The 115,343-nt window shown below is 41.8% G+C and carries 121 protein-coding genes and 1 tRNA gene (2 of these 122 cut by a window edge); 51 read left to right on the top strand and 71 right to left on the bottom strand.

Translation table 11 applies throughout. The features are described 5' to 3' along the window. The 5 genes from rnd to M5X66_RS07840 all read right to left on the bottom strand — a co-directional run. Window positions 1–115: the 5' end (the start) of a ribonuclease D gene (gene rnd, locus M5X66_RS07860; protein WP_270103984.1), read on the bottom strand. It extends 1,007 nt beyond the left edge of the window; the window shows 115 of its 1,122 coding nt (coding positions 1–115); it begins with the start codon at window positions 113–115; its stop codon lies off the left edge, out of view. A gap of 109 nt (window positions 116–224) precedes the next feature. Continuing rightward, window positions 225–1,913, bottom strand: coding sequence for a long-chain-fatty-acid--CoA ligase FadD (fadD, locus tag M5X66_RS07855; protein ID WP_154599305.1), 1,689 nt, complete (start codon window positions 1,911–1,913; stop codon window positions 225–227). A 332-nt stretch (window positions 1,914–2,245) separates the two neighbouring features. Then, window positions 2,246–2,848: a Slp family lipoprotein gene (locus tag M5X66_RS07850; RefSeq protein ID WP_036948218.1), complete on the bottom strand. Its 603-nt coding sequence runs from the start codon at window positions 2,846–2,848 to the stop codon at window positions 2,246–2,248. A gap of 220 nt (window positions 2,849–3,068) precedes the next feature. Further along, window positions 3,069–3,764, bottom strand: coding sequence for a tRNA (adenosine(37)-N6)-threonylcarbamoyltransferase complex dimerization subunit type 1 TsaB (tsaB, locus tag M5X66_RS07845; protein ID WP_270103983.1), 696 nt, complete (start codon window positions 3,762–3,764; stop codon window positions 3,069–3,071). A 103-nt stretch (window positions 3,765–3,867) separates the two neighbouring features. Continuing rightward, window positions 3,868–5,793: an ATP-dependent DNA helicase gene (locus tag M5X66_RS07840; RefSeq protein ID WP_270103982.1), complete on the bottom strand. Its 1,926-nt coding sequence runs from the start codon at window positions 5,791–5,793 to the stop codon at window positions 3,868–3,870. 148 nt (window positions 5,794–5,941) lie between these two features. Here M5X66_RS07840 and M5X66_RS07835 point away from each other — a divergent pair, with 148 nt between their 5' ends. The 3 genes from M5X66_RS07835 to M5X66_RS07825 all read left to right on the top strand — a co-directional run bounded on the left by M5X66_RS07835 (window position 5,942) and on the right by M5X66_RS07825 (window position 7,474). Further along, window positions 5,942–6,289: a RidA family protein gene (locus M5X66_RS07835; RefSeq protein ID WP_036948225.1), complete on the top strand. Its 348-nt coding sequence runs from the start codon at window positions 5,942–5,944 to the stop codon at window positions 6,287–6,289. Between the two features lie 356 nt (window positions 6,290–6,645). Continuing rightward, entirely contained in the window at window positions 6,646–7,164 is a 519-nt protein-coding gene (cui, locus tag M5X66_RS07830; protein WP_336432854.1) for a colicin immunity protein Cui, read from the top strand. Window positions 7,165–7,276: 112 nt separating this feature from the next. After that, window positions 7,277–7,474 carry a hypothetical protein gene (locus tag M5X66_RS07825; protein WP_270103981.1) on the top strand — a complete coding sequence of 66 codons (198 nt, stop codon included), beginning with the start codon at window positions 7,277–7,279 and terminating at the stop codon, window positions 7,472–7,474. Here the strand turns inward: M5X66_RS07825 and M5X66_RS07820 are convergent. The 3 genes from M5X66_RS07820 to mdtJ form a co-directional block, all read right to left on the bottom strand. After that, a complete protein-coding gene (locus M5X66_RS07820; RefSeq protein WP_270103980.1) occupies window positions 7,471–8,520 on the bottom strand; it encodes a hypothetical protein in 1,050 nt (349 codons plus the stop codon). The two genes, M5X66_RS07825 and M5X66_RS07820, sit on opposite strands and share 4 nt — an antisense overlap. 670 nt (window positions 8,521–9,190) lie before the next feature. After that, on the bottom strand, window positions 9,191–9,523 hold the full coding sequence (gene mdtI, locus M5X66_RS07815; RefSeq protein ID WP_036948232.1) for a multidrug/spermidine efflux SMR transporter subunit MdtI: 333 nt from the start codon (window positions 9,521–9,523) through the stop codon (window positions 9,191–9,193). Window position 9,524: 1 nt separating this feature from the next. Then, window positions 9,525–9,953: a multidrug/spermidine efflux SMR transporter subunit MdtJ gene (gene mdtJ / locus M5X66_RS07810; protein WP_036948234.1), complete on the bottom strand. Its 429-nt coding sequence runs from the start codon at window positions 9,951–9,953 to the stop codon at window positions 9,525–9,527. A 656-nt stretch (window positions 9,954–10,609) separates the two neighbouring features. Here mdtJ and pdxK point away from each other — a divergent pair. Together pdxK and M5X66_RS18710 are read left to right on the top strand one after the other, a co-directional pair. Further along, window positions 10,610–11,458, top strand: coding sequence for a pyridoxine/pyridoxal/pyridoxamine kinase (gene pdxK / locus M5X66_RS07805; RefSeq protein ID WP_154599309.1), 849 nt, complete (start codon window positions 10,610–10,612; stop codon window positions 11,456–11,458). Between the two features lie 77 nt (window positions 11,459–11,535). Next, window positions 11,536–11,844 carry a hypothetical protein gene (locus tag M5X66_RS18710; protein WP_230493318.1) on the top strand — a complete coding sequence of 103 codons (309 nt, stop codon included), beginning with the start codon at window positions 11,536–11,538 and terminating at the stop codon, window positions 11,842–11,844. 61 nt (window positions 11,845–11,905) lie between these two features. Here the strand turns inward: M5X66_RS18710 and zwf are convergent, their stop codons facing one another. After that, complete coding sequence (gene zwf / locus M5X66_RS07795) at window positions 11,906–13,381, bottom strand: glucose-6-phosphate dehydrogenase (RefSeq protein ID WP_036948242.1); 1,476 nt, start codon at window positions 13,379–13,381, stop codon at window positions 11,906–11,908. Between the two features lie 459 nt (window positions 13,382–13,840). On the opposite strand from zwf, the gene M5X66_RS07790 reads away from it, so the two are divergent. Then, window positions 13,841–14,686, top strand: a complete 846-nt coding sequence (locus M5X66_RS07790) for a MurR/RpiR family transcriptional regulator (protein WP_036948244.1) — start codon at window positions 13,841–13,843, stop codon at window positions 14,684–14,686. A 200-nt stretch (window positions 14,687–14,886) separates the two neighbouring features. Continuing rightward, on the top strand, window positions 14,887–16,329 hold the full coding sequence (gene pyk, locus M5X66_RS07785; protein ID WP_036948247.1) for a pyruvate kinase: 1,443 nt from the start codon (window positions 14,887–14,889) through the stop codon (window positions 16,327–16,329). A 73-nt stretch (window positions 16,330–16,402) separates the two neighbouring features. Here pyk and M5X66_RS18705 read toward each other — a convergent pair whose 3' ends face one another. The 8 genes from M5X66_RS18705 to znuA form a co-directional block, all read right to left on the bottom strand. Then, window positions 16,403–17,425: a fimbrial protein gene (locus M5X66_RS18705; RefSeq protein ID WP_036948249.1), complete on the bottom strand. Its 1,023-nt coding sequence runs from the start codon at window positions 17,423–17,425 to the stop codon at window positions 16,403–16,405. Window positions 17,426–17,435: 10 nt separating this feature from the next. Continuing rightward, a complete protein-coding gene (locus M5X66_RS07775) occupies window positions 17,436–19,838 on the bottom strand; it encodes a fimbria/pilus outer membrane usher protein (RefSeq protein ID WP_270103979.1) in 2,403 nt (800 codons plus the stop codon). A gap of 114 nt (window positions 19,839–19,952) precedes the next feature. Then, entirely contained in the window at window positions 19,953–20,750 is a 798-nt protein-coding gene (locus tag M5X66_RS07770; protein WP_230083114.1) for a fimbrial biogenesis chaperone, read from the bottom strand. Continuing rightward, window positions 20,668–21,189, bottom strand: a complete 522-nt coding sequence (locus M5X66_RS07765; RefSeq protein WP_036948256.1) for a fimbrial protein — start codon at window positions 21,187–21,189, stop codon at window positions 20,668–20,670. The genes M5X66_RS07770 and M5X66_RS07765 overlap by 83 nt, the downstream gene beginning before the upstream one ends. A gap of 195 nt (window positions 21,190–21,384) precedes the next feature. Then, entirely contained in the window at window positions 21,385–22,233 is an 849-nt protein-coding gene (locus M5X66_RS07760; RefSeq protein ID WP_108478187.1) for a LysR family transcriptional regulator, read from the bottom strand. 221 nt (window positions 22,234–22,454) lie between these two features. Continuing rightward, window positions 22,455–23,429, bottom strand: a complete 975-nt coding sequence (lpxM, locus tag M5X66_RS07755; protein WP_036948261.1) for a lauroyl-Kdo(2)-lipid IV(A) myristoyltransferase — start codon at window positions 23,427–23,429, stop codon at window positions 22,455–22,457. A 117-nt stretch (window positions 23,430–23,546) separates the two neighbouring features. Then, window positions 23,547–24,881, bottom strand: a complete 1,335-nt coding sequence (mepM, locus tag M5X66_RS07750) for a murein DD-endopeptidase MepM (protein WP_036948263.1) — start codon at window positions 24,879–24,881, stop codon at window positions 23,547–23,549. Between the two features lie 20 nt (window positions 24,882–24,901). After that, complete coding sequence (znuA, locus tag M5X66_RS07745) at window positions 24,902–25,861, bottom strand: zinc ABC transporter substrate-binding protein ZnuA (protein WP_036948265.1); 960 nt, start codon at window positions 25,859–25,861, stop codon at window positions 24,902–24,904. A 73-nt stretch (window positions 25,862–25,934) separates the two neighbouring features. Between znuA and znuC the strand changes: the two genes are divergently transcribed. Beyond that, a complete protein-coding gene (gene znuC, locus M5X66_RS07740; RefSeq protein ID WP_108478188.1) occupies window positions 25,935–26,702 on the top strand; it encodes a zinc ABC transporter ATP-binding protein ZnuC in 768 nt (255 codons plus the stop codon). Continuing rightward, window positions 26,695–27,480, top strand: a complete 786-nt coding sequence (gene znuB / locus M5X66_RS07735; RefSeq protein ID WP_154599316.1) for a zinc ABC transporter permease subunit ZnuB — start codon at window positions 26,695–26,697, stop codon at window positions 27,478–27,480. Before znuC ends, znuB begins: the two co-directional genes overlap by 8 nt. Before the next feature lie 96 nt (window positions 27,481–27,576). Here znuB and M5X66_RS07730 read toward each other — a convergent pair whose 3' ends face one another. The 7 genes from M5X66_RS07730 to aspS form a co-directional block, all read right to left on the bottom strand. Then, entirely contained in the window at window positions 27,577–27,936 is a 360-nt protein-coding gene (locus tag M5X66_RS07730; RefSeq protein WP_270103978.1) for a hypothetical protein, read from the bottom strand. Between the two features lie 254 nt (window positions 27,937–28,190). Further along, on the bottom strand, window positions 28,191–29,201 hold the full coding sequence (gene ruvB, locus M5X66_RS07725) for a Holliday junction branch migration DNA helicase RuvB (RefSeq protein WP_036948275.1): 1,011 nt from the start codon (window positions 29,199–29,201) through the stop codon (window positions 28,191–28,193). A gap of 16 nt (window positions 29,202–29,217) precedes the next feature. Next, window positions 29,218–29,835, bottom strand: a complete 618-nt coding sequence (gene ruvA / locus M5X66_RS07720) for a Holliday junction branch migration protein RuvA (protein ID WP_036948277.1) — start codon at window positions 29,833–29,835, stop codon at window positions 29,218–29,220. Window positions 29,836–29,919: 84 nt separating this feature from the next. After that, a complete protein-coding gene (ruvC, locus tag M5X66_RS07715) occupies window positions 29,920–30,441 on the bottom strand; it encodes a crossover junction endodeoxyribonuclease RuvC (protein WP_036948281.1) in 522 nt (173 codons plus the stop codon). A 225-nt stretch (window positions 30,442–30,666) separates the two neighbouring features. Next, window positions 30,667–31,410 (bottom strand): YebC/PmpR family DNA-binding transcriptional regulator, encoded by a 744-nt coding sequence (locus M5X66_RS07710; protein WP_036948283.1) that lies wholly within the window; start codon window positions 31,408–31,410, stop codon window positions 30,667–30,669. Between the two features lie 30 nt (window positions 31,411–31,440). After that, complete coding sequence (gene nudB / locus M5X66_RS07705; protein ID WP_108478191.1) at window positions 31,441–31,875, bottom strand: dihydroneopterin triphosphate diphosphatase; 435 nt, start codon at window positions 31,873–31,875, stop codon at window positions 31,441–31,443. Next, the gene (gene aspS / locus M5X66_RS07700) at window positions 31,875–33,644 is read right to left on the bottom strand and encodes an aspartate--tRNA ligase (protein WP_036948289.1); all 1,770 of its coding nucleotides are present in this window, start codon (window positions 33,642–33,644) and stop codon (window positions 31,875–31,877) included. The genes nudB and aspS overlap by 1 nt, the downstream gene beginning before the upstream one ends. Before the next feature lie 351 nt (window positions 33,645–33,995). Between aspS and M5X66_RS07695 the strand changes: the two genes are divergently transcribed. From M5X66_RS07695 to cmoB, 5 genes are all read left to right on the top strand, one after another. Continuing rightward, window positions 33,996–34,334 (top strand): DUF4377 domain-containing protein, encoded by a 339-nt coding sequence (locus M5X66_RS07695; protein ID WP_154609950.1) that lies wholly within the window; start codon window positions 33,996–33,998, stop codon window positions 34,332–34,334. 72 nt (window positions 34,335–34,406) lie between these two features. Next, the gene (locus M5X66_RS07690; protein WP_036948295.1) at window positions 34,407–34,811 is read left to right on the top strand and encodes an NUDIX hydrolase; all 405 of its coding nucleotides are present in this window, start codon (window positions 34,407–34,409) and stop codon (window positions 34,809–34,811) included. Between the two features lie 105 nt (window positions 34,812–34,916). Beyond that, complete coding sequence (locus tag M5X66_RS07685; RefSeq protein WP_108478193.1) at window positions 34,917–35,315, top strand: MAPEG family protein; 399 nt, start codon at window positions 34,917–34,919, stop codon at window positions 35,313–35,315. A 92-nt stretch (window positions 35,316–35,407) separates the two neighbouring features. Further along, window positions 35,408–36,160: a carboxy-S-adenosyl-L-methionine synthase CmoA gene (cmoA, locus tag M5X66_RS07680; protein WP_036948300.1), complete on the top strand. Its 753-nt coding sequence runs from the start codon at window positions 35,408–35,410 to the stop codon at window positions 36,158–36,160. Then, entirely contained in the window at window positions 36,160–37,131 is a 972-nt protein-coding gene (gene cmoB / locus M5X66_RS07675; protein WP_036948303.1) for a tRNA 5-methoxyuridine(34)/uridine 5-oxyacetic acid(34) synthase CmoB, read from the top strand. Before cmoA ends, cmoB begins: the two co-directional genes overlap by 1 nt. A 101-nt stretch (window positions 37,132–37,232) precedes the next feature. On the opposite strand, the gene M5X66_RS07670 is transcribed toward cmoB, so the two are convergent. The 3 genes from M5X66_RS07670 to M5X66_RS07660 all read right to left on the bottom strand — a co-directional run bounded on the left by M5X66_RS07670 (window position 37,233) and on the right by M5X66_RS07660 (window position 39,455). Beyond that, window positions 37,233–37,661 carry a hypothetical protein gene (locus tag M5X66_RS07670; protein ID WP_036948307.1) on the bottom strand — a complete coding sequence of 143 codons (429 nt, stop codon included), beginning with the start codon at window positions 37,659–37,661 and terminating at the stop codon, window positions 37,233–37,235. Window positions 37,662–37,961: 300 nt separating this feature from the next. Further along, window positions 37,962–38,723, bottom strand: coding sequence for a copper homeostasis protein CutC (gene cutC / locus M5X66_RS07665; protein ID WP_108478196.1), 762 nt, complete (start codon window positions 38,721–38,723; stop codon window positions 37,962–37,964). A 177-nt stretch (window positions 38,724–38,900) separates the two neighbouring features. After that, window positions 38,901–39,455, bottom strand: a complete 555-nt coding sequence (locus M5X66_RS07660; protein WP_154609952.1) for a VOC family protein — start codon at window positions 39,453–39,455, stop codon at window positions 38,901–38,903. Between the two features lie 175 nt (window positions 39,456–39,630). On the opposite strand from M5X66_RS07660, the gene argS reads away from it, so the two are divergent. From argS to amtB, 3 genes are all read left to right on the top strand, one after another. Further along, entirely contained in the window at window positions 39,631–41,361 is a 1,731-nt protein-coding gene (gene argS, locus M5X66_RS07655; protein ID WP_036954545.1) for an arginine--tRNA ligase, read from the top strand. Window positions 41,362–41,615: 254 nt separating this feature from the next. Then, a complete protein-coding gene (locus M5X66_RS07650) occupies window positions 41,616–41,954 on the top strand; it encodes a P-II family nitrogen regulator (RefSeq protein ID WP_036954549.1) in 339 nt (112 codons plus the stop codon). 12 nt (window positions 41,955–41,966) lie between these two features. After that, a complete protein-coding gene (gene amtB / locus M5X66_RS07645) occupies window positions 41,967–43,259 on the top strand; it encodes an ammonium transporter AmtB (RefSeq protein ID WP_108478197.1) in 1,293 nt (430 codons plus the stop codon). Between the two features lie 69 nt (window positions 43,260–43,328). On the opposite strand, the gene murJ is transcribed toward amtB, so the two are convergent. Further along, complete coding sequence (murJ, locus tag M5X66_RS07640; protein ID WP_036954556.1) at window positions 43,329–44,867, bottom strand: murein biosynthesis integral membrane protein MurJ; 1,539 nt, start codon at window positions 44,865–44,867, stop codon at window positions 43,329–43,331. 78 nt (window positions 44,868–44,945) lie between these two features. Continuing rightward, a complete protein-coding gene (gene rimJ, locus M5X66_RS07635) occupies window positions 44,946–45,533 on the bottom strand; it encodes a ribosomal protein S5-alanine N-acetyltransferase (protein ID WP_036954560.1) in 588 nt (195 codons plus the stop codon). Window positions 45,534–46,034: 501 nt separating this feature from the next. Between rimJ and mdtH the strand changes: the two genes are divergently transcribed. Next, window positions 46,035–47,240, top strand: a complete 1,206-nt coding sequence (gene mdtH, locus M5X66_RS07630) for a multidrug efflux MFS transporter MdtH (protein ID WP_036954565.1) — start codon at window positions 46,035–46,037, stop codon at window positions 47,238–47,240. A 39-nt stretch (window positions 47,241–47,279) separates the two neighbouring features. Then, entirely contained in the window at window positions 47,280–47,840 is a 561-nt protein-coding gene (locus M5X66_RS07625) for a lipoprotein (RefSeq protein ID WP_154603922.1), read from the top strand. Window positions 47,841–47,951: 111 nt separating this feature from the next. On the opposite strand, the gene M5X66_RS07620 is transcribed toward M5X66_RS07625, so the two are convergent. The 3 genes from M5X66_RS07620 to ghrA all read right to left on the bottom strand — a co-directional run bounded on the left by M5X66_RS07620 (window position 47,952) and on the right by ghrA (window position 50,549). Further along, window positions 47,952–48,671 (bottom strand): YnfC family lipoprotein, encoded by a 720-nt coding sequence (locus tag M5X66_RS07620; RefSeq protein ID WP_270103977.1) that lies wholly within the window; start codon window positions 48,669–48,671, stop codon window positions 47,952–47,954. Between the two features lie 86 nt (window positions 48,672–48,757). Continuing rightward, window positions 48,758–49,318, bottom strand: a complete 561-nt coding sequence (locus tag M5X66_RS07615; RefSeq protein WP_154599321.1) for a TorD/DmsD family molecular chaperone — start codon at window positions 49,316–49,318, stop codon at window positions 48,758–48,760. Between the two features lie 289 nt (window positions 49,319–49,607). After that, entirely contained in the window at window positions 49,608–50,549 is a 942-nt protein-coding gene (gene ghrA, locus M5X66_RS07610; protein ID WP_154599322.1) for a glyoxylate/hydroxypyruvate reductase GhrA, read from the bottom strand. A gap of 341 nt (window positions 50,550–50,890) precedes the next feature. Between ghrA and M5X66_RS07605 the strand changes: the two genes are divergently transcribed. Then, window positions 50,891–50,978, top strand: a tRNA-Ser gene (locus M5X66_RS07605). 13 nt (window positions 50,979–50,991) lie between these two features. Here the strand turns inward: M5X66_RS07605 and M5X66_RS07600 are convergent. The 5 genes from M5X66_RS07600 to M5X66_RS07580 form a co-directional block, all read right to left on the bottom strand. After that, window positions 50,992–52,506 (bottom strand): alanine/glycine:cation symporter family protein, encoded by a 1,515-nt coding sequence (locus M5X66_RS07600; RefSeq protein ID WP_036954583.1) that lies wholly within the window; start codon window positions 52,504–52,506, stop codon window positions 50,992–50,994. An 84-nt stretch (window positions 52,507–52,590) separates the two neighbouring features. Then, window positions 52,591–54,075, bottom strand: coding sequence for an aldehyde dehydrogenase (locus M5X66_RS07595; RefSeq protein ID WP_036954587.1), 1,485 nt, complete (start codon window positions 54,073–54,075; stop codon window positions 52,591–52,593). 11 nt (window positions 54,076–54,086) lie between these two features. Continuing rightward, a complete protein-coding gene (gene dapA / locus M5X66_RS07590; RefSeq protein ID WP_108478204.1) occupies window positions 54,087–54,953 on the bottom strand; it encodes a 4-hydroxy-tetrahydrodipicolinate synthase in 867 nt (288 codons plus the stop codon). 15 nt (window positions 54,954–54,968) lie between these two features. Next, window positions 54,969–56,216: an NAD(P)/FAD-dependent oxidoreductase gene (locus tag M5X66_RS07585; protein WP_270103976.1), complete on the bottom strand. Its 1,248-nt coding sequence runs from the start codon at window positions 56,214–56,216 to the stop codon at window positions 54,969–54,971. A 9-nt stretch (window positions 56,217–56,225) separates the two neighbouring features. Further along, window positions 56,226–57,176, bottom strand: coding sequence for a 4-hydroxyproline epimerase (locus tag M5X66_RS07580; protein WP_270103975.1), 951 nt, complete (start codon window positions 57,174–57,176; stop codon window positions 56,226–56,228). Between the two features lie 152 nt (window positions 57,177–57,328). Here M5X66_RS07580 and M5X66_RS07575 point away from each other — a divergent pair, with 152 nt between their 5' ends. The 6 genes from M5X66_RS07575 to dauA all read left to right on the top strand — a co-directional run bounded on the left by M5X66_RS07575 (window position 57,329) and on the right by dauA (window position 64,778). Further along, a complete protein-coding gene (locus tag M5X66_RS07575) occupies window positions 57,329–58,165 on the top strand; it encodes an AraC family transcriptional regulator (RefSeq protein ID WP_036954603.1) in 837 nt (278 codons plus the stop codon). Window positions 58,166–58,464: 299 nt separating this feature from the next. Then, entirely contained in the window at window positions 58,465–59,088 is a 624-nt protein-coding gene (locus tag M5X66_RS07570) for a CDP-alcohol phosphatidyltransferase family protein (RefSeq protein WP_036954608.1), read from the top strand. 9 nt (window positions 59,089–59,097) lie between these two features. Then, on the top strand, window positions 59,098–60,864 hold the full coding sequence (locus M5X66_RS07565; RefSeq protein ID WP_270103974.1) for a bifunctional alpha/beta hydrolase/class I SAM-dependent methyltransferase: 1,767 nt from the start codon (window positions 59,098–59,100) through the stop codon (window positions 60,862–60,864). Between the two features lie 167 nt (window positions 60,865–61,031). After that, window positions 61,032–62,372: a phosphatase PAP2/dual specificity phosphatase family protein gene (locus tag M5X66_RS07560; RefSeq protein WP_270103973.1), complete on the top strand. Its 1,341-nt coding sequence runs from the start codon at window positions 61,032–61,034 to the stop codon at window positions 62,370–62,372. Continuing rightward, window positions 62,369–62,782: a hypothetical protein gene (locus M5X66_RS07555; protein ID WP_270103972.1), complete on the top strand. Its 414-nt coding sequence runs from the start codon at window positions 62,369–62,371 to the stop codon at window positions 62,780–62,782. The genes M5X66_RS07560 and M5X66_RS07555 overlap by 4 nt, the downstream gene beginning before the upstream one ends. Window positions 62,783–63,062: 280 nt before the next feature. Beyond that, window positions 63,063–64,778, top strand: coding sequence for a C4-dicarboxylic acid transporter DauA (gene dauA, locus M5X66_RS07550; protein WP_108478208.1), 1,716 nt, complete (start codon window positions 63,063–63,065; stop codon window positions 64,776–64,778). 95 nt (window positions 64,779–64,873) lie between these two features. Here the strand turns inward: dauA and M5X66_RS07545 are convergent, their stop codons facing one another. The 7 genes from M5X66_RS07545 to hemA all read right to left on the bottom strand — a co-directional run bounded on the left by M5X66_RS07545 (window position 64,874) and on the right by hemA (window position 71,555). Further along, a complete protein-coding gene (locus tag M5X66_RS07545; protein ID WP_036954628.1) occupies window positions 64,874–65,626 on the bottom strand; it encodes a tetratricopeptide repeat protein in 753 nt (250 codons plus the stop codon). Window positions 65,627–65,698: 72 nt separating this feature from the next. Continuing rightward, window positions 65,699–66,601 carry a TIGR01212 family radical SAM protein gene (locus M5X66_RS07540; protein WP_154609958.1) on the bottom strand — a complete coding sequence of 301 codons (903 nt, stop codon included), beginning with the start codon at window positions 66,599–66,601 and terminating at the stop codon, window positions 65,699–65,701. A 12-nt stretch (window positions 66,602–66,613) separates the two neighbouring features. Continuing rightward, the gene (gene kdsA / locus M5X66_RS07535) at window positions 66,614–67,468 is read right to left on the bottom strand and encodes a 3-deoxy-8-phosphooctulonate synthase (RefSeq protein ID WP_036954638.1); all 855 of its coding nucleotides are present in this window, start codon (window positions 67,466–67,468) and stop codon (window positions 66,614–66,616) included. Window positions 67,469–67,511: 43 nt separating this feature from the next. Beyond that, window positions 67,512–68,321 carry a transglutaminase family protein gene (locus tag M5X66_RS07530; RefSeq protein WP_036954641.1) on the bottom strand — a complete coding sequence of 270 codons (810 nt, stop codon included), beginning with the start codon at window positions 68,319–68,321 and terminating at the stop codon, window positions 67,512–67,514. 24 nt (window positions 68,322–68,345) lie between these two features. Continuing rightward, entirely contained in the window at window positions 68,346–69,179 is an 834-nt protein-coding gene (prmC, locus tag M5X66_RS07525; RefSeq protein WP_270103971.1) for a peptide chain release factor N(5)-glutamine methyltransferase, read from the bottom strand. Next, the gene (gene prfA, locus M5X66_RS07520; RefSeq protein ID WP_036954647.1) at window positions 69,179–70,261 is read right to left on the bottom strand and encodes a peptide chain release factor 1; all 1,083 of its coding nucleotides are present in this window, start codon (window positions 70,259–70,261) and stop codon (window positions 69,179–69,181) included. Before prfA ends, prmC begins: the two co-directional genes overlap by 1 nt. Before the next feature lie 31 nt (window positions 70,262–70,292). After that, entirely contained in the window at window positions 70,293–71,555 is a 1,263-nt protein-coding gene (gene hemA / locus M5X66_RS07515) for a glutamyl-tRNA reductase (protein WP_036954652.1), read from the bottom strand. A 357-nt stretch (window positions 71,556–71,912) separates the two neighbouring features. Between hemA and lolB the strand changes: the two genes are divergently transcribed. The 3 genes from lolB (at window position 71,913) to prs (ending at window position 74,444) form a co-directional block, all read left to right on the top strand. Beyond that, entirely contained in the window at window positions 71,913–72,557 is a 645-nt protein-coding gene (gene lolB, locus M5X66_RS07510) for a lipoprotein insertase outer membrane protein LolB (protein WP_187129832.1), read from the top strand. After that, window positions 72,554–73,429, top strand: coding sequence for a 4-(cytidine 5'-diphospho)-2-C-methyl-D-erythritol kinase (gene ispE / locus M5X66_RS07505; RefSeq protein WP_036954657.1), 876 nt, complete (start codon window positions 72,554–72,556; stop codon window positions 73,427–73,429). Before lolB ends, ispE begins: the two co-directional genes overlap by 4 nt. A gap of 67 nt (window positions 73,430–73,496) precedes the next feature. Next, window positions 73,497–74,444 carry a ribose-phosphate diphosphokinase gene (prs, locus tag M5X66_RS07500; RefSeq protein ID WP_006661866.1) on the top strand — a complete coding sequence of 316 codons (948 nt, stop codon included), beginning with the start codon at window positions 73,497–73,499 and terminating at the stop codon, window positions 74,442–74,444. Between the two features lie 322 nt (window positions 74,445–74,766). Here the strand turns inward: prs and M5X66_RS07495 are convergent, their stop codons facing one another. Further along, entirely contained in the window at window positions 74,767–75,039 is a 273-nt protein-coding gene (locus M5X66_RS07495; protein WP_036954662.1) for a DUF2583 family protein, read from the bottom strand. Between the two features lie 309 nt (window positions 75,040–75,348). On the opposite strand from M5X66_RS07495, the gene pth reads away from it, so the two are divergent. After that, entirely contained in the window at window positions 75,349–75,939 is a 591-nt protein-coding gene (gene pth / locus M5X66_RS07490) for an aminoacyl-tRNA hydrolase (protein ID WP_036954667.1), read from the top strand. Between the two features lie 102 nt (window positions 75,940–76,041). Then, the gene (ychF, locus tag M5X66_RS07485) at window positions 76,042–77,133 is read left to right on the top strand and encodes a redox-regulated ATPase YchF (RefSeq protein WP_036954672.1); all 1,092 of its coding nucleotides are present in this window, start codon (window positions 76,042–76,044) and stop codon (window positions 77,131–77,133) included. 108 nt (window positions 77,134–77,241) lie between these two features. On the opposite strand, the gene M5X66_RS18700 is transcribed toward ychF, so the two are convergent. The 3 genes from M5X66_RS18700 to M5X66_RS07470 all read right to left on the bottom strand — a co-directional run bounded on the left by M5X66_RS18700 (window position 77,242) and on the right by M5X66_RS07470 (window position 79,342). Next, window positions 77,242–77,712: a hypothetical protein gene (locus M5X66_RS18700; protein WP_036954676.1), complete on the bottom strand. Its 471-nt coding sequence runs from the start codon at window positions 77,710–77,712 to the stop codon at window positions 77,242–77,244. Window positions 77,713–77,790: 78 nt separating this feature from the next. Further along, window positions 77,791–78,756: an XdhC family protein gene (locus M5X66_RS07475; RefSeq protein ID WP_036954681.1), complete on the bottom strand. Its 966-nt coding sequence runs from the start codon at window positions 78,754–78,756 to the stop codon at window positions 77,791–77,793. A gap of 25 nt (window positions 78,757–78,781) precedes the next feature. Next, window positions 78,782–79,342 carry a nucleotidyltransferase family protein gene (locus tag M5X66_RS07470; RefSeq protein ID WP_270103970.1) on the bottom strand — a complete coding sequence of 187 codons (561 nt, stop codon included), beginning with the start codon at window positions 79,340–79,342 and terminating at the stop codon, window positions 78,782–78,784. Between the two features lie 207 nt (window positions 79,343–79,549). Between M5X66_RS07470 and M5X66_RS07465 the strand changes: the two genes are divergently transcribed. Genes M5X66_RS07465 through M5X66_RS07455 form a run of 3 tightly spaced genes read left to right on the top strand, consistent with a single transcriptional unit; the run spans window position 79,550 to window position 84,125 of the window. After that, window positions 79,550–82,345, top strand: coding sequence for a xanthine dehydrogenase family protein molybdopterin-binding subunit (locus M5X66_RS07465; protein WP_132495022.1), 2,796 nt, complete (start codon window positions 79,550–79,552; stop codon window positions 82,343–82,345). After that, entirely contained in the window at window positions 82,342–82,893 is a 552-nt protein-coding gene (locus M5X66_RS07460) for a (2Fe-2S)-binding protein (RefSeq protein WP_036954690.1), read from the top strand. The genes M5X66_RS07465 and M5X66_RS07460 overlap by 4 nt, the downstream gene beginning before the upstream one ends. Further along, window positions 82,890–84,125, top strand: coding sequence for a c-type cytochrome (locus M5X66_RS07455; protein WP_154599329.1), 1,236 nt, complete (start codon window positions 82,890–82,892; stop codon window positions 84,123–84,125). The genes M5X66_RS07460 and M5X66_RS07455 overlap by 4 nt, the downstream gene beginning before the upstream one ends. A gap of 89 nt (window positions 84,126–84,214) precedes the next feature. Here the strand turns inward: M5X66_RS07455 and M5X66_RS07450 are convergent, their stop codons facing one another. Next, the gene (locus M5X66_RS07450) at window positions 84,215–85,207 is read right to left on the bottom strand and encodes an acyltransferase family protein (RefSeq protein ID WP_154599330.1); all 993 of its coding nucleotides are present in this window, start codon (window positions 85,205–85,207) and stop codon (window positions 84,215–84,217) included. Window positions 85,208–85,501: 294 nt separating this feature from the next. On the opposite strand from M5X66_RS07450, the gene M5X66_RS07445 reads away from it, so the two are divergent. Further along, a complete protein-coding gene (locus M5X66_RS07445) occupies window positions 85,502–85,960 on the top strand; it encodes a hypothetical protein (protein ID WP_036954698.1) in 459 nt (152 codons plus the stop codon). A 132-nt stretch (window positions 85,961–86,092) separates the two neighbouring features. Here M5X66_RS07445 and M5X66_RS07440 read toward each other — a convergent pair whose 3' ends face one another. After that, window positions 86,093–86,617, bottom strand: a complete 525-nt coding sequence (locus M5X66_RS07440; protein WP_051422784.1) for an Lrp/AsnC family transcriptional regulator — start codon at window positions 86,615–86,617, stop codon at window positions 86,093–86,095. 151 nt (window positions 86,618–86,768) lie between these two features. On the opposite strand from M5X66_RS07440, the gene M5X66_RS07435 reads away from it, so the two are divergent. Further along, window positions 86,769–87,380, top strand: coding sequence for a LysE family translocator (locus M5X66_RS07435; RefSeq protein WP_036954702.1), 612 nt, complete (start codon window positions 86,769–86,771; stop codon window positions 87,378–87,380). Between the two features lie 46 nt (window positions 87,381–87,426). Here M5X66_RS07435 and M5X66_RS07430 read toward each other — a convergent pair whose 3' ends face one another. Beyond that, a complete protein-coding gene (locus M5X66_RS07430) occupies window positions 87,427–88,845 on the bottom strand; it encodes an aminotransferase-like domain-containing protein (RefSeq protein ID WP_036954705.1) in 1,419 nt (472 codons plus the stop codon). A 244-nt stretch (window positions 88,846–89,089) separates the two neighbouring features. Here M5X66_RS07430 and M5X66_RS07425 point away from each other — a divergent pair, with 244 nt between their 5' ends. The 4 genes from M5X66_RS07425 (at window position 89,090) to M5X66_RS07410 (ending at window position 92,557) form a co-directional block, all read left to right on the top strand. Next, on the top strand, window positions 89,090–90,427 hold the full coding sequence (locus M5X66_RS07425; protein ID WP_036954708.1) for a cytochrome ubiquinol oxidase subunit I: 1,338 nt from the start codon (window positions 89,090–89,092) through the stop codon (window positions 90,425–90,427). Further along, window positions 90,417–91,427, top strand: coding sequence for a cytochrome d ubiquinol oxidase subunit II (gene cydB / locus M5X66_RS07420; protein WP_270103969.1), 1,011 nt, complete (start codon window positions 90,417–90,419; stop codon window positions 91,425–91,427). The genes M5X66_RS07425 and cydB overlap by 11 nt, the downstream gene beginning before the upstream one ends. Next, complete coding sequence (locus M5X66_RS07415) at window positions 91,384–91,563, top strand: DUF2474 domain-containing protein (RefSeq protein WP_071992173.1); 180 nt, start codon at window positions 91,384–91,386, stop codon at window positions 91,561–91,563. The genes cydB and M5X66_RS07415 overlap by 44 nt, the downstream gene beginning before the upstream one ends. Window positions 91,564–91,717: 154 nt before the next feature. Next, a complete protein-coding gene (locus M5X66_RS07410; protein WP_108478222.1) occupies window positions 91,718–92,557 on the top strand; it encodes a siderophore-interacting protein in 840 nt (279 codons plus the stop codon). A 71-nt stretch (window positions 92,558–92,628) separates the two neighbouring features. Here the strand turns inward: M5X66_RS07410 and phoH are convergent, their stop codons facing one another. The 4 genes from phoH to M5X66_RS07390 form a co-directional block, all read right to left on the bottom strand. After that, window positions 92,629–93,414, bottom strand: a complete 786-nt coding sequence (gene phoH / locus M5X66_RS07405) for a phosphate starvation-inducible protein PhoH (RefSeq protein WP_036954719.1) — start codon at window positions 93,412–93,414, stop codon at window positions 92,629–92,631. 486 nt (window positions 93,415–93,900) lie between these two features. Further along, the gene (locus M5X66_RS07400; protein WP_148444747.1) at window positions 93,901–94,866 is read right to left on the bottom strand and encodes an endonuclease; all 966 of its coding nucleotides are present in this window, start codon (window positions 94,864–94,866) and stop codon (window positions 93,901–93,903) included. A gap of 323 nt (window positions 94,867–95,189) precedes the next feature. Further along, window positions 95,190–95,651: a threonine/serine exporter gene (locus tag M5X66_RS07395; RefSeq protein ID WP_080675670.1), complete on the bottom strand. Its 462-nt coding sequence runs from the start codon at window positions 95,649–95,651 to the stop codon at window positions 95,190–95,192. Then, on the bottom strand, window positions 95,651–96,463 hold the full coding sequence (locus M5X66_RS07390) for a threonine/serine ThrE exporter family protein (protein ID WP_154599333.1): 813 nt from the start codon (window positions 96,461–96,463) through the stop codon (window positions 95,651–95,653). The genes M5X66_RS07395 and M5X66_RS07390 overlap by 1 nt, the downstream gene beginning before the upstream one ends. 148 nt (window positions 96,464–96,611) lie before the next feature. On the opposite strand from M5X66_RS07390, the gene M5X66_RS07385 reads away from it, so the two are divergent. Continuing rightward, entirely contained in the window at window positions 96,612–97,250 is a 639-nt protein-coding gene (locus tag M5X66_RS07385) for a TetR/AcrR family transcriptional regulator (RefSeq protein WP_154609651.1), read from the top strand. Here M5X66_RS07385 and M5X66_RS18695 read toward each other — a convergent pair. Beyond that, window positions 97,245–97,652, bottom strand: a complete 408-nt coding sequence (locus tag M5X66_RS18695; RefSeq protein WP_230083359.1) for a hypothetical protein — start codon at window positions 97,650–97,652, stop codon at window positions 97,245–97,247. The two genes, M5X66_RS07385 and M5X66_RS18695, sit on opposite strands and share 6 nt — an antisense overlap. A gap of 246 nt (window positions 97,653–97,898) precedes the next feature. Here M5X66_RS18695 and M5X66_RS07375 point away from each other — a divergent pair, with 246 nt between their 5' ends. Continuing rightward, window positions 97,899–98,192: a DUF5339 domain-containing protein gene (locus M5X66_RS07375; protein WP_036954805.1), complete on the top strand. Its 294-nt coding sequence runs from the start codon at window positions 97,899–97,901 to the stop codon at window positions 98,190–98,192. A 69-nt stretch (window positions 98,193–98,261) separates the two neighbouring features. Here the strand turns inward: M5X66_RS07375 and M5X66_RS07370 are convergent, their stop codons facing one another. The 5 genes from M5X66_RS07370 to sra form a co-directional block, all read right to left on the bottom strand. Continuing rightward, window positions 98,262–98,711 carry a universal stress protein gene (locus M5X66_RS07370; protein WP_036954742.1) on the bottom strand — a complete coding sequence of 150 codons (450 nt, stop codon included), beginning with the start codon at window positions 98,709–98,711 and terminating at the stop codon, window positions 98,262–98,264. Between the two features lie 188 nt (window positions 98,712–98,899). Continuing rightward, window positions 98,900–99,238 carry a hypothetical protein gene (locus tag M5X66_RS07365; RefSeq protein ID WP_036954745.1) on the bottom strand — a complete coding sequence of 113 codons (339 nt, stop codon included), beginning with the start codon at window positions 99,236–99,238 and terminating at the stop codon, window positions 98,900–98,902. 117 nt (window positions 99,239–99,355) lie between these two features. Then, window positions 99,356–99,784, bottom strand: a complete 429-nt coding sequence (locus tag M5X66_RS07360; protein WP_006660028.1) for a universal stress protein — start codon at window positions 99,782–99,784, stop codon at window positions 99,356–99,358. A gap of 486 nt (window positions 99,785–100,270) precedes the next feature. Beyond that, the gene (locus M5X66_RS07355) at window positions 100,271–101,050 is read right to left on the bottom strand and encodes a YaeF family permuted papain-like enzyme (RefSeq protein WP_036954749.1); all 780 of its coding nucleotides are present in this window, start codon (window positions 101,048–101,050) and stop codon (window positions 100,271–100,273) included. Between the two features lie 267 nt (window positions 101,051–101,317). Then, the gene (sra, locus tag M5X66_RS07350) at window positions 101,318–101,536 is read right to left on the bottom strand and encodes a stationary-phase-induced ribosome-associated protein (protein WP_230082493.1); all 219 of its coding nucleotides are present in this window, start codon (window positions 101,534–101,536) and stop codon (window positions 101,318–101,320) included. Window positions 101,537–101,926: 390 nt separating this feature from the next. On the opposite strand from sra, the gene M5X66_RS07345 reads away from it, so the two are divergent. Next, complete coding sequence (locus M5X66_RS07345) at window positions 101,927–102,625, top strand: aspartate/glutamate racemase family protein (RefSeq protein WP_108478225.1); 699 nt, start codon at window positions 101,927–101,929, stop codon at window positions 102,623–102,625. Window positions 102,626–102,756: 131 nt separating this feature from the next. Beyond that, the gene (locus tag M5X66_RS07340; protein ID WP_036954760.1) at window positions 102,757–102,993 is read left to right on the top strand and encodes a helix-turn-helix domain-containing protein; all 237 of its coding nucleotides are present in this window, start codon (window positions 102,757–102,759) and stop codon (window positions 102,991–102,993) included. 82 nt (window positions 102,994–103,075) lie between these two features. On the opposite strand, the gene M5X66_RS07335 is transcribed toward M5X66_RS07340, so the two are convergent. From M5X66_RS07335 to M5X66_RS07320, 4 genes are all read right to left on the bottom strand, one after another. Beyond that, on the bottom strand, window positions 103,076–103,219 hold the full coding sequence (locus M5X66_RS07335) for a hypothetical protein (protein ID WP_187369791.1): 144 nt from the start codon (window positions 103,217–103,219) through the stop codon (window positions 103,076–103,078). Window positions 103,220–103,352: 133 nt separating this feature from the next. After that, window positions 103,353–103,574: a YdcH family protein gene (locus M5X66_RS07330; protein WP_108478997.1), complete on the bottom strand. Its 222-nt coding sequence runs from the start codon at window positions 103,572–103,574 to the stop codon at window positions 103,353–103,355. A 142-nt stretch (window positions 103,575–103,716) separates the two neighbouring features. Next, window positions 103,717–104,166, bottom strand: a complete 450-nt coding sequence (locus M5X66_RS07325) for a carboxymuconolactone decarboxylase family protein (protein WP_036954767.1) — start codon at window positions 104,164–104,166, stop codon at window positions 103,717–103,719. Window positions 104,167–104,257: 91 nt separating this feature from the next. Further along, a complete protein-coding gene (locus M5X66_RS07320; protein ID WP_036954770.1) occupies window positions 104,258–104,614 on the bottom strand; it encodes an MmcQ/YjbR family DNA-binding protein in 357 nt (118 codons plus the stop codon). A gap of 180 nt (window positions 104,615–104,794) precedes the next feature. Here M5X66_RS07320 and M5X66_RS07315 point away from each other — a divergent pair, with 180 nt between their 5' ends. After that, window positions 104,795–105,139: a hypothetical protein gene (locus M5X66_RS07315; RefSeq protein ID WP_036954774.1), complete on the top strand. Its 345-nt coding sequence runs from the start codon at window positions 104,795–104,797 to the stop codon at window positions 105,137–105,139. Between the two features lie 42 nt (window positions 105,140–105,181). Here the strand turns inward: M5X66_RS07315 and M5X66_RS07310 are convergent, their stop codons facing one another. Both M5X66_RS07310 and M5X66_RS18690 read right to left on the bottom strand, forming a co-directional pair. Continuing rightward, window positions 105,182–105,331: a DUF4113 domain-containing protein gene (locus tag M5X66_RS07310; protein ID WP_230082494.1), complete on the bottom strand. Its 150-nt coding sequence runs from the start codon at window positions 105,329–105,331 to the stop codon at window positions 105,182–105,184. Window positions 105,332–105,347: 16 nt separating this feature from the next. Continuing rightward, window positions 105,348–105,470 (bottom strand): hypothetical protein, encoded by a 123-nt coding sequence (locus M5X66_RS18690; protein WP_255427165.1) that lies wholly within the window; start codon window positions 105,468–105,470, stop codon window positions 105,348–105,350. Window positions 105,471–105,645: 175 nt separating this feature from the next. Between M5X66_RS18690 and M5X66_RS07300 the strand changes: the two genes are divergently transcribed. Both M5X66_RS07300 and M5X66_RS07295 read left to right on the top strand, forming a co-directional pair. Then, window positions 105,646–105,777, top strand: coding sequence for an entericidin A/B family lipoprotein (locus M5X66_RS07300; RefSeq protein ID WP_036954779.1), 132 nt, complete (start codon window positions 105,646–105,648; stop codon window positions 105,775–105,777). Window positions 105,778–105,946: 169 nt separating this feature from the next. After that, window positions 105,947–106,180 (top strand): DUF1161 domain-containing protein, encoded by a 234-nt coding sequence (locus M5X66_RS07295; protein ID WP_036954782.1) that lies wholly within the window; start codon window positions 105,947–105,949, stop codon window positions 106,178–106,180. Between the two features lie 778 nt (window positions 106,181–106,958). On the opposite strand, the gene M5X66_RS07290 is transcribed toward M5X66_RS07295, so the two are convergent. The 4 genes from M5X66_RS07290 to M5X66_RS07275 form a co-directional block, all read right to left on the bottom strand. Then, window positions 106,959–107,414, bottom strand: coding sequence for an Hsp20 family protein (locus M5X66_RS07290; RefSeq protein WP_036954788.1), 456 nt, complete (start codon window positions 107,412–107,414; stop codon window positions 106,959–106,961). A 346-nt stretch (window positions 107,415–107,760) separates the two neighbouring features. Next, window positions 107,761–107,973, bottom strand: a complete 213-nt coding sequence (gene cspE / locus M5X66_RS07285) for a transcription antiterminator/RNA stability regulator CspE (RefSeq protein WP_036954791.1) — start codon at window positions 107,971–107,973, stop codon at window positions 107,761–107,763. 250 nt (window positions 107,974–108,223) lie between these two features. Beyond that, window positions 108,224–108,376: a hypothetical protein gene (locus tag M5X66_RS18685; protein ID WP_154609965.1), complete on the bottom strand. Its 153-nt coding sequence runs from the start codon at window positions 108,374–108,376 to the stop codon at window positions 108,224–108,226. Further along, window positions 108,366–109,361: a YbgA family protein gene (locus M5X66_RS07275; protein ID WP_154637373.1), complete on the bottom strand. Its 996-nt coding sequence runs from the start codon at window positions 109,359–109,361 to the stop codon at window positions 108,366–108,368. The genes M5X66_RS18685 and M5X66_RS07275 overlap by 11 nt, the downstream gene beginning before the upstream one ends. Before the next feature lie 554 nt (window positions 109,362–109,915). On the opposite strand from M5X66_RS07275, the gene M5X66_RS07270 reads away from it, so the two are divergent. The 4 genes from M5X66_RS07270 to M5X66_RS07255 form a co-directional block, all read left to right on the top strand. Beyond that, complete coding sequence (locus M5X66_RS07270; protein WP_154609917.1) at window positions 109,916–112,834, top strand: xanthine dehydrogenase family protein molybdopterin-binding subunit; 2,919 nt, start codon at window positions 109,916–109,918, stop codon at window positions 112,832–112,834. After that, on the top strand, window positions 112,831–113,397 hold the full coding sequence (locus M5X66_RS07265; protein ID WP_036953454.1) for a (2Fe-2S)-binding protein: 567 nt from the start codon (window positions 112,831–112,833) through the stop codon (window positions 113,395–113,397). Before M5X66_RS07270 ends, M5X66_RS07265 begins: the two co-directional genes overlap by 4 nt. Window positions 113,398–113,408: 11 nt before the next feature. Then, on the top strand, window positions 113,409–114,728 hold the full coding sequence (locus tag M5X66_RS07260; protein ID WP_108479000.1) for a cytochrome c: 1,320 nt from the start codon (window positions 113,409–113,411) through the stop codon (window positions 114,726–114,728). Between the two features lie 322 nt (window positions 114,729–115,050). Next, a protein-coding gene (locus tag M5X66_RS07255) for a DUF3290 domain-containing protein (protein WP_036953459.1) crosses the window boundary here: on the top strand, window positions 115,051–115,343 show its 5' portion. 154 nt of this gene lie beyond the right edge of the window; only the first 293 of its 447 coding nucleotides appear in the window; the start codon lies at window positions 115,051–115,053; its stop codon lies off the right edge, out of view.

The raw sequence follows: 115,343 nt of genomic DNA, 5'->3' as shown, positions 1-115,343 counted from the left end.
GGTAATAGGTTCTAGTGCGAACAAACTCAGTATCTAATGCTAACCACGGCGCATCACTGGCCTCTTGGCAGACTTGGGCTAATTCGCTATCTGTTGTGACTAAACGGTAATTCAAAACAAGTTTCTCTTTATTATAATTTGGTTAAGTGTATCTGACTGACACAGTAACGCCGGTAAAAACCGGCGTTACACACATTGCTTTTGTTAATTCACCAGCTAGTTGGCTATGACGGTGATTTTTCTCGTTCTTGCTGCTCTTCGGCTCGTAATTCTTTTCGTAGAATTTTTCCTACGTTAGATTTCGGCAACTCATCACGAAACTCAAAAATTTTCGGGACTTTATACGCCGTTAGCGAACGGCGGCAGAATGTTTTTAGATCTGCTGCGGTCAGCGCTGAATTTTTGGTAACCACAAAAACCTTCACCGCTTCCCCAGTACTTTCGCTTGGCACCCCAATTGCAGCACATTCGATAACATCAGGATGCATGGAAATAACATCTTCGATTTCATTTGGATAGACATTAAAACCAGAGACAATAATCATATCTTTTTTGCGATCAACAATACGAATATAGCCTTCGTCATCTATTTCTGCGATATCGCCAGTCGCTAACCAACCATCGATAAGCACTTCACTGGTCGAATCAGGGCGATTCCAATATCCTTTCATCACCTGCGGGCCTTTTACCCACATTTCCCCAGGAGTACCATGAGGAACTTCATGCCCATCATCATCTAAAAACTTCACATCGGTTGATGGAACAGGTATCCCGATACTACCACTATAAGCGGTTAAATTATATGGGTTACCAGAAACTAATGGCGAACATTCCGTTAAGCCATAACCTTCGAGTAAATGCCGCCCCGTCAGCGCTTGCCACTTCTGAGCAACCGCTTTATGGACAGGCATTCCGCCTCCAACAGACAGCCTTAAACGGGAAAAATCAAGCTTCTGAAACTCAGGGTTTTGCAACCATGCATTAAAGAGCGTGTTAACACCCGTGATCGAGGTAAAGGGATAGCGGGATAATTGTTTCACCGTATCTGGCACATCTCGCGGGTTGGTGATAAGCAGATTCACGCCGCCCACACTGATAAACAATAAGCAGTTTACGGTCAGCGCAAAGACGTGATAAAGCGGCAGTGCCGTTACCACATATTCATGACCAAAATGTAAAACAGGACCATACGCAGCTTTAGCTTGGGCGATATTCGCAAGCATATTACGATGCGTTAACATCGCACCTTTGGCTACCCCAGTCGTACCACCGGTATATTGTAAGAATGCTAAATCTTCGCCAATAATATTCGGCTTGATATATTGCATTCGATAGCCTTGATGCATAGCGCGACGAAACGAAATGGCATCCGGCAAATTGTATTTTGGAACCAACCGTTTTACATATTTCACCACAAAATCCACAATTGTGGCTTTCGGGCGCGGTAGCTGATCCCCTAAGCGGGTTAAAATAACGTGTTTAACTTTGGTATTAAAAACGATTTTTTCTAATGTATGTGCAAAGTTAGAAACGATGACAATCGCTGTCGCCCCGCTATCATTTAACTGATGCTCTAACTCTCGCGGGGTATACAGTGGGTTAACATTAACCGCTACCATACCCGCACGTAGGATCCCAAACAGTGCAATAGGATACTGCAACAAGTTTGGCATCATTAAAGCAACTCGGTCACCTTTTTTAAGACCCAATCCATTTTGTAGGTATGCGGCAAATGCGCGGCTTCTCTCTTCAAGTTTACGGTAGGTCATCACTGCGCCCATATTAATGAACGCTGGCTGATCCGCATATTGAGAAACGGCGTTTTCAAGTAACTCTGCTAATGACGCGAAGTCATCAGGACTTATTTCTTCAGGTACATCAGCAGGATAGTTTTTTAGCCAGATTTTTTCCAAAATGTTACTCCTGAATTTAGTGAGTTATTATTTTACACAACCCTTTAACAAATTATTAACTCATTGTACCAGTTTGAAAATTAGACAATGTTAAGGTTGAGAGCTATATCACTAAATAAATTTCATTCCTTCGAGATAAAAATAAGGCGGTCAATACCGCCCTATCAACTTATGATTAATTCACCAGAACTTTAGTCTGCTTATAACCTGTAATTATACACTGCTGGCAGGAATTTTTGGAGAATTAAGCGATTAATAGTCCACTCACGCTCAGTTTTTTTATAAAAAAAATCCTAGCTTAACTAGGATTTTTAGCAGAATAATACTATTGCTTAATCTTCCGTTAAATACGTCTGTACTTGAGCCGGCCCCACTGGATACCCATAGCCCCATCCCCAAGGATGATTATAGTAATATGGGGAGCCATAATACCCGTACCCCCATGGACCCGCAGGCGGTGGCATCATCACGCTTTGTGCAATGCTCCAACGTTGGAAGCCTGTGACATTCATTGTCACATATTGATAAGGTACCTCTCCGATTTTCCCTGCTTGTTCTCCAGTTATGTTACCCACAACAGTGACATAGCGGTTTTTAAAATCGTTTGGCTCAACAAACCCGTTAATATAAGCATAGATTCGACCAAGCGATGCGGAGTTTAATTCAGGCGCAGCGTCATATTTATTTAACGTCATGACGGCTATCTCAATCCGCGTTCTTTTCGGCTCATTAAAGACAGATAACACTTTACCGCCAAAACGCGCTTCTTGACCAATATACATCTCCGGCGCATTTTGCACCGACTTAAGATTATCTGCAGGATTAGGTACTGATCCCTTAATAGACTGAGGGATAGATACACAACCTGCCAGCGCTAATATGCCCGCAAGTAATAGAGTTTTCATTGCCGAGCGGTAGCTAAATTGAATTTTCATTTACCACCTCCAATTAGCAGTCATTATAAAGTGAGATAGTACGTATTAAAACTGCTGGTATTCCTTATCACATTATATGTGCAATCCAATTTTTATTAACGCTTATTTATTCAATAATAGCTCAATTAAACACCGATTCTATATCTTAGATTAAAAAAATAGCTATTGGTTTTACCCTGATAGCTATTTTTTCATTCGACAAAAATCATGCTGATTCTATTTATTCGCGACCCGGTAATTTTTTCCAAGTCACTTCATTACGCAAATAAGTCGGTTCGACATTCTCAACCGCAGTCACTTTACCTGCTAACCACAGCTGCTCAGCAATTGGCAGTATATCTTGCGCTGCAGGTAACGTGATTAGGCTGTCACTTAAGGACAAGCCTTCTAATAATTCAGGATAAGCAGCCCAGCCCGTTCCTGCATGACTCCATTGCCCTTCTAATTCAGTGAATTTTAATTTGAAATCAGCAGGAAGCATCACAGCTTCAGTTTCTTCACCTACCCAAAAACCCTGCTCATCGCGTTGATATTGCGCACAATATATTTCGGACATTCGAGCATCAATCGCCACCAACACACGGGAACTATTCGTTGTTCGATATACACCTTGTGCCAGCGTCATCAGCGAGGAAACACCGATCATGGGTAAATCGGCGCCCAGAGCTAAGCCTTGAGCAATGCCCACACCAATTCGAACCCCAGTAAAACTACCCGGTCCACGCCCAAATGCTAATGCATCTAATTGATTAAGTTTAATGCCTGCTTGCGCTAATACTTCTTCTACCATCGGTAATACTTTTTGAGTATGTTCGCGAGGAGAGATTGCAAAACGCGAAATAATTTCACCGTCGCACAGTAATGCAACAGAACAAGCTTCAGTGGCTGTATCAACAGCTAGAATACGACTCGACATGCCTAAACTCCGGCAAATATTAGGTTTTTTGTTGTCGCCTTATGACGGCAACCTGAAAGATGGGCGGTATCTTAACATAAACCGCCCACAGGATTGCATAAAATTAGTGTTTCTCAATCGCTTCCGCGCGCTTAGTTGCCAAAAATTCAATCGCTTTATTCAGATCTCGCGTACGAGGCGAAGGTGGTAAACTTCGCAAAAACACCTCTCCATAAGGGCGAGTCACGAGCCGATTGTCACAAATCACAATCACGCCGTAATCTTTAGTATCACGGATCAAGCGTCCCACCCCTTGCTTTAATGTGATGACGGCATCGGGCAGTTGAACATCGGTAAATGGGTCTCCCCCTCGAAGTTCACAGTCTTCAATACGAGCACGCAATAACGGGTCATCCGGCGCGGTAAACGGGAGTTTATCGATGATCACGGAGGTCAGTTCATCGCCCCGAACATCAACGCCTTCCCAGAAACTGCTCGTAGCGACCAAAACGGCATTTCCTGCCGCAATAAACTGTGCCAGCAATTTATTTTTACTGCTTTCCCCCTGCATAAGCACAGGCAATGTCAGCGACGCTTTAAACTCTTCAGCTAATTCCCTCATCATTAAATGAGAGGTACATAAAAAGAAGCATCGACCTCGGTTTTTTTCAATTAACGGGCGCAACATATTGGCAAGCTTTTGAGCGCTACCCCGTTGATTAGGTTCCGGTAAAAAGCGAGGCACACACAGTAAAGTTTGGCTTTCATAATCAAACGGGCTTGCGAGCAATAATGTTTTCGCAGAGCTGAGACCTAAGCGGTCAGTAAAGTGGCTCAGTTTTTCGTTAACAGAAAGGGTTGCTGACGTGAACACCCAACTAGCCGGCGTACTAGCAATCATTTCACTGAATTTATCCGCGACAGTGAGTGGTGTTAAGGCTAATAAAAAGTGACGTCCGTAGCTCTCAAACCAGTAACTATAACCCGGTATGGTGACATCCTTTAAGCGGTTAAGACGGTTGCGGTAAATCGTCACGCGCTCAAAAATAGAATCCAAACTTTGGGAACGCCCTAATGACGTTTTGATGACTTCATAACAGAGTTCCAGTGCATCATCCAGTAGCGTTAACGCTCGCTGAACTTCGGATAACTTCAGTAATTCCCGTAAATTCCCTCTAAAGCTGTTTTCCCCTAAGTTAAGGCGAAAATCCAGTGTGCTTTGCGTCAGTCGATCGGCACTTTTTTGCAATTGAGCTTGGTCTTTTAGTTCTGTACGATACGTCATTATCATATCGCGAGCTAAATCTAACAGTTGCCGGCTACTGAGTTGCTGACCAAAATATTGGCTTGCAATATCAGGGATTTGATGGGCTTCATCGAAAATCATCACATCCGCTTGGGGGATCAACTCCCCAAAACCTGTATCTTTCACCACTCTGTCAGCCATAAAAAGATGGTGGTTAACGACCACCACATCTGCATCAAGGGCTTTACGACGCGCTTTGAGTACAAAGCACTCTTGGTAGCGGGGGCAATCACTGCCTAAACAGTTATCGTTGGTACTCGTGACTAACGGCCAAACGGGGCTATCTTCAGCAATATCATGGCAAGTACTGGTATCCCCCAGTTCTGATTCGATGGACCAACTGCGTAATCTGACAACCGCTGCGAGGATCTCGGGTTCAAGGCTACCTCCACCGAGGGATTGCTGATCTAACCTTTCAAGACACAGATAATTTGAACGCCCTTTTAGAAGCGCCGTTTTACCCGTGTAGTTCATCGCATCGATAATCGTAGGTAGATCTCGGTGATAAAGCTGGTCTTGTAGTGCTTTCGACCCTGTAGAGACAATCACTTTTTTGCCACTTCGTAATGCAGGGACGAGATAAGCGTAGGTTTTCCCTGTTCCTGTACCCGCTTCAGCCACCAGCACATGCTGCTGCTCAATAGATTGAGTAACCGCGTCAGACATGGTGACCTGCGCAGCTCGAGGTTGGAAACCGGGAATTGTTTTTGCTAGAAAGCCATCTGCTGAAAAGTCGTTAGACACTACGAACCTATATTGCTTACTGTTGATGAGCACACTTTACCATGAGTTCAAGATGGCTGCTGAGCTAATTATCGTTTCATCAATGAACTGATTTTCATCATAGTAGCAAACTGATATCCTTTGTTAGCATTGATAATAAGGAACAATTATGACTATTGAACGCATTGACCCAGATACCCGTTGGTCTGAAGCTGTTATCCACAACAACGTGGTCTATTACACTAGCGTCCCAGAAAAACTGGATGGCGACATTATTATTCAAACCGCAGATACCTTAGCCGCTATTGATGTCATGTTAGGCCGAGTGGGTTCAGATAAAAGCAAAATTTTAGATGCGACTATCTTCCTTGCAGATAAAGCGGATTTTGCTGGCATGAACCAAGCGTGGGATGCATGGGTTGTTGCGGGTAGCGCACCTGTTCGTTGCACTGTTCAAGCGGCTCTGATGAAGCCTGAATATAAAGTTGAGATCAAAATCGTTGCGGCGATTGATTAGTCTTGATTGATACTTGAAAAAGAACATCAGCTTAATGCCGTCACTTGAATTGAGCGGCATTATTTTTTAACGTGATGTTTTGACCTTTTATTTTCTCACTTCTCTTACTTCTTTTCTGTCTCACTACATACCATAGCATGACGATAGTAGCTAATTTTTGGCTCCTATTTTACAGATCTATTTGATTTATTTATTGAAAGTAAAAAAATGTATTATTTAGTGCCTTACTGTTTGCCCATCTTCTTTTTTCATCTCAAATGAAATTTGTATTCCTCTACACAGTAGGAAATAATAAATCTTTACATGACAATAGGAATGAATATTATTATCACACCATGTGAAGTAGGAATTCTAAAATGTCTTTTAAGATCAATTCAAGTTTAGCTTTTATTATTACCATATTACTGGGAGCTGTTCCTCTCTCTGCTATATGGTTACACATGATACCCAACATAGTAATAATCAGTATTAGCAATTGGATAGATGAGATACCTGTGATTTATTCAGATTATTATCGAAATGAAAGCTATCTATCCGCTTTATACTGTAAAATCGCACCTGTATTTTCGATTCCATACTATTTGGTTATATGGAATTCTATAAAAATAAAAAAAGAACACTTTAAATTATATAACAAAGGGATAATTACAACTATATTTGGTTATTTTAGTATAATTTTAATCATTTCTATGTTCACCTATATTAATTACTTCTTAAACTATAACATATCAAACGGAAACAGAAATTTGCGAACAATTTCCGCTTTTGAATTTACTTCATTTCTCTATTATTACGCCATCTTTATATCAATCTTTACCATTACTTGCGCTGCAGTAAATGCATTTATATTTCTACCTATTAAGTATAAAAAATAAAACATAAATCAATTCATAATTATAAATTTAAAAATATACTTACGGAATGATTTCTTTATTTATTGCATCAGCGAAATCAGCATCAATATAAGATGTAATCACAGCAGTTAATATGATAGCAGATACAGATAAAAGTGTAGCTGAAATAGTAATCGGTAATAATAAGCTTAGGCTTGCTGATGTAAATGCTAATACAATAGGAGATGCAACTCCTGCTAATACCATAGCTTCAATTTCTAAAACTAAAGGTCTCCAATTTCCCGTTTCAAACCCCTCTTCAACCTTATTTTTTATTTTTCCAATTTTTTAAAATTTATCCGCAAGCTTAAAAGAGCTACCTAGCTTATATAAATTCTCCGATAGCTTTTTTCCATCTATAAATTTTATAGCCTGAGAAATGGCAGGAAGATCTTTCTTATGAACTTTAAGATATGGATTATTTATTGTTTTTTCTAATATTTTTAGCGCATCACTTGAATTTTTAATTTTTTTGCCTTTAAAATCATTTAATTCATTAATTATTTTATCAGATGCAACCTTGTATTTATCCCCAATGATTTTAGATGCTTTATCACCAATATCTGAAATTATTTCTGATGCTGTCTTAATAGCTTCATTTATTTGTAATTTCATTATCTCCTCTTTGGCTTTACCTTGTATTTTCTTCAATTCCTCATCAACTTGCTTTTTGGCTATTGCTTCATCAATAATAGTATCTAATGCTAAATAACTTTCTAAATCTTTAGGCATCATTTTGTAAAAGCTTTTAGAAGCTCTATTGAAATCATTTTTTCTCAAAGCATCTATCATTTCAGGGTAGTTTTTAATATTTCTAGTAGCATCTAAAGTATTTAAATATGTTAAGACTGCAGATGTTTTAGAATTAATCTTACTAAAAATTGAACTCTTAATATGTTTATCAATGTATATTTCCTTTCCATTTACCACCTTTCTATTCAGCATATCAAATAAATTCATATACTTTGAAAACATTTCTCGCCTAATCTTTAGTGTTGGAACAATGCCATTTCTTTTAAGAGCACCAGCGAGTTGATTTTCAACTTTATTACGATACTCATCAAAAACCTTTGTAAATGGAACTCCTATCGTTTGGCTTTTAACCATTATTTTTTTAAGCTCTTTATCATTAGGCTTTTTTAGTAAATCATCGCACAGCCTTTTGAAATAGACACAATTAACCTCACCACACACAGGGCAAATCATATCTTTCTTCATGCAGTATATATTCACTGCATCACTTAATGAAATATTACCATATTCTGTAGAAGCCATTTCATCATAAATCAATCTATCGCGGAAACTACTGTGTGGAGTTACTATCATTACATCATTCATGATATTTCCTTTCTATGAGGCATAAAAATGAATATATTTATTAAATAAAATAAAAACCAATCTCATGTAATATATAAAATATAACAACCTTCATTATAAAAATGTAAACATTATCTTTATTGCTGACTTTTAAAAATAAACATACCTTTTCAGTCATTCCATCTAAAATATGATAGATATAAATAAATTTTCTACTCTGAAGGATTTTATGCTTTTTTTCATAAAAATGAATTAATACAATAAAGAGAGTCTAATTTTTCTCAAAAACTAGTGAATACTGTAGTAAATTCATTTTTGGAAATGACGTCGTGATTGAATTGTAAAATAGCCACTACAGCTAGTGTCTTTATAATTAATAGATATATCAGAAAGTTGAGTAGACTGAGCTATTGAGATGCTATAATCCACACTTAAACGCCCTTGGTAACCTTTAATTGTTGCGTTACCTTGCCCATAGGCTGCCTAATGGCGGCCATTCAAAAAATAAATAGAGATAAAATTATTTTCATTAACGAATGAATAACCATATATTATTCTATGAAAATTAGTTCAATATTTTAAATATATTACTTCACTGAAAGTATTAATTTTAGATGTAATTATATATTGAAAAGCTATTAGTACTATATTGTAGAATAAACACTAATAGCTTTAAGAATTGTATTGTCCGTTACGACATTTTAATCAGCACCATACCGATAAGTAAGAGGACTAACCCACCCCAGCCTTTATAGTTTAGGCGTTGATTAAACAGGATCCAGCCAGCAGCAACTGTGGCGATTAAACCGAATGCTCCCCATAATGCATAAGCGACTGACAGTTCAATTCCCTTCACTGCCTGCGCCAGTGCACTAAATGCCCCTAATACGGCGATGAGAGACAAAATTCCTAACCAATAACGTCTAAAACCATCTGACATTTTTAAAAATACGTTGGCAAGAATTTCCAGTACCACTGCGAGGATCAAAAATGCCGCATGCCACCATTCAAATTGACTGGCCATACTACACCTCCGATTTAGCAGTCTTTGTCACTAAAGCTCGGGCTTTGGCGGAATCAACCGCATTTTTTGCAGCTTGTTTTACTTTCTGAGCTGATTGGCTAACAGTCGCTTTTTTGGTGCCTGATTTGATCAATGCAATACCTGTGATCAGGAAAACTAATCCACCAACTTTCATTGGTGACAGTGATTCTCCAAACCACAATACGCTGAACGTCGTAATTAGCAGAACACCAACACCTTCCCACATAGCGTAAGCAACACCCAGTGCCACTTTTTTTACCGCAACCGCCAGTAAAATATAGGAAGTCGCAATCATCACATACATCACAGCCATACCAGTGAAATCACCGCTTACACTGGCATGTTTCATTGATAACGTACCAATGACCTCAGTCACGATAGCTAATGCTAAAAATATCCAATAAATCATTATAGTATCCCTCTAGATACAGCTTCGCCATAGCCTGTTTTTTGAACAAGACAGAAAGGCAATTAGCTTAATGGCTAAGCTTTAAGCTGTTTAAAATTCAAATAAAAATAAAAGAGTGCTGATTTTATTCAGCGAATTGAATAATCTAGAAGGACGCTATAATGCGCCACACCAGTGATACTCACTGGAAAGAATAGCGGAAAGGAAAAGCTTGTGTGTTGATCTTCTTTGGGACTTACTGATCTTTATGCTAGTCACGCTAAGCATGATATCTCATTCATTTCATCGGATGGACATCCATCCAAGTTACTCCGAACCCTCATATAATTGTTAGTTTCAAGCTATTTCTACCACGCCAAAATTATTAAGTCAATGAATGCAAACGCTTTTTGAATCCGTCATATTTATGCATAAATATTCATTAATATGCTAAGCAATACAGTGCCAGCGTCTATTTTGCGAATAATTTCGTTATTTCCCTCGCATTTATTTTTAGAGGATCTGAGCAAAAAAAAATTTTTTTACCCTTTTTTATGCTGCTAACATCCCATTCAATATGAATTTTTTCGGTTACGATTGACAATTAACGCCAACACGCTTCTTATCGTGTTATCCGTTAGAAAATAGCAATAACGAACACCAAATAAGAGAGAGTCATGGATACCTTTACGCTAACGTCAAATAGCTTTCAAAACGCCGCCGATGCCACCCCGCTTCCTTATGATGTTGTCTCCATTCAATCACAAGTTGTCTATGGCAGTGTGGGTAATAGCATCGCTGTCCCCGCATTGACCAAACAAGGATTACGCGTTGCTGCAGTTCCCACCGTTATTCTAAGCAACACGCCCCACTATGCCAGTTGTTATGGTGGAGAATTACCCGGTGAATGGTTTCGTGGCTATTTACAAGGCTTTGTTGAACGTGGCAGTTTAAACAGCATTAAAGCCATTTTGACGGGTTATTTAGGTTCCCCAGATAAAGCTCACGACCTTGCAAATTGGCTTGGCTCTGTGCGCGAGCAACACCCTAAAATGCCTGTCATTGTCGACCCTGTCATGGGAGATGAAGATAGTGGCTTTTATATTCCTCCAGCGATAGCTGATGTTTATCGTCATGAAGTCATTCCACTCGCGACAGGGATTATCCCGAACAAATTTGAACTTTCCACACTCAGCGGGCAAGAGATAAACAATCTAGACGATGCCACCCGTGCAGCGCGTTCGTTACTCAAAGGTCACACGCAGTGGGTCATCATTACGAGCGCTTTCCAACCTGATGAGGAAAGCATTGAAGTGGTTTGTGTGACTAAACAGGATGTCGCCGTTATTCGCCATAAACGTTACCCTGTCACACCAAAGGGCACTGGAGACCTATTCGGCGCTGAGCTTACCGCTCAATTATTAGCCGGATTATCGGTTCCTGATGCTGCCAAAATGGCGTGTTTGCGTATCGAGCAAGGTATCATTCATATGGCCGCTACGGGTCGTAGTGAATTAGTGCTTTAAGATAGCCAAAATTGAATGGTTGCCTTGAGTCAGCATCTTGGTAACCATCAAATTATTAAAGAGAAGCGTAATGACTCATGGCACACTCCACATTCAATAAATGCATCATTAAAGGATTAACAATGCCAATCTGCGCTTTCTTTTCAAGATCAAAACCTGCGAAACATTACCCCGTCATATCTCATTCAACCATTAAACTCACCGACCCAAAAAACATAGATGAATTAAAAAATTTTCCGATGCTTAACATAAGAAACTCACCTCTTTCATTTGAATTAAAACAGAATGGAAAAACGTTAGTATTCAACCAACATGAGATGAAGTGGTTAACAGAAATTTCGATCGCGGAAAGAATAAAAAAAGATAAAGAAGCAAATATTAGCTAAAAAAATGGCGGGGATTCAGCCTCCCCGCCATTTCATGGTTCTATTTTATAAAGATAAAATATTACTCAAACTCATTCCACGAGCGACCATCGCGAGCAATCATTGCCACTGAAGCGATAGGACCCCATGTTCCTGCTTGATACGGCTTAGGCGCGTCGTTATCCATGGCCCACGCTTCCATAATGGAATCGACCCACTTCCACGCTTCTTCCACTTCATCACGACGTACAAACAATGCCTGAATACCACGCATAGCTTCTAATAATAAACGCTCGTAAGCATCCGCAAGATGCGTTTGGTTGAAGGTTTCGGAGAAACTCAAGTCCAGTTTAGTGGTCTGTAAACGGTGTTTATGATCCAAGCCTGGCGCCTTGTTCATAATTTCAATATCGATCCCTTCATCTGGCTGTAGACGAATGGTCAATTTGTTTTGTGGTAAATCTTGATAGCTTTCAGAGAAAATATTCAGTGCCGGCTTTTTAAAATAGACCACAACTTCTGAACATTTTGCAGGTAAACGCTTACCAGTGCGCAGGTAGAATGGAACGCCTGCCCAACGCCAATCATCAATATCTACACGTAAAGCCACAAAAGACTCGGTCTGGCTCTGCTTATTCGCGCCTTCTTCTTCTAAGTAGCCTGGTACTTTTTTGCCTTGTACAAAGCCCGCAGTATATTGACCGCGTACGGCTTTCTCACGAACGTTTGTGTGGTCAATGCGGCGTAAAGAACGCAGCACTTTCACTTTTTCATCACGAATACGGTCAGTGGTTAAGTCTGCCGGTGGTGACATGGCGATCATCGTTAAGATCTGCAGCAAATGGTTTTGCACCATATCACGCATCTGACCTGCTTGGTCAAAGTAACCCCAACGACCTTCGATACCGACTTCTTCCGCAACGGTGATCTGCACATGGTCAATAGTGCGATTGTCCCAGTTATTAATAAATAGTGAATTCGCAAAACGCAGTGCCAGAAGGTTTAAAACCGTTTCTTTACCTAAATAGTGGTCAATTCGGTAAACTTGACTTTCATCGAAATACTTAGCCACTTCATTGTTGATCTGCTGAGATGAAGCTAAATCTGTACCTAATGGTTTTTCCATGACCACGCGGTTAGGTTGTTTGTTCAACCCTGCGTGACCCAGCCCATGACACATTTCACCAAATGTGCTTGGTGGCATTGCAAAATAGTGGATAGCGGGTTGTGTATCTTGCTTAAGCATATCGGCTAAACGAACGAAGTTATCCGTTTCACTGACATCTAAATTGCAGAAATCTAAGCGTGCGCTTAAACGCTCCCACAACGCCGAATCTAGCTCTTCTTTCAAAAAATCATTTAATGCTTTATGCACAAATTCTACATAATCGTTCCGTTCCCATTGGGCACGACCAACGCCGATAATACGAGTATCTGGATGGATATAACCTGCTTTTTCCAATTGATACAGTGATGGAAGTAACTTGCGACGTGCTAGGTCACCTTTAGTGCCGAAAATAATCAGGTCACAAGCTTGAGCAGCATTATGTACCGCCATGTTGGTTCTCCTCAATCTGCGGAATTTAGAAACTATCTGATTAGAGCCCAAAGAAAATAAGGGAATACTTCACTCTAATGAGATAGGTTCTGAATGTCGTTTTTATAAAAATACAATCGGTTGCCTGCTAATGTACCCGTTTGCTACTGCCCAGTAAATATTGATGACGCTGGTCACAGTTTTTATGCTGAAAAATACAGCATACCCAGACATCAATAAAATTTTTTATCACTGAATGCTTCCAGCTTTGTTGGAAAATCACGGTTTATGTAGTGAGTTTACTAAGTTGAAAATTAGATACGGGTCATATTTTCGTAAAAAAAGCCATAAGTTACGCTCAGTGCATAGATAGCTTACAACCAACACGTAGTATATTTTCAGTCATATCCAGATGTTAATGCCACCATACTCTGATGGCAGAAATATTTCTCCTTTTGCTGAAATAGGCACTTTTGCTATATGAATATTTTAGAACAAATGAAAACTAGCCTCGATTTTTTGAGCAAATCAGAAAAAAAAGTGGCTGAGGTCATTTTAGGAATGCCCCAAAGTGCTATTCATCTTAGTATAGCGGCGTTAGCCCAACTGGCTGACGTCAGCGAGCCTACCGTCAACCGATTTTGCCGAAAAATGGAAACCAAAGGGTTTCCTGACTTTAAATTAAAACTGGCTCAAAATCTTGCCAATGGCACGCCATACGTTAATCGCCATATCGAAGAGACTGACACCGTCAATACCTATACCCATAAGATTTTCGAGTCGGCGATGGCAGGGTTAGACAATGTCAAACATACCCTCGATACGCATGCCATTAATCGCGCTGTTGATTTACTCACCCAAGCTCGGAAAATCAGTTTTTTTGGGTTTGGAGCTTCTGCGGCGGTAGCCCACGATGCGATGAATAAATTTTTCCGTTTTAATATTCCAGTCATATACTTTGATGATATTGTCATGCAACGCATGAGTTGCATCAATAGTAGCGAGGGGGATGTGATTGTGTTGATTTCTCACACTGGACGCACAAAAGCCTTAGTCGATATGGCGCAACTCGCTCGCCAGAATGATGCGACGGTCATCGCAATTACCTCCGAAGGTTCTCCTCTCGCCAAAGAAGCCAGCTTATCAATTATTATTGATGTCCCTGAAGATACGGACATGTACATGCCAATGGTCTCCAGAATGGCGCAGCTTGCCGTCATTGATGTATTAACCACCGGATTTACTTTGCGTCGAGGCGAAAAATTTAGAGATAACTTGAAACGGGTCAAAGAAGCGTTACGCGATTCGCGGTTTGATAATGTCTGAAAGATGGAAATGACAATGTTAAAAGAGGTTTCTTAAGTCTACCGGGCTCAAAGAGTTTTTATTCTCCCGATGGCTTTAAGAAATTTGCTGTATATAATAGCTGTGCTCGTGTCAGCACCCCTATTTGCAGTAAATAGGTTTCGAAATGGAGTGAAATGGTTTCACTTATATTTGTACCATTACAGGTCACGGAGTAATACATGTCTAGACGGCTTAGAAGAACTAAAATTGTTACAACCCTTGGTCCAGCAACCGATCGTGATAATAATCTAGAAAAAATTATCAATGCTGGGGCTAACGTTGTTCGCCTTAACTTCTCTCACGGAACTCCTGAAGACCACATGGCGCGCGCAAATAAAGTGCGTGAGATTGCGGCTCGATTAGGGCGTCACGTCGCTATTCTTGGGGATCTACAAGGTCCGAAAATTCGTGTTTCTACTTTTAAAGACGGTAAAGTTTTCCTCAATGTTGGTGATAAATTCACGCTGGATGCCTCATTAGGTAAAGGTGAAGGCGACCAGCATAAAGTGGGTATCGACTATAAAGGTCTGCCTGCTGACGTGGTACCGGGCGATATTCTCCTACTGGATGATGGTCGCGTGCAGTTAAAAGTTCGTGAAGTTCAAGGTTTGCAAGTCTTCACCGAAGTGACTGTCGGCGGACAACTTTCCAACAATAAAGGCATTAATAAACTCGGTGGTGGTTTGTCCGCAGAAGCGCTGACAGAAAAAGACAAAGCCGACATTATTACCGCTGCTAAAATCAATGTGGATTTCTTGGCTGTCTCTTTCCCGCGTTCAGGTGAAGATCTGGATTATGCTCGCCGTTTAGCTCGAGATGCAGGCTGTGAATGCCAAATCGTCGCCAAAGTTGAACGTGCAGAAGCAGTCGCAACTGACGACATCATGGACGAAGTGATCCTTGCATCTGATGTGGTGATGGTTGCCCGTGGTGACTTAGGAGTTGAAATTGGTGACCCTGAACTGGTTGCAGTACAGAAGAAATTAATTCGTCGTTCCCGTCAATTGAACCGCGTGGTGATCACGGCAACTCAAATGATGGAATCCATGATCACCAACCCAATGCCAACCCGTGCAGAAGTCATGGACGTGGCAAACGCGGTCTTAGACGGAACTGATGCGGTGATGCTATCCGCAGAAACCGCCGCAGGACAATACCCAGCAGAAACTGTCGCCGCCATGGCACAAGTCTGTTTTGGTGCGGAGAAAATGCCGGGTCTGAATATTTCGAAACACCGTTTAGATGCTGAATTCGAAAGTTCCGAAGATGCAATTGCGATGTCAACCATGTACGCCGCCAACCACCTAAAAGGCGTTAAAGCGATCATCGCGATGACTGAATCAGGTCGTACCGCACGTATTATGTCGCGCATTAGCTCTGGCTTGCCAATTTTCGCGATGTCTCGCCATGAAAAAACATTGAATCAATGTTCACTGTACCGGGGTGTCACCCCTGTGTTTTGCAGCACGCATACTGATGGTATTGCGGCAGCAAGCGAAGCCATCGCACGTTTACGTGATAATGGCTACTTGATGGTAGGTGATACGGTTATCGTGACTCAAGGTGACCAAATGGGCACCATCGGCAGCACCAATACCTGCCGTATTTTAGTGGTTGAATAATAATTTTATCGTTAATGGTAATGTAAGCGTTCAATTCATCGAGGGAGCTTAGGCTCCCTTTTATTTTTTCATCTCAATGATATTGCAAATTAAATTGCAGCGTTCCATCCGCCTTTCCTCCGCGTGTTTTCTCTGCTGTTTGAATATAGGCCGCTTCTAACGGAATAACATAGTGTTGCGCTTGATTTAAACGGGAAATTTGTACCATTTGGTTGAGTTTAATCGGCTTCCCTTTGTGCTTAATTTGAATACCAAAGCCTTTCGCCGTTTCTTGATGATTCGGATTGTTGAGTGCAATCGTTCCACCTATCCCACTTTCGTCAGCCGTTCCCATAAAGTGGATCTTTACGGGTGAAGATTCATCGCACTCAAGCTCAATTTTGAACCGCTTACGACTATTCACAAGCGTCACACCCACCCCATTTGCACCTGACTTTTCCACTTGACCAAACACAACATTGATCACCCGATTTTTCACTTCACATCCATTTGCAATCACATTAATCGGTGACAACCAAATTTTTGGCTCAACATTTCCAAACGAATCTTGAATAATAAACTTATTATTAAACACAATAAGCATTGCAGCGCTGGTCGATTGTAATAATTGAGTATTGACTCGAGGGCGAATTTTATAAAATGCGGCTTTCAAGGTAACATTGTAATTGCCTCTTGATTCGCTACTCGGGCACAATAAACGATTCGCCGGATTTCCATCGCGATTATTTTTACCATTCACATATCCCCTCGCTGAACACGGGCTATTAACTGAGCCGTGCAATGCAAAGCCGATACCTGATAGGCCAATTTCCTTAATGGCGCCAACCCCTGCTATCTGATAGTGCTCATCAAATATACCAGGCAAATTAATTCCCACTCGCGTTGTCCCTGATTCATTCCACCACACCCATGGCGTATAGGTTCCCAGCTCTATCGTTGCAATATGTGAGTTGATGGGTGCACTTTTAGGGACATACAGCGTTTGAGATATCGGTACCGTGTAAGATGCAAATTCTGCTCGGTAGTCTGCGAAAAGTCTTGGTGAGAACAACAACATGATGGCGTAGATAACGCTGGAGATAGCAAACTGTTTCATAACCCCCCCCTTATTGGCAAACCCCGTCAATAAATTGAATATTTTGATTGCTCACATCAATCTTAAGAGGTAATTGACACTGCTGTGTATACGCTTCTCCCCATTTAATTTGAACAATACTCTGTGCAGGAACCCCACTCAAATAGACTTCTCCATCATTCGCTACAATGCCCGATGAGACGATATGCTGCTGTGCGAGAATATTAACTTGGGTACCAAACCCGAGTAACCGATTATTTTTCTTGAGTTTTAATACCACTCGCCCACCACGCTTCGCTTTAAGATCCACCAAAATAATCGCACCGCTTGTGGGAACAACGGTCGCTGAGCTCAATTCCACATCATCATTACCCTTTAACGTCGAGGTATCTACACTCACTTTATTACGTTCATAGCGCGTTAACATAGGCACCACGGCATACCCTTGCCCATTAGTACGCAGTGAAGGCACGTTATTCACTTTCAAATTATTAATATTTTGAGTTTTAACCAGTCCAATAGCATCAGAAAACGCGCGTGAAGCGGTCATTCCATCTTGATGAAATAAAAGCGCTCCAGTCACCTCAGCATGGGTAGCTTGATATTCAGAAGCATAATCCCAACCAGCACCAAATTCACCGTAAGAGGTTACGTAATTACCACGAATACCATGACTGAATTGTTGATTTTTATGATGATATTGCTGAGTAATGTCATATTGCAATTGATTGGAATTGAAAGCTGAGCCATTCAAGCTAAATGTACTTATTCCCCCGGCATTGCCGCTCGAGTTGTAGCTATAAACACCCCAATAAGCCTTTTCTTTCCAACGAAATGGCATACTGCAATTAAAGGAAAATAATCTATCGACCCGACGAGGATTATTTTGCTCAGAATGGGAATAGGAAAAGCTGTAATTAATAGATTGATATTGAGAGCCAAAACTGACTGTCAGGTTATTATCTGATCCTGACTGTCCCCAATATTTTTGTTGATACCCATTAATGTTTAAAGATCCCCATTTCCCTAGCGCTTGACTCAAAGCAATCTGTAACCGTTGCTTTTTTGATATTCGATCGATGTCTATGGCGTGAAAAAAAGTATGGCTTATATCTGGCTCTAACGCGTATTGAGCTGATAAATTCAGTCCCGTCGCTGTATTTTGAATATATTTGGTATATTGAAGACGGTAGGTTTGATCCGTCATCTTTGCATATTGCTGCCATTGTTCTTGTGAGTATGTCATATCCAATGAAATACCCCCTAGGTAACCTAAACTCACCCCTGATCCTAAAACATAGACTTGTTTATCTTCTGAGATAAAAGCGCCACCTAATAATGATAGATTGCCATAATTCTCTAAATTGATTGGCAGACCATAGATCCCAGAGAATTGAATAAAATAAGGTCGTTCTATCCTTTTCTCTTCCCTATATTTTCCAAGTTCGATGCTGTATTTTAATGACCCCTCCCTTTGCATGATGGGGGCATTAGAAAAAGGTTGGGTAAATGTTCTTATTGATCCATTTGCTTCAGTGACCATAACCTGTAAATCCCCATTGAACGACGTAGGATAAAGATCATTCAATAGAAATTCCCCAGCAGGTACTGATGTTTGATAAATAATCTGACCATTTTGACGAACAGTGACCACTGCATTAGTATTTGCAACCCCACTAACTACAGGAGCAAATCCACGGCGACTTTGCGGTAACATGCTTTCTTCCGACATAAGCTTTATACCGTGATATTGAAAAGCACCCATAATCCCGTTATCAGACGCTGTTTCTCCAATAATTAAATGGCTTTTCAAATCACGAATATCCCGCTCTAAGAAAGTTTGCAAACTATGCAAAATAGCCTTTTCACTCGTGTCATTGTAATAACTGTGATTACGTAACCGCCAAGCCCCCCAATTAATCCCATTTCGTAGACCTACATAAATATTTCGCTGGCTGTTTGAGTTTCCCCACGCTCGGTTAAACCGTGCTGAATAGTTAATAAACATCCCGTTAATTCCATCGTCCCATTCAGTGACGTCAATATAGCCTCGGCTCGCCATTTCCATTGCAATTTGAGGAATGCTAATATCTAATCGATTTGAAAAGAAATCATGATGAATGTCACTACCATCAATTGAGCGCTTAATATCTAAGAATTTATCGGTTGAAGAGATTTCATTTTTTTGTAATAACATTGAGGGCTTAACACCCCAACTCATTAACTGTTCTTTTGTTATCTTAGGTTTCAGTTTTTTTTCTTCATTATCGTAAATAAATTCAAGAAACTCATCTGCAACTTTGTTTCCATTCACATAAATATTGACCTGATAACGACCAGGGAGTTGCCCTTCTGTTTTAGAAAGATAACTTAATAATGAAGAGTCAGATAGCTTATTCTCAATCCCTGTATTAATTGCATTGATGTCAAACATCTCACTTGCACTAGAAATTGATGCAAATCCAACTGATGAAAAAAATGTAATATTAATGAATTTCTTTTTTTTACTATAAAACCAATTTTTGATTAAGTGGTGTGTTTCCATACACTAGCTCTTGGTTATTTTCTTTTCCACAATAGCACCATAGTCATTAATAAATTCAACAGTAACTACATGCCCCTTATCTATCTTATCTTTAAAAATATAATCATCTACCCAAGGGTAAATCATTTTCATTCCTTTTATGGACTCCCCATTAATTAAAATGCTTTTAATTGATAAATGATATGGAGTTTTATTTTTTATTTTTATTCCATTATGCTCTTTTGTTAATATTATGTTATCAAAATTTAATGGCTCAATATCGTTTGAGCGTAGGAAAAGTTTAAACTGAGAATTAATAATAATTTGCAATTCATTTTCAATACTCTCATCTTTAGGAGGTATTGATTTTATATTTAATAAAAATATTTTTTCTTGGTTAGATGCAAGTGGCTCGCCTAAATACGCAATTCTTGCTGCCCCATAACTACTCGGCTCAACACGGAATAAAGCTGGAGTTGCAATAAATGGCGCTTTAATATCCTCATTGAATCCGGTCACCCAACTTTGGATTAAGAAAGGTTTTTTTTCATTACTATTAAAAATTGGAATTGAAATTTCTCGTTTATTATCCATATAAACAAAACGAGTTCCACCTACGCTAATCCCACTAGCTGATGCTAAAGATACAAAACAGAAAAAAAATAAAATAGCTGAATAAATTATCTTCATAGACATGCCAACATAACGTAAATATGGGTGACAAGCGTCACCCAGCATATTATTGATATTGAATACTGTAAATTGCGCTACTATTTGCTTGCCCTGCTGTTGCAGCACCGGTTGCTTTAAACGCTGCAACATACTCCAACTCTCCCGAGTTTCCTGCTAAAACAACCTCTTTAGTATCTTCGTATAATTTTATCTGAGAAACTGCATTTTTTTCATACAATGCAATACCTACGTTTTTTGCTGCGCCATTGCCATGATGTAAAGCGAGAATATCTTGGTCCACCGCATCGCGATTTCCTGCGAAATTAACCGTCACTTTAGTATCAAGAGGGCAATCTACAAGTTTAATTGTGAAATTCGTTAACCCTGCCATTTCTCCAGCAGAAGATAAACTTTTGGTTGATATTCGGCCAAGATCAACATTTAAATTACGTGATTGACTATCTACGGTACAAGCTTGCTCCGTTATTTCTCCCGTAAAATTAATCACACCAGAAGCAAACACTGCCGGTGCGATCGTGATAGCCAAGCTCACTCCCAATAAATTTAGAGTTTTATTTAGAATATTCATGATATTTCCTATAAATAGAATGTATGTTTTAAAATTTACATTTCAAAAAGTAAATATTTTATATATTTACTTTTCGCCAGAAATATAGCATCCCCCTTCAATTAAGTTAATGAATGGTTATATTGATTTTTTTAAATTCAAATCAAAAATACTCATACACTTTACAGAATAAATTTAAAACAAAAATTAATTAGTTTAGAAATCATTAAATAGGTAATTTATGATCATATCATTTATTATGGGATTCTTATTTTTATACATATAAAATTGGTATTTAGAATTGCAAATGTCATTCTCAATTTCTTTTAAGATGTTTTCCTCTATCAATTCATGAATAATATTCCTTGGAAACCAAGAGTAACCGACTGAATTTTTAGTTAATTTAATCGCTGTTTCAGTATTTGCAACCTTAACAGTTTGGTGGCTTCGCATCTTATCTTGAAAAATCGTAGACAAAACAATATGCGGTGTTTTTTCGAGTTTATGTCTAATCTTATCTTTGGTACATTGCTGCAAATAATGATTAGGCGCTGTAACAAGAACCGCGTCAATCTCTCCCAAAAAGATGGGATTTAATGAACCGATATAATGATGAGATATTAATAAATCAAACTCTTTATATGATAAGATATCTTCCCGATTCAGTAGTGTTTTGGTTAATTCAATATCATAATCTTTTCTACTTTTGATTAGGCTTCCAATCTTATTTAATAGGTCATCACTGCTATATAATGAATCTATTACTATCTTTATTTTATTATTTATCTTTTTATTTATTAATTTCGCAGCTATTTCTAATGCAATCGCTTTATTGGTCACTTCTCGTGATAATGCTAATAGTGCTTCACCTTGTGAAGTTAATACAGCTCGGCGTTTTTCCACTACAAAAATTTCAATATCTAATATTTGTTCTAGCTTACTAATAGTATAACTAATTGAAGATTGTGTTTTATGTAACACTTCAGCTGCTTGAGCGAACCCGCCATAATCGACAACAGCTTGCAAAGTTATCCATTGATCTAATGTTGTTTTCGTTTTATTCATAATGTTTCCAGCCCATAATCTTCCCTCACCTTCATCTCAGGAAGAATATAACAATGTATTTAGAATATCACTCCTACACTTTAGTGTTTTTAGCATTATTTTAAAGCCATCTTTTAAATTAAATTTATTCCATAATTATATATAATAAATATCTACCGCTCTTAAAAAACAAAAGCCACGGATAATGATTACCGTGGCTTTTTACTATACTAAAAAGATATCTAGCGATATAAATCCTTTCGCTGATAAGGCTCTATTTCACCTTCCTTGCGCGTTTTCAAGAGTTTGAGGATCCACGTATATTGCTCTGGATTAGGCTCAACTAAAAACTCTAACTCCTCATTCATTCGACGTGCAATATAGTTATCATCTTGCCCATCAATATCATCCATTGGTTCACGAACATAGATATGTAATTGATGATTAACGTGATCGTACACCGGAAATAACGGAACAATTTTCGCTTTACACACTTTCATCAATCGACCAATAGCGGGTAAAGTCGCTTTGTATGTGCCAAAGAAATCAACAAATTCACTGTGTTCTTCCCCATGATCTTGATCGGGTAGATAAAAACCCCAGTAACCTTGTCTGACCGATGCAATAAAAGGTTTAATTCCTGCTTCGCGGGAATGAAGGCGTCCACCAAAATGGTAACGCGCCTTGTTCCACAAATAATCTGCAACGGGATTTTTCTGGTGATGGAACATCGCCGCCATATTCTGCCCCATCGCAGCTAATAACATTGCAGGAGCATCGACAGCCCAGCCGTGAGGAACCATAAAAATCACATTGCTTTGCTGTTCCTGCAATTGGTCGATAATCTGTTTGTTATGCCACTGGGTGCGCGCTAATGTTCGCTCTGCACCACGTACACACAATTCAGCCAACATGACAAAAGACTGCGGTGCAGTTTCAAACATCCGGTCAACCAACTCTTCTCTTTGTTGCTCTTCCATATCAGGAAAGCAATAGAGTAAGTTAATTTTAGCTCGGCGACGGGCGCTCTTCGCTAATCGTCCAACCCATTTACCTATTTTTGCCAGCATAGGGTCACGAACTTTAACAGGGATATAGGCAAGCGCAACAAAGAGCCCTGCACCTAACCACACGCCCCAATATTTAGGTAATAAATAGGATTTATGAAACGTTGGCACATAGCCCTTTTTGCTGTCGGTATCTTGTTCTTTATTCATGTTATACCCAAGAAATCACGGCTATTTTGATAACCAAAAATGAATGTGTAAGAGCATTACAAAAAAAACTGGCAGACACAAGTATCTGCCAGTTATTGGATGAAGAAGCTGAAATGGTTATTTCAGTTTAAGCTGAGGTTTAGTTTCTTTGACCAGCTCTAAATATTCTTTACGTTCTTTACCTGTTAAACCACCTGAGCTTGGTAATTTCGCAGTTAGCGGGTTGACGGCTTGTTGGTTAACCCACATTTCAAAATGGAGATGTGGCCCTGTAGAACGTCCAGTATTACCTGATAACGCAATGCGATCACCACGCTTCACTTTTTGTCCTGGTTTCACCAGCAATTGACGTAAATGCATATAACGCGTCGTATATTGGCGACCATGGCGAATAGCAATAAAGTTTCCTGCCGCACCACTGTACTTCGCCACAATCACTTCACCATCACCAACCGCTAATACAGGGGTACCCACTGGCATTGAGAAGTCGACCCCTTTATGTGGTGCAACTCGCCCCGTTACCGGGTTAACACGACGCGGGTTAAAGTGTGATGAAACTCTGAACTGCTTAACCGTTGGAAAACGCAAGAAACCGCGTTCTAAACCATTACCTTCACTGTCATAGTAGCGTCCGTCTTCAGCACGGAAAGCGTAGTAATTTTTACCGCCAGACTGTAAACGTACGCCAACTAGTTGGCTCTGTTCATGAGTCCCATTGAGCATCTCGCGCCCCATTAAAACAGTAAACTTATCGCCTTTTTTCAGCTTGTTAAAGTCCACCTGCCACTGTAATGCTTTGGTAACTTCACGACCTTCGGTACGAGTCAAACCGGCTTTCTTGGTGCTTTGAGCAAACGTGCCTTCGATAGAACCGGTCATCACGCTGTTTGTCCAATCACCTTTGCGGATCTCTTTCACTTCTTCAAATTTGTTGGTTGCCCCAACACGTTTGAAGATACGCGTTTCACGACGAGAAACATCCCACGTTAAGGATTCTAATTCGCCATCAGCATTCAGTGTCCAGCTAAGGGTTTGACCGATTTTTAAATTACGTAATGATTTATGTTGATTTGAAAGTGTCGCAACATCACCAGCTTCAATACCAAACTGGGTCAAAATAGACGATAAATTATCGCCACTTGAGACAACATATTCATGTGCGAGAGGTGTACCATCTGCATCTGATGCGTCAGTGTCGCTGTCTGCAACGCCTTCATCGGGTAACTGCTCACTACTATCTTGAATTAAATCATCGCCTTCTGCTTCAATCGCTGATTGAGCAAAAGGAATGACCGTATCAGGAGAACTGTCACTTTCATGCGTGGTAGGGATATGTACAGGCCGCCAAATCGCGACGGCCATGGTGGCGACAGTGAGCGTGCTCAACACAATTTTATGGGTCTTGGACAAGCCGTTAAATGCCTGCACAATACCACTTGCCATTTGCTGCACTTTAAACTATTCCTCTATGCTTAATTCAGGCAGCTTGCGTATTGTTCTGATAGTTGAGTCAGAAACTTCATGTAGCTATCTGGTCCAATTGCCAGCCCACTACCGAGTGGGTCGAGAGTACCCATTTTGACTCCCGTATTTTTCGCTACGCTTTCAATAACCGCAGGTCTGAATTGTGGCTCAGCAAAAACGCATTGCGCTTTATGCTCAACCAGTTGTGTTCGTATTTGATGCAATTTTTGCGCACCGGGCTGAATCTCAGGGTTTATCGTAAAATGCCCTAACGGAGCGAGCTGATAGTGTTTTTCAAAGTAGCCATAAGCATCGTGAAAAACAAAATACCCTTTATTTTGAGCCGGTTTTAAAATACTAGCAATTTTCTTATCGTTTTGCGCCATGTTTTCTTTGAATTTACGAAGGTTTACGTCCAGCTTATCTTTCTGAGCAGGATAAAGCTCTACTAAACGCGCGTAAATGTCATCGGCAGCCAAATTTGCAATATCTGGAGACAACCAGATGTGCATATTATACTCACCATGGTGATGATGTTCGTGATCCGCATCATGGTTAGGTTCATCGGCATGTTGATGGCTATCGTCCTCCTCATGGTTTTCAGCCATTAATAAGTCATGAATATTTTTCTGCTCAGCCAATGCCAGACGTTTATTCTGGTCTAATACATTGATTGGCTTCTCTAAAAACATTTCTAATTCAGGACCAACCCAAACAAATAAATCAGCCTGTTTTATCTTTTTTAAATCCGAAGGTTTCAGTGCATAATCATGTGGCGAAGCGCCATCAGGAAGTAAAACTTGTGTATCAGTGACACCATCAGCGATCCCCGCAGCAATGAAAGCTAAAGGTCGAATCGATGTGACGACATCGGCGTTGGCTAGTGGCAACATCGATGCAGTTAAAACTGAAGCTAACGTAGCTTTGCAGATGAATTTACGGGTAATAAGTTTCGATTTGTGTATCATGAACATTTTTCCGTGATCTTAAAATTGAAATGTTATAATATAACACAACTTGATTTCTGCAAGATGTTTTCATATGCAACCACTATTATCTTTAAATAAAATCTCTGTCTCATTTGGCGATAAACCCGTATTAAAGGATGTCACTTTTGCACTTAACAAAGGTGATATCGTGACGTTATTGGGGCCGAATGGTGCAGGTAAATCCACGATTGTTCGCGTGGTATTGGGGCTATTAGCGCCCACATCAGGCACTATCAATCGAGCCTCGTCACTCTCTATTGGTTATGTCCCACAAAAACTGCATTTAGATACCACCCTACCGCTAACCGTAAAGCGGTTTATGATGTTAAAGCAAGGTGTCCGCACGGCGCATTTATTACCCGCTCTCGAGCGAGTAAAAGCCACGCATCTTATTGACCAGCCAATGCAGAAACTCTCGGGTGGTGAAACCCAGCGCGTTCTGCTTGCGCGTGCATTACTCAATAAACCTGATTTGTTGGTTCTCGATGAGCCCGCCCAAGGCGTCGATATTAATGGTCAAGTTGCGTTATATGACCTAATCAATCAATTAAGAACTGAACTCGGTTGCGCGGTTCTCATGGTCTCTCATGACCTGCATTTAGTTATGGCAAAAACAGACCAAGTTTTATGTATTAACGGGCATATTTGTTGCTCTGGTACCCCTGATGTTGTCTCTAATCACCCTGAATTTGTTGCTATGTTTGGCTATCGGGGCGCACAGCAACTGGGGGTTTACCGTCATCAACATAATCACCAACATGATTTAGAAGGTAATGTGATTACATCCCACCAACACAGCAAGGATTGCCATCATGATTGAGTTACTGTTACCTGGTTGGATTGCAGGTATGTTACTCGCGATTGCTGCCGGTCCCTTAGGTTCCTTTGTGGTTTGGCGCCGCATGTCCTATTTTGGGGACACCCTCGCCCACGCATCTTTGCTAGGTGTTGCCTTCGGTTTGCTGTTAAACATTAATCCCTTTTACGCCGTGATCGCCGTGACGTTATTATTGGCTCTGATCCTTGTGTGGCTGGAAAAACGTCCTCAACTCGCCGTCGATACATTACTCGGCATTATGGCTCACAGCTCTCTATCTTTAGGCCTTGTTGTCGTCAGCCTAATGGCGAGTGTCCGCGTCGATCTGATGGCTTATCTATTTGGTGATTTGTTATCCGTAACATATGAAGACATTATAACGATTCTAATCGGTGTAGTTGTCGTTTGCGGGTTGCTTTTTTATCGATGGCGGGCGCTTTTATCGATGACAGTTAGCTCAGAGCTGGCTTTTGTGGATGGAATTAATCTCCAACGCTCTCGCTTATTGTTGATGATGGTCACGGCGTTAACCATCGGGATCGCAATGAAATTTGTTGGTGCGCTAATCATTACCTCTTTACTGATCATCCCCGCTGCTACCGCTCGACGTTTTGCAAAAACGCCAGAACAAATGGCGCTCACCGCCATTGGTATTGGCATGGTTTCCGTGACTGGCGGATTAACCCTATCCGCATTTTATGACACTCCGGCTGGCCCGTCCGTGGTACTAACTTCTGCCATTTTATTTATTCTAAGTTTGTGCGTAAAAACGAAAAACTAGTTGTATAAAAAGAATGCCTGAATAAAACCGTATCTGGATAAAAAACCTATAGAAAACCCGCTTTATGCGGGTTCTAATAAAATTCAATAATACGAATTATTCAGCATTCTTTTTATCGTTATTCACGGGGATTTCTACATCACCGACACTATCGTTTATAAATCCACCGACACAATCCATAAATTGATTAACTTTTAGTTTAAATCCTTCATCTGAGTATTTTGGATCATTTAATTTATCTTTTGGAACATTCACGTTTAAATCCCCATGAAATTTCTTATTTAAGTCAATTTCACCCTCGATACTCACCCAATATGTTGATCCTTCAGGTAAATACCGAGAACAACTTTCAATAGTTTCCTTATTGGTGATAGCTTTGGTGTTTTTTGTGCAACCAGAAACAACAGTTGCAAATAAAAGTACTGTGAGCGCAAATGTGCAAGAAGCTTTATTCATGTGGGACTATCCTAATAGTCGAAAAGACACCATATGATAATAAAAATCATTATCAATGTCTGTATTTTTAAAACTCACTGCATATATTCTCAATACCATTTCGTGGACTAAATAATGATAATTTCTCAATTTAGTAAAATATAGATACAAAAAAACCCAGTAATTGTGGCTAAATTACTGGGTTCATTTCATTTGAAATACGTATGATATTATTTAAATCATACGTATCTATATATCAATCAAGCGTTTAAAATCTAGACTTCTTTCGGCGTTAACCCGAAATGAGAATAAGCATGGGCTGTTGCCATACGCCCTCTTGGTGTTCGCTGAATAAACCCTTGCTGGATAAGATAAGGTTCGAGCACATCTTCGATGGTCTCGCGCTCTTCTCCAATCGCAGCGGCAAGGTTATCAACCCCCACTGGTCCGCCCATAAACTTATCGATGATTGCCACCAGCAGTTTACGGTCAAGATAGTCAAAACCCGCCGCATCCACATTCAACATATCCAGCGCTTGGCTCGCAATCAACTCATCAATACTGCCATTGCCTTTTACTTGGGCAAAGTCACGCACACGGCGTAATAAACGGTTAGTGATCCGTGGTGTTCCTCGTGAACGCATCGCGACCTGCAATGCCCCTTCTTCGGTGATATCCAGCCCCATATACTGAGCGCTACGCTTCACGATATGTTGCAAATCATCAACTTGGTAAAATTCTAAGCGCTGTACGATCCCAAAGCGGTCACGCAGTGGCGACGTTAAAGAGCCAGCCCGCGTAGTGGCGCCAATTAACGTGAATGGCGGTAAATCGATTTTGATGGAACGTGCCGCAGGACCTTCACCAATCATAATATCTAATTGATAGTCTTCCATGGCAGGATACAAAATCTCTTCGACTACGGGTGAAAGGCGATGGATTTCATCAATAAACAGGACATCATGAGGCTCAAGGTTAGTCAGCATCGCTGCCAAATCCCCTGCCTTTTCTAGGACAGGCCCTGAGGTTGTCCGTAAATTAACCCCAAGTTCGTTGGCGACAATACCCGCTAATGTGGTTTTTCCTAACCCTGGTGGTCCAAAAATTAACAGATGATCAAGCGCATCCCCCCGCATTTTGGCTGCCTGAATAAATATTTCCATTTGATGCTTAACTTGCGGTTGCCCAATATACTCATCCAGTAATTTAGGGCGGATCGCGCGATCAATGGCTTCTTCTTCAGAATGCAGCACTTCAGCGGTAATTAGGCGATCAGCTTCAATCATCGTAATAATCTCTCAATTAAAGTGCTGCGCGTAAGGCATCACGGATCAGGGTTTCAGAATCGCTATCAGGTTTCGCGACTTTACTCACCATACGGCTGGCTTCTTGCGGCTTATATCCCAAAGCAATCAAGGCAGCAGCAGCTTCGGCTTCGATATCTGCTTGGCTTGGTCCTTGGCTCTTCACGCTTGGTAAATTAATATCGCTCACTGGGTTGAAAAGATCCCCATTCAAGCCTTTGAAACGGTCTTTCATTTCGACCACTAAACGCTCGGCAGTTTTCTTACCAATACCTGGCAATTTCACCAAAGAGGAAATCGCTTCTTGCTCGATGGCAGACACAAATTGTTGAGCCGACATGCCAGATAAAATTGCGAGTGCCAGTTTAGGACCCACGCCATTGACTTTAATCAGCTCTTTAAATAGAGCACGCTCTTGTTTGTCATTGAAACCATACAGTAATTGAGCGTCTTCTCGCACAACAAAGTGGGTGAAAACAATCGCTTCTTGACCAATTTCAGGTAATTCATAGAAACAAGTCATTGGCATATGAACTTCATAGCCAACACCTTGTAGCTCAAGTAACACAATGGGTGGTTGCTTTTCTAATACGATGCCACGTAAACGACCTATCACACTGAACCCCTTAAATTTGATTAGCGTTTTAAATTTTGACTCTGCTGTTTATACCACAAAAAATGCTGGATGCATATCCAGTCTTCATCTTAATCTTCCACGGGTCAACACTAAACGCGGATCGCCGACTTTCAGCAGGTTTTGATTAAAATGGCAATGTGTGATGGCAATCGCCAGCGCATCCGCAGCATCCGCTTGGGGGCTAGCCGATAATTTTAGGATAGATTTCACCATATGTTGAACTTGGCTTTTTTCTGCAGCTCCCGTTCCCACAACAGTTTGCTTGACTTGGCGAGCCGCATATTCAAAAACGGGAATATTTTGGTTTGCTGCCGCGACAATCGCCACACCACGCGCTTGCCCCAGTTTCAGAGCCGAGTCCGCATTCTTCGCCATAAACACTTGTTCGATAGATAAAACATCAGGTTGGTACTGGGTGATAATTTCCGAGACTCCCGCATAAATACGCTGCAGACGGCTTGGTAAATCATCAACTTGAGTACGAATACACCCACTTCCAAGATAGAGTAGTTGCCTACCTTGTTGGCGAATAACACCGTATCCTGTGATCCGTGAGCCAGGGTCGATACCTAGAATAATCGCCATATAAAACCTATAGTTGCCCTTTATTAATTTTCATATCATCTTATTCCCATCTAATGACAGCCACAATGGCAACAAGGAAATATCACCGTTTCCACCGGAATTTCAGTGTAAGTAGCATTCCTACCATCATAAATATAGCAAATAAAAGAGAAGGTGAAGATGGGAGAGGCGTTAGAGAAAACAGGCTGGACACAGCCCGCTTTCTCTACGCAGACATCGTCTTAATTACAGTTGCTCAGCAACTTCATCAGAGATATCACCGTTATGATAAACTTCCTGTACGTCGTCTGAATCTTCTAACATATCAATCAGACGCAGTAATTTAGGGGCAGTTTCAACATCAAGTTCGGCTTTAGTGGATGGAACCATAGAAACTTCAGCGTTTTCGCTAGTAAAACCAGCGGCATCCAGCGCATCTTTCACTTCACCAAACGTTTCTGGTGTAGTGTAAACGTCAATCGCGCCATCATCGTAAGTTTCAACGTCGTCGGCACCCGCTTCCAATGCAGCTTCCATCAGAGCATCTTCGTCCACGCCCGGTGCGTAAGTGATCACGCCACGTTTGGTGAACAGATAAGATACAGAACCATCAGTCCCTAAGTTACCGCCCGTTTTCGTAAACGCGTGGCGAACTTCAGAGACGGTACGGTTACGGTTGTCACTTAGACATTCAACCATAACCGCTGTGCCGCCAGGACCGTAACCTTCATAAATGATGGTTTCCATATTATCGTTATCATCATTACCCACACCACGTGCAATCGCACGGTTTAATGTGTCGCGAGTCATGTTGTTTGATAATGCTTTATCCACAGCAGCACGCAAACGTGGGTTAGTTGCGACATCGCCGCCGCCTAAACGCGCTGCAGTGACCAGCTCACGAATAATTTTAGTGAAAATCTTACCGCGTTTTGCGTCTTGCGCCGCTTTACGGTGTTTGGTGTTGGCCCATTTACTATGACCTGCCATGAAATATCTCCAAAAACGTCAATAAAATAATTAAACAGCAAATTCTAAAATAGCCTGGCTGTTGCTCCACGATTTTGTCAGCTTTGCCGCCTGTTGCGGTTCAAGCCAACAAAATTCTGTGTGTTCAGTCAGTAATGGCGTTTGTTCATCACTTAGCACCAATTTAAACCAATGTTCTTTACAGTGGGTTACATCCGGTGCATAACGATGCCTGAAATGCGGGAAAATTTCAAAGATGATACTTTTCGACAAATCATGTAACTGACTTGGTTGCGGGTTAAACCCCGTCTCTTCTTTGATTTCGCGAAGCGCTGCATCCGCAGCACTGTTTTCATGAAGTTCCAAACTTCCGGTCACTGATTGCCAGAAGTCTGGATCATCTTTACGCCGCATCATAAGCACCCTGCCCGTGTTTTCAGCCACCATAATGACTAATACCGATTCTGGGCGCTTATAACTTTTCATTACTCTTCTTCTTTCGCCACAACTGCAATCGCTAACTCAGTCAGCGAATCAGGGTTTGCATGACTTGGCGCATTGGTCATTAAACACGCCGCTGCGGTCGTTTTCGGGAAGGCAATAACATCACGGATGTTATCAGTTCCAGTTAACAGCATCACTAAGCGGTCTAAACCAAATGCCAAACCTGCATGTGGTGGCGTACCGTATTTCAGTGCATCTAACAGGAAGCCGAACTTTTCACGTTGTTCTTCTTCATTGATACCTAAAATACCGAACACGGTTTGTTGCATTTCGCTGCGGTGAATACGGACAGAACCGCCACCCACTTCGTAACCATTGATAACCATATCGTAGGCATTCGCAACGGCATCTTCAGGGTTTTTCGCCAGATCTTCCGGAGTAAAATCTTTTGGTGAAGTGAATGGGTGGTGCATCGCGGTTAAGCCGCCTTCGCCATTTTCTTCAAACATAGGGAAGTCGATAACCCACAGTGGCTGCCAGCTATTTAAGTTAGTCAGCTCGAAGTCACGACCCACTTTCAGGCGTAATGCGCCCATGGAGTCAGTCACCACATTTTTCGCACCCGCACCAAACAGGATAATGTCGCCATCGGCAGCGCCAGTACGTTCAATAATTTGCTCGATAATTTCTAAGCTTAGGAACTTCGCAACTGGGCTTTGAATGCCTTCTAAGCCTTTCGCGCGTTCGTTGATTTTCATCCACGCTAAGCCTTTCGCACCATAAATGCCCACGAAATTGCCGTATTCGTCAATTTGTTTACGGGTCATTGCTGCGCCACCTGGCACTTTCAGGGCTGCAACACGGCCTTTAGGGTCATTTGCTGGACCTGCAAATACTGCGAATTCAACATCTTTAACGATATCAGCAACATCAACCAGTTCCATTGGGTTACGCAGGTCTGGTTTATCTGAACCGTAGCGACGCATCGCTTCTGCGAAGGTCATGATTGGGAAATCGCCTAAATCAACGCCTTTCACATCAAGCCACAGGTTGCGGATCATACGCTCCATCACTTCGCGAACTTGCTCCGCGCTCATGAACGAGGTTTCCACATCGATTTGGGTAAATTCAGGTTGACGGTCAGCACGTAAATCTTCATCACGGAAGCATTTTACGATTTGATAGTAACGATCGAAGCCAGACATCATCAGCAGCTGTTTGAACAGCTGAGGGGATTGTGGCAATGCGTAGAATTTGCCTTTATGAACACGGCTTGGTACTAAGTAGTCACGCGCCCCTTCTGGCGTCGCTTTGGTTAGCATTGGCGTTTCAACGTCCATAAAGCCTTCTTTGTCCATAAAGTTACGAACAAAGCTGGTGATTTTCGCACGAGTACGCAGACGATCTGACATCTCCGGACGGCGTAAATCTAAATAGCGGTATTTTAAACGACGCTCTTCTGTGTTGGTTTGGTTGCTGTCTAATGGCAGAGGTTCAGATTTGTTGAAGACTTCCAAGCCTTCAGCAAAGATTTCAATTTCACCCGTAGCCATGTCTTTGTTTTTCTGGCTATCTGGGCGCGCACGTACTGTACCTGTGATTTGGATGCAGAACTCGTTACGCAGTTCTGACGCTTTTTCAAATATGTCTTTACGCTCTGGATCGAAGAAAACTTGAACGATACCTTCACGATCACGCATATCGATAAAAATCAAACCACCTAAGTCACGACGGCGGTTTACCCATCCACAAAGAGTGACCTTCTGGCCTTCATGAGCGATATTTAATTGCCCACAATAATTAGTACGCATACTCTATCCTTTTACTCAGCTTGTTGTGCTTTTGCTTGCTGCGGGAATTTGGCATTTAGCTGAAAATTCAGAATGTCAAAAAAGGCAGACATTATATAGGAAATTCTGTTAGACAAACAGTTTGCTATACAGCTTAACTGCGAAATTGATACAAAAAAACCATCTCTAATCAATAAAAATGGTTCTTATCTATTAAAACGATCCCAACGAATCTAAAAAAATCACACACCCAATTGAGAATTAAAATTTGATTGTTTGTTAGATCATAATTTTTTTGGGAATAATTACCCGTCTCATTTTGCTATAATTACTCATATTCAGACACTTTTGCCTGAAACTAGAGGAACCTTTATGAAAAAAATTCTACTCGCATCATCCCTTCTTGTTCTGCTTGCAGGATGCCAAAACGGAAATAATACCAATACGATGAAGCCCACCAATAGCAACAATAAAATCTTTTATATCGACTCCTCTCTGGCTGACTGTGTCGGCGTTGCACCTATGAAATGCATGAAAGTTAAAGAAAAACCAACGGATGATTGGCAATATTTTTACTCATCCATTCAAGGATTCAGCTATGAGCCTGGCTATAACTACATACTAGAGGTTCAACAATTTGATGTGCCTAACCCACCCGCTGATGCCCCAAGCATTCGTTATGAGTTAGTCAAAGTTATCGAGAAAAAATAATGTCGACGCAGGTGTAAAACCACCTGCTCTTTTCTATGATTGGCCGCAAGCTACAACAGGTTAAGGCAAAAGATGAGCACTAAAATCATTGATAAATTAGGTTTAATTACCATTCAGAATGGCAAAGTTGCCATGGTTCGTTCCCATAATAAAACCCTATTTTATATTCCTGGCGGGAAACGTGAGCACGGTGAAACTGACCAACAGGCGCTTGCTCGCGAAATCGATGAGGAACTCACATTAACCTTGCACCCTGAATCCATCCGATTCTACGGAGAATTCACAGGGTTAGCTGATGGCAAACAGGATGGCACACAGGTTTGTATTCGTTGCTACCACGCCGATTACGACGGCATCCCTCAACCCGCGGCTGAAATTGCTGAACTAGTGTGGCTAGATTCCAATGATACTGACCGCTGCTCTATCACCGCGATAGCTGTCTTGGCGCAACTTAAAGCGGATAACCTTATTCAATAATTCAAAAATGAATTATCAAAATCGATATATTTCTATTTGTAGATTTACCTATTAGGTTTTAAAATTTAGAAAATTTAATTTATCTCCATAGAGGTAGAGTAAAAAATGGTCAGTTCTTTATACGCTGTACTAGGGGCTTTATTGATACTGAGACTATCACTCAATGTCGTAAAGCTAAGAAATCAGTACCGTGTGTCTGTTGGCGATGGTGGGTTTTCTGAATTGCAAACCGCTATCCGTGTGCATGGCAATGCCATCGAATACATTCCAATTTCATTAATTTTATTACTGTTAATGGAGATGAATGGCGCCAAAGTATGGATGATCCATGTTTGCGGCATTCTGCTAATTGCAAGCCGCATGCTCCACTCTTACGGTTTAAAAAACCATGACTATTCACAGCGTCGAATGGGAATGATGGGGACTTATCTGGCTCTCGCCTTGATGATCATCGCCAATGCCTATTATCTACCTTGGGTACAAATGGTGTCGTTCTCTTTTTAGTTTTCCTTACTTTTATGCGGATTGGTTTTCAGGTTATATGGCTTTCTGCTACAATCCGCCACTACTTTTGTTCTGCTAATTAATACAAATCTATGTCAAGTCAGGATCCAAACCATAAAGACAGCCTTTTCTCCGCGCCGATCGCCAATTTAGGTGACTGGAAGTTCGATGAAAAAGTAGCTGAAGTTTTCCCCGATATGATCCAACGTTCCGTACCGGGTTACTCCAATATCATCACCATGATTGGGATGCTAGCGGGTCGCTTTGTGACACCAAATAGCCAAGTCTATGATCTGGGTTGTTCCCTTGGTGCCGCCACCCTGTCTGTACGTCGAAATATTTCAGTGGAAAACTGCAAAATCATTTCTGTCGATAATTCACCCGCTATGGTCGAACGCTGCCGCCGTCATATTGATGCGTATAAAGCCCAAACCCCTGTCGAGGTTATCGAAGGAGATATTCGCGACATTCATATTGAAAATGCGTCCATGGTTATCCTTAACTTCACATTGCAGTTTTTAAATCCCGATGACCGCGAAAAATTACTCACTAAAATTTATCAAGGGTTATTGCCTGGTGGCATTTTAGTGTTATCTGAGAAATTCAATTTTGAAGATAAGCAAATTGGTGAATTGCTTTTCAACATGCACCATGATTTCAAACGCGCCAACGGGTATAGCGAACTCGAAATCAGCCAAAAACGCAGCATGCTCGAAAATGTCATGCTCACCGACTCTGTTGAAGCGCATAAAGCCCGCTTAAAACGCGTGGGATTCACCCATTGTGAAGTCTGGTTCCAATGTTTTAACTTCGGTTCATTATTAGCATTAAAAGAGGGGCAGTAATGATCGATTTCGGTCGTTTTTATCAACAAATTGCCGTTGGCCCTCTTAGCCATTGGTTAGAAACCCTGCCAGCTCAACTGGCGGCATGGAAGAAAGAAGGCCTACACGGTGGGTTCTCTTCATGGGAGAAAATGTTAGATAACCTGCCTGTCATGACACCAACCCATTTGGATATTAAAAATAGTGTCACTGCAACGCGCGATCCGGAATTAACTGAAGGGGAAACTCGCCGTTTAAACAATATTTTGGGGCAGTTGAAACCATGGCGTAAAGGTCCATTTTCTCTCTATGGCGTCAATATCGATACCGAATGGCGTTCAGATTGGAAATGGGAGCGCGTTCTGCCCCATATTTCCCCATTAAAAGGTCGTCATGTGTTAGATGTGGGCTGCGGAAGTGGTTATCACATGTGGCGTATGCTGGGCGAAGAAGCGGAGTTTGTTGTCGGCATCGATCCTACTGAACTGTTTTTATGCCAATTTGAAGCGGTTAGAAAACTGTTAGGTGATGACCAACGCGCACATTTATTACCATTAGGTATTGAACAACTGCCTGCATTAAAAGCCTTTGATACCGTATTTTCGATGGGCGTTCTGTATCATCGTCGCTCCCCACTCGACCATTTATGGCAACTAAAAGACCAACTCGTCAGTGAAGGTGAGTTAGTGTTGGAAAGTTTGGTGATTGAAGGTGATGAATTCCAATGCCTGATCCCTGGCGATCGCTATGCACAAATGCGCAACGTTTACTTTATTCCTTCCGCCAAAATGCTCAAAGTGTGGTTAGAGAAATGCGGTTTTGTCGATGTACGCATTGTTGACCAAGCGGTGACTTCGTTAGACGAACAGCGCCGTACTGAGTGGATGCAAACGGATTCGTTAGCGGAATTTTTAGACCCTAATGATCAATCCAAAACCATCGAAGGGTATCCTGCCCCTCTACGTGCGATTTTAGTGGCGAAAAAACCGTAATATTGTAAGACGGCAATTCTCACCGGCCCTACATGACAAAACCCCCAAAAGTTCATCGAAAACTCACGGGGGTTTTTATTATGCGCCACAAAAAATAACGGCTATAAGTTATTCATTAAATACTCTTCAACTGCTTTTGCGTCATTCGCCGAATCAAAATCCATTCCTAACGATAGCGTGCCATCTTTTAATTCAATCGCCCTAGGCTTGGTATAGGAATAGTTAATATTTTTGATTTTCTCACTGACTGACTGTTTTGCCAGTTCAGAGTGTTCACAGACATTGGCTATTCCCTTGAGCATCTCTTTGCTATAACCATCGATACCAATGGTTTCGAGCTGCTCTTTTGAAAACGTTGCCCAGTCAAAGTTCGCTTTAATGTCTGACCCACAGGTTTTATTTAATGTCGTAACTTGAGAGGAAATTTCCGTTTCATATTTTTGGTGCTTCTCTTTTTCAGCTAATGAAAATGCAAACGAGGAGGTTGTGATAAACAAAAGTGATGAAGTTAATACAATTTTTTTCAGCATGATTTTTTCCTTAAAATTCATTCAGCGGTTTTTAGTTTTTACTCAGTTCAAAAATCTAAAAACAAAGGGAGGTATTTAACCTCCCTTAGACCATTGACAAACCCATCAGGTTTGGAAATGGCTCTTTTGGGGTTGTAAAATTAACAAGGAAAATCAATTCATTGATTTTCGCCTGATAACACAAAGAGGGAAAAACCACGCTTTTACCCCTCTTTGTCATCAACCTCAGGGAGGTTATTAGCCTCCCTATCTTAACTCTCCCTATCACAAATTCAGTCAGTCCTATTCCGAATTTATGATTTACGCCGGAACTTTTTCCGTTATAGAAATAAAGTCCATCATCGCTTCCACCGTTGGTCCATCCACACAGTAGTGTGTGAACTCATCGGTTTCACTGTTCGATGCCATAGTTACACCAGCTTTGCGGTAATTCATACTGGAAGGGACAGTTTTCCCTGCGGAGCTGTGCACTTCCGTTAGACCAATTTCCATAAACTTGGTCATATTTGCCAACCGAACCCCCGCACCAGCCATAATGATTGGACCATTAATTTCACGGCTTTTTTCGTGCAACTCTTTCAGTAGCGGCAAACCTAACTCAGCACTTTGTTGCTGACCGGATGTTAAAATACGTGCCACCCCAAGGTTTTTAAGTTGCTCTAATGCCAGTAACGGATTGATACACATATCAAAAGCACGATGGAAAGTAATCTCCATTCCATTCGCAATTTCCATTAAGGTCTGCATCCGTTCGATATCAATGCGCCCTTCTGTATCTAAGATCCCCACCACTGCGCCGGGAAACCCCATCTCCTTGATCATCTGTAAATCTTCACGGATCACATCAAATTCACTCACGTTATAGCAGAAATCGCCACCACGAGGACGAATAATGGGATGAACAGGTATATGAAGTTTCTCTCTCGCCAGTTTTAAATAGCCGTAGCTTGGTGTTAGCCCCCCATCTGCTGCCCCCGAACAGAGCTCAATGCGATTTGCACCATATTCTTGCGCGACTTCGGCGCATTCTATACCAAAACAGCAAATTTCCAGTTTCGCCATGAAGATCTCCAAAATGGTCATAAGCTCAGTAGAATATGAGCTGAAAATTGAGGGCCAAAACGTGCTTTTTATTAGGCATTCAACTAACTATGCCACTTTTTGTTAAATGTTATCTGCGTGATATCACACCATTTAGAGTTGGCTCTAAATAATGATCAATAACGTTAATTGCATCACTTATTTTTCGCTTTCAACGATGTTTCTAAGGGAAAATGGGTGATATTTGAGGGTAACTAAGCCGTTTGTCACGGCCAAAGTCGGATTTGGCAGTCTTTCTTGCTGACCTTTAGGTTGGCTCACTTTATAGGAGTAGCCCTCCGGTAGTGTGTCCGGTAATAAACGACGCGCTGTCTCTTCCAATAATTCTGGCGCGACATCAATGACCATTTCAATATGTTCCCAGCTCTCTTGAGGATAGATTTTATCTTTTGGAAAAGGCAGCTCGATAATATAAACATCCTGCCCAGCAACTTGAATGGGCTTTTTCAGGTCATAAAGACGAATTGGGCGACCGTTAATCAAGTTATCTGAAAGTAACTCGGCGCATTGCAATAGCCCATCATGCCAACGCTCTGCGGTTTCCTGATGATGGCAACGTACAGAAATATGGTCAATCACATAATCTGTCAAAGATAAGCCGAGTGCGTGCGCCATTGCCGTCACTTTTTTTTCAAAATAAGGTAGGTCACACCACAAATCATTTAACTGAGGGATTTTATCGAAATCTAACATTCACATAACTCTATTGATAAAAAACAAAGATAATAAAAAGTGAAACAAGTGCCAGACTGTAGCACGACTCCCCCAAAATATGGTATAAAACCTGCCGTTTTTTCTCTTCCACCTTTTAGTTACGCCCATGAAATGGCACAATGCGGTAACTATGTTCGTTATTTAAGGTAATCCGGTGAATATTCAGGCTATTCTTTCAGATAAAATCAGTGCTGCAATGCTAGCAGCGGGAGCTCCAGAAGGCTGTGACGCCCTTGTTCGTCAATCAGCTAAAGCGCAATTTGGTGACTATCAGGCTAACGGCGTGATGGGAGCTGCGAAAAAAATGGGTCTGCCTCCCCGACAACTGGCCGAGCAAATTGTCAGCCAATTAGATCTCGAAGGTATCGCATCTAAAATTGAAATCGCCGGTCCCGGTTTCATCAACATTTTTATCGACCCAACATGGATTGCCACTCACGCAGAAAACGCGCTGACCAGCGACCGTTTAGGCCTAGCACCAGTTAAAGCCGAAACCATCGTGATTGACTACTCCGCGCCTAACGTTGCAAAACAGATGCACGTTGGTCATTTGCGCTCCACGATTATTGGTGATGCTGCAGCACGTACCCAAGAGTTTATCGGTCACAAAGTAATCCGCGCTAACCACGTGGGTGACTGGGGCACACAATTTGGGATGCTGATTGCTTACTTAGAAAAAGTGCAAAATGAAGATGCCAGCGATATGGCGCTTTCAGACCTCGAAGAATTCTATCGCGAAGCGAAAAAACATTACGACGAAGATGAAGACTTTGCCGTTCGTGCCCGTGGTTACGTGGTGAAACTACAATCTGGTGATGAATACTGCCGTAAAATGTGGCGTAAACTGGTTGATATCACCATGCAACAGAACCAAGAAACTTATCGCCGTTTAAACGTCACGTTAACGGAAGATGATGTGATGGGTGAAAGCCTGTATAACAGCATGCTACCAGGCATCGTTGCTGACTTAAAAGCCAAAGGTTTAGCCGTAGAAAGCGAAGGTGCAACCGTCGTTTTCCTTGATGAATTCAAAAACAAGGAAGGCGAACCGATGGGCGTTATCGTCCAGAAGAAAGATGGCGGTTTCCTGTACACCACCACCGACATCGCCTGTGCAAAATACCGTTATGAAACCTTGCATGCGGATCGCTCTTTGTATTACATCGACTCCCGCCAGCATCAACATTTAATGCAAGCTTGGACTATCGTCCGTAAAGCGGGCTATATTCCAGAATCCATGGCGCTTGAGCACCATATGTTCGGAATGATGCTAGGAAAAGACGGTAAGCCATTCAAAACCCGTTCAGGCGGTACTGTTCGTCTGTCCGACCTGTTAGATGAAGCCGTTGAACGCGCCCAAACGCTGATCCGTGAGAAAAACCCGGATATGGCGGAAGAAGAATTACTGAATCTTGCAAATGTCGTGGGTATCGGCGCGGTTAAATATGCTGACCTGTCTAAAAACCGTACCACTGACTACATTTTCGATTGGGACAATATGTTAGCCTTTGAAGGTAACACCGCGCCATATATGCAATATGCCTATACCCGCGTTGCCTCTATCTTCAAAAAAGCAGACATTACCGAAGCAGATTTAACCCTGCCAATCGTATTAGAAGCGCCACACGAAATGGCATTAGCAACACGTTTAATGCAGTTTGAAGAGACAATCTTAACGGTTGCACGTGAAGGTACGCCACACGTTATGTGTGCTTATCTGTATGACTTAGCGGGTCTGTTCTCTAGTTTCTATGAACATTGCCCTATTTTGTCCGCAGATACCGATGCACAGCGTCAAAGCCGTTTAAAACTGGCTTTATTAACGCAAAAAACCCTAAAAGCGGGTCTGGATACGTTAGGTATCGAAACCGTCGAAAGAATGTAAGTTTTATTCTTTTGTTTAAAGCCCACTTCGGTGGGCTTTTTACTTTTCACTTCTCACGCCCCCCTTTCCCCTCTCTTTTTTGCACTATTTTTGAGCAATTTTTTGTAATCAATAGACAGCTTGCACTTAATTGGTGAGCAACCTCTCATTATTTCTCCCCATTTCAATCCATTACACCCTAAAAAACAGAAATTTAACATTTGGCACGATGCTTGCTTTATCTCTTTTGCCTTTTCAAAAAGACAGGGGGATTTATGAAGTACATCATCGCAATTATTAAACCGTTCAAATTAGAAGATGTTCGTGAAGCACTCACTGAATTAGGAATACAAGGGATGACCATCTGTGAAGTCAAAGGATATGGCAGACAGAAAGGTCACGCGGAGCTTTACCGTGGTGCGGAATATGAAGTGAGTTTTCTACCCAAAACCAAAATGGAAATCGCTATCAGCGATGACCTACTGGAACCCGCTCTCGATGCGATCATTCGTACCGCAGATACGGGGAAAGTGGGGGATGGAAAGCTGTTTGTTTTTGAACTTCTACAAGCTGTTCGCATTCGTACCAGCGAATCCGGCGATGACGCACTCTAAGGGAGATAAATAATGAGACGATTATGGTTACCTGCCGCACTCTTCGCCTTAAGTTATTTCGCACTTCCCGCCTATGCGTCGGAAGTGAATGCCGTTGATAAAGCCGATAACGCCTTTATGTTGATCTGCACAGCGTTGGTATTTTTTATGACCATCCCCGGCATTGCACTGTTTTATGGCGGATTATTACGCAGCAAAAACGTGTTATCGCTGATCACCCAAGTAATGCTGATTTTTAGTGTGGTGATTATTCTTTGGTTTGTATTCGGCTATAGCCTCGCTTTCACCGCAGGAAATAAAATCTTTGGGGATGGCTCTTTAACGTTTCTAAGCGCGATGTCCATCGACGATTTATCGGGTTCCATTAATCGATATATCCATGTTGCCTTCCAAGGCTCATTTGCGGTTATTACCCTCGCATTAATTGTCGGAGCACTGGGAGAACGCGTGCGTTTCTCTGCACTTCTTATTTTTACCGTGATTTGGTTTACGTTCTCTTATGTACCTATCGCGCATATGGTGTGGGCTGAAGGTGGATGGCTGGCGGATGATGGCGCTCTCGATTTTGCAGGCGGAACCGTGGTGCACATTAACGCCGCTGTCGCTGCATTGGTCGGTGCCTATTTGCTGGGTAAACGTAGTGACTACAGCCAAGTGGTGCTAAAGCCCCATAACTTACCGATGGTCTTTATGGGTACCGCTGTACTATATATTGGGTGGTTTGGCTTTAACGCAGGCTCCGCAGGCAGTGCCAATAATATTGCCGCACTGGCGTTTATTAACACAGTGATTGCCACGGCTGGCGCTATCCTTTCATGGACATTTACTGAGTGGTTATTGAGAGGAAAACCCTCCATGCTTGGAAGCTGCTCCGGTTGTATCTCTGGATTAGTCGCTATCACACCTGCGGCCGGTACTGTTGGTCCTATTGGTGCACTTGTTATTGGTGTTGTCGGGGGAATTATTGGGCTTTGGGGCGTTGTCGTCTTAAAACGTTGGTTAAAAGCCGATGATGTGTGCGATGTTTTTGGTATCCATGGCACCTGCGGTATTATTGGTTGCATACTCACAGGCGTATTTACCTCGACGCTGTTTGGGGGACTTGGTTATCGTGACAACGTCACGTTATCCCATCAAGTATTTGTTCAGATTGAAAGTATTGTGGTTACCATTGTATGGTCGGGTGTAGTGGCATTTATCGCCTTTAAACTAGCTGATAAGTTAGTTGGTCTGCGGGTTTCCCCAGAGGAAGAGTGCGATGGGTTGGATCTTACCACTCATGGCGAGCGTGCTTATCATCCGTAATTGTCTACTCCCCCTCGATTGAGGGGGGAGTTTGTTCGATGTAAAGCTAATACATATGCGAATTAAGAACTACGCAATACTGCGCTTCATAAAGTCACGCGGGCGGAAGCCTAATAGATACAGCGCCACAAAATAGCTCCCTGCTCCAATAATCACTACCCCCATCAAACGTAACATGCGCATCAGCATATTGCCGTCTTGCCACGGTGGCATAAAGTGTAGTACGCCAAATAGCACCACAACCATCACCGCCAAGGCAACAAACAATTTAACTAAGAAACCACGCCAGCCTGCTAGCGGTTGGAAAATATCTTGCTTGCGTAACTGCCAATACAAAACACCGGCGTTAAAACACGCCGCCAGCCCAATAGACAGGGCTAGACCTGCATGTTGCAGAGGCCCAATAAAGGCTAAGTTCATTAACTGAGTCAGAATCAAAGTGACTATCGCAATTCTTACAGGAGTACGAATATTTTGGCGTGAATAGAAACCTGGCGCCAAGATTTTCACTAAGATCATCCCCGTTAAGCCCACACAATACGCCATTAATGCATACTGGGTCATCAAGGAGTCGTGAGCGGTAAATTTGTCATATTGGAAAAGCGAAACCGTTAACGCTTCAGATAGTATCGCTAGCCCTACCGCACACGGTAGTGCCAGTAATAAACATAAACGTAATCCCCAATCCATTAAATGGCGATATTCTTGGTGATTTCCGCTAGTAAAACTTTTAGAGAGCGATGGCAATAGGATGGTACCCAGTGCAACACCAAGCACCCCTGAAGGTAACTCCATTAAGCGGTCGGCATAATACATCCATGATACCGAACCTGATTGCAGGAATGAGGCGAAGATCGTGTTAATAATTAATGAAATTTGCGCGACAGAAACCCCGATAATCGCCGGTCCCATCATCTTCATTACTCGCCAAACGCCACTATCGTGGAACGATAAACGTGGCAATACCAACATACCGATTTTCTTTAAATGCGGTAATTGGTAACCCAATTGCAGCACACCACCAACAAGAACAGCCCAAGCCAGAGACATAATCGGCGGGTCAAAATACGGCGCAGCGAACGCTGCAAAGAAAATCATGCTGACGTTTAATAGCGTCGGTGCAAACGCGGGTACCGAAAAGCGGTTCCACGTATTAAGGATCGCACCCGCTAAAGATGCCAATGAGATCAAGAAAATATAAGGGAACGTCACACGCAATAAATCTGTCGTTAGCGCAAATTTATCGGCATTCGTGGTAAAACCCGGCGCCGTCACATAAATGATCCACGGCGCAGCAAACATGCCGACAACCGTCACGATCGCCAATGCTAATGTAAGCATCCCCGAAATATAGGCTACAAACGTGCGCGTGGCCTCTTCGCCCTGCTGGTTTTTATATTCGGCAAGAATGGGAACAAATGCTTGAGAAAACGCCCCTTCAGCAAAAATTCGACGTAATAAGTTAGGGAGTTTAAAGGCGACAAAGAAGGCATCAGAAGCCGCTCCCGCACCAAATACACGGGCAATAATGGCGTCACGAATGAAGCCTAAAACCCGTGACATCATCGTCATCGAGCTGACTGCCGCTAAAGATTTTAATAAATTCATGATTGCTAGACTAAAAGAAGACAATCGCAGCAGTTTAACAGCGGATGGCAAAACTGACTACGATTGTAGAGTAAATGTTTAGGCTTTAGTCGACTTCCATTCATTGTCGGTTAATGCCGTTAAGACGTGGTCGCGCCATTCTCCATTAATTTCGAGATACTGCTTTGCATAACCTTCACGTTCAAAACCTAGGCGAGTGAGCAAGTTACCGCTGCGCATATTATGGGGCATGTAATTCGCCATGATGCGGTGCATGCCTTGGTGTTTTTGCATGTAACGAATAATTTGGGTTAAAGCTTCGTACATCAGCCCCTGTCCCTGCCATTTTTCACCCAGCGAATAGCCCAGATAACACGCATGGAAGGAGCCGCGTAAAATATTGCTAAAATTCGCGACGCCAATCACTTCGTTTTCATCTTTATCCAATAAAAGGAAATGAAACGCGCTGCCTTGGCGATGCATTTCGCTCATGGCATGTAGGCGGTTGTTCCAACCTGAAGGGTTAAAATGAGAGTTGTCACGGGTAGGTTCCCATGGGGTTAGGAACTCTTTGTTTAAGCTGTAATAGTCCGCAAGTCGGTAATTATCTCGTTCGTAGGCTAAACGGATAATCATTCTGTCTGTCATTAGACGCACTTTGGGTTCATTTGAACGATAACCAAACATCGTTAGCCCTTAATTAGTAGTGTTACCAGTCTTACTTTCGATGTTTGAATTATAACTTAAATTTATCACTTAACTAATTCAATTCTCTCTATAATTAAGTCATTTTTTGAGCAGTTGGTTTTGTTTTATTTCATGTGTCCGTAAAAAACTCACGATTGATGTTTACAGATAAACCCTAGATACTCCTATTTCGTGCTTTTCATCTTAAGCTAGAGCATTAGAAATACATAAACTAATAATACTTCAGGAACCTCCGATGTCCCTATTATATTTCGCTTTAAAATAGTTCACATTAGAGGTAGGCGGCAAGTGAGTGAATCCCTTGGAGCATACACAAGTATGTGACGAGGGCGAACGAACGTAGCCAACACCCCTATAATGGGAAATATGACGGATTTATCGATAAAAAAATATCATGGTGCATATACCATCATTCCCGCCAAACTCCTGATACTATTAATAAGAATCATTCCTTCCGTTACTATTTTTTTATGGTGTTTCATGGCGCAGGTATCACGGGCAAGAAGCCTCGGCAAATATTTCCTTTTACTCGATAATATGCTGGTTGTTCTTGGCTTTTTCGTGGTTTTCCCTTTAATTTCAATTCGCTTTGTTGAGCAGCTTGGCTGGGCAGCTGTGGTGGTTGGGTTTGCCCTTGGACTTCGCCAGTTTGTGCAGCAAGGATTTGGGATTTTTGGGGGCGCGATTGCCGACCGATTTGGTGCAAAACCGTTAATTATTATCGGGATGCTGTTGCGTGCCGCAGGCTTTGTGTTGATGGCTTTGGCTTATGATCCTTGGGTGTTATGGCTTTCTTGTATATTGTCTGCCCTTGGCGGCACCTTGTTTGACCCTCCTCGTACCGCTTTAGTGATTAAATTGACCCGCCCTTATGAGCGTGGGCGTTTTTATTCATTATTGTTTATGCAGGACAGTGCTGGCGCGGTGATTGGGGCATTAATTGGTAGCTGGCTTTTACAGTATGACTTCCACTATGTTTGCTGGGCTGGCGCGGCAGTGTTTGTGATTGCGGCTCTACTTAATGCTTGGCTACTTCCTGCTTATCGCATTTCCACCATCAAAGCCCCTATTCGTGATGGGATGCGTCGAGTCTTGAAAGACACCCGCTTTGTGACTTATGTGATCACGCTTTCTGGCTACTTTATGCTGTCAGTACAAGTGATGCTGATGTTTCCCATCGCCGTTAACGAATTGGCAGGAACTCCAACGGCAGTGAAATGGATGTACGCCATTGAAGCGGCAATTTCCCTGACACTGCTTTATCCGATTGCCCGTTGGAGCGAAAAACATTTCCGCTTAGAGCAACGTTTGATGGCAGGGTTATTTTTAATGAGCCTGAGCATGTTCCCTATCGGTATGACCACATCGGTCAATATTCTGTTTGTGTTGATTGGTATTTTCTATTTGGGGACTATCACCGCCGACCCTGCTCGTGAGACCCTGAGTGCATCCCTTGCCGACCCTCGCGCTCGTGGTAGTTATATGGGCTTTAGTCGACTCGGTCTTGCGCTAGGCGGTGCCGTTGGCTATACCGGTGGCGGTTGGATGTACGATATTGGGCACCAATGGAATATCCCTCAGCTTCCTTGGTTCTTGCTCGGCACTATTGGTTTTATCACCTTGTGGGCGCTTCATCGCCAATTTAACCGTAAAAAAATTGAAACCGTCATGTTGAGCGGGCAGTAATACGTTACACTTGGGTTATTACTGTATAAAGGAGTGATTATGAAAAACATTTTCTTGGCATCTATCTTTGGATTGCTATTTATTCTCACGGGTTGTGACAAATTAACCGAATTTACTATCAGTGAATCACAAATTAACAGTTACCTTGCGACCAAGGTTAAGTACGAAAATAATATCGGCATTACTGGGTTTGCAGATGCGGATATCACCTTGCATAACTTGCAATCAGAAATTGGTCGTAGCGAGCCAGGCATTATTGCATTAAAAGGCGAAGCCACTGTCACAATGAATTCACTGCTTGGTGCTGCGGCGGCCGATATTGCACTGACCTTAACCGCACGCCCTGTTTTTGATGCACAAACAGGCTCTATCTATTTGAAAGAACTGAAAATTACCCAATATAAAATTACACCAGAAAATATGGAAACCGCCATTTCAGTGGTGATCCCGTATTTAAATAGCTCCCTTGAGACCTTCTTCGCGACTCAGCCTGTCTATGTGCTCAACCCGGATAACAGCGCCGCAGAAGCGACTGCGAAAAAACTCGCTAAAGGTTTAGAAATCAAGCCGGGTAAATTAGTTATTCCAATGGTTGATTAATTGACCATAAATATTTTTGATTGATAAATTGATAATCTAAAAATGAAAAAAGCAACCTTTCTGATAGGTTGCTTTTTTATTGGAATGCCATTTATCTTTAATACTAAAAAGTCACTCGTAATAACTCGTTTTGTATTCAAAATCGAATTTTTCTACCCGTCCATCACTGTATGTCACCACACTGGTACATACTGTTGGGTTTTTATGATCATCATAATGGGTGCATTTTTGAGTTGTTTCGACAAACGGTTTCTGATTTTTCGTCGTATGAAACAGAATTTTAGTGACTAAGCCATTAGTGAAAAAGTATTCATTTTTTGTATTAATAACTTCATTTTCATCGAAATATGTCGTTTCTATCGGTAAAAAATGTTCACCATAAACAAACGTCGCTATCTCTTTCTTCCCTTGAGTGATCTTATTAACAAGACCATCACGATAATAATATTTCCAATCTTGCAGTTCTCCGGTTTGTAAATTGCACATCTTATCGATGCCATAACCTTTGAATTTTTGTTTATCGACTAAGTAATAAAGTTGCTTAAATTTTCTGACAATCACAAATGCTGTTTCACTGTCTCTATTGTAATAACTTAAATTATTGAGACAGCCATGGAGATTAAAAGACACAGTCACTCTTTTGCTGAGCCCTTTCTCATCGTTCATGATTTGCGTTAATTCTTTTACTTTTCCGTAAAGCGGGTCAAATTGAAATTCCGTGCTGTAATTAACCATGCGTTTATTATAGCTAGGCAGATCATTATCCACTTGTGCCAGTGCTAACGGTGAAATAAAGAGCAACATTAAGCCGTGAAGTTTTGTCGAGGTCATTGTGTCTATCCTTTTAACCTATGATGAGAGAAGACGGTTCCACACCTATCTTCTCTCAATCATCAGTCTTTAAGTGACAGTGTCACTTATTCATCACCACTCTCTGAGTCAGATTCTAACTCATCACGCAGTGCAATGACGGCATCGCGGGTAATTTGCGCTAATGTACGGTAAAACGGCGTTGTCGCGTGAGCTTCAACTTTCCCCAGAAATGCGCCATACCAGCTCAAGATATAGCTGTCGAATAGCTCTTCCTGCGCGGCGGTTTCGTCTTCAGCAGCTTGGTCTTCTAGCCATGATGCGGCTAACAGTAGCGCACCAAATGCATCCGTTGGGGCATCGGTTAAGGTCATTCCACGAGTCACAAGAAATTCGCGAATTTCCGCTTCAGTGATTTCTTCATCATAGCGGTGAGCAAAAGGTGGAACCGTTGGCTCACTACCAAACATTGATTGATAATCCGCCGTGATAGCCTTGTGATCCACTGCCTTAGCCATTCTTACCCACAGCTCATCTTGCTCCAAGGGCCATGAGGCTTTGAGCTTATCTTGAGCAATCATATCGATAAGAGGCTTCACAAGCGCATCGTCCGGAGAGCGTTGAAATAAGGTACCTAAAATACGGCAGACGATTGAGAATTCATTCATGGGTTTCTTCCTGTGGCGATTTTCCTGCAATCACTTTTTCGTGATCATGATGCGATGCAGTATACCTGAAAAAACAGAAAACCCACGCTTTGAGAAATCGAGATAAGACATCAATGATGAATAGTGACTATTTCTTAAAAAATCAGATATCTGATAACTGAAGCATCCTCAAAATAATTCGCGCTGTGGCTAGGCGTCAAACGAGGTTATCTCGGGGAGCATACAAAAGTATGTGACCCGAGTGACCGAGAGCAGACAACAACGCCACAGCGTGAAGTATGAAGAGGATTTAGTAGCCTTGGGCTAAATTAACTATCCCCTCTGGCTGCTCACCCCTTTCAATCCGCTGAATATTACTCGCAATCATATCCATCGCTTCATTCGGCAACGTAAACGCGGCAACGTGTGGCGTAATGGCGATACGTGGATGTGTCCAGAATGGGTGCATATGTGGTAGTGGCTCAGTGGCAAAAACATCGAGAGACGCCCCTGCAACTTGCCCTTTTTCTAATGCTTCCAGCAAGTCTTGCTCAATTAAGTGCGCACCTCGGGCGAGGTTAATAATATAGGCGTTCTGTTCCAGCTGGCTGAATAATTGATGATTCAAAATACCCACCGTTTCTGGCGTGCTTGGTAGCAGGTTCACAATCGCGCGGGTTCCTGATAAGAAATCCGCTAACTGGTCTTGCCCATAGTAACTTTTCACATTTGGGATCTGCTTTTCTGAGCGACTCCACGTTCTGACTTTAAGACCAAAACTGGCTAAGCGTTTTGCCACGGCTTGACCTAACGCCCCTGCGCCCATCACGCCCACCACAAACTGGTCATGGGTGTAAGCTGGCAGTTGTTTCCATTGACGCTGGGATTGTAACTGACGGTACTCATCCATACGACGGAAGTAATACAAGACTTTTGCAGCGGCATATTCTTCCATTTGAATGGCCATACCCGTGTCTTCTAAGCGCATCAGTGGAACGCCTGCCGGTAATGTTCCCGGGTTATCTTGCTCTTGCTTTAGAATCGCATCCACCCCCGCGCCTAATGCGAAGATTCCTTTTAAGTCTTGGCGACCCGCAAGGCACTCATAAGGAGGAAGCCATACCATGGCATAATCTGCCTGTTGGGTATCTCCCGGCTTCCATTGGCGAATATTGGCTTGAGGCAATCGAGCACGCATGCCATCAATCCACTGATTGGCATCAAAAAATGGATGGTAAAATAAAATATTCATGGCAACTCCTTATAGGTTTCCACCAGAGTGTGCGTAATGATGTTTATTTTCAAGTCAATACCCCATATTTATATCCATAAGATGAGGATTTTGTTAAGGAGTTAACGGAATCTGGATTAATTACTTGAAGTTTAAATAAACAATTTATTATCAATTTCTAATCAACCGTAATTTATTAAGATTAGAGAGTAACCAAATTGATTTTTATTTAGCTAAACGATAGAAAAAAGTGGATTTTTATTTAATTGGGAGTTGACGGAAGGCGCTCTTTTCCCTATAGTAGCGCCCCGTTGAAGGACAAGTTATTTATAACAAATTCTACAACCACAATTTAGAAAAACGGTGAGGTGTCCGAGAGGCTGAAGGAGCACGCCTGGAAAGTGTGTATACGGCAACGTATCGAGGGTTCGAATCCCTCCCTCACCGCCATTTCTAATCTAAGTTATTCTTCCTTAAGTAATTTCTCGTTTATCTTCCCAGAACCATCGATTTTATCAATCCCAACGCCTTGCGCATGATATTCACGACTGATTTCTTCCCATAACTCTGCGTTTTCTACACCTGCGGCTTTCGGATCAAACACCGGATCAACCCCTAATTTAGTTTGTCTTTCAAAATCACGTAACGCTCTTAAAGCGGGTTTCGATAAAAAGACAATCGCAATCAAGTTTAAGTAGCTCATACTGCCGAAGCCGATATCACCCAGTCCCCACATAATACTGACTGATTGCACGCTGCCCATAAAGACAATCACTAGGAAGACAAATTTCAAAATCAGCTTCAACACAGGGTATTTAAGCTTACGGTCAAGATAAACAATGGTGGTTTCTGCAATATAGTAGTAAGCCATAAGCGTTGTGAAGGCGAACAAGAATACCGCGATAGAGACAAACCCCGCACCCGCCGATGTAAATACCGTAGAAACTGCCATTTGAGTCCATGCAGTTCCTGCTGCCACACCTGGCACATACTCCACAAGGGCAGTCGCTGAACCATCAGGGAAAACGTTGTACATATTGGTGACTAAAATCATCAGTCCCGATGCTGTACACACAACCACGGTGTCGATATAGATAGAGAATGCTTGGATAAGCCCCTGTTTGACCGGATGGCTAACTTCTGCCGCCGCGGAACTGAACGTCGCTTCACCGGCTCCTGCCACGTTTGAAAACACGGCACGACGCACGCCCCAAGACACCGCGGTTCCCACGATCCCACCGAATACCGCATCCATTCCCATCGCACTGCGGAAAATTAAGCTGAACATGCCAGGCACGCTATCCCAATGGCTGCCCAGAATAATCACCATCATCACGATATAAGCTAATGCCATGATAGGAACAATTTTATCGGCTGCGCTCGCAATACGTTTCACGCCACCAAAAATTAACCACGCCATTAATACCGTCACTAATGCACCTGTTGCCATTGGTGGAATATTAAATGCCGTTTGGAACGAATCCGCGATGGTATTGGCTTGAATACCCGGTACCAACACACCGTAAGATAAACAGATCACTGCCGCAACAAAGATAGCAAAAGGCTTTAATTTCAATCCTTTTTCAATATAGTACGGTGAACCACCACGATATTGATCATCTGAGCGCTGCTTATAAATTTGCGCCAGTGTAGACTCAATAAAGGCGCTCGCGCCTCCAAGTAAGCCCATGACGACCATCCAGAAAATTGCGCCGGGACCACCTGCCGCAATCGCTGTTGCTACCCCTGCAATGTTACCGACCCCAACACGCCCCGATAATGCTAAACAGAAGGCTTGGAATGAGGAAATCCCGTCTTTTGATGCTTTATTTTCTTTTAATAAACAGACCATTTTGACGATGTAACGAAACTGAACACCGCGTGTTGCTAATGTGAAATAGAGACCGACACCCAGAGATAAGAATACGAGAGCATTACCCCAGATGTAACCAACGATGGTATTAACGATGGCTTCCATATGTACTCCTCGACTATTGTAATTGTATTTGTGTATTTGCAAGGGTCGAAACCTGAACCCCGCAAGGTTCAGGTCAATGTCATTTTACTGATTGATAAACCAGATAACTTTCGTTTGGGTGTATTGCTCAAAGGCTTCTAAGCCGTTGTCTTTTCCACCAAAACCTGACTGACGGAAACCACCAAATGGCGTGGTGATATTACCTTCGCTAAATCCGTTGACGGACACCGTCCCCGCATTGATACGACGTGCAATATTCATCACTCGATGGACATTTTGGCTATAAAACGATGCAGCCAATCCGTAGTGAGTGTCATTGGCTAAATTGACCGCCTCGTCATCGGTTTTAAACGATGTGACGGCTAAAATGGGACCAAAAACTTCATGTCGAAAGAGAGACATTTCTGGCGTAACGGCATCAAAGATAGTTGGTTCTATATACCATCCTGAGCCGAGGTCACTATGTATTTTTCCTCCTGTTACCAATTTTCCACCTTCTTTAACGGTGGTATCTAAAAACGATTTCACTTTTTCAAAATGCGCCTGTTCAATCATTGGGCCAATAGAAACCCCTGCCTCGCGAGGGTCTCCCACTTGCCATGTTGATGTCGCCGCAGTTAACTTTTCGAGTAAGGTTTTTTTGACATTTTCATGCACAATTAAGCGAGAGCCACAGCTACAGTTTTCGCTCATATTCCAGAACGCTGCCGCCATAATATGTGGAATAGCCGCATCTAAGTCCGCATCCTCAAACACCACTTGCGGGCTTTTCCCGCCGCATTCCAAGACAATCTCTTTTAGGTTACTTTCCGCGGAGTATTTCAGAAATAAACGCCCCACTTCAGTTGAACCAGTAAACGACACCACATCCACATCAGGATGGCGTCCTAAGGCTTCCCCGACTTTCTCACCTAGTCCACACACTAAACTTAACGCACCTTTAGGGACGCCAGCTTCATAAGCCAGTTCCACCATGCGGTAGGCACTCAAGGAAGTTAATTCTGCGGGTTTAACAATCACCGAATTCCCGACCGCCAACGCCGGTGCCACTTTCCATGCAAACATTTGAGCAGGGAAGTTCCAAGGTAGAACTGCGCCCACAACCCCAATCGGCTCATGAACAATCAGCCCCATTTCTTGGCGACCCGTTGGCGCAATTTTTCCGAACAATTTATCGATAGCTTCCGCATACCAATAGAAGGTTTCCACCGTTGCGGGTAAGTCTGTGTGCAAACATTCCGTGATGGGTTTCCCCGCATCCACGCAGTCTAAGGCCGCCAGCTCTTCACTGTGCTTTTCAATTAACTGCGCCCAGCGCAGCATCACTTGCTTACGTTCTTGGGGAGATAACCCACTCCAGCACCCTTCTTCAAAGGTTTCTCGAGCAATATTTACGGCTGCATGAACATCTTGCGCGCTGCCATCCGCAATATAACCAATCGCGCTATTATCAATAGGCGTATAATTTTTGAGTTTGGCGCTACCACTTTGGTAGCCCGCAATTAAATTCCCCGCCCACAGTTGGCTCTGTTTTGCTCGCTCAAATATCTGCTCTTTGGTGATCAACATATGCAACCTCGCTATGGTTTGATCAGCGCAAGAAACTCATGACGTTCTTGCTGGCTAATATTTGACAGAGGCAAACGAACTGGCCCCACGTTAAAGGTGCCTTTTAAGCAACCCGCTTTGGCTTTTTGGTTATAATTACCTGACTCCATGGAATAAATGGCTGGGTAAATCTCTTGCATGATCTGCTTCGCCTTCGCCCAATCCCCTTTTTGCGATGCGTTAAAAATCGCCACTTGCTCGGCAGGGAAAACATTACCTGCACCGGCGATCCAGCTTTTCGAGCCCCAGAAGAAAAAGTCCACAGGTTGGTCATCACAGCCACAAATCACTTCAAAGTTTTTAAATGGCGTTTGTAACAGATGCAGAGCGCGGCTAAAGCTGCCACTGCTCTCTTTGATAGCGACGATATTGTCGATTTCAGCCAATCTCACCACGGTATCTAACTCAATTTCGATACCAATACGGGCTGGGAAGTTATACATAATGATTGGTAGCGAGGTGGATTTCGCCACCTTTTCGTAGTGAGCATAAACGCCGTTTTGATCCGGCAGGCTGTACGGAGGCGGCGACAGCATCAACCCTTCGTAGCCCAGTTCTTTCGCTTGTGCTGCGCGTTTAATTGCGCCCTCGGTAGATAAGTCATTAATCCCTGCGATCAGTGTCACACGCCCTTTGGCAATTTTACTGACCGTGGTTAATACGGTTTTACGTTCATCTTCATTTAATGCGTAATACTCACCCGTGGTGCCGCAGACAACTAACCCAGTCACACCACTGGCGATCAGTTTTTCGGTTAACTCTGCTAACGCCGTGATATTCAATGAAAGATCATCATGAAACGGAGTGACTAACGGAACAAGGATGCCATGAAAATTCATTATAATTCTCCTGAATTAAAGAAAGCGCTTTATCGAAAAAGGCGAGCAATCGAGCGGTGTCGGTTGCCCGTGGATCATGTTATTAACGATATCTGCGGTAATTGCCGCTTGTGTTAGCCCTAAGTGTTGATGCCCAAAAGCAAAAACATACGGGCCTTTTTGGTCTATGACCGGTAAGGAATCTGAGATAGTGGGACGAAAACCCATCCATTCACTGGTATTCTGGCTATCCAATGGCATTTTTAGCATCGGGTTAGCTAACGGTAAAAAGTGACGAGCGCGCTGCATATTCGGTGGGCGTTTTAGTCCCGCATATTCCACCGTACCCGCAAGACGCAACCCACCGTTCATCGGCGTCATAATAAAGCGGCGATCCATACTGGAAATGGGAATTGATAAACGCCCTTTTTCATTTGGCAGCATCAAGTGATAACCGCGCTCCGTTTCTAACGGCACATTAATGCGGCTCACCATCTTCACTAACGATTTCGAAAATGCACCACCCGCAATCACCACTTTATCAGCGATAAATGTGCCTTGTGATGTGGTTAAATGAGCTTGGCTCGCCGATGACGAATCAATCGCCGTGACTTCACACTCAGTCAGGACTTTTCCCCCTAACTGTATGAATGCTTGAGTTAATCGCTCATGCATTAAGGCGAGATCCACCACATGTCCAGTCTCGGGATAGAACAATCCACCGATTTGGTTATTGGCAAGTTCAGGTTGCTGTGCCAACAGTTGGGATTGATCCCAGAATTGGTTATGCACCCCCATGCTATTTAAATACTCACCGTGGCGACGCAGTTTTTCGAGGGTCGACTGTTTCTCAGCCACCAGCAAAGAACCTTGGATTTTGACTAAATCCTCTAACTGCCACTGCTTAGAAAATGCCTGCCAAGAAGCCAATGATGCCCCATTGAGCATGGAGAGAACGTGGTGAATATGCATAAACGGTTTGTGGCGCATATTGCCCAACAATTTCAGTAACCATGGTGTGAGCGGCAATATATAACGCCAATCAATACGCAATGCGCCTAACGGGTCGAGCAACATGCTAGGAATTGATTTCAAAACGGAGGGGTCAACCACAGGAAAAACCTGCTCCGTGGCGATATGCCCTGCATTGCCAAATGAAGCACCAGATCCAATTTGGTTTTTGTCGACCAATAAAACGCCCGTGCCTTGATTCTGGACAGATAACGCAATACTGAGCCCGACAATGCCACCACCCACCACAATCACAGAATATTTGTTATCCATTGGCTTACCTCACTCCACCGTGATCCCAAAGCGGAACGGGTCGTTTTCATCGATCAATAAGGTATTTTCGCCACTGATATAGGCATTTCCGCGAATAGTCGGGATGATGCCATTAGCATCTGCAATCTGATAGCTAGCTTGGAATTGGCTACCGATGACACTTGCCTGACGCCAAATTTTGCCTTCTGCGAGCTTGTTGTCTGCCGCAAGACACGCCAGCTTGGCACTTGTTCCCGTGCCACAAGGAGAACGGTCATAGGCACCGCCTGGGCATAAAACAAAACTTTGGCTATCCGCATCTTCGCAATGACCAAATAGTTCGATGTGGTCGATTTCTTGGTTATCTTTACCAAAAATACCTTGGTCAACAAGGGCTTGTTTGATTTTCAAACAGATTTCAGTCAGCGCCTTCGCGTTCCTATACTGGATAGCGAGTGGTGAATTTTCGACGAGGAAAAACCAGTTTCCTCCCCATGCAATATCCCCAGTCACTAGCCCAACCTCCGGCACGTTGACTTGGACGGCTTTGCGATAGCGGTATGCGTAGACGTTTTGAATGCTCACGCTACCATCTTCATGTAATTTAGCGGTCACATCCCCGACAGGGGTTTCAATTAAATGCTCCCCGTAACCTATGCGCCCTAAGTAATGCAATGATGCGACCAAACCAATGGTGCCGTGACCACACATACCTAAGTAGCCTTCGTTATTAAAGAAAATCACCCCGGCGGCAGCTTTCGGATTCACTGGTTTGCAAAGTAATGCGCCCACTAAAATGTCATTTCCACGTGGTTCTAAAATCGTTGTGCAGCGCCAATGATCATATTCCGTACGTAATTTTTGCAGGCGCGACGCCATGTCTGCATTCCCTAAATCAGGAAAACCCTCAATTACTAAACGTGTCGGTTCTCCTGCGGTATGAGAGTCAATGACTTCAATTTTCTTATATTTACTCTGCATCAGTTCATCCTTATTAATATCATTTGTTAATAGAATGCTTGATTTATGTAAACAACTCTTGATATCTTTCGAATCAACCCATGCGTATTTCTGCACAATTTAAAAACATTTCAGATAACTATTAAAATTAGTTGAATGCATTGGAGCGCAATATGATTGATTTAAATAAACTGTTGTTGATTAGTCAGGAAAACATGCTTTTTCCCGTAGATAATATTAATAATTTGTTAAATCATCTTGGGCTAGTGATGCCACTGATTAATACGCTTCCTAATGTGACTTTTTTCGTTAAAGACCGTAATGCCAAATACTTACTTGCCAATGAAAACTTGGCTAAACGGTGTAAAGTTGATCAACCAAATGGCGTAATAGGAAAAACTGCAGAAGATATCTTCCATGCAGATTTAGGCCAAAGTTATAGCTCTCAAGATTATTTGGTTATGCAGAAAAAAATCAGTGTTATCAATAAACTAGAATTACATCTCTATAAGGCAGGGTTATTAGGCTGGTGTTTAACAACCAAGGTGCCGATTTTTGATACTAAAAATCAGGTTATCGGTGTTGCGGGAATTTCGGTAGATTTGCAGGATGAAAAATCAGTGAGTCCAAAATTAAATGGTCAATTGGGACGCGTTGAACACTATATTAGTCAGCATTTTGATACTGCCATTAAAATAACGACTCTGGCTGAGATTTCAGGGTTGTCATTATCACAACTCAATCGTCAATTTAAAACGGTATTTCATATTACTCCCCAACAATATATTCAAAAGAAACGCCTTGAACACGCGATTGAATTATTAGAAGAAGACTATTCGATTACGGATATTTCCATTAAATGTGCCTACGCCGACCACAGCGCATTCTGCCGTAAATTTAAAGAACTCACTAATATGACCCCAAGCCAATTTAAACGCATGCGTTCTACTCTTAATCATAAGTGCAATAATAAAGCCACTCATGAATTGGATATGGCTTATTCTATTTAACCCTCAGAAAACGCGCATTTTCTTTAAAGGCTGCGCGTCTTTTCTTTTTTGAAACACGCGAACTTTTTTCTATCCATTCCCTCTAAATTCTCAGTTGCTCTTTTAGGAAGTAATCGTTGAGTCTCTTTTTGTTGTCACTATGAATCACTGTAACGATAAATTGCTGTCACGGTGAATAGTTATCACGATAAATAGTTGTAACAGTGAACTTAGGACAGCTCTTATTGCAGCTAAAACATAATCGCGTATTGATATAGCACTAAACTGCACACTATGCGGCATATTTTAAGGATGAGTGAATGACCATTTATGATCTGAAACCGAAGTTTCAGAATCTGTTACGCCCTATCGTTCGTCAGCTCTTTGAGGCGGGAATTACAGCCAACCAAGTCACCCTCGCAGCATTAGGGTTATCCATTATCGTTGGTGCTCTATTAGCCATTTTCCCTAGCCCTTATTTGTTTATCCTGCTGCCGTTTGTCCTTTTCATTCGCATGGCGCTCAATGCTATTGATGGCATGCTGGCACGTGAACATAACCAAAAAAGTCACCTTGGAGCAATGCTAAATGAGTTAGGCGACGTCATTTCTGATGTTGCCTTATACCTGCCTTTCGTGCTGATTTTCCCGCATGCATTTTGGTGGATTTTACTGATCCTATTCCTCAGCGTTTTGACTGAATTTATCGGCGTCATTGCTCAAGCGATTGGCGCATCTCGGCGTTATGATGGTCCCGTAGGCAAAAGCGATCGTGCTTTTGTTTTTGGCGCGCTCGGGTTGTTTGTCTGTATTTTTCCGCAACTGATGACCGCAAGTTGGATCAATATCCTGTTTGTCATCTTTGCCTTGCTGTTGTCCTATACCTGCTATAACCGTATTCGCCGCGCACTGACTGAATTAAGTGCAGTATCGGAAAATAATTAAGGAATAATTATGAACGCTCAAACTGACTATTCGACTCAGCGTCCTGTTGTCGAATCTCAATTTACCACCAGTGATCATACCAATTTGTTTTATCGTTATTGGCCAACTGAACAAATCACCGATAAAGCCATTATTCTGTTTCACCGTGGTCATGAGCACTCTGGTCGTGTTGCGCATTTAGTGGATGAGTTGAACCTCCCTGATTTTGCTATGTTTGCATGGGATGCTCGTGGACACGGTCGTAATGAGGGTCCGCGTGGCTACAGCCCATCGCTAGGTACTTCCATCCGCGATGTGGATGAATTTGTCCATTACGTATCAGAGCAATATCAGATCCCATTCGAAAACATTATTGTTATTGGTCAAAGTGTCGGCGCCGTTTTGGTCTCTACGTGGGTGCATGACTATACGCCTAAAATCCGAGGTATGGTGTTAGCCTCACCTGCATTTAAGGTCAAACTGTACGTCCCATTTGCCCGTACAGGCTTAGGGTTAATGCAAAAAATTCGCGGTTTGTTCTACGTGAATTCTTATGTAAAAGCCAAGTTTTTAACCCACGATGAGCAGCGTATCCACTCGTTTAACAATGACCCACTGATCACGCGCCCAATTGCCGTGAATATTCTTTTGGAACTGTATACCACCGCAGACCGGGTGGTAGCGGATGCCGCGGCCATCACTTTGCCAACTCAGTTGTTTATTTCTGGTAGTGACTATGTGGTACACCATAAACCACAACATCAATTTTATGAGCGTCTAAATACCTCAATTAAAGAGAAGCATATTCTTCCTGGTTTTTATCACGACACATTAGGTGAAAAAGAACGCCATATTCCTATCGAAATGATCCGTCAATTTGTTGATAAATTATTTGCACTTCCTCTGTATCAACATGATTATCAGTTCGAAGATACCTGGAGCACCAGTGCCGACGCATTCCGCTCATTGAGTGTACCGCTACCTAAATACTGCCCGAAAAACCTTGCTTATAAAATCATGAGCAAATCGATGAGCACATTAGGCAAAGCATCTGAAGGTGTACGTATCGGCTACGATAAGGGTTTTGATTCCGGCTCTACCCTCGATTATGTCTATCGCAACGAGGCGCAAGGTTCCGGTCTATTTGGCCGTATTATCGATAGGCAGTACCTCAACAGTATTGGCTGGCAAGGGATCCGCCAGCGTAAAGTCAATATTGAAAACATTATTCGCCAAGCTATTCGTGAACTGACTAATAACGGGAAGCCTGTTCGTATTATGGATATTGCCGCGGGTCAAGGTCGCTACATTTTTGATGCCATTAATGACTACGGAAAAGTCGATTCCGTTCTACTGCGCGACTACAGCCCAATTAACGTTGAGCAAGGGCGTTTACATATCAAAGAGCGTTACTTGGAAGATAAAGTTCGCTTTGAAGAAGGTAACGCATTTGATGCAGACGACCTCGCGGCAGTTTCTCCTGCGCCGACGTTGGGGATTGTCAGCGGTCTATATGAGCTTTTCCCAAGCAATGAGCTGATCCGCGCTTCCCTTGATGGGCTTTCTCGTGCCATTCCATCTGGTGGTCTACTCGTCTATACCTGCCAGCCGTGGCACCCACAAGTTGAAATGATCGCCCGAGTACTGCCAAGTCACCAAGGTGGACAAGCGTGGGTAATGCGCTGCCGCAGCCAAGGCGAAATGGATGCTTTAGTCGAAGAAGCTGGCTTCGAAAAAATCACGCAGTCCATCGATAACTGGGGCATTTTTAGTGTTTCCCTTGCAAGGCGTCGTTAATAATTTATCTTTTTAACCAACAGGTTATTGGTATCATTATCAATAACCTGTATTTTTATCTGCTCAGCTCTCATTTAACCTGCAAATAGCTCACTTGGCTTGCAGATGACTGATTGATGTACCTTCAGTGCATCGAGAGGCGATTAATAAGGATAGGAACCGAACCCATGCTCCATTTAGCCCAAGATACGCGCCCGACATCACGACGCCAGATTTGGCTCTATGGGTTAGTTTGGTTGCTATTTTTAGCCCCTTTTTTCTTTTTAACCTATGGGCAAGTCAATAATTACACCGCGACACTGCCTAATGTGCCTTCTTATGTATACGGATGGGAAACACACATTCCATTTTTGCCATGGACCATTATCCCCTATTGGAGCATCGACCTGTTCTATGGGCTTTCCTTGTTTGTCTGTGTTACCCGCCGTGAGCAATGCATCCATGGTTTGCGTTTAGTTGCAGCCTCCCTCATCGCCTGTGCTGGCTTTTTACTTTTTCCACTTAAGTTCAGCTTTCCTCGCCCTGAAACCAATGGGGCATTCGGCTGGATGTTCGATAGCTTAGAGCTGTTTGACTTACCTTATAACCAAGCCCCTTCACTGCATATTATTTTACTGTGGTTACTATGGTTACGCTTCCGAGCACATACTCCAACTCAATGGCGCTGGTTACTGCACAGTTGGTCAATCCTTATTTTGATCTCCGTTCTCACCACATGGCAGCATCACTTTATCGATGTGATCACTGGCTTCGCCGTTGGTGTCATCATCAGCTACTTGTTACCCATTAACACTCGCTGGCAATGGCGCTATACCGGTAGCCCTCGTAGCCTGAAAATAGCAACAAACTATGGAGTCGGCGCTATCGCCTGCTATGCTCTCGCCTTTCTCGTGCAAGGTGCAACATGGTGGCTCCTATGGCCTGCAATCGCCTTAACTTTCGTCACACTAGGCTATTTAGGTGCTGGTGCTTCGATATTCCAGAAAACAGCCTCTGGGCAGGTTTCTCCTTCTGCCACATTAGTTTTACTTCCTTATCGCCTGATCGCTTGGGGTACCTATCATTACTATGCCAAGCGCTGCCAGCAACCTAGTATTGTGAACGAAAAAATAGTTTTGGGAGGACGCCCGTTATATCCACTGCAAACTCAAGCCGTTCTCGATATGACTTGCGAGTGGCCTCGCAATAACTACAGCCAAGGTAAAAATTATTGTAGTCAGCCACAGATTGATTTGTTACCTCTAAGCCCCGAGGATATTGAGAAAGCCGTTATGACCATGGATAGACTCGCCCAAAGTGGTTCGGTGTATGTTCACTGTAAGTTAGGCTATTCCCGTAGTGCGACGGTTGTAGTGGCTTGGATGGTACATCAAAATATGGCGGAAAATATCGATGAGGCAATCGCTCATGTGGAACAAGTTCGCCCTCAGGTGATTTTAAATTCAGCGACTGTTGAACAGTTACATCACTGGTATCAGCAATTTCATATACGGAGAACACAGCAATGAGTTCATTGATGGATAAAAACCGTGGAGATGTGATTGTGGTATTCACCGCAAGTTGGCGCTATTTTGCCGTAGGTGCCATCCTCGCGTTATTGGGTCAATTCGCTTTACTGCTTCATGATTCAATCTCACATTTTAGCCTCGCGGTGAGTGTCGGGCTGTTTTTTGCTAGCCAATACTTTATTTTCCGCCTATGGCTCGACCACCATTTCTTCACGCTGATTTATCGTCAGGGAGATACCCAAGCCTTTGATAATGCTCTCGGACTCTTATTTCCTCAATCCTCTAGAAACCCAAATAGGGAAAACCGAAGCATGGAAAGTCGCTGGGAAGGCACTCGCAAATTATTTCAGCGTACCAGTTATTGCGTGGTTCTCTTGTGGGGATGGTTATTATTTTCGCTTATTTTTTAGTTTGTTTTGGGTGGTATTTAAATAAACGGTAAATTGACTATTAATTAATTATCACACCTTTTAAATTGCTGTTTAAAATAGCAAATCGATAGTTAATAATTATTTTAAATACGTTTAATGATATTTAACGGAGTAAATAACGCTTTTTTACTTTTGATACTGAAAACGTTATGATAATTGTAGTTTCATTGATAAATAACACATTTTTTTGATTCAGTTAGGCGTATCCTCATACCTTCATTTCGTTTATTTTTCACCCTGTTATTTTGGTAGGGTTTTAATGAGTACAAAAAATATTAATAGATTGCGTCCTTTTAGCGCATTGATTGATTCCTGTTGGAAAGAGAAATACACCGCAGCCCGATTTATGAAGGATTTAATTGCGGGTATTACCGTTGGGATTATTGCAATTCCACTGGCTATGGCACTCGCTATAGCCAGTGGTGTTCCACCTCAATATGGTCTTTACACCGCTGCCATTGCGGGGATTGTCATTGCAATTTCGGGTGGTTCCCGTTACAGCGTTTCTGGTCCAACTGCGGCCTTTGTGGTTATCTTATACCCCGTATCCCAACAATACGGGCTTAGTGGCTTATTAGTCGCGACATTGATGTCAGGGATTATCTTGCTGGCGATGGGTTTTGCTCGCTTCGGTAAATTTATCGAATATATTCCTGTATCCGTCACGCTTGGCTTCACGTCGGGGATTGCGATTACGATTGCGACCATGCAAATCAAAGATTTTTTTGGTCTGCACATGGAGCATGTTCCTGAAAACTATGTCGATAAAGTGATTGCGCTGTCTAAAGCATTTCCAACCCTACAATACAGTGACACCTTGATTGGGCTTGCGACTTTATTAGTGCTGGTTTTCTGGCCTAAACTCAAAGTTCGCCTACCGGGACACTTGCCTGCAATTATTGTCGGCACCCTGATCATGTGGGTGCTAACCCTGTTTGATATTCAGGTAGAAACTATCGGTTCTAAATTTAGCTATTTATTACCGGATGGAACTCAAGGTAACGGTATTCCGCCTATTCTGCCGCAGTTTATGTTGCCTTGGGAGTTACCGGGTAGTGCGCCCATCAGTTGGTCGATGATCACCGCATTGATGCCTGCCGCTTTGTCAATGGCTGTTCTTGGTGCAATTGAATCCCTATTGTGTGCCGTCGTGCTCGACAACATGACGGGGAAAAAACACCATTCCAATAGTGAGCTTATTGGTCAGGGATTAGGGAATATTGCCGCCCCATTCTTTGGAGGGATCACCGCAACCGCGGCGATTGCCCGTTCGGCTGCAAACGTCCGCGCTGGTGCAACATCCCCTATATCGGCTATTGTGCACTCTATTTTAGTATTGCTGACCTTGCTTATTCTTGCACCATTGCTCTCCTATTTACCGCTCGCTGCTATGTCCTCACTGCTACTAATTGTGGCGTGGAATATGAGTGCCGCTGGCAAAGTGTTTACGTTGATCCGCCGCGCGCCAAAAGATGACATTATTGTTTTACTGCTGTGTATGTCATTGACTGTCCTATTTGACATGGTTATTGCTATCACTGTCGGAATTGTTATCGCATCACTGCTGTTTATGCGCCGAATTGCCAATATGACACGAGTAACCCAACTACCAGAGACTCAAGAAGATAAAAGCCTGCTGGTTGTGCGAGTGAATGGTCCTCTATTCTTTGCTGCCGCAGAGCGTATTTTTGATGAACTACGGATAAAAAGTCACGGTTATGAAACAATTGTGATGCAGTGGGATGCCGTACCTGTATTTGATGCAGGGGGGCTAGAAGCTTTCCATAAATTTATTGATATCGTTCGTAAAGACACCCACATTATTGTGTGCGATATTCCATTCCAACCACTGAAAACATTAGCGCGTGCCAATGTTCGTCCGATTGATGGCGTGCTGAGCTTCCAAAATTCACTGAAAAGTGCATTAGAAGAAGTTCATCAGATCCAGGAAAATAAAAAGCAGCTTCAGTCATAACAGTGCTACCGTGTTATTAACTTAACGCTGACAATAAAAATGCCGCACTGACTTAACAAGGGCGGCATTTTTAATTCCATCATGTACGCTAAAAATCAGTAACAGTACATTTCATTACCTTCGGTTTTACCTAATTCACAAGCCATCGCACGGAGTTTTGTCGCTTTCTGCTCGTCATCTCTGACTGCACCATTGTTACCATCATTAAATTGAAATGAAGCCATACCTTCTGCAAAGCCAGCGAAGGTTAATGCATCGGCTTTCGCAAACCATTCCAAGGCTTTTTTCTCATCTTGTGGCACCCCATTACCATCATAATAAATGATGCCTAACCATAAAGGCGCATTAAAATAATCTTTATCATTTAACGCACTGACTTCCTCAAGTAGCGTAATGGCGCGCGGGTAATCAACATCACCTGACTCAGGTGTAATCAACGTTTCTGCTAAACTTATCTTCCCTCGAATACTCCCACCAGCAACGGCTTTAGTCGCATATTCACGGGCTTTGACAAATTCCTCAGTAAACGTTCTGTCCCCACTAATTAACGTAATATCCGCCAATAATGAATACGCATCTGCATTGCCTGCTTGTGCTGATTTTTCTGCCCATAACTTGGCATTGTTTTGGTTTTGTAATACACCAATTCCCGACAAATACATTCCAGCTAATTCATATTGCGCTTTAGCGTCATTGTTTTGAGCCGCTGTTTTGGTCTGTTCAAATATTTTCTTATCTTCAGGCGTAATATCGTATTGCGCCATTGAATGTAGTGAGAACATTAAACCCACCGCACCTAAGCAAAATTGGCGGCTGGTATTTTTAATAACAGAGAGGATTGGGTACATAGATGCCTTATTATTATTTATAAAAGTGAATTCGTATGAATAAATGATATTTTTAAAACGGTTCTTGAAACGCTATAACGCAGAGCCTTGCCCACCATTAGCGAGCAAATACTGGTACAAACTGTTCATGCCTACCCAACGATTTTCACACCATTGTGGGGCTAATAGAGTCGGTTTTCTCGCACTGGCACTGATACGATGGTACAGAATATCCGTTGGCGTATGGCGGATCATCTCCCCCGCAGTTGCGGTATATTCTTCTAAAGATAGGGTGTCTATGCGACCCACTCGCCAACTTTTTGCCATAATGCTGCCCTCAACAATATGCAGTGGATGCAGTTTTATACCGTCTGTACCACACGCCAAAACCGCCTCTAACGTCTGCATATTCATTGCCGCATTTTCATTTGGCAGGCCGCAAATCAAATGAGTACAAACCTTGATTCCCAGCGCACGGGCTTTTTGGGTGGTCGCTTGATAGGCAGCAAAATCATGACCGCGATTAATACGGTGCAATGTTTTGTCGTGAGCAGTTTGTAAGCCAAGTTCTAGCCAAATCTCATAACCTTGCTGGCGATAATCCGCCAGTAAAGATAACACCGCGTCAGGCACACAATCAGGGCGAGTGCCTACGCATAAGCCAACCATATCGGCCTGTTGCAGCGCTTCTTCATACAGCTGTTTTAAACGATATACTTCGTCGTATGTACTGGTATAGGCTTGGAAATACGCCAAATAGCGATTGGCTCGAGAGATTCGGGAAATTTGTTGCTGGATTTGAAGGGTAATGGGTTGTTCAGACTGTTTTTCATCACTGAAGGATGACACATTACAAAAGGTGCAGCCACCTCGCCCCAACGTGCCATCACGGTTTGGGCAGCTAAAGCCACCATGTAAGGTGACTTTATGAATTTTTTCACCATATCGGCGCTGGAGATCAGCGCCGAACATGGAAACAACATCATTTAATTGCATTTGAAGCGATAATTAGCTGTTGGTGTCCAACGCAGGGAAGCTTTTTACAACTTCGTCAATGGCTTTAACTTGTTGTAAGAATGGCTCTAATTTATTTAATGGTAATGCAGAAGGACCATCACAACGTGCGTTATCTGGATCTGGGTGAGCTTCAAGGAACAGACCTGCTAACCCTACCGCCATTCCCGCTCTTGCCAGTTCAGCAACTTGTCCACGACGACCACCTGATGCAGCGCCAAATGGGTCACGGCATTGCAGTGAGTGTGTTACGTCAAAAATAACTGGGCAGCCGTTAGAGGCTTGCATCATGACATTAAAACCAAGCATATCAACCACTAGGTTGTCATAGCCAAAGTTTGCACCGCGGTCACACAGGATAATTTTATCGTTACCACCTTCGATAAATTTCTCAACGATGTTGCCGATTTGTCCCGGGCTGATGAACTGAGGTTTTTTGATGTTAATAACCGCATCAGTTTTCGCCATTGCCGCAACTAAGTCAGTTTGACGCGCTAAGAATGCTGGCAGTTGGATAACATCCACCACTTCAGCAGCTGGCTGAGCTTGCTCTGGAGTATGAACATCGGTAATGATTTTCACACCAAAAGTCTGTTTGATTTCTTGGAAGATTTTCAGCCCCTCTTCCAAGCCCGGTCCACGATAAGAGTGAATAGATGATCGGTTAGCTTTATCAAAAGAGGCTTTAAATACATACGGAATGCCTAATTTTTGTGTCACAGTGACATAATGCTCACACACTTTCATCGCCATATCGCGAGATTCAAGTACGTTCATGCCACCAAACAGAACAAATGGCAGATCGTTTGCGACCTTAATATCACCGATACTGACTACTTTCTGTTGCATACTCTTACCCTTTATAGGAAGACAAAAACTGTCTATACGTTAATCAATGCAGTACAACTGGAAGGTTATCCAGCGAATAAATTTGAATTTTAATCATTTCCGACACAGGGTCTTCTGGGCAATGCTCAACAAAATAGTTAAGGTCACTCAGCGCCACATGGTTACAATCTAAATGCGCGAGGATAAGCCCTCGGTCGCGGATTTCATAAGGGTCTTCAGGATCGAGGATCAGCAATGTCTCACAGACTTTTAATGCCATCTCCATTTTTTTCTCTTCCATCAGCGCCGCTTTTAGCGTGTCGAAAATTTTGCGAACAATAACGCTATGTTCAGCCACGTCCAATTCATCAAAGATGAATTCCGAGTATGGGTCAACAGTTCCTTTTAGCCACATAGTTAGTGTGTGTTGGGATAAGGTTTCACCGCTAACAGGGTTAATAAACCACTGAGAACCATCTCGTTTTGTCGAGACAAAAAGTAATTGAGTCGGGAAAATTGCAGCTTCAATCTCTAAATCGAGCTGTTCAGCAATAAATAAGAAAATTGAGCCAAGAGAGACTGGAGTACCTTGCTTAGAGGCTAAAACCTTATCCAGCCACAGCATATCAGATAGCGCGTAAACACCGTGCGCCGCACCAAATTTCCACTCACTATAAAACAGTGCAATCAGCTGTTCTATCTTTGACTGGTTATCCGCCGTCAAATCTATCGCTGCACGCGCTTTAGTGACTAAATCATCTAATTGCGTTTGTACCTGCATAAAGGGAAAATCGGCGCGAATGATGTTAGAAACCATCATAATGCCTTCACTTAACGGTAGCTGATTAAACTCAATATTTGCTATTGTTTTCATTACAATTCCACTGCAATTGCCCGCTTAACCATTCCATTGGCCAAGGGAAATTCGCTCTTTACCACCATAATCCAGACAGGTCTCGACATTGGTGTACCCATTTTCATTAAACAGCTCTCGCACTGTTAAACCTTGCTGCCAACCATGCTCAAGCAGCAGCCACCCTTGTTGTTTTAGGTATTGTTTTGATGTGGCAATAATGTGTGCTAAATCTGAAAAACCATCCTCATCAGCAATCAACGCCGTTGATGGTTCAAAACGCACATCACCTTGACTCAAGTGAATATCACTCTCATCAATATAAGGTGGATTACTCACAATCATATCAAATAGTTCATTTGGTAGTGAAGTAAACCAATCACTTTGTGAGAACTGAATATTTGTAATGGCTAAACGTTGTTGATTTCGTTGCGCTAACGCCACCGCATCGGGGTTAAAATCCACGCCCGTTACGCGACTATTGGGTAACTCTGACGCCAAGGCTAACCCAATAGCCCCCGTTCCTGTGCCAAGATCCAAAATACGACACGCGTCTTGAGGAAGGCGTGCTAACGCTTGCTCAACAAGGCATTCGGTATCTGGACGCGGGATCAAGGTTGCGGGGGATACATATAGCGGCAGTGACCAGAACTCGCGTTCACCCACAATGTAGGCAATCGGCTCTCCTTGTTCACGACGGGCTAATAGCGCTTCTAATTGTTGCTGTTCGTGGGGAGTTAGTTCGGTTTCATCGAAAGCGAGGATGTAAGTACGACTGCGCCCTGTCATATGCTGCAACAGGATCTGCGCATCTCGTTTAGCGCTATCACTGGCAGACAGTCTGACGACTGCCTGCTGTAACCATTCGCTATAACGCATTAGTCCTGCTCAGATAAAGCAGAAAGCTGATCAGCTTGATATTCGTTGATGATAGGCTGAATTAATGCATCCAGTTTTCCTTCCATCACTTCATCCAAACGGTACAGCGTGAGGTTGATACGGTGATCAGTGACTCGACCTTGTGGAAAATTATAAGTACGAATACGGTCAGAACGGTCACCGGAACCTAATAAGTTACGGCGTTCAGAGGCTTCCGCTGCATGGCGTTTATCCATTTCAGCTTGGCGAATACGTGCACCCAACACAGACATCGCTTTCGCTTTGTTTTTGTGTTGTGAACGTTCATCCTGACATTCAACCACAATCCCCGTTGGTAAGTGGGTAATACGAATTGCCGAATCGGTGGTGTTAACGTGCTGACCACCCGCGCCCGATGAACGGAATGTATCAATACGTAAGTCCGCTGGGCTAATTTCCGGTAATTCCGCTTCTGGCAGTTCAGGTAAAATAGCAATAGTACATGCGGAGGTATGAATACGGCCTTGTGATTCCGTCTCAGGAACACGTTGTACGCGGTGACCACCGGATTCAAACTTCAAGCGACCATATACGCTATCACCCGAAATTTTTGCGATAACTTCTTTGTATCCACCGTGCTCACCATCACTGGTGCTCATCAGTTCAACGCGCCAGCGGTTACTTTCCGCATAACGGCTGTACATACGGAATAAATCACCCGCAAAAATTGCCGCTTCATCGCCACCCGCGCCCGCGCGGATTTCCACAAAGCAGTTATATTCATCATCAGGATCTTTTGGAAGTAACAACAATTGCAATTGTTGCTCTAGCTCTTCATTGCGCTCTTTGGCTTCTTTTAACTCTTCTTGAGCCATCTCTTTCATTTCAGGGTCATCTAACAGCATTTGTGCTGTTTCGATATCATCCTGAACGGTGCGCCACGCAGTAAAACACTTCGCGACATCCGTTAACTGAGCATATTCTTTTGATAAAGCACGAAAACGGTCTTGATCAGCAATCACACCCGCATCAGCAAGGTGCGCTTCAATTTCTTCGTAGCGTTCTTGTAATGCTTCTAGTTTTGCGACAATAGAAGGCTTCATTCGTTATATCAGACCTATGATTAAAAAGTGGTTATTGATGGTCCAGCCCTAAGCTGTCCCTAAGTAGATTTAGACGCTCAACATCCCCATTTCCCGCAGCTTGCTGCAAAGATTTAGTCGGAGCGTGGATCAGGCGGTTGGTTAACTGTTGTGATAGCTGCATAATCACTTGCTCAGGGTTGGCACCTTGGGCAATGGCTGCAAGTGCTTTTTCGGTCATACTTGCCCGAATTGCTTCCGCCTGCTCTCTGTATTCGCGAATTGTAGAGACTCCGGCTTGTGAGCGCAACCAATCCATAAAATGACCGCTTTCTTGCTCAACAATAAATTCCGCTTCAACCGCGGCGGCTTTACGTTGCGCCAAGTTTTGGGCAATGATGGATTCCAGATCATCAACAGTGTAGAGATAAACATCTCTAAGTTTTTCTACATCCTGCTCGATATCACGAGGAACTGCGATATCAATCAATAACATAGGTTTACTACGGCGTGCTTTCATCGCACGCTCGACCATCCCTTTACCAATAATTGGCAGCGGGCTAGCCGTTGAACTAATCACAATATCCGCTTCAGCTAAACGATTATCGATATCGGCTAATGAGATAACTTGCGCGTTCACTTCTTTGGCTAGAAGTTCTGCACGTTCTAGCGTTCGGTTAGCTATCATCATTTTTTGCACGCCATGCTCACGCAAATGACGAGCGACTAATTCGATGGTTTCCCCTGCACCGACTAACAAAATATTCAAATGTTTGAGTGATTCGAAAATCTGTCTCGCCAGTGTACAAGCCGCAAAAGCGACAGAGACCGCATTCGCACCGATATCAGTTTCAGTTCGTACACGTTTAGCCACGGAAAACGATTTTTGGAATAAGCGCTCTAATTCGCTAGATAGAGAATGATTATCTTGCGAAAGCGCAAACGCCTTTTTCACTTGACCGAGAATTTGAGGCTCACCAAGAACCAACGAATCTAGCCCACTTGCCACACGCATAAGATGGCTAACTGCGCGCGCATCTTGGTGCCAATAAAGGCTAGGTTGTAGATCTTTGGCGGTGATCCCGTGAAAATCACATAACCATTTAGTTAACTGCTCCTGCGCTTTTTCTTGGGATTCAAGGCTAAGATACAGTTCAGTTCGGTTACAGGTAGACAGCACAACGCCGCCACTCACTTGAGGCTGTTTCAGTAACTCCTCAAGTGCGTGGTCGATTTTTTCAGGACCAAAAGCGACTTGCTCACGCAAAGCCACTGGTGCTGTTTTATGATTAATGCCTAAGGCTAATAGGGTCATTGTGCTTACGACTTACTCACATTGCTCACATTGCTAATTTATTTGTCAGCATGATACTAGTGACCTAGCTCATTACTGCGATTTATATGCGTATATTGTAGATGATTAACGCGTCTGTTTCTACGGGTAGCCTATCATCAACAATCAGAAAGATGATGCACACCAAAATTTACGTTGATTATCGGACTGTCTGATATCAATATCAATAAGATGCATCAAGGATGCCGCTATTTGGCACAGAAAGCAAATTCCCTATTTTTTAGTATGTTTTCATTGATAACCACTGCAGATTAGCGCAATATTCCTGAAAATTACCTTTTGAGAACCGATATGCAACTTTCTTCAGCTCTGTCGTTTATGCGCCCAGCCAGAAACTTTTGGCGATTAATGCCCCTTTCCTGCCTGCTGCTGACTGCCTGTGTGACCACATCTCAAGACACTACGAAAGGCACTTCATCTTCAACGGATGCGCAGTGGAAAGCCCACCAATCACAAGTGGTTGAACTGCGTGATTACCAAACTCGCGGCTCCTTTGTGTACATTGGCGGTCAAGGTACCGGAACAGAAACCAAAACTTACGCGAAGTTTTTCTGGCAGCAATATACCCCCGAAAAATACCGTTTATTGCTGACTAACCCATTAGGTACGCGTGAACTGGAACTTAGTGTGGAACCTGATTTAACCAAATTAACCACGAAAGATGGGCAAACTCACATGAGTGATGTGCCAAGTGAATTAATTTATCAGTTAACTGGTATGGATATCCCCATTGATGATCTCACCGCTTGGTTGGTCGGTTCTCCAGGGCGTGCCACTGAATATACTCTCGATAGCAACCACCTGCTCAAATCCGTGACGTTTAAAATCAATGGCGAAACATGGAAATTGGATTATCTCTCTTACGATACCAAAACCTCGCCGATGCTGCCGAACCACATGGAGTTGAAGCAAGGGGATAAAATCATCAAATTAAAAATGGATAGTTGGACACTGAAAAAATGACCTTAACGTGGCCATCACCGGCAAAATTGAATCTTTTTTTATACATTACTGGGCAGCGAGCTGATGGTTATCATGAGCTACAGACTCTGTTTCAATTTTTAGATTATGGTGATGAAATCACCTTTAGCACTCGTTCGGATGATCAGATTAATTTGCTCACCCCGATGCCGGGTGTGGATACCGAAAAAAACTTAATTATTCGTGCAGCAAAAAGCTTGCAAACCTATTGTCGCGAAACCCTCAATCATCAAGGGGCGTTAGGTGCAGATATTCACATCAACAAAGTGCTGCCGATGGGCGGTGGTATTGGTGGCGGATCGTCAAATGCCGCGACAACGCTGATTGCGCTTAATGAGCATTGGGGAACTCACGTTTCTGATGAGGTTTTAGCCGAATTAGGTAAACACCTTGGTGCTGATGTTCCCGTTTTTGTTCGCGGTCATGCCGCCTTTGCTGAAGGCATTGGCGAAATTTTAACACCCGCAGAACCAAAAGAGCGTTGGTATTTAGTCGCACACCCCGGAATTGAAATCTCAACCCCGATGATCTTCACAGATCCAGAATTAAATAGAAATTCTCCAAAACGCTCTTTAGCCGCATTATTACTGGCTCCGTATGCAAATGACTGTGAACCGATCGCAAGAAAACGTTTTCGTGAGGTTGAACAGCTCGTTTCTTGGCTGTTAGAATATGCTCCGTCTCGCCTAACAGGAACAGGCGCTTGTGTGTTTTCTGAATTTGAAACCCAAGCGGATGCCCTGAAGGTGTTAAATAAATCCCCATCGTGGGTGCAAGGATTCGTCGCTCAAGGAGCGAATGTTTCTCCTGTGCACAAATTCCGCGCTGGGATAACCCGTGTATTGCACCGATAGTGATGACTTATCCATCATTGCTGTTGGTCAACAATATCTCTCTGGACGCAAGCCTGAGGTTTTTCTCGTGCCCGATATGAAGCTTTTTGCTGGTAACGCTACACCGGAACTAGCACAACGTGTTGCTAACCGCCTTTACACTAATCTTGGAGACGCGGCTGTTGGTCGTTTTAGCGACGGCGAAGTCAGTGTTCAAATTAATGAAAATGTTCGCGGTGGTGATATTTTTATCATCCAGTCAACTTGCGCACCAACCAATGACAACCTGATGGAACTCGTTGTTATGGTCGATGCCCTGCGCCGTGCATCTGCTGGTCGTATTACCGCTGTTATCCCTTACTTCGGTTATGCAAGACAGGATCGTCGCGTACGTTCTGCCCGTGTACCAATCACCGCTAAAGTTGTTGCCGATTTTCTGTCAAGTGTGGGTGTTGACCGTGTTCTTACTGTTGACTTACACGCAGAGCAGATCCAGGGCTTCTTTGATGTTCCTGTAGATAACGTATTTGGTAGCCCAATCCTTCTGGAAGATATGCTGCAGAAAGATTTAGAAAACCCAATCGTTGTTTCTCCAGACATCGGCGGCGTCGTTCGTGCTAGAGCAATCGCGAAATTACTGAACGATACTGATATGGCAATCATTGACAAACGTCGCCCACGCGCAAACGTTTCTCAAGTGATGCATATCATCGGTGACGTTTCTGGTCGTGACTGTATCTTAGTTGACGATATGATTGATACTGGTGGCACACTGTGTAAAGCAGCTGAAGCGCTGAAAGAACGTGGTGCTAAGCGTGTATTCGCTTATGCAACTCACCCAATCTTCTCAGGTAATGCTGTAGACAACATCAAAAACTCTGTAATTGATGAAGTCATTGTTTGTGACACAATTCCTCTTTCTCCTGAAATCAAGGCGCTGAACAAAGTTCGCACCCTGACCCTTTCAGGCATGCTGGCCGAAGCTATTCGCCGTATCAGCAATGAAGAGTCAATTTCTGCGATGTTCGAGCACTAATTCTAAAGCGGGGTCTTAATGACCCCGTTTTAACATGCTGGTTTCAGTAGTTTTTCATTAAATTATTGAGGCGAGAAATGTGCTTTATCGCACCACATTCATTGTGGTCACGATACAAAAATTTATAAGTAGCGCCCCTACTGTTGTTCATCAACCGTAGGGGCTTTATTTTTTTGAACGGTTTCATTTATCGTGGCTTTAGACAAAAAATAAGAGTGAAATCATTGATATCGAATTTCACTCTTATTTAGATTTTACCTATTTTTCAATGACACATTTTTGTTCATTGAGGATATCCATTGATGAGCTTCAGCCCAACTCACTATGGGTAACGGTGGTTATCGTTACGGGAATGAAATTGGCGTTTCAGCAAACAGTAACGGTCTTCCACTTTCTCTTTACCGCCCATTCTTGCGCCCACTAACCAAACCAATGCACCGATAAAGATCCCGAACAGTGAGCCATTGATGATGTCATCGGACAACCCTAAATCAACAATATGAGAAAACAGGTTTAAACCGATGCTTCCCCCCATCACCACCATACCCAAACCCATCAAGCCATTACCAATAAGAGTAACCATTTTCCGTTTCATATCTACCTCCAATATCAGTAAACTGATACGCAAGCATTAAAGAAAAGTTCGATAAAACTTTATATTTATGTAAAGAGTATAGCTCTTTAAGTAAAATTATTTGCGATAAGCTTCACATGTATAGAAGAGTTTAAGGATATCTACTCAAAAAGTGCTTTTAATCAATTTAACAACTGATGATGGTATTGACGAATAATTCACAAACTAATTATCACTAGCACAACCTTATCAATGACAATTTTGTACATCCCCCCCGACACGAGGTAAACTAGTCACCAATTTCTATACATTGACAGTGAAAAAGTCCCCGTGAGTAAAATAAAATTAATTGTTGGATTAGCCAATCCGGGCGCTGAATATGCGCAAACCCGCCATAACGCTGGTGCGTGGTATGTTGATTTACTGGCACAACGCCATAACCAATCGTTAAAGGAAGAGCCTAAATTTTTTGGTTATACAGCTCGCATCAATCTTAATGGCAATGATATTCGCTTGCTGGTTCCAACCACCTTTATGAACTTGAGCGGTAAATCCGTCGCCGCGGTCGCTAATTTTTATCGCATTAATCCGGATGAAATTTTAGTGGCTCATGATGAGCTCGATTTACCACCGGGTGTTGCCAAAATGAAACTCGGTGGCAGTAACGGCGGACATAACGGCTTAAAAGATATTCAAAGTAAATTTGCCAATAACCCTAACTTTTACCGCTTACGCATTGGTATTGGGCATCCAGGCGATAAAAACAAAGTTGTTGGGTTCGTTTTAGGCAAGCCTCCGCTGTCAGAACAGAAGCTTATTGATGATGCGATTGATGAATCTGTGCGCTGCACGGACATCCTGTTATCAGATGGAATGGATAAAGCTATCAATCGCTTACATGGTTTTAAAGCCACAGCCTAAGAGTTGATTTCATCAAACACGAGTTTTTGTGTATAATCAGCGCCAATTTTCTAAACATTAGGGGCAGCACTCGCCTGCCCCCGCTATTAAGGTGAGAAACATATGGGTTTTAAATGCGGTATCGTTGGTCTGCCTAACGTGGGTAAATCCACTCTGTTTAATGCATTGACCAAAGCCGGCATCGAAGCAGCCAACTTCCCTTTCTGTACAATTGAACCAAACACGGGTGTTGTGCCAATGCCAGACCCACGTCTTGATCAATTAGCTGAAATTGTGAAGCCTCAGCGCATCCTGCCAACCACGATGGAATTCGTTGATATCGCGGGTCTGGTAAAAGGCGCATCGAAAGGTGAAGGTCTTGGTAACCAATTCCTGACTAACATCCGTGAAACGGAAGCGATTGGTCACGTCGTTCGTTGTTTCGAAAATGACAATATCATCCACGTTGCTGGCCAAGTTGACCCAGCAGCCGATATTGAAGTGATCAACACTGAATTAGCGCTGTCTGACTTAGATACTTGTGAGCGTGCTATTCACCGCGTACAAAAACGCGCAAAAGGCGGCGATAAAGACGCAAAAGCGGAATTAGAAGCTCTAGAAAAATGCCTGCCACACTTAGAACAAGCTGGCATGCTGCGTTCATTAGATTTAACCGCTGAAGATAAAGCCGCAATCCGTTATTTAAGCTTCTTGACCCTGAAGCCAACCATGTACATTGCTAACGTCAATGAAGATGGTTTTGAAAATAACCCATACTTAGACAAAGTCTACGAAATCGCTAAAGCCGAAGGTTCTGTAGTTGTGCCTGTTTGCGCCGCTATCGAATCTGATATCGCCGAGCTAGACGATGAAGAGCGCGATGAGTTTATGGCTGATTTAGGCATTGAAGAGCCAGGTCTTAACCGTGTGATTCGTGCAGGTTACGAATTATTAAACCTGCAAACTTACTTCACCGCTGGCGTGAAAGAAGTGCGTGCATGGACTATCCCTGTTGGTGCCACAGCTCCACAAGCGGCGGGTAAAATCCATACTGACTTCGAAAAAGGCTTTATCCGCGCACAAACTATCGCATTCGAAGATTTCATCAAATTCCGTGGTGAACAAGGTGCGAAAGAAGCCGGTAAAATGCGTGCAGAAGGTAAAGATTACATCGTTAAAGATGGCGATGTGTTGAACTTCTTGTTTAATGTGTAAGCCAATACTTACATCGTAAAAAGTATTATCTAAGATAAACAGCATAAGATCGTTATGCTGTTTATCTAATCTACATTTCAGCCCACATCAATTATCTCCCCCTATCTTTCAATTCACCACATCATTTTTTATATTCACATTTGTTTCCGGCGCTGATGGTGCAAATAAAGCAATCAATGCCCCAATCAACAAAATAAACATAAATACAACTGAAAAAGTCGATGAGTTAAACATACTTAATGGTGCTAAAAACAATGATGCTGATGTAAAAACAAGCGAAATTATAAATGGATATTTAATACCCATATCCCTAACTCGTTGTGTAAGAAGCAGTGTAAATATATAGATTTGGATAATCGCAAACAGAACTTCCATCAACCCAAACTGGCTAAAAGAGAATTGATGATAAAAATTACTTTGAAAAACTAAACTTGCATCCTCTGGATGAGCGCTCAAATACCATTGATAGACTAATGCCTGAATGATGCCTAAAACTACCGACCAAAGGATCTCTGCGCCTAAGAAAGAGAGCCTAGCTCTCCTTTTGAACTTCCATTGATGAATGAGTTTAGAACGCATTATGAATCCTTCCATGTTTTAAAATAGCCATACATTTCCCACTATTTATTTTCCCGATTCGAAATGGGCAAAACTAGCTTAACCCCGCCCATTCTTATGTGCCACTATGTCGGCCATAATCGCTAACGCAATCTCTGGTGGGGTTTTACTGCCAATGGGAATACCGATAGGCGCATGAATCTGCTCTAACATCTCAAGCGTTAATCCCCCTGAATTTAACAAACGCTCTCGGCGCTTAGCGCTCGTTCGGGTCGAGCCCATTGCACCAATATAAAATGCAGATGTATTCACTGCTTCCATTAATGTTAAATCATCAATGCGAGGGTCATGAGTCAAAGACACAATAGCGGTATTAGATGCGCTTGGATTCTCTTCTAAAAAGCGGGCAGGGAATATTTTTTTAATCTCAACTTGTTCTGCAATTTGCCCAGCAAAGCGTAACAATTCGTCATCACGATGCTCACAAATAATCACTTCAAACCCTAATGTGACCGCAAAATTAGCGCAGTAAACACCGACATTAGAAATACCCGCAACGATTAGCTTGGGTGGCGCCATGATATAAAATTGGATCTCATCGCCATTGCGCTCAATATGCGTGGGATGTTGTGAGTTTGGTACCGTCGAAATTTCACTTCGCAGGGGGAGTGTCAGTTTTTTGATGATGGCGGTATAACCGAGTAGTGCTGTTTGAATTTGTGAAAGGTATTGATGAGAATGCGGGTTACAGGGTAAATATTCGATAAGAACATCTAAACTCCCTTCACAAGGTAAATTGACTTTGGCTTCCACCCCGCCCTGACCATAGCGAACAACTTGGCTATCTTTTAAATAATGACCTTGCTGAATTCGTTGCAGAAAATCCTCTTCAATACAGCCTCCAGAGAGAGAACCTACATACATCCCATCTCCTTTAGCGACCAATAAAGAGCCGGGGCTTCGCGGCGATGAACCATAAGTATTCAGCACAGTGCATAACCAGACTGGTTCATCCATTGCCCACTTTATTGCTTGAGAAATCACGGACACATCTTCACGTAGCATATTCAGTCCCTATTGATTTTTATTCTTAGTTTTTATTTGGAAGATAATCAATATCTTTAATGACATTCTCATCATTTATCTGCATTTCGTAAACCAATTGATGACGTAATATTGATTTTGCGCCATTATCTCCCGATAAATTAAGCAAATTTTGTCGATACTTTTCTGATATTCCGACAGGGTGCCCCGGTATGTTTTTATATACAGGTCGCACTAATGAATAATTTTTTAATTCGTTCGCAACTCGAATAAATATTTCGTGAGAAATATAGGGCATATCACCCAACTGAATTAACCAGCCACTCCAATTAGAGGTATTTTTTACGCCTAACGCAATCGATTCCCCTAGTCCATGGCTATTTAATACGGAAAATGGAATATTAAAATGTAAACAATTGTTAATGACACCCAAATTATCAGCGCGAGTGACTACATGAATAGGCAATTCACTATTCATTGAATTTACAAGCGTTTTTTCGAACACCGTTTGTTGGTCAATTCGATAATTTAATTTACTTCCTCCACCACCAGCACGTTGAAAACGCTCACTTTTTCCTGCCGCTAATATTAATATACCTATATTCATGGTTTACATTATACATAATTAATTTTATTGTTTATATTATAAATAATAATATGCAGATTATGCTAATCGTCATCATTTTTATTATCCATCCAATTCTACTCATATTTCGATATAGAACCATTGGATATATAAATATTTATATCACGAAACTAGCAATGAAATAAAAAATAATAATTGAAGCAATGAAAATAAGTGTAAGGGTATATTATGAGCAATAACCATGTCGGACTATCCCGCAGACACTTTATCAAATGTGCTGTTGTTGCGGGGATCTCTTGTTATATCGCCCCTTTGTATAGCCGAGCTTTTGATGTGCTATTCGAGGAAAAAATTCTTCAGGCTCCCGACTGGAACCCTGTCGATAAAAAAATCAAATTCCGAATTGATGGCTATGCCAAAGTGCAAGGTGAAAAAGTCTTTGCAAGAGATATTCGAGCCCGCGATATCCCTCACTGGCCCAAACAACAAGGACACGCCTTTCTTCTACGCGTCACCCAAGCCGATAAAATCTACGAAGGTTTTAATCTCGAACGACTTAATGATGGCTTAATGCCTGACCGTATTGTTACCGCCAGTGATTTAGAAAAAGATGGCGTCGCCTTCCCTGAGTTCTATGGTGAAGATTTACTATTACCGACAGGAAAAACCCCTGCTTACTTAGGGCAAGCCGTCGCGTTACTAATTTATCATGATTTTGCCAAATTTAACTTCGCTAAAGAGACACTCAAATTCCACGATGATGTCATCCAATATGGTGCTTATACGGGACCATTACAGCGAGATCCTTGGGGAACTTATCGTGGGGTTCGTATCGGCGGAGAAACACCATTCTCACCTGATACATACTCCAGCATGAAAGATATGCCTATTTCCCCGATTGGTATGAAAAAGCATCTCCCAATCTGGCCTGAAGGTCGTGAAGGTGGAAAGCTTGATCAAGAAGGCATGTATTATGCGGATGAACTTGCAAAACAGTTAGAAAATCCGCCGGAAGATTGGCTGGTTATCAAGCGTAAATACTTTTCGCAATCTATTGATACCTCAGCGCTCGAACCCGATAATGCCAATGGCTGGTATGATGCCAAAACACAATCTTTCCATTTAGTGATCCCAACACAGTCCCCGCAAGAAGTTGCCGCATCACTGCCTGAAATGCTCGCAAAATCTAAATTCCCAATTAAGCAAATATTCTTACACCCTTGCTTTACGGTGGGTTATGGCTCGAAAGATCACACCCCATTCCCTTATTATGGTGCGATGGCAACTCTGTATGGTGATGGCGTTCCGATCCGCCTAGCCAACGACCGTTATGAACAGTTCCAATCCACCATCAAACGCCATGCGTTTGACATGGATTACACCCTCGCCGTCAATAAGAAAACCCATAAAATTGAAGCACTTTCCGCCTCATTTATTGGGGATGGCGGCGGTCGATGTAACTTTACGCCTTCCGTTGTGATGGTTGCAGCCACTGGCGCCCAAGCCATCTACTATATTCCTCGCAGTGATTTATCGGCTGTGGGTATCGCTTCTCGCGCGGTCGATGCGGGATCTGCTCGTGGTTATGGTACGTTACAGGCCATGGCTGCCACTGACATGATCATGGAAGAAGCCGCAAAATTACTCAAAGCCGATCCTATTGAGTTTCGCCTGAAAAACATCATCAAATCAGGAATGAAAAATACCCAAGGGGCTATCCCAGGCGGCGCAATTCGTGCGGATGAAGTGCTGAGCCGTTGCGCTGAGCACCCAATGTGGAAAGAAAGAGCAAAACGTAAAGCCGAGTTTGAAGCTAAAAATGCAGGCAAATTATTTGGTACCGGCATTTCTTGCGTTCAAAAAGACTTCGGTACAGGTGCTGAATCCTCCTTTGCGCGCGTTGAACTCACACCTGAAGGGAAAATAGCTATTTATCATAGTGGTGCGGAGATTGGTACGGGGATGTCCACATCCCAAGCCGTAGTCTGTGCCAAGTGGTTAGGCAAACCTGCGGAAGAAGCCCATTTTTCGGTTGTGGATTGGTCAGTTCTGCCGATGATTTCGACAGGAAACCCATTTGCCATGGCGCAAGATGAACAAGAACGCCTCGCCACTAACCCGCTTTGGACACCGAATTACTGCTCCCCAGCTAGCGCCAGTAACTCCGCTTATTATTTCACCCACAGTACTGAAGAAGCCGCTCGATTAGTCTTTGAATATGGTCTGTGGCCAGCGGCAATGTCAATTTGGCAAGAGGGTATTGGTGGTGGGCAAGCAGCGCCGCTCGTGGTTCGTCGTGAGGATGCCCGTTGGGTTGCCAATGGTCTCACCGCTGATGGGCTAGAAGTGCTCAGCTTACAACGCTTAATCGACCGTACATTTGAGATGGGTGGTTTAACTGGCGCAGTTTGCCATGTCTTTAACCGCTGGGAATGGGCTGAAGCTGATTTCAAAATTAATGATGAAACCCGCCGCCTTCCTGTTGATGGTCTTTCCCTACGATTTGCAGACAAAGATTATCAAGTATGGCATCGCGAAAAAGCGTATTACCCTGATACTCAACGAAACAATGCTGGCGTTACCTATTACAGCGCCGTCGCTACCTTATCTGAACTTGCCATTGATAAGGCCACCGGTCATGTCGAATTACTCGACCACCATACCGTCGTTGAATGCGGAAACTTAATTGTTCCTCAATTGGTTTCAGGGCAAATCCAAGGTGGATTAGCGATGGGTATTGGTCATGCGCTCCATGAATATTTACCTCTCTACGAAGATGGACCCGGAAATGGAACATGGAACTTTAACCGTTATCATTTACCCCTCGCAAATGATGTTGCAGTTTGGAAACAAACTAGCGAAATCCTGCCAGGGTTATCCGATACCGATCCACCAAAAGGGGTCGCTGAAGTTGTTATGATCCCTGTCGTTTCTTCCATCGTCAATGCGATTGCTGATGCAACAGGGCACCATTTCTTGAGTCTGCCTGTTCGCCCTAACGATATTCTAGAGGTATTATCATGAGCCTAAATTTTCTGCCACTTACCATCAACATTAACGGTCAACAATATGGACCGATGGATGTACCTGAAGGTCTCATGATGATTGATTTTCTTCATGAGTATGTTGACCTTACGGGTTCACGACTTGGCTGTGGTCAAGGTATTTGCCACGCATGTGTGGTGATTTTGGATAATCCATCAGGCACAAGTGAAGAAGTTCGCACCTGCATTACAGGCGCACACTTTTTCAACAACAAAAGCATTCGTACCATTGAAGGGGCTGCCACCAAAGAAGAAAATGGTGACGTTAAATTATCTCCTGTACAAGAAGCATTTATCGACCATTTTAGTTTCCAATGTGGTTACTGCACCCCAGGTTTTGTCAATGCGGCAACGATTTTCGTTGAGGAATTGCAACGCAACCCGATTGCCGAAGAAGAGCTAGAAGAAGCCATCAAAACAGCTTTAAATAATCACATTTGCCGCTGTACGGGTTATGTTCGTTATTATGAAGCAGTACGAGATGTGGTGATGAGTACTCCGGGACTAATCAAGGAGACGATAAAATGATCAAACGTATTATTTTATGGTTGATAGCGATAGCTATTGTCGTCTGGGCGATTCTGTATTGGTATGAGAGTCGCAAACCTGACGGTCCAGTGCAAAAAGTCACCGCGAGCGCCGAGGAGATTGAGCGTGGTCGTTACTTAACACTTGCCGGTGACTGTGCGGCATGCCATACCAGCACAAATGGCGCACCTCTAGCGGGTGGTTTTCCTCTCGATACCCCCTTTGGTACTATTTATAGCAGTAACTTAACACCTTCTGCTGATTATGGGATTGGCCGCTGGACAAAAGAAGAGTTCCATAAAGCATTAACTGAAGGTGTTTCGCCACCAAGCAAAAACCTCTACCCTGCGATGCCATATACCTCCTATAAAGGAATAACTCGCAGTGATTCTGATGCTATCTACAGTTATTTAATGAGCCGCCCAGCGGTAGATGTCGCACCACCAGAAAATTCGCTGCCTTTCCCGTTAAACCAGCGTATGGCGATGATTGGCTGGAACCTATTATTTTTCAATGACAAACCATTGCCAAATAGCTCTCAAGGCAGTTCTCCTGAATGGGAGCGAGGAAAATATTTAGTCAATGTACTTGAACACTGCTCTGAATGTCATACACCAAGAGGAGCGCTCGGCGAAATGGAGTTAGATAAGTATATGAAAGGTGGTGCATTGGGTCGTTTCACTGCCCCTGACATTACCCCTGACGCCCTCGCCGCCCGTGGTTGGACAAAAGAAGATCTCCAACAGTTCTTCATGACAGGATTAGCGCCGCAAGGTTCAGCCTACAGCGATATGCATCCGGTTATTTACCTCAGCACGCAGCATTTGACCCCGGAAGATAACAAGGCCATTGCGACCTACCTAATGGGTGATAACCCACCAGCCACATTACCGCTCAAGATGGGTGATGGCAACGCAATAGGTAAACAGGTTTATCTGGAAAGTTGCTCTGGTTGCCACTCCTATGATGGAAGCGGTAAACCTAATGTGGCAGTGGCGATGAAAGGTAATTCGACCCTGCGTGATGTGGACAGTACCAATCTTATTAATGCCGTATTGGATGGTTTGCCGGAGCAAGCGTTCCCAAATAACCAAAACATGCAAAGCATGCCAGGTTTCGCCGACAAGCTTAGCGACCAGCAAATTGCCAATTTGGTCAACTTCCTGCGTGTTCAATGGGGTGGACAAGCCGGTGATGTGACCCCTGAGCAAGTTAAAGCCCTGCGTAAATAAGTTATTTTACTCTTAATAAAGGCTTACCGAGATTATTCGGTAAGCCTTATTTTATAGACCCTTTCCGTTTCTAATCTTACTATTCTCTATTATTTTCTCGACTTTAATTCAGGGTTTAAAAACCAATGAATGGTCGAATTTTTGGCTAGAAATAACGCTAACGTAATGGTGAAGAGAGTGAGCAAAATTAAAAGCGGTAAACCCGCTTCAATATGGAATGAACTTAACCCAGTTAATAGTAAGAAACAGATGATCGGATGAATTAAATACACTCCCAATGCGTTATTTGCTATTTTCACAAATCGCTCAGTCGATAATGCAATACACATCACTGCAATTGAAATTAACACGCCCATTAGAAATGCAAAAATATACTCAAAGAAATGATAAGTAAGTTGGTTTTCCCCTAAAATCTTTATTAGCTCAGATTCAATATCTACTGGGGTATAAATATAAATCACAACTAAGGCGATTACTGCGGATACGACAAAAAATACATTTTGTCTGAGCCAAACTATTTTCTTGTCATCACAAAAGTATGCCATAACAAAGAATGGAAAATACTGAATAATCGCCGAAAAACCAGTAAGATCCGATAAGTGTATCTTGGAGAAAAACGCAATGATGATGGATAACAGCAAGGTGACAGTCACTCCCCCGACATTATTCTTTATAAATGAAGGCAGTAATAAAAAAACGGCTTGCCATATCGGTACCGCTAAAAAAAACCAAACACCGTTTTGAGGGAACAGTAAATATTCCTCGATACTTAATCGATTTGTAAAATAAAGCGGGATCGCATCTATCGTTTGAAACGTGAAATAGATAATTAAAGGTGGGATTAAATGGGCACGCCAACCTTGCCATAAAATTCCTTTGCTTAAATATGCAGCGATAAAAACAAACATCGGGATTAATACCCAATCAAATATTTCAATCAATATTGAATAATCGGATTTCACGGTTGGATTAACATTTAAATAAAAATTAAAGACAATTAAAGAACTCAATATTAATTTTAATGTTTGCCAATTCGGTAAATGACGATTTTTCACCTGCATAGCACGAGTTCCATCACGCATATTTCACCTTGTATTATCATTATTCGATTAGCACCCTCGTGCTTTAAAACTACTTCCCTAATTTAACAAACGTCATTGCAATAATCTAATTCTTGCCGAAAGTCTGAGAAAATTTTGCCATTTACCTGCTACATTCGTGCACTTTGTCTAATATTGACAACATACCGTGTGGAATAATCTGCTTTTTAGTCATCAATACATTTAGCTTAATTTTAAATGCTAAACTCTCTCTAGAGCATCCGAATACGATGCCGATAATATCAATATTGATAACTCTTTTTTAGTAGGGATCCCATGAAACTTCGCCGTACACTACTTGCTCTAGCATTACCTGTACTCATGTCTGCCCCAGCACTGGCTGACGCCTATACTGTCACTGTTTTTCAGTGTGTAAACAAAAATAACAAGCAAGTTCGCGTGACATACGTTGATGGTCAGTATCGATATGCTTTTGGAAAAATAGATGATATTCCCGATATTGAAATTGTTCGCTCACCACAACAACTAACTCAAAATTTATTAAAAACACAAGCCGCCGATACGGATACAGGTCACGCCCAAATTATGGAGCTAGATTTTAAAAATGGGACATATGTATATACCGTTCACTCTGACTATCTAGGAACAAAACGCGCGGGTGGGGTTGATGTTTACAATAAAGGTAAATCGATTGCTTCAATCGATTGTTTACCGAACACCATTGTCGATAATCTCAGTGAACATATTTACGATCTGCCTGAGCGCCCTTATTAATATTCTCGGAGATATTTTTACGACGATATTACTGCTTTTGTAGGGTAATCAATACAAATCAGCAAGCTGCTCAATAATATTAATGGAGATTATTGAGCAGTATAGCGTGGTAAATAGATGGGTTTCGTAAGCTTATAAAGGAAGTGCATACGTGACTTTGACGGTCTCCATAGGCACTTCTGTTTTGATACTCTGCACACTGCTTATTTGCGTCAAATAGTCAGCGTGAAAACGACGATAAGATGCCATATCTTCCGTCACAATACGGATCAGCGCATCACATTCACCCGCCATTAAATGGCACTCCACCACTTCTGGCATTTGCTGAATATCGGCTACAAATTGATTAATGGTTTGCGCATCTTGAGTTTTAAACCAAATACGTGCGAACAGGGACAAGCCCGCGCCAATCTTTGTACCATCCAACACCGCAACATAACGTTTGATTACGCCAGCATCTTCCAGCAACTTAACGCGTCTTAAGCAAGGTGACGGGGATAAACCAACTTCTTTTGCCAGTTCAACATTTTGGATTTTTCCATCTCGTTGTAGCACCTGCAAAATATGTTTATCAATCGCATCTAATTTGATGGCGGATGAGCTGCTATGTTCCAGCTCATGCTTTTCTGCATAATGCGAGCCAGTATTCTTTGGCATTCGAACCTCTTTTGATTTTATTTTTTGATATTAAATGTCAAATAAGCATCCATGACAAGCAACAAAACAACCAAATTTCAACGGGAAATAGCTATAATAACCAAACTTTGTTCTCTTCATAAGAAAATAATAATAAATTAGAGGTGTTTGGATGGATCTACAAACGTTATTGCTGTTTAGTGCAACTGTCATTCCTTTGATTTGCACACCAGGTCCCGATATTTTATTTATCTCATCACAAGGGTTATCAGGCGGAATCTCTGCTGCATGGAAAGCCAATTTGGGTATTATTCTCGGCTATGTGACCCATGCCATTTTAGCCGCTCTTGGGCTTGCGGCTATTGTTGCAACTTCACCAATTATCTTCCAAACCATCAAATGGGTAGGAGTTGCCTATGTTGCTTACTTAGCTGTCCGTATGCTGTTATCGGCCATGAAATCGAGAAAGATTCGGATTAATGCCGTTTCCACGCAAGCTGTGATTGGCAAAGCGTTCCTCACTAGCTTCCTTAACCCTAAGGGGTTACTAGTTTATTTCGCAATTTTACCTAATTTTATCCATGTTTCCGAAAGTGTTGCAATACAATCTTTAATCTTATCAGCGACTTTCATCACATCATGCATCATTATTTACGGTGCCATCGGCATGATATTCGCATCAATGCATAATCGCCAACAATATAACGATAAAAAACGTCGCATTACCGAAGGTGTTGCTGGTGGAATGTTAACCTTTGCAGCTATCGGACTTGCAAGCAGCTAAGCAACTCTTAAGGGTAAGCGCGACCGCCACGCTCACCCTATTTTCCCTATTTTAGCCCCGTTAATCGATAGCATAAACGCCCTAAAACTTGCATCGCCTGTTCAAGCCTGTCATTCCATGCAAATGATGCATTTAAGCGAAATGCATGATTGAATTGGTCGCTGGTTGAGAACATGCTCCCCGGTGCTATGCTAATCCCTTCCTTTAATGCTAATTGATACAGCTGGATGGCGTTAAATGGTGGTTCAAATTCCAACCATAAAAAATAGCCCCCTTTTGGGGTATTCACTTTAACCGTGGACGGCATATATTTAGCGATTGCGCTCAGCATTAAATGTTGCCGCTGTTCCATCGTTTGGCGAAGCTTACGCAGATGACTATCATACCCCCCTTGAGATAAGTATTCCGCGATCGCCAGTTGGGTTGGCACACTGGCCGAAACGGTGCTCATCATCTGCAAATGCTGAATTTTGCTCGCGTGATGACCTGCTGCTACCCACCCGACACGGTATCCCGGCGCTAAACATTTCGAAAATGATGAACAGTGGAAAAAGTTTCCTTGTGAATCAAGTGATTTTGCAGGAATAGGTTGCTGGGTACCAAAATAAAGCTCGCCATACACATCATCTTCGATCAACACAATTTTATGACTGTTCAAAATATTCACTAACCGCTTTTTATTAGCTGGAGGCATCGTGCCGCCTAACGGGTTTTGGTAGTGTGTCATCAACCAACAAGCTTTGATCGGGTATTTATCCGCAATGTCCTCTAACGCATCAAGATCAATTCCAAATAGTGGGTCAGTTTTGATGGCTATCGCTTTAAGTTTTAAGCGTTCTATCGCCTGCAAGGAACCATAAAATGCAGGGGATTCAATCACTACCCAATCACCCGGTTGAGTAACCGCTTGTAAGCTCAACACCAATGATTCCATCGCGCCTGCCGTGATCACAATTTCATCAGGGGCGACGTGGATCCCTTGCGTTGCATAGCGCTGGGCAATATTGCGACGTAGCTGTTCATTCCCCGGAGGTAAGTTGGTGGTGGTATTGGTTTTCGATAAACGACGCGCCACCGAAGCGAGAGACTTGGCTAGTTTTGGATCATCCAGTAAAGCGGGCTCTGGGAAAGCAGAGCCAAATGGGATAATATCTGGGTCTTTGCATGCTTGCAGTACACCGAAAATAGAGGCGTTAATCTCCACATTTTCATTTAGATGGAGCCCTTTTCCCCCTTTTGCGGCGGCAAATGCATTATTGCGATTTGCAACATAATAGCCAGATTGCGGGCGCGCAGCGACCCACCCCTGACTTTCCAGTAATTGATAAGCTTGTACCACCGTCATTAAGCTTAAACCCGATTGCTTAACGCTCTCTCTCAGTGAAGGTAGCCTGTCACCTACTTGCCAAATATTATCTTCAATCTGTTGACGAATTTGTGCTGCTAGCTGTTCGTATCTCGTCATTCCCGCCTCACTGTTATAGGTGATTTGCTAAAAATTGTTACTATTATAGTTTATCGTCTCATGTTCTACTTATCCACACATTCACCTGACTTTTTTTAACTATAACCACAAAACATTTTTAGTTGGATTTATGAGTGTTAACAATCCAGCGAAATCAATTATTTATTGCTAAGGAACAGCCCAAAATTGCTTCGCAATGGCTGGAAATGTGGCGTGTCGAAATCAATTCCATTCAGGGGTCAATATGTTTGGACTAACTGCGCTGGAGCTTGCCCGTATTCAATTCGCGTTTACGGTATCGTTCCATATTATCTTCCCTGCCATCACCATCGGACTTGCCAGTTTTTTGGCGGTACTCGAAGGTTTATGGCTCAAAACCCGCGATACTGACTATATAAAGCTGTTCCATTTTTGGTCAAAAGTGTTTGCTGTCAATTTCGGTATGGGGGTCGTTTCTGGATTGGTGATGGCATACCAATTTGGAACTAACTGGAGTTTCTTCTCGGATTTTGCAGGTGGCATCACCGGCCCACTCTTAACCTATGAAGTGCTCACCGCCTTCTTCTTAGAAGCTGGCTTCCTCGGTGTCATGCTATTTGGTATGAATCGCGTGGGCGAAAAGCTTCACTACTTTGCGACGTGCATGGTTGCACTCGGTACCATCATTTCAACCTTCTGGATCCTTGCATCCAATAGCTTTATGCAAACGCCTCAAGGTTTTGAAATTATCGATGGGCGAATTGTCCCTGTCGATTGGTTAGCGGTGATCTTTAACCCATCATTCCCATACCGCTTACTCCATATGACCACTGCGGCATTCTTGGCAGCGGCATTTTTTATTGGTGCATCCGGCGCATGGCATTTACTCAAAGGCAATAAATCCTCCGCCATGAAGAAAATGTTCTCCATGTCCTTGTGGTTGATCCTGATTTTAGCGCCAGTCCAAGCTTTTATCGGCGATGCTCACGGGTTAAATACCCTAAAACATCAGCCTGTTAAAGTCGCAGCAATGGAAGGTCACTGGGAAAATAAACCCGGCGAAGCCACCCCGCTGATCCTCTTCGGTATTCCAAATATGGAAAAAGAAAAAACCGAATATGCCATTGAAATTCCCTACATGGCGAGCCTGATTTTGACACACAGCACCACCAAACAGGTTCCAGCACTAAAAGAGTTTCCACCTGAAGATAGACCAAATGTGTTTATGGTGTTCTGGTCATTCCGCGTGATGGTGGGCTTAGGCATGTTAATGATTGCTGCTGGTGTTTGGGGATTATGGCTGCGTTCGCGTAAAAAACTGTATGAATCCAAACTGTTCCTGCGTTTTATGTTCGTCATGGCGCCATCAGGTTTAATCGCCATCTTAGCCGGTTGGTTTACCACCGAAATCGGTCGTCAGCCTTGGGTTGTCTACGGGTTACAACGTACCGCAGATGCCGTGAGCGCCCATGGTGAAATGCACATGAGCGTGAGCTTGCTAGCCTTCTTTGTGGTGTACGGCGGCGTATTTGGGATTGGCTACATGTACATGATGAAATTAATTCGTAAAGGTATCTCCGAGGAGGCAACTCATGGGCATTGATTTACCACTAATTTGGTTTGTCATCATCGTCTTCAGTATGTTGATGTATATCGTGATGGACGGTTTTGACTTAGGTATTGGTATTTTGTACCCAGCCTTAAAAGAGAGCCAAGACCGAGATTTGATGATGAACAGTGTGGCACCTGTTTGGGATGGTAATGAAACGTGGTTAGTGCTTGGTGGTGCGGCGCTATTTGGAGCATTCCCATTAGCCTATGCCATTGTTTTAGATGCGCTATCTATTCCACTAACCTTTATGTTACTGGCATTGATTTTTCGCGGGGTCGCCTTCGAGTTTCGCTTCCGCGCCGATGAATCTCATCGCCGCCGCTGGGATCACGCCTTTATTTGGGGCTCAATTCTTACTACATTCTCCCAAGGGATTGTGATTGGCGCGTTTATTCAAGGCTTCCACGTTGAAAACCGCGTGTATATGGGCGGCTATTTTGACTGGTTCGCACCTTTCCCGCTGTTCTGTGGATTCGGTTTAGTCATCGCTTATGCTTTACTGGCATGTGGCTGGTTGATCATGAAAGCGGAAGGACATCTGCGCAAAACCATGTATCGCGTGTTAACCCCATTAACACTGGTCATGTTAGCAGTGATTGGCGTTATCAGTTTATGGACGCCAATGTTAAATGACGCCGTTTATGAACGCTGGTTTAGCTTGCCAAACTTGTTTTTCTTTTTACCCGTTCCTCTATTAGTGCTCGGTTGTGTATGGTTGATTTTAAAAAGTGCCAAACGCCAACGTTACGATAGCGTGCCATTTCTTGCTGCATTAATGCTGATTTTCTTAGGATTTACAGGATTAGGCATCAGCGTTTGGCCAAGTTTAATTCCGCCAGCAATTACATTCCGCGATGCGGCAGGTCCTTCAGAAAGCTTAGGCTTTATGCTAGTTGGCGCCCTGTTCATCATCCCTGTTATTTTGGTTTACACCTATTGGAGTTACTATGTCTTCAGAGGAAAAATTACCCCAGACCAAGGCTATCACTGATACAACTCTTCGCTCACCTTGGTGGAAGAAGCTCGGCTGGATGGCGGCAATTTGGTTAGGAAGCGTATTGGCACTATTCGCCTTTTCTTCCTTATTTAGATTGTTGATGACTGCCGCCGGCATGAAAGTGAAGTAAACTCGTTGCCGCAGCATTAAAATGCTGCGGCATATTTATAATTAGACGCTCAATAATCCTGCATCTTTTGGATAGTTTTCCTATAAACATTCATGATATGATAATGATAATAATTAACATATAATAATATTATCATTAAGAAAGGAGACGGTTAGTGGCTAGTGAACAGACTGTTGAAAAAAATATCTACCGCCCAGCGCCCCCACAGCTCATTCAAGTTAAATCCATTGTCGATATCAGCCCTTCTATTCGCAGCATCACATTTACGGGTGAAAAGTTAGCCAATTATCCAACGAAGTGTGAAGGTGGTCATCTCAAAATTTTTATTGCTCCTGACCATCAAAGCCAACCCGCGCTTCCTTTTCTCACTGAAAAAGGACGTAGCTGGCCAGAAGATAAGCCGCGCCCTTTTGTGCGCACTTACACCGTTCGCGCTATTCGCCCTGAGCTCAACGAAATCGATATTGAATTTGCCATGCACGAAGGGGTGACGGGGCCGGCTTATCTGTTTGCTCGTGATGCAAAACCGGGTTATTGGCTGGGGATCACCAACCCTGGAGGGCCAGATCCACTACTGCCTATCCGCGCACATTACTTTATGGCGGGTGATTCAAGCTCTTTACCCGCAATAGCAGCGCTACTGGAAAAAATGCCTGACACAGCAACGGGACGCGTCGTTTTACGCCTTGACCATCAAACGGATATTCGCGAGTTAACCAAACCGGCTGGTATCGAAATTGATTGGATTTGTGGAGATATTAGCCAGACTACTAATCTGATTAATACCTTTAAATCGTGGGATATTCCAGAATCCGATGTGGGCTTCTGGATTGCTGGTGAAGACCAAATTATCCGTGAATTACGCCGCTTTATTCGACGTGAAAAAGGTTTTGGTCGCGATGATATCTACGCGATTCCTTACTGGCGATATGGCTATGATGAGGAGGGTTATCATCATGAACGTCATGCCGTCATGGATAACCCCGACGACTAATTAAAAAAACTGCCCCTAATCTGGGGCAGTTTCATACATTAATTAGCCTGTGTAGTGGATTAAACTAGTTATTAGTCATTGTAAGCCATCAGCGCTTTGTGACACAGCTGAGATCTTACACAGTCATCAATCGTGAAGTTGACCATCGAGACCATTTCATCGCTACTAAAACGCTGTAACGCATCCCCCAAACCTGACTGAACGCCGCTTGGTAAATCACATTGGGTTACGTCACCGTTCACAATTACCGTTACGTTCTCACCCAAACGGGTTAAAAACATCTTCATTTGAGTGACTGTGACGTTCTGCGCTTCATCGAGAATAACAATAGCATTTTCGAATGTGCGACCGCGCATATAAGCAAATGGTGCTATTTCGACTTTAGCAATCTCAGGGCGTAAACAATATTGCAGGAACGAAGCGCCTAATCGCTTCATTAATACGTCATAAACGGGTCGGAAATAAGGCGCAAACTTTTCAGACATATCTCCCGGCAAGAACCCAAGATCTTCCTCCGCTTGCAATACCGGTCTGGTCACAATGATTTTACTGATTTCCTTGTTAATCAAGGCATCTGCGGCTAACGCAGTACTAATATAGGTTTTACCGCACCCTGCCTCACCATTAGCAAAAATCAGTTGTTTGTGTTTGATGGAATTAATATAGAGCTTTTGGGCTTCATTACGTGGTGTTATCGGAGTTTCATCGCGACGTTCTTTCGCCATACCTATCGGCTCAATGCCCGTAAATTCAGCGAAGGAGGTAACGTTGTTCATATCATACCTCCCTGAACGATCTTTGCGTGATGTACGTTTCATTTCACGACGTGCTTTTGTTGCAGCTTTCTGTCTACTCATAGTATTAACCCTTCCAGGTATCGATGATGTCAATTTCAGATGACGAACTATTCAAAACAGAGAGGAGCTCCCTTCAAGCTCTTGTGTAACTTAGGTTGATAATTTAGGTATAAAAAAACCGGTTAGCAATCTCATCATGTCAGTTTCATGATGGAGTGGTAACCGGTCTCGCACATTGATTAACAAACACCTAGTTCTCATTAGTTTCTCCTATACAGGCGATACTCGTAAACTAAAGAATCTGCATGACAATATTATGACAATATAAAAAATAATTCACTCGCACTATAAATATTACATTGACCCTAATATCATCAACCTACAACGTTTCCTTATATTAAATATAGCGCGTGTTTTTTTTGAATTGCAACATTAAATTAACAGGAAATGTGTAAATTCACCTACCCATCAGATAAAATGTGAGAAATATCATATAAAAGCTGCAATAACCCATCAATACATTGCATTATTACAGCTTAAATTTGATTAACGTGGTTTACAATTACCCGCAAGCTGATAACCTTTTGCTTGAGCATCCGCTTCATTAGCAAAGAATTCTGCATTTTTATCCGATAAGGTTTTAAAGCCAGAACAGTGGGATAAATGATATTTCTTTGAATTACGGTTACCTTTTACCTGCATCTCATTTTCCTTGTTTGGGGTAGATTGAGGTGCTGGCAGAGGAACTATTTCACTGGGCTTATCACTCATGTTTAAGCCATCGCCGCTATTTTTGTGTCCTAAACTCCATGTTCTTTCGCCCGTCACAAATGGGTTATGGTGCCCCATCATTTTAGCAATACGCTGGTCACGTTTTTGTTCCCATTCATCCACTGGGTACTGTTTATCCCACGCCATAAATAACTGCTGCTGTTGGCGTGACATGGATAAGTTATAACGGTCATGCATATAGAAGTAGACCCGTGCAACCTGCCCTTTTACCTCGTCGCGTGGCTCAAAGATTCTCTGTTTAAAATCAATACGACTACGACATGCACCGTAAGAATAAGGCGCATTAGCAGGTAACTGACCATAACTCCAATTACTGCGGTCACCGTTCACTTCCCCAATTGAAGGTGCGAGGTTATGCATATCAGCCTCCATTCGAGAAAACACTGGGTCAGTTGAGACGCAATTTTTACGACCGCCATTTTGCCAGCACTGTCTTTGATGACCAAACACCCAAGCAGGAACGATATGTTCCCACTCAATACGCTCCGCACGGCTCTGCTGCTTGCGCACTTGGTAGCCACAGGAGGCTAAATCAACTTGTCCACCACTTTTACCTGTCCATTCCCACTCACAGCCACAGTATAGCGTTCCTTGTCCTTGATGATTTTGATCACCATAAACGAGGCTTTTACTGGACGTTTTCGCTTCAGTGAAGTTGTTCGGTGCAGCATAAACGGAAGAGATAAATAACGAGGAAAAACATACTAACGCAATGATCATGCGCGAAAAATAAAAAATCTGTTTCAAAATAACACCATTGATAGGAAAAAAAGCAATTTATTAAATACAACACGCAAGTTATTCATGCAAAAATTGCTGAATACGCTATGTATACTCGCTAGTTGAATGAAATATAAGTCTTTTTGATATCAATTGATACTCAATTTTATTACACCAAAAGCAATATCGGAATTTGTGCAATAATATACAAAGAATAGATAACAAACTTTATTAACAAAAAGCGTTAATCACTATCAATTAACGCTTTTGCTATGACGTGGTTTACTGCTTAATGACTTCAAACAATGAAATATTCTTGAGCATCAAACACTTGGTTTTTTGCGATATAGCCATAATCCCGGTAATGAAATGCCGATAGAGAGCGCACCGACAATAAAAGATGCCCTTAAAAAGTAAGTAACCAGCGTTTCCATTAACTCTGGGGTATAGCCATATTGAGAAATTTTCACCACAGAAATCATTGCGATATAAGCGCTGATCCCCGGAAACATAGGAATAACCGCTGCAACGGTAAAAACTTTTGGATGAGCCAGCCACCAACGCGACCACTGGATGCCAATCATGCCAATTAAAATCGCAGCAAGAAAACTCGCCCATTCAATTTGCAAACCCAGCGACATTAAAATCATTCGTGAACCATAACCAATCGCGCCTAATAGCCCACAATATTTCAGCGCCCTCACAGGCACATTAAATACCATTGCAAAGCCGACGGCGGGGACAGCCGCTAAGACCATTTTCTCAATTAGCTCAATGAAAAACATTAGGCCCACTCCCTTAGATTCCAAATGATCATTGCCAGTACCACGCCGATACAAGTTGCCAGCGTTAATAAGCTCGCCATCATCCAACGAGCGATCCCTGTATTCACATGGCCTTTAAACATATCCGCCACCGCATTAATTAATGGAAATCCTGGGACTAGTAGCAGCACACTTGCCGCCATTGCAATGGTTTCAGTCACATTTAAATAAGGTACTTTGAGTAATAACCCCGAAACGGATGTCGCGACAAATGCTGTAATACAGAAGTTAATCAATGGGTTAATCTGGCGAGATGTTAACACTTGCCGGATATACATCGCACAGCCACTCGCCATAAAGGTGATCAACGCACTTTCCCAACCACCACCGTTAAGGGAACTGAAGCAAGCACAAGAAAGCGCCACCATCACCACCATTAACCAGCGGGGATAACGTAATGGTTTGATACCTGCTAATTTTTTTTGTAGTTGTTTACGGTCAAGTAAATGATGCTCAACGAGGATCACCGCATGCTGAACTTCAGTCACTACATGCATATTAATGCCACGGTCAATAATCCGCCGAGTCGATGTTAAACAGCGCCCATCGATGATTGTGGTTAATACGAGTGAGTTAGATGAAATCGCACTATCTACCTGGTTAGCGCCCAAAGCGATACCTAAGCGTGTTGTTAATTGCTCAACCAGCATACTCTCAGCCCCATGCTGTAATAGCAGCAAACCGCATTCAATACACAGCTTTGTAATTTCTCTCTGTGTATCAACAACTTCTTCTTCTCTCTGCGTTTTTTCATCAATCGTGCAATCCTTCATTCTCTCCCCCAAGGATTTGACAAAAATTCAGATATTGATTTAAACATGATAATATTCATATACATCATAGAGGAAAATAACAAACTGAATTATGACCTCTTTCAGATAATTTAGCCTCGTGCCGCCATTTTGTTAGGAAATTGATTTCATGAACCAGACAAGTTCCGCCAAAACACCAAAAGGACAGCGTCGCCACCAAGCACTTATTACGGCTGCGGCGGATATTTTTCTGCAATATGGTTTTGAAGGCACGACATTAGATATGATCATCGAACGCGCGGGCGGTTCCCGTTCGACGTTATATAAAAACTTTGGGGATAAAGAAGGTTTATTTGCCGCAGTTGTGGCATATATGATAGACGATATTTTTACTGAACCAGACCATAAAGAGCCGCCTTTAGACAGCATTGAAGCGGTATTATCGTTTTATGGTTCGCGTTTTTTAGTCAATGTGATTAAACCCCAATCTATCGGGCTATACCGCTTAATACTAGGGGAATACAATCGCTTCCCTGAGATTAGCCAACTCTTTTTCGAACAAGGTCCCGTACAAAGCTATCAGCGCCTTGCCGAAAAGCTTGCACAAATTCCGACTGTCAAAGTCGATAACGACACACTGTTAAGCATTTCATCCCGTTATTTAGAGATGCTAAAAGCGGATGTTTTTATCAAAACTTTCTGTGTCGAAAACTTTAAACCTAGCGATGAATTTATCCATCAACAAATTGGGCTTTCTGTGGATATCATCGCTAGCTATATTCGTAAAATTAGTGCCAGTAAATCATAGCCCATTTAAAATTTCAGTGGCTTGCTGTTGCGCAGCTTGGGAGCTCCCCACTAAAAAAACTTCAGGTCCATACAGAGATGAAATAACCGGTGCTGTACGCTCCATTTCATCTTTATCTCTCCCATCTGGCTGTAATGTGATCACCATAGCTCGACAATATTCTGCCATCGCCCCTCTTCCTTCTTTCAACCAACGACGTACAAATTTCATACACTCCATGTCTTCTGCTGTTGGTTTTCCTTTCGGTTCCATTGGCGGATAAATTAAAACAAATGGCGTCTTTTTCGCTAATAATTGCTCAAGTTCCGATAACCATGACTGAGTTTCCATCATTGACGTTGGAAACGTATTCATAGCACAGACAGGCCAGTTCTGAGTATTAATCATAATACTGTTATTCATTATCATTCCTTACGTTGGGTTGTTAACTCAATAAAATGTACTGAAATGTACACTTTATTATTACACGCAGTCAATAATGATTATCATTTATAGTTTGCAATTTATGCTATAGCCACTTGCTTTAATATTGGCATGATTAATTTGATAAAAATTAAAACTCACTGAAATATTCATCATTGGTCGATGTCTTTTTAAAAAATGGGATGCTATGCTGACCGAAATATGACTTTTGAAAGTGAAAATATGATGAAAAATATTCTGCCAATTGCATTGGGTCTATTTGTTTCGCTGACTGCATTGAATGCTAATGCAGGACAAGTTTGTGACAAATATTTCAAAGAAATGAATGCGCTAGTTCAACAAGCTGAAGAACAATATAAAAATGAGCCTAATGCGAATGAACAAATCGCATTAATGAAATCACAATTAGAAGACGCGAGAAAAACCCTCGCAAGTTATCCTGAAGATACACAAGAGCAAGCATGTAGCCAAGCATTAACAGCTATTGAGCACGCTAAAGAAACGGTCAATAAATCTTAATTACCCTAAAAAAAGACCTGATAACTCAGGTCTTTTCTATGAATCCAATCTGTATATTAAACAATAAAATTATCTTACGACTAAAACGGATATTTTCGCATAAGAGACGATCCCTGAAGCATTCGAACCTAATAAGTGTGTTGAAATACTTGGGTTACGCGAGCCAACCACAATAAGGTCGGCATGAACTTTCTCAGCTTCATCTAACACTTTTTCTCTTGGAGAGCCAAACTCCACTTTATAAGAGATCCTATCTGCTGGGAAATCCATATCTTTCACAATATGATTAACCAGTTCAACAAGCTGTTCTTCCGAACGTTCTATTGCCTTTTTTGTAAATGATGCAAGCAAATCATAATGATAGCTATAACTCATCGAAAATCTTGAAACATCCGGTACTGAGTGAAATAGATGGATGTTAGCGTTATCCATTTTTGCTAAATGAATAGCTTGCTTTAACGCTTTATCAGTCAATGCATCTTCAGAAATATCAACGGGAACCAAAATAGTTTTATTCATATAAGCCCCTCTCAAGGATGTATCTCTCATTCAATTTATTCGTTTTTTGAATAGATGAGATAGCGGTTTAATGGTTATTTTTTGCCAACAAAAGTATAGTCTGAATAAAATCAAAATGTCGTGAACTGGTTTACTAATCTGAAAATCAATTCAGTAAAATAACCACAACATTTGGCACTTTATTCAATCTAATCCTCTTCTAAGTGCCACTTATGTAATATGCGATGAATAAACGGCGTGACGATTAAGCCAATACTAATAATGAATACACTTTGTAAAAATAAACCGTAAATAGCGATAAAGAAACGGCCTGTTTGGGTGATTGGTGCCGGCTCAATCGCTTGGCCGCTCAGCATTGATAATGCATTCAGCATAGATTCCATTATCGAATGCCCTTCAATAAAATAAAAACCAATAATCCCAGGCAGTAAGCCAATGAAAAACACTAATAACGCTAAAAAATAAAAACGCAGAACTCGTAAAACAAAATGTTCCATGCGCATTAATTCTTTAGTGAATTTCTCCATAAAAATCCTACTCAGTCCATGCCGATATGCCAATTCAACAATGACCTTGCAAACGACATAAAAAAACCTATGCAACATTACAAGAACTTCATTGCATAGGTTTTAAAAAAGAATAAATTAACGAACAACCAGTACGGATGTTTCTGCGTAACGAACAATTCCTGCCGCAGTAGAACCTAACAAGTGAGTCGTAATATTTGGACGGCGAGAGCCAATCACAATAATATCGGCATTAATATCTTTTGCGGTGTTAATCACTTCATCACGAGGTGAACCAAACGTAATAGTGTAACTGACATCATCATGAGGAAGATCAATCGAATCCATCAGCATTTTCATGTCTTCTTCTGCTTTCACTGTCGCGCGGTCTTTAATTTCCATATAACCCAGCGCATATGCATTGATAATTGCCGAAGAGATAGGCAATACGTGGATCAGGTGAATTTTTGCGCCAGATTGTTTCGCTAAATTTACCGCATGACGAACCGCTTTACTGGTCAACTCTTCTTCAGTGAGATCGATAGGGACCAAAATTGTTTTGTACATAAGCCCTCCTGATAAATTATCGAATAAACATTAACAATAAAATTATAATCAACTGTACGTAAATGTCTCTTATCTCAAAAGATAAATGAGATCTCCGGCTACAAATTAACAACATTATTTCTTTATCAGCACTAAAATTCACTTCATCACTCAGAGAAAAAGCAAAAAATGTTAAATATTTTTCGTAGGAATTAACTGAGATTCCATTAAAACAAACCAATAAAACTATTGATCAATTTGTTTTTTAAGCATTTTTGGGATTTATGATGGGATAAAAAATTATAATAGTTATATGAAAAAAGGGGTTGATTTCTTAAATGAGAATAGTTATCTTTTATCTCGTGAATAGTTGAGTAAATTACTCGGTCTTTTCACAACGACATTGCTCACATTGCTTCCAGTTTAGCTGGCCAACTCGTTTGAGTTGGCCTTTTTTTTATTCTATGGCAAACAGTATTTCATCAAAACTTCGCCTGCAATACCTCATCACTTATTGAGGATCGCGCCCCCAAAGCTCCAATTTTTCAAATGTCCAACATAGGTTAAACGTTCTGTCGGCATAAAGGTTGGTACATCCCCTGAACGCATGTGCAAAATATCAGCAGGCGTAATCCATGATGAGTTCCCTTCAAACAGTGGTACACCGGCATATTTATACGCATCTAGGACAAACTGCGAACAAAAGAAACCGTTGGCTTGTTCAATATCATCCCCTAATTGCACTGTAGCCAGTGTTTTAAGGCAAAAATTACGGATAGTCTGTCCAATTAGTGGTAATTCGCACACGCGTTTTGTCAGCATCCACGGCGCAATCATGATGATCCCTTTCATGTTGTATTTGCCTCCGTCATTAGCAGTAGAAAACTCACGCAGTTTTTCTGCATGAAATGACGTTAATAAGTTATGCCGTAATACAACCATATTATTAGAATCCGTGATTGCTTGGTCGAGAGGAATAATTCTGACTCCACTTCCAACCGATTCTGCCACCTGACCAAATCCTAAATAAATAGAAGCGTGACTCACCCCACTCACACTAAATAAGCGGATCCCCCACGAGTTCACCCCCGTTGCTGAAGACAAAAGGATATCTCCGGGCAGCATATCCGCCACTGTCAATGTTTCAACTGAATCCTTAATCGGGATCGTGTTAGCGTGCTGAATACTAAACTTCAGCTTATTTGATTCATCTTCAGTTTTAAATTGTGTTGAACAACCATTTATAAATAGAAAACAAAAAAATAGCATCCATTGGCATAATTTCATCTACACATATCCATTTTAGTTGTATTTATCATTATTCTCGCTCCCGATTTTATCGACAGAATATGACTATCACACTATTTTATTTTTTTTAATAGATAGAAACTTAGTCGCGATCACAAAAAATTACTGAAGGATCATGAACCATTCCAATGATAAAATACCATCAGATAATTCAAAAAAAGACATGGATATATGATAGGAATTTATTATTTAGGAACAGAAACCCTCTAGTCAATCTAGAGGGTCACATCTTACCCTAAAATTAAATTAGATATATTCTGGATAAAATACGCTGACGGAATGATAGGTTTTCTTCTCGGTTGCTTTATTTTTCTGTACCGCAACAAATTGCTTATCTTTCAGGTTTTCAGGTAAAGTCGTAGCATTTTCCTTTGCAATCACAGAAACTTGAATATTACGCTTAGAACGACTTAATTTAAACGGCATCCCTAATAAACGACGAGCCTGATTATTACTTACCATCATAAACTCCTTAACTAAAAATTTAAATTCATAAACTGAACATCAAAAAAATAGTCAGTGTAGGTCACTAGGTTTATTTTACTTACTATTTATCTAAAAAATAAAATAAGTAACTTTAGTAGTATAGCAGCAATAAAATATTATTTAATAAAGATTTACTGGACAGTCCCAGTGCGTTATCAATTAATCTTTCAAAAAATAAAAATGAAGTTAATCTCTAATATACGATTAATTATAGAAAGATAACTCCAATATTAAAACTAGTAAGATAGTTATCAGTTAAAAATAATCTCAGCTTTATTTATATTATTGATAAAAAATGATATTAACGGATTGACTCCCCATAAATACGCTCAGTATAGTAAGAAAAAAACACATATAAGGTACTTAGCAATGAAGACTATAGGACTTATCGGGGGAATGAGCTGGGAATCAACCCAACTCTATTATCAGCAAATAAATGAAGGTGTTAAGCAAAAACTAGGAGGGTTGCATTCCGCTAAGATTGTTTTATACAGTGTTGATTTTGCTGAAGTGGAGCATTTTCAATCTCACGGTCAATGGGATCTTGCTGCTGACCATTTAGCAAAAGCAGGGATGAGTTTACAAGCTGCTGGCGCTGATTTTTTAGTTTTGTGTACAAATACGATGCACAAAGTTGCTTCCCAAATCGAAGAAAAATCAAACCTTCCTCTCCTTCACATTGCAGATGCAACAGGCGAAAAAATAATACAATCAGGCATTAAAACTATTGGGTTGTTAGGTACTGCATTTACCATGGAGCAAGCTTTTTATAAAGATCGTCTGATTGATAAATTTAATTTAAGCGTTATCACACCGAATGAGACAGACAGAAAAATCGTTCACGATATTATCTACAATGAGCTGTGTTTAGGCGTTATCTCTGAGGCTTCACGAACCGAGTATCAACGCATTATGAAATCACTCGTTGAACAAGGTGCTGAGGGTATTATTCTTGGATGTACTGAAATTACATTGCTGGTAAATGGAGATGATACTTCCGTGCCCGTCTTTGATACCACGGCAATTCATGCGCAAAGTGCAGTTCAATACGCACTAAAAAACCAGTAAGAGCGAATTACCATACATTAGGATAATTATCATAAAATTATCCTATCATCACCAAAATGCAGATACTTCCCTATTAACGTTTAACATATCTATGTTATTTATTGTCCACCACTAATTTTAGGGCTGTACAGATGAACGAAAGAAAACTTAACAACCTCTCTTTAGGTCAATTCATCAAAGAACAGCGTCTCGCTCGTCAAATAACTGTCACCGAGATAGCCAAAGCCATTTCAGTTTCAGAGCGCACATACTCCCAATATGAAGACGGCTCCTCATCTATATATGTTGCACATCTTATTGCACTAAGCTCAGTATTAAATGTTGAACTTCACACACTGCTCGACGCTTATTTAAATCCAGAATCATAATATTTAAACTCTCCTCTTAGCATAAAGCCTTTAGCTTTCACTTTATGCTAAGTCTCGTTTATTGATGTATTTGAGAGCGCCCTTAGGGTTGAATATAAAATACATTCATCATGAATATTTCTGTTATTTTTCCACTATAAAGTAGGTATTCCACAGGCGTTGCAATCATACTGATAGAGCTCATCATCACTTCTGCGATCATTTCTATTGGGTTAAATACAGGCATATATATTCTCCTTTTCGGACACACTATCTTAGCTAAGTAGTTCCGCATATAGGATTAAGTGCAAATTACTTCTAATAAAATCAATAAAAAGCCCCACACTTGGCGAGGCTATGAATTGTCGTAATTTATCGATTTAACTCAATTCTGGCGGGTTTTTAAGTATTTGATGTATCTCTTCTTTGAGACGAAGTTTTTCTTTTTTTAACTCGATAACATCAGTGCCATACCCACTTCTGTCTGGATGCTCCAGTCTAGCTATTTCATGATCGAGTTGATTATGCCTATTAAATAAGGCTCTAAAATCAGGATCTGACTGACGAAGTTGCGAGATTAAATCACGATACTCTGGGAACATAAGTAATTACTCCATTAGCTGATTAATACGCACGATCCAGTGTCACGTAGATTAAAAATGAAGTCACTTTACTTATTGTAAATATAGGACAAGTATCACTAATATTAACCTATAATTCGACTAGCGAATAAGACTGCTATAATTACGGCTTCACTTTATAGCGGCTCGCGATAGCAATGCGATTAAAAGAACCTATGATGATAGATACCCATTCAATTAATACTAGTTGCTCATCGCTCCAGTGCTCCGCGGCTTTTTCATAAACATCATTAGGTATATGCCCCACATGAACCATATTGACTGATTCAGCCAATAAGAATGCAGCTTTCTCTTTTTCTGAAAAATAATCTGCTTCTTCCCATACAGTAACCAATGCGATTTTATCAATACTCACATTGCATTTTTGAGCGTCTTGGGTATGAAGTCTCACGCAAAAAGCACAGCCGTTAATTTGGGAAACTCTCAATTTAAGCAGGTGGATAAATCCTTCTTCCAATCCTAATGATACTGCTTGCTCATCAATATAATTGCTAATCTCAATCAATTTGTTATACGCATCAGGAGAACTTTTAGATAATGATGCTCTGTTCATATTCACTCCAAGTTATATTGCAATGAGTATATATAACCAGTTTAAATAAGATTCATCTATCGATTTAGTGTTGCACTATCAATGATTAAGCTTATGCAGTCAATTTGTAACTCTCGTCAATCAACGCTTTAAGCTCATCTTCAGGAAATCCACTGTCCAACTTTATAGTAATCCAGTGCTCTTTATTCATATGATATGCTGGATATACCCCTTCCTTTAACCTCAATGAACCAACTAATTCAGGAGGAGATTTGAGGTTTATAATATTAACCATCTCATCACTCTCGCTTTCGTATAATCTCTTTGAAGAAATCGTCAGAATGACAGCAAACCACTTTGCGTTATTTTTATGTCTATAAATAATGTAACTAGGAAACTTAGCCCATGGGTACTCAGCGACAGCACCATAATTACTCTGGATATATTCCATAAGTTCATTTTTGTTCATCTCACCATCCCACTGATAAGTTTCAGTTATGCTAACTTAGCGAGAATATAAATTGCAACAAACGAAAAAATACGCGAATTTAGCCTAACTTATGACACTATTGTCAAAATAAAAATTTTAGGTAATCTTACATAAGTTTATTATGTAATTACCTCACTAAATTACTTTTTAGGAAAAATTATGTTTGAATCTAAAAATATGCCATTAATTTCTTTCCGCGCTTTTTTAAAGCGAATGCTATTACATTTTGGTTACGCTTTTGCACTTATCGTTACCACTTTACTCATTGGCATTGTCGGGCATATAGCTTTTGATTCGAGCATAAGTTGGCATGATGCCACATTCAACAGTGCCTTTATAGCTAATGGAATTGGTCCATACATTGTTCCGCAAAACATTTCAGGAAAGATTTTTTTCGCTTTTTATGGTGTATTCACCAGTCTGGTTTTTATGACCACTCTAGGATTGATATTTGCACCTATTGCTCATCGAATGTTACACAAATTCCATTTAGATGATGAGTAAAAAACCGTCTAGTTAAATCCCATGACCCAAGGCATGACCTTTTCAAGCGCTCGCCACAGGCAACTCATCAAAATTTGTCGTGTATACTGGTGACGACATTTCGTGCTTCATCTGATATCCACTATCGCTTCCTTTCGCAGCAAACCAGACTTTACCTAGGCCACTATTATTTATTGTGTCTAATGTTTTCATAAGCTCATCGCCGTTCTTAAATGGTTTTTGATTGCCATAGCCAGAGTGGTAAAGCGATTGATAATAATATTAAAAGAATACCGACTAACAAGCATTGAAAAACATTAAGCATACGGATAAATATCTCTTCTAATTTCATAGAATGTACCCTTCATTGCTAATGTTGATTGACAGTATAATAAGTGTTAATACTTAAAGTATTAACACTAAAAATATGACAGCTCTATGCAAGTGAAAATATCAATCAAGTTGTTCTGCTATAATTAAAAATGATCTTTTGTAACTTATAACTTCACACCTAAAAGGAAGAAAATATGTTGAAAAAAATCAGTTTTCTTATTTGCTCATTAGCTGTTGTTTTCACATTAACTGCCTGTAACACCACTAAAGGTGTTGGTGAAGACATAGAGGCTGGAGGTAAGGCAATACAGAGAGTAGCCCAGTAAAAACCTACATTTAACAGATTAATAAAACACTAGCGGGTTAGAGATGAAGATACCTTCTAGTGTTTTACTACTATCAACGGATAGCTTTAAATATTTCATTTAAGTATACTTATTAAGCTTTTTAAAAGAATTTCTATTAAATGACTCCAGCTTATAAGGAATATTGCATATGAAAAGAAGAATAATTATTGCTACATTAATAACATTATTTATTCCAGCGATTGCGAGTGCGTCATGCGAAAGCGTTGTTGAAGAAATTACGCAAAAAATTATTAACAATGGCGTTCCTGAAGAGAGCTTTACCATTACCGTCGTTTCAAATGAAGAAGCAGCCTCACAACAAGGTACTGTTGTAGGTAATTGTTCTAATGAAACACAAAAAATTATTTATACAAAAAAATAATTCTCCCCAAAAGGGCTTGTTGCAAAGCCCTTTCATTTCTCATTACCAACTTAATAAAACGCAATCATCTTCCTGCAAATGGTCACCAACCACAAATTGATTTATGTTGGTTGAATTTGTAAAGTTCACTGCCACGATCGCGATTGTAGCCAAGGTTCCCTCTCCCTTTAAGTTAAATCACTCGATCCGCTATGAAGTGATATCTGTGTATTGGTGAAATTTTTATATTAATTGTTAATATATTAACAATTTAAACAATTGGATTTGTTGACCACTCTATTGTTAAATTCGTTACTGCTCAATTTTCCATATTGCTTTCCTGTTAAAAATATACTTTACTATTGAATAAAATTTTCATTACATAAGGGAGCGGTATCGATATATATGTATACTAACCCTATGGCTCTCTTACTCGTATTTATCCCTGCCCTTGCCTGCATCCTATTCATTATTGCTCAAGATAAAAAACAACCAGATATAATGACACTTTTTTTAAAATTCTCTATCTACTTGTTAAGCACTCTGGCTTTCATAAATTTAATTTTTTTCGCAAGAGCGTTCACTGATTGGTATTAACGTTTGCTTGGACTCCGCGATTCGTTGTCTGAATAACCAATAATTTCGGGTAGCGGAGTCAGTAGGTCGAGCAGTGATTACATCATCCAAGCCAGTGGCAGTAACAATTACGATTTTTTACAGCTGGCTTTCATGTTCCCTGCACTAACATGTATTAGGCAAAAAAACCCGCCATTGCTGACGGGTTAAAAATACAGAAAAATTATTTTGTATCTTTATTTTCAATAGCTATGATCTGAGGTTTCTCTTCTTCCGGAATTTCATATTCAATATTTAATGTTAACAAACCGCTTGATAATTCTGCGCTTTCAATTTTTACATTCTTACCGAGATTAAATTCAAGAGAAAATTTATTTTGTGTTATACCTTTATGGATCCATTTCTCTGAATCATTAACTAATTCAGTTGATTGCTCACCTTGTACATAGAGCTTCCCACCTTTTAAGGATACGCTTAAGTCATCCTCTTTATAACCAGGAACACTGACAATTAATTGATAATTTGATTCATTTATTTGCTTTAAATTATAAGGATGCTCTGAGGTTAATGGTCGGTTACCAGTTAATTGGCTGAATAAACGATCCATTTGGTCAAACCTGCTAGAAAGTAGGTTATCAGATAATGTTGGAAGTAGTGAAAAAGATCTAATGTTAGACATAATTTCTCCTTCAATATCAAACTAACTACCTATTACATAAGCACCATTAGCCATTCGCCCGTATGGATTAACTCTTTATCTTGGTGCATAACTTATATAGTGTCGCTAATGAAAATTTCAATTCAACACTTACAATTCTTTACATTAAATGTAAGCAAGCATAAAAAAACCCCGCCATAGCGAGGTTTTTAAAAATATCCAATCTGGTGACTAACATGTCTGAGCTTTCAATGGTACTTTTGCAAAAGTGCATTTAACACCGGAAGGGTTACTTTTGGTTGCTTCAAAATGATAGAGTCTATATAGAGAACCTTTATTTCAAGGACATCTCATAAAGAGATCGATCTTAAAGAGCCACTACATTTACAGCAGCTGGACCTTTTGCACCATTTTCTACCGAGAAGCTGACTTTTTGCCCTTCATTAAGAGTTTTAAAGCTATCACTTTGGATTGCAGAAAAGTGAACAAACACATCTTTGCTTCCATCTTCAGGAGAAATAAAGCCAAAGCCTTTAGATTCGTTAAACCATTTTACTAAACCAGTCATTGTATTAGACATATTGAATTCCTTTGAATTTTTAATTGTTGCCACATGGCATATAGGTTTGATTTTTCTTGATACTTATGGAACTAATTAGAAGGAATTCACTACGAATGGGTATCTGTGGGATAACGCTAAACGGGGGAACTTTTCAAAACTTGCTTTCATAAATAGGTCTGTACTTCCAAACCAGTGGAAGTATTAAGCCACACAAACACTGGGATAGCAAATTTAATTTTCAATTTCACGGCAAAAGGGGGGATTTTGCTTAGTGTGCCATCCATTCATTAGCAATAATTTTTTCAAATAACTCATATAGATAGCCAACATGGTCTTTAGATTCAATATTCATATGATTGGAAGAACCAATCATATCAGCAACTTTAAAATACTGAAGTAGTATTTTAATATCATAACCCATATCTCAATCTTAATGACTGAGGATAAGGATGAAAGTATTTTTGATTATTCAAATAGTTATCAGGATATTCAGATAAATAGTGCGTAATTAATGTTAATGGAGCCAATAAAGGCTGTGTTCCTTGGCGGTATTCGAGGATTAACGCGCTCAATGCTTGTCTTTGGTTTGATGTCAGATAGCGTTTAAAATAACCTTGGATATGCATAAGCACATTAGTGTGATTGCGCCTAGTCGCTTGGTGTTGTAATAAATTCATAAACTTATTTCGATACTCATCAAAATAAGAATCGATTGAATCCCATTCATTGTTACTAGCAACAAAACGACCAAGTTCTCGATAAAGAGGCTGTGAATGCGCTAATAAAAGGAGCTTATATCGAGTATGAAAGTCGATTAATGAATGACGATTAAATGCATTTTTCTTTAATTCATTTAGCTCATGAAGAGCAAATACCCGTATAATAAAATTTTCTCGAATATGAGGATCGCTTAACCTGCCATCTTCCTCAACAGGCAACCAAGGCATTGCTTTGAGTAATTGTTCAGTAAAAAGCCCCATTCCAGACTTTTTATTACCATTGCCAACAGAATCATATACTCGAACCCTTTCCAAGCCACAACTAGGTGAGTTTTTGCATACAATATAACCACTTAAATTTAAAAGCCCACTCAAATAAGTGGTCGAAAACTGAATCATCTCTTCAGTTAAATCCCCTTCACGACCATCGCTGAATTTGAGCCTAACGCTATTTTCGTCAGATTTAACTAGCCTCAATGCGGGTCTAGGTGTTGGTAAACCAATCGCCATTTCCGGGCATGCTTGTTGGTATTCGAAATAATCTGATAACTCATCTACAGCAAAATGAAAGCGCTTATGACCACCATCAAATCTAACGCTATCACCCAATAAGCATGAGCTAATACCTACTGTGATTTTTTTACCTGATGTATTGCTCTTATCGCTAGAGGTAAGAATATTAACCATCATTGCACCTTATATAAAATCACTTATATACAAAATTGATTTATAGTAATAATTGGAATTCATATTAGTAACATTGCACTTTATTTACTAGCTTTATAAACCACGACTCTATACTCTAATAAAATAAACAAAAAATCTCACAAATGTGAGGTTTTTAAGCTACCGACGTTGTAGTCACTCTTATCACAATATCGACATAATCATATGCTTTATATAATAAAATACATATTGATTTAATTATTCATTAATAAGAATTACTATCATTTAAATAAATTACATTCTAATAAAACTCAGTTATTTTATTCAATACTGTCATATTAAGATGACCACAACAGTATTATTCACTTTCTTGTCTAGATCCCTTTACTCGTTCTTGATATATCAATACAGATACCCATACTATTTATGTAACTTACTGAGCTATCTGATATTAGCCATCAAATTGCGAACAAATTAAATCGAAATAAAACAATCTTATAATGCGTGGCTAAAAAATATTATTGACTTCCATTGCTCATAATAAAAACCCTAAAAATATAATCAGGGAGCACACTATGTCGGGTCATATTTCTAGACGTAACTTCATCAAACTAGGCACTATTGCAGGCATTGCAGTGATGGTGGGTAAGCTCCCTTTTGCGATAGCAATGGAGCTAGATTCTGACTCTCCATCAACCGATTGGATAGGTCAAAATGGTAAAGCACGCTTTCGTTGGGATGGTGTTGAAAAGGTCACCGGCCGTAAAAATTTTGCTCGTGATTACCGCGCTAAAGACATTCCTGGTTGGCCTAAAAAACAAAGCTATGCCTTTATGTTAAAAGCAACAGAAGCAGATAAAACCTTTGAAGGCATTGATATTTCAATGTTAGGTCCAAATTTACAGCCTGATAAAGTTGTTTTACAAGAAGACCTTATCCGTGATGGCTTAAATATTCCTCAAGACACCAGTATGGGAAAAGGCTTCTATGGCACCAATATTTTAGTGCCTCTAGGGGACACTCCACCGATTATTGGCCACCCTGTTGCCATCTTGATTTATCATGATTTCGATAAATACAGCGCAGCACAGCGTATGTTACGTTTTGCGACAAACACCGTAAAATATGGAATGGTGACTGGACCAAAACCGCCCGCTAACTATGGTGCAGCGCGATATGTACGTATCGGTGGTGATACACCACTTTCACCTTCTATCTTTTCCCCTTATCAAGATTCAGGTATTAAAGGTGGGTTCGATGGCAATACACCTGTTTGGCCTCCATATGACCCCAAACATGCCATTTCTATTCCACCAGTGATCCGTAAAGATCGTGGTGGTGGTTTTATTCAAGCCCTTCATCAGGCAGAAAAAAGCCCTGATAAACAAGAAAAAGCAATGGATTACGCACGGCAAATTGAACAAGAAATCGCTGCAGCTCGCCAGAATCCCGATAAATTTGTGATTGAGCGCCATGGTTTTTCACAATCCATTGACCCTTGCGCAATGGAGCCTGATAACTGTAATACTTGGTATGACGCACAAACCAAAACACTGCATATTTTAACCGCGACACAGTCTCCTGCAGGAGTCGTCAACGCCGCTGCTGAGTTATCGAAGCACAACAAACATTTTTCTGTCGAGAACATTGTGTTATTAACAGGTTCTACCGTCGGTTATGGCTCAAAAGACTATTCGGTTTTTCCTTTCTATTCGATGGTCGCCAGTTTCTATGCTGATGGCTTACCTGTTCGTATGGCAAATGACCGCTATGAACAATTCCAAATGGGAATGAAACGCCACTCTATTGAGATGGATGTCACCATTATCGGTGATAAAAAAACGGGCAAATTTGATGTATTAAAAGGTACTTATAACTGTAATGGTGGAGGTCGTGAAAACCTCTCGGTTGCCGTATCACACGTTGCGGTACGTGGTGCCCAATCTATTTATTATTTCCCAAAATCTGACCTCACCGCTCTCGCCATGGCCACCCCGGCTGTCGAAGCAGGCTCAATGCGTGGCTTTGGTTCCTTACAGTCGATGGCAGTCACTGAATTGATGGTCGATGAAATCGCTCATAACCTCAATATTGACCCAATTGAACTGCGCCGCCGTAATGCCATATTAGAAGGTTATCCGAATACACAAGGTGGTGTAATAGCTGGTGACCCTCGCAATGTCGAAATGTTAAATCTTGCGGAAAAACACCCGATTTGGGTCGATCGTGAAAAAAATAAAGTCGATTATGAAGCAAAAAACCCCGGTAAGTTATACGGCGTTGGCTTTGCGCAAGTGCAGCAAGTTTATGGTTCTAGCGGTGTTCCAACGATTCTTTCTCTTGAATTTGATGCGAATGGCAAGCTAACAATGCGCCATTGTATGCAAGAGATTGGTACCGGTGGTACAACCGCACAACAAGTTATGGTATGGCAAGCACTCAGCAAAGCCCCTGATGTGGTTGAATTTGGGGTAACTGAATTTGCAGAACTACCACTCAAAACCAGTTGGGCAGATCAGAAAAAACAAGATGAACTGTCAAAAACTGATCCCTATTGGACACCTGCGCTGATCCCTGACATGAGTTCATCGAGCGGTGTTTATTACATTGGATTTGGTACACGCCAAGCGGGTCATTTTTTATTAGAAAATACCCTATGGCCTGCGGCCAAAAGCATTTGGAGTGAAGGTCCAGGCGGAGGAGCATTCAATGGCTTAAATGTTGAATTTGCAGATATTCGTGTCGGATCTGATGGTATTGGCGGTGGTGGGATGAAGCCCATTCCTTTTGACATTTTAGCCAAAAGAGCCCATGAGATGGGGCTAATCACCGGAGTTGCTGTTCACGGCTATTCAAGCTGGCAGTGGGCTCGCGCAGAGTTCGATATTCCAACTGTAGGATTGAAAAATCTCCCTCTCGATGCAATATCCGTTCGTTATGGCGAGGGTGCTCCACAAGAACTGAAAAAGCAGATGACAACTGGCGGTTACCATTTTATTAAACGTAAAATTGCCTATTACCCACCAACACAACGCGCAAAAGCTGACCCAACTACGGTCACACCAGCTTCCTGCCTCGTCGAGCTCAACGTCAATACTATGACGGGTGAGGTCGATATCATGCGCCACCATATGATTATGGATCCCGGTACAATGATTGTCCCTGAATTGGTTTCAGGCCAAATTCAAGGAGGTACCGCGATGGGTATTGGTCACGCATTGATGGAAGAATTGCCACTGTATGAAGATGGGCCAGGTAATGGAACATGGAACTTTAATCGCTATGTTCTGCCACGCGCAAAAGATGTTGCGGTTTGGCAACAAACCATTGATTACTTACCTCCCCTATCAGAAACTTCGCCACCAAAAGGCATGGCAGAACTGGGAATGATCCCTATCTTACCTGCGACGAGTAACGCATTAACCCATGCGACAGGTAAGCGTTTCTATGAATTCCCTATCACGGTAGATAAAATTAAAAAGGCACTCTCATGAAAATCAACCATGCCGTTCCGATTATTGAGCGCAAGCCACTAACACTGACCATTAACGGCCAGAAAATTGGTCCTATTGATGTCCCTGTTGGGATGCCAATGATTGAGTTTTTACATGAATACCTTGACCTCACAGGCACCCACTTTGGTTGCGGGCAAGGGATCTGCCATGCTTGCACCATTATGGAAATTCAGCCCGATGGCTCAACGGTTGAAAGCCGTACCTGTATCTTTGGTGCCCATTATTTCAACAATAAAAATATTGTTACCATCGAAGGGCAAGCCAAACTGGATGAACAAGGCAAAGTTGTTGAATTAACGCCAATTCAACAAGCTTTTATCGAAAACTTTTCGTTCCAGTGTGGCTATTGTGCCCCCGGTTTCGTCACGGGTGCGACGGTATTTCTTGATAAACTGAAGAAAAACCCAGTGAAACGAGACCAACTCGAACATGCGATTGAAGAAGCCCTCAATGAGCATATTTGCCGTTGTACAGGCTATGTTCGCTATTATGAAGCAGTGAGGAAAGTCGCTCTAGACACTCCTGGCTGCGTGATCGACTAGGGAGAAACCTCATGGCTAAATCCAGCTCTCTACGTAAAAGCATTTATATTATTATCTTATTATTCATCATATTAATGCTTGCGATCCTATTTGGTGCTTTTCGTACCTCCAGTATCGGTCCTGATTTAGATAAACCGCTGACCTCAGAAGAAGTCGCCAAATTGCTGCCAAGAGGGCAAGAGTTGGCAACTGCTGGTGATTGCTTTGGTTGCCACTCATTACCTGAAGGGCCATTGGCTGCGGGTGGGCGTGCCATCGGAACCCCTTTTGGTACCATTTATTCCACAAATATCACGCCTGATAAGCAATTTGGTATCGGTAACTATACCCGTGCTGATTTCCATCGTGCTTTGAAAGACGGAATTGGTAAAGAAAGAGGCAATCTCTACCCTGCCATGCCGTTTGTATTTACCCATATGACGACATCGGATGATATTGATGCCCTGTATGCTTATGTGATGTCACTTCCGCCAATCAATGTGCCAAACAAAGAAAATACAGGTGTATTTGTCCTACCCGTTCGCCCATTTATGAACTTCTGGACTTTACTTAATTTCCCTAAACAAAATGCGCCTCATGACCCACAACGCTCTGCCGAGTGGAACCGAGGAGCTTATATTGTTGAAGGTCTAGCACACTGTGGCGCTTGTCACTCACCACGTAATTTAATGATGGGTGTCGAGTTTTCACGGTCACTTCAAGGGGGTGAAGAAGCCGGTTTAGCCATCCCTGATATTACAGCCGAAGCGCTTTCCAAACATGGGTACGATACCGCCTCTTTGCGCCAATTCCTGCTTACAGGGAATGCCCCGCAAGGCTCTGCATTTGCAGATATGAGTACAGTGACTCATTTTTCTACTAGCCAGATGAATAAAAGCGATGTTAATGACATGGCAATTTATTTAATGACGGATAAACAAGGAAAAATACTTGGAGCCGACACTCCGCCAGCTCCATTGCCTGAGGCAAACTCACCAGACGTGGGTAATGTAAGTCAAATCATGGAAACGGGTCGGTTAATGTATATGTCTACCTGCGCAGGTTGCCACGGGATCACCGGAGAAGGAGTCCCTAATGGCATTCCAGCGTTAAAAGGTAATGCCATCTTAGCTATGGACAGCCCCGAAACCTTTATCAGTGTAGTGTTAACGGGTATTCCAACCACCACTTTCCCTAATGGGCAGCGTATGTATGCTATGCCAAGCTTTGCCGATGATTTAACGCCACAAGAAATGGCAGATTTAATATCATGGGCGCGCGCCGAATGGGGGGGGCAAGGTAAACCTGTCACTGCCGAACAAGTTGAAAAACTGAAAAAGGCGGCTCAGTAATCGCTCATCGCTTCTCTTCAAATGACTTATTTATTGAAGGGAAGCGACATTATTATTTTCATTACGATATTTGAATAAAATCTCCATTAATATTTTTGTTATCTAAAAAACTATCTTGAATTAATCCCACAAGCAGGTTTTCAAAATGCTTCCTTTGATAAATACTGAAACCATCGACAATTTTTAACTTCAACATAAAAATCAATGACAGCTCTTGGGTAATGACTGACAACTCAAAATTAGATTTTAATATCAGAGCTAAAATGCGAATAAGTCACTATAATAAAGATAGATATAGTGAACAATCAGGAATGATTTTTATATGAATTTTTATGGGATAGATTACTTGCAAGCGCAGTCTAATATAAATGATTATTTTAAATATATTATTATTTTTGGCACTTTATTTGCTTTAATCGTTTTTTTCATCCTATATATGCGTCACCGCCTACAAACTAAATATCGGGATTTAACGATTATCGCCTTCTTATTTTTACTCTTCATTTCAGGCATTCAGTATCAAGATTATACCGATAGTCAAAATATACACTCAAAATCATCCCAAATGGTTAATTTCGTAAGGTTATTATCAAAAGAAAAAGGGGTTGATATAAA

The sequence above is a fragment of the Providencia sp. PROV188 genome (genome assembly GCF_027595165.1).
GTDB lineage: Bacteria > Pseudomonadota > Gammaproteobacteria > Enterobacterales > Enterobacteriaceae > Providencia > Providencia lanzhouensis.
The sequence above is the reverse complement of the archived record's forward strand: the minus strand, read 5'-3'. Positions and strand labels throughout refer to the sequence as shown.

Coding starts and splice junctions, on each gene's coding strand:
- M5X66_RS07850 (WP_036948218.1), bottom strand. CDS start 2,848: ATGAAAATTCAATTTAGCTACCGCTCGGCAATGAAAACTCTATTACTT.
- tsaB (WP_270103983.1), bottom strand. CDS start 3,764: ATGTCGAGTCGTATTCTAGCTGTTGATACAGCCACTGAAGCTTGTTCT.
- M5X66_RS07835 (WP_036948225.1), top strand. CDS start 5,942: ATGACTATTGAACGCATTGACCCAGATACCCGTTGGTCTGAAGCTGTT.
- cui (WP_336432854.1), top strand. CDS start 6,646: ATGTCTTTTAAGATCAATTCAAGTTTAGCTTTTATTATTACCATATTA.
- M5X66_RS07825 (WP_270103981.1), top strand. CDS start 7,277: ATGATAGCAGATACAGATAAAAGTGTAGCTGAAATAGTAATCGGTAAT.
- M5X66_RS07820 (WP_270103980.1), bottom strand. CDS start 8,520: ATGAATGATGTAATGATAGTAACTCCACACAGTAGTTTCCGCGATAGA.
- mdtI (WP_036948232.1), bottom strand. CDS start 9,523: ATGGCCAGTCAATTTGAATGGTGGCATGCGGCATTTTTGATCCTCGCA.
- mdtJ (WP_036948234.1), bottom strand. CDS start 9,953: ATGATTTATTGGATATTTTTAGCATTAGCTATCGTGACTGAGGTCATT.
- pdxK (WP_154599309.1), top strand. CDS start 10,610: ATGGATACCTTTACGCTAACGTCAAATAGCTTTCAAAACGCCGCCGAT.
- M5X66_RS18710 (WP_230493318.1), top strand. CDS start 11,536: ATGGCACACTCCACATTCAATAAATGCATCATTAAAGGATTAACAATG.
- zwf (WP_036948242.1), bottom strand. CDS start 13,381: ATGGCGGTACATAATGCTGCTCAAGCTTGTGACCTGATTATTTTCGGC.
- M5X66_RS07790 (WP_036948244.1), top strand. CDS start 13,841: ATGAATATTTTAGAACAAATGAAAACTAGCCTCGATTTTTTGAGCAAA.
- pyk (WP_036948247.1), top strand. CDS start 14,887: ATGTCTAGACGGCTTAGAAGAACTAAAATTGTTACAACCCTTGGTCCA.
- M5X66_RS18705 (WP_036948249.1), bottom strand. CDS start 17,425: ATGAAACAGTTTGCTATCTCCAGCGTTATCTACGCCATCATGTTGTTG.
- M5X66_RS07775 (WP_270103979.1), bottom strand. CDS start 19,838: ATGTTTGACATCAATGCAATTAATACAGGGATTGAGAATAAGCTATCT.
- M5X66_RS07770 (WP_230083114.1), bottom strand. CDS start 20,750: ATGTTGCAGCGTTTAAAGCAACCGGTGCTGCAACAGCAGGGCAAGCAA.
- M5X66_RS07765 (WP_036948256.1), bottom strand. CDS start 21,189: ATGAATATTCTAAATAAAACTCTAAATTTATTGGGAGTGAGCTTGGCT.
- M5X66_RS07760 (WP_108478187.1), bottom strand. CDS start 22,233: ATGAATAAAACGAAAACAACATTAGATCAATGGATAACTTTGCAAGCT.
- lpxM (WP_036948261.1), bottom strand. CDS start 23,429: ATGAATAAAGAACAAGATACCGACAGCAAAAAGGGCTATGTGCCAACG.
- znuA (WP_036948265.1), bottom strand. CDS start 25,861: ATGATACACAAATCGAAACTTATTACCCGTAAATTCATCTGCAAAGCT.
- znuC (WP_108478188.1), top strand. CDS start 25,935: ATGCAACCACTATTATCTTTAAATAAAATCTCTGTCTCATTTGGCGAT.
- znuB (WP_154599316.1), top strand. CDS start 26,695: ATGATTGAGTTACTGTTACCTGGTTGGATTGCAGGTATGTTACTCGCG.
- M5X66_RS07730 (WP_270103978.1), bottom strand. CDS start 27,936: ATGAATAAAGCTTCTTGCACATTTGCGCTCACAGTACTTTTATTTGCA.
- ruvB (WP_036948275.1), bottom strand. CDS start 29,201: ATGATTGAAGCTGATCGCCTAATTACCGCTGAAGTGCTGCATTCTGAA.
- ruvC (WP_036948281.1), bottom strand. CDS start 30,441: ATGGCGATTATTCTAGGTATCGACCCTGGCTCACGGATCACAGGATAC.
- M5X66_RS07710 (WP_036948283.1), bottom strand. CDS start 31,410: ATGGCAGGTCATAGTAAATGGGCCAACACCAAACACCGTAAAGCGGCG.
- nudB (WP_108478191.1), bottom strand. CDS start 31,875: ATGAAAAGTTATAAGCGCCCAGAATCGGTATTAGTCATTATGGTGGCT.
- aspS (WP_036948289.1), bottom strand. CDS start 33,644: ATGCGTACTAATTATTGTGGGCAATTAAATATCGCTCATGAAGGCCAG.
- M5X66_RS07695 (WP_154609950.1), top strand. CDS start 33,996: ATGAAAAAAATTCTACTCGCATCATCCCTTCTTGTTCTGCTTGCAGGA.
- M5X66_RS07690 (WP_036948295.1), top strand. CDS start 34,407: ATGAGCACTAAAATCATTGATAAATTAGGTTTAATTACCATTCAGAAT.
- M5X66_RS07685 (WP_108478193.1), top strand. CDS start 34,917: ATGGTCAGTTCTTTATACGCTGTACTAGGGGCTTTATTGATACTGAGA.
- cmoA (WP_036948300.1), top strand. CDS start 35,408: ATGTCAAGTCAGGATCCAAACCATAAAGACAGCCTTTTCTCCGCGCCG.
- cmoB (WP_036948303.1), top strand. CDS start 36,160: ATGATCGATTTCGGTCGTTTTTATCAACAAATTGCCGTTGGCCCTCTT.
- M5X66_RS07670 (WP_036948307.1), bottom strand. CDS start 37,661: ATGCTGAAAAAAATTGTATTAACTTCATCACTTTTGTTTATCACAACC.
- cutC (WP_108478196.1), bottom strand. CDS start 38,723: ATGGCGAAACTGGAAATTTGCTGTTTTGGTATAGAATGCGCCGAAGTC.
- M5X66_RS07660 (WP_154609952.1), bottom strand. CDS start 39,455: ATGTTAGATTTCGATAAAATCCCTCAGTTAAATGATTTGTGGTGTGAC.
- M5X66_RS07650 (WP_036954549.1), top strand. CDS start 41,616: ATGAAGTACATCATCGCAATTATTAAACCGTTCAAATTAGAAGATGTT.
- amtB (WP_108478197.1), top strand. CDS start 41,967: ATGAGACGATTATGGTTACCTGCCGCACTCTTCGCCTTAAGTTATTTC.
- murJ (WP_036954556.1), bottom strand. CDS start 44,867: ATGAATTTATTAAAATCTTTAGCGGCAGTCAGCTCGATGACGATGATG.
- rimJ (WP_036954560.1), bottom strand. CDS start 45,533: ATGTTTGGTTATCGTTCAAATGAACCCAAAGTGCGTCTAATGACAGAC.
- mdtH (WP_036954565.1), top strand. CDS start 46,035: ATGGCGCAGGTATCACGGGCAAGAAGCCTCGGCAAATATTTCCTTTTA.
- M5X66_RS07625 (WP_154603922.1), top strand. CDS start 47,280: ATGAAAAACATTTTCTTGGCATCTATCTTTGGATTGCTATTTATTCTC.
- M5X66_RS07620 (WP_270103977.1), bottom strand. CDS start 48,671: ATGACCTCGACAAAACTTCACGGCTTAATGTTGCTCTTTATTTCACCG.
- M5X66_RS07615 (WP_154599321.1), bottom strand. CDS start 49,318: ATGAATGAATTCTCAATCGTCTGCCGTATTTTAGGTACCTTATTTCAA.
- ghrA (WP_154599322.1), bottom strand. CDS start 50,549: ATGAATATTTTATTTTACCATCCATTTTTTGATGCCAATCAGTGGATT.
- M5X66_RS07600 (WP_036954583.1), bottom strand. CDS start 52,506: ATGGAAGCCATCGTTAATACCATCGTTGGTTACATCTGGGGTAATGCT.
- M5X66_RS07595 (WP_036954587.1), bottom strand. CDS start 54,075: ATGTTGATCACCAAAGAGCAGATATTTGAGCGAGCAAAACAGAGCCAA.
- dapA (WP_108478204.1), bottom strand. CDS start 54,953: ATGAATTTTCATGGCATCCTTGTTCCGTTAGTCACTCCGTTTCATGAT.
- M5X66_RS07585 (WP_270103976.1), bottom strand. CDS start 56,216: ATGGATAACAAATATTCTGTGATTGTGGTGGGTGGTGGCATTGTCGGG.
- M5X66_RS07580 (WP_270103975.1), bottom strand. CDS start 57,176: ATGCAGAGTAAATATAAGAAAATTGAAGTCATTGACTCTCATACCGCA.
- M5X66_RS07575 (WP_036954603.1), top strand. CDS start 57,329: ATGATTGATTTAAATAAACTGTTGTTGATTAGTCAGGAAAACATGCTT.
- M5X66_RS07570 (WP_036954608.1), top strand. CDS start 58,465: ATGACCATTTATGATCTGAAACCGAAGTTTCAGAATCTGTTACGCCCT.
- M5X66_RS07565 (WP_270103974.1), top strand. CDS start 59,098: ATGAACGCTCAAACTGACTATTCGACTCAGCGTCCTGTTGTCGAATCT.
- M5X66_RS07560 (WP_270103973.1), top strand. CDS start 61,032: ATGCTCCATTTAGCCCAAGATACGCGCCCGACATCACGACGCCAGATT.
- M5X66_RS07555 (WP_270103972.1), top strand. CDS start 62,369: ATGAGTTCATTGATGGATAAAAACCGTGGAGATGTGATTGTGGTATTC.
- dauA (WP_108478208.1), top strand. CDS start 63,063: ATGAGTACAAAAAATATTAATAGATTGCGTCCTTTTAGCGCATTGATT.
- M5X66_RS07545 (WP_036954628.1), bottom strand. CDS start 65,626: ATGTACCCAATCCTCTCTGTTATTAAAAATACCAGCCGCCAATTTTGC.
- M5X66_RS07540 (WP_154609958.1), bottom strand. CDS start 66,601: ATGCAATTAAATGATGTTGTTTCCATGTTCGGCGCTGATCTCCAGCGC.
- kdsA (WP_036954638.1), bottom strand. CDS start 67,468: ATGCAACAGAAAGTAGTCAGTATCGGTGATATTAAGGTCGCAAACGAT.
- M5X66_RS07530 (WP_036954641.1), bottom strand. CDS start 68,321: ATGAAAACAATAGCAAATATTGAGTTTAATCAGCTACCGTTAAGTGAA.
- prmC (WP_270103971.1), bottom strand. CDS start 69,179: ATGCGTTATAGCGAATGGTTACAGCAGGCAGTCGTCAGACTGTCTGCC.
- prfA (WP_036954647.1), bottom strand. CDS start 70,261: ATGAAGCCTTCTATTGTCGCAAAACTAGAAGCATTACAAGAACGCTAC.
- hemA (WP_036954652.1), bottom strand. CDS start 71,555: ATGACCCTATTAGCCTTAGGCATTAATCATAAAACAGCACCAGTGGCT.
- lolB (WP_187129832.1), top strand. CDS start 71,913: ATGCGCCCAGCCAGAAACTTTTGGCGATTAATGCCCCTTTCCTGCCTG.
- ispE (WP_036954657.1), top strand. CDS start 72,554: ATGACCTTAACGTGGCCATCACCGGCAAAATTGAATCTTTTTTTATAC.
- M5X66_RS07495 (WP_036954662.1), bottom strand. CDS start 75,039: ATGAAACGGAAAATGGTTACTCTTATTGGTAATGGCTTGATGGGTTTG.
- ychF (WP_036954672.1), top strand. CDS start 76,042: ATGGGTTTTAAATGCGGTATCGTTGGTCTGCCTAACGTGGGTAAATCC.
- M5X66_RS18700 (WP_036954676.1), bottom strand. CDS start 77,712: ATGCGTTCTAAACTCATTCATCAATGGAAGTTCAAAAGGAGAGCTAGG.
- M5X66_RS07475 (WP_036954681.1), bottom strand. CDS start 78,756: ATGCTACGTGAAGATGTGTCCGTGATTTCTCAAGCAATAAAGTGGGCA.
- M5X66_RS07470 (WP_270103970.1), bottom strand. CDS start 79,342: ATGAATATAGGTATATTAATATTAGCGGCAGGAAAAAGTGAGCGTTTT.
- M5X66_RS07465 (WP_132495022.1), top strand. CDS start 79,550: ATGAGCAATAACCATGTCGGACTATCCCGCAGACACTTTATCAAATGT.
- M5X66_RS07460 (WP_036954690.1), top strand. CDS start 82,342: ATGAGCCTAAATTTTCTGCCACTTACCATCAACATTAACGGTCAACAA.
- M5X66_RS07455 (WP_154599329.1), top strand. CDS start 82,890: ATGATCAAACGTATTATTTTATGGTTGATAGCGATAGCTATTGTCGTC.
- M5X66_RS07450 (WP_154599330.1), bottom strand. CDS start 85,207: ATGCGTGATGGAACTCGTGCTATGCAGGTGAAAAATCGTCATTTACCG.
- M5X66_RS07445 (WP_036954698.1), top strand. CDS start 85,502: ATGAAACTTCGCCGTACACTACTTGCTCTAGCATTACCTGTACTCATG.
- M5X66_RS07440 (WP_051422784.1), bottom strand. CDS start 86,617: ATGCCAAAGAATACTGGCTCGCATTATGCAGAAAAGCATGAGCTGGAA.
- M5X66_RS07435 (WP_036954702.1), top strand. CDS start 86,769: ATGGATCTACAAACGTTATTGCTGTTTAGTGCAACTGTCATTCCTTTG.
- M5X66_RS07430 (WP_036954705.1), bottom strand. CDS start 88,845: ATGACGAGATACGAACAGCTAGCAGCACAAATTCGTCAACAGATTGAA.
- M5X66_RS07425 (WP_036954708.1), top strand. CDS start 89,090: ATGTTTGGACTAACTGCGCTGGAGCTTGCCCGTATTCAATTCGCGTTT.
- cydB (WP_270103969.1), top strand. CDS start 90,417: ATGGGCATTGATTTACCACTAATTTGGTTTGTCATCATCGTCTTCAGT.
- M5X66_RS07415 (WP_071992173.1), top strand. CDS start 91,384: ATGTCTTCAGAGGAAAAATTACCCCAGACCAAGGCTATCACTGATACA.
- phoH (WP_036954719.1), bottom strand. CDS start 93,414: ATGAGTAGACAGAAAGCTGCAACAAAAGCACGTCGTGAAATGAAACGT.
- M5X66_RS07400 (WP_148444747.1), bottom strand. CDS start 94,866: ATGATCATTGCGTTAGTATGTTTTTCCTCGTTATTTATCTCTTCCGTT.
- M5X66_RS07395 (WP_080675670.1), bottom strand. CDS start 95,651: ATGTTTTTCATTGAGCTAATTGAGAAAATGGTCTTAGCGGCTGTCCCC.
- M5X66_RS07390 (WP_154599333.1), bottom strand. CDS start 96,463: ATGAAGGATTGCACGATTGATGAAAAAACGCAGAGAGAAGAAGAAGTT.
- M5X66_RS07385 (WP_154609651.1), top strand. CDS start 96,612: ATGAACCAGACAAGTTCCGCCAAAACACCAAAAGGACAGCGTCGCCAC.
- M5X66_RS18695 (WP_230083359.1), bottom strand. CDS start 97,652: ATGAATAACAGTATTATGATTAATACTCAGAACTGGCCTGTCTGTGCT.
- M5X66_RS07375 (WP_036954805.1), top strand. CDS start 97,899: ATGAAAAATATTCTGCCAATTGCATTGGGTCTATTTGTTTCGCTGACT.
- M5X66_RS07370 (WP_036954742.1), bottom strand. CDS start 98,711: ATGAATAAAACTATTTTGGTTCCCGTTGATATTTCTGAAGATGCATTG.
- M5X66_RS07365 (WP_036954745.1), bottom strand. CDS start 99,238: ATGGAGAAATTCACTAAAGAATTAATGCGCATGGAACATTTTGTTTTA.
- M5X66_RS07360 (WP_006660028.1), bottom strand. CDS start 99,784: ATGTACAAAACAATTTTGGTCCCTATCGATCTCACTGAAGAAGAGTTG.
- M5X66_RS07355 (WP_036954749.1), bottom strand. CDS start 101,050: ATGAAATTATGCCAATGGATGCTATTTTTTTGTTTTCTATTTATAAAT.
- sra (WP_230082493.1), bottom strand. CDS start 101,536: ATGATGGTAAGTAATAATCAGGCTCGTCGTTTATTAGGGATGCCGTTT.
- M5X66_RS07345 (WP_108478225.1), top strand. CDS start 101,927: ATGAAGACTATAGGACTTATCGGGGGAATGAGCTGGGAATCAACCCAA.
- M5X66_RS07340 (WP_036954760.1), top strand. CDS start 102,757: ATGAACGAAAGAAAACTTAACAACCTCTCTTTAGGTCAATTCATCAAA.
- M5X66_RS07335 (WP_187369791.1), bottom strand. CDS start 103,219: ATGCCTGTATTTAACCCAATAGAAATGATCGCAGAAGTGATGATGAGC.
- M5X66_RS07330 (WP_108478997.1), bottom strand. CDS start 103,574: ATGTTCCCAGAGTATCGTGATTTAATCTCGCAACTTCGTCAGTCAGAT.
- M5X66_RS07325 (WP_036954767.1), bottom strand. CDS start 104,166: ATGAACAGAGCATCATTATCTAAAAGTTCTCCTGATGCGTATAACAAA.
- M5X66_RS07320 (WP_036954770.1), bottom strand. CDS start 104,614: ATGAACAAAAATGAACTTATGGAATATATCCAGAGTAATTATGGTGCT.
- M5X66_RS07315 (WP_036954774.1), top strand. CDS start 104,795: ATGTTTGAATCTAAAAATATGCCATTAATTTCTTTCCGCGCTTTTTTA.
- M5X66_RS07310 (WP_230082494.1), bottom strand. CDS start 105,331: ATGAAAACATTAGACACAATAAATAATAGTGGCCTAGGTAAAGTCTGG.
- M5X66_RS18690 (WP_255427165.1), bottom strand. CDS start 105,470: ATGAAATTAGAAGAGATATTTATCCGTATGCTTAATGTTTTTCAATGC.
- M5X66_RS07300 (WP_036954779.1), top strand. CDS start 105,646: ATGTTGAAAAAAATCAGTTTTCTTATTTGCTCATTAGCTGTTGTTTTC.
- M5X66_RS07295 (WP_036954782.1), top strand. CDS start 105,947: ATGAAAAGAAGAATAATTATTGCTACATTAATAACATTATTTATTCCA.
- M5X66_RS07290 (WP_036954788.1), bottom strand. CDS start 107,414: ATGTCTAACATTAGATCTTTTTCACTACTTCCAACATTATCTGATAAC.
- cspE (WP_036954791.1), bottom strand. CDS start 107,973: ATGTCTAATACAATGACTGGTTTAGTAAAATGGTTTAACGAATCTAAA.
- M5X66_RS18685 (WP_154609965.1), bottom strand. CDS start 108,376: ATGGGTTATGATATTAAAATACTACTTCAGTATTTTAAAGTTGCTGAT.
- M5X66_RS07275 (WP_154637373.1), bottom strand. CDS start 109,361: ATGGTTAATATTCTTACCTCTAGCGATAAGAGCAATACATCAGGTAAA.
- M5X66_RS07270 (WP_154609917.1), top strand. CDS start 109,916: ATGTCGGGTCATATTTCTAGACGTAACTTCATCAAACTAGGCACTATT.
- M5X66_RS07265 (WP_036953454.1), top strand. CDS start 112,831: ATGAAAATCAACCATGCCGTTCCGATTATTGAGCGCAAGCCACTAACA.
- M5X66_RS07260 (WP_108479000.1), top strand. CDS start 113,409: ATGGCTAAATCCAGCTCTCTACGTAAAAGCATTTATATTATTATCTTA.